85 protein-coding genes, 1 tRNA gene and 1 pseudogene are annotated in these 93,244 nt (G+C 48.5%); 38 read left to right on the forward strand and 49 right to left on the reverse strand.

Annotation, left to right across the window (positions count from 1 at the left end):
- Window positions 1-335: 335 nt before the first annotated feature.
- Window positions 336-671 (forward strand): HAD family hydrolase, encoded by a 336-nt coding sequence (locus HOY33_RS20845; protein ID WP_371734393.1) that lies wholly within the window; start codon window positions 336-338, stop codon window positions 669-671.
- A 164-nt stretch (window positions 672-835) separates the two neighbouring features.
- Here HOY33_RS20845 and HOY33_RS17575 read toward each other — a convergent pair whose 3' ends face one another.
- The 4 genes and pseudogenes from HOY33_RS17575 to HOY33_RS17590 all read right to left on the reverse strand — a co-directional run bounded on the left by HOY33_RS17575 (window position 836) and on the right by HOY33_RS17590 (window position 6,993).
- Window positions 836-1,375: a DUF2058 domain-containing protein gene (locus HOY33_RS17575; protein ID WP_172291437.1), complete on the reverse strand. Its 540-nt coding sequence runs from the start codon at window positions 1,373-1,375 to the stop codon at window positions 836-838.
- A 278-nt stretch (window positions 1,376-1,653) separates the two neighbouring features.
- Window positions 1,654-2,061, reverse strand: a pseudogene (locus HOY33_RS17580) (ketopantoate reductase C-terminal domain-containing protein); the annotation flags it as partial.
- 525 nt (window positions 2,062-2,586) lie between these two features.
- The gene (locus HOY33_RS17585) at window positions 2,587-6,423 is read right to left on the reverse strand and encodes a non-ribosomal peptide synthetase (protein ID WP_172291438.1); all 3,837 of its coding nucleotides are present in this window, start codon (window positions 6,421-6,423) and stop codon (window positions 2,587-2,589) included.
- A 384-nt stretch (window positions 6,424-6,807) separates the two neighbouring features.
- Window positions 6,808-6,993, reverse strand: coding sequence for a hypothetical protein (locus HOY33_RS17590; RefSeq protein WP_172291439.1), 186 nt, complete (start codon window positions 6,991-6,993; stop codon window positions 6,808-6,810).
- A 418-nt stretch (window positions 6,994-7,411) separates the two neighbouring features.
- On the opposite strand from HOY33_RS17590, the gene HOY33_RS17595 reads away from it, so the two are divergent.
- Window positions 7,412-7,747, forward strand: coding sequence for a gamma-glutamylcyclotransferase family protein (locus tag HOY33_RS17595; protein WP_172291440.1), 336 nt, complete (start codon window positions 7,412-7,414; stop codon window positions 7,745-7,747).
- Between the two features lie 75 nt (window positions 7,748-7,822).
- On the opposite strand, the gene HOY33_RS17600 is transcribed toward HOY33_RS17595, so the two are convergent.
- Entirely contained in the window at window positions 7,823-8,851 is a 1,029-nt protein-coding gene (locus HOY33_RS17600) for an LLM class flavin-dependent oxidoreductase (RefSeq protein WP_172291441.1), read from the reverse strand.
- 912 nt (window positions 8,852-9,763) lie between these two features.
- Between HOY33_RS17600 and HOY33_RS17605 the strand changes: the two genes are divergently transcribed.
- Genes HOY33_RS17605 through HOY33_RS17630 form a run of 6 tightly spaced genes read left to right on the forward strand, consistent with a single transcriptional unit; the run spans window position 9,764 to window position 13,671 of the window.
- Entirely contained in the window at window positions 9,764-10,213 is a 450-nt protein-coding gene (locus HOY33_RS17605; RefSeq protein ID WP_172291442.1) for an ankyrin repeat domain-containing protein, read from the forward strand.
- A gap of 5 nt (window positions 10,214-10,218) precedes the next feature.
- Complete coding sequence (locus tag HOY33_RS17610) at window positions 10,219-10,986, forward strand: HAD hydrolase family protein (RefSeq protein WP_172291443.1); 768 nt, start codon at window positions 10,219-10,221, stop codon at window positions 10,984-10,986.
- Window positions 10,976-11,620 (forward strand): HAD family hydrolase, encoded by a 645-nt coding sequence (locus HOY33_RS17615; protein WP_172291444.1) that lies wholly within the window; start codon window positions 10,976-10,978, stop codon window positions 11,618-11,620. Before HOY33_RS17610 ends, HOY33_RS17615 begins: the two co-directional genes overlap by 11 nt.
- Window positions 11,598-12,821, forward strand: a complete 1,224-nt coding sequence (locus HOY33_RS17620; protein ID WP_172291445.1) for a hypothetical protein — start codon at window positions 11,598-11,600, stop codon at window positions 12,819-12,821. The genes HOY33_RS17615 and HOY33_RS17620 overlap by 23 nt, the downstream gene beginning before the upstream one ends.
- Window positions 12,818-13,336, forward strand: coding sequence for an adenine phosphoribosyltransferase (locus tag HOY33_RS17625; protein ID WP_172291446.1), 519 nt, complete (start codon window positions 12,818-12,820; stop codon window positions 13,334-13,336). Before HOY33_RS17620 ends, HOY33_RS17625 begins: the two co-directional genes overlap by 4 nt.
- Complete coding sequence (locus HOY33_RS17630) at window positions 13,336-13,671, forward strand: 4a-hydroxytetrahydrobiopterin dehydratase (protein WP_172291447.1); 336 nt, start codon at window positions 13,336-13,338, stop codon at window positions 13,669-13,671. Before HOY33_RS17625 ends, HOY33_RS17630 begins: the two co-directional genes overlap by 1 nt.
- A 287-nt stretch (window positions 13,672-13,958) precedes the next feature.
- Here the strand turns inward: HOY33_RS17630 and HOY33_RS17635 are convergent, their stop codons facing one another.
- Window positions 13,959-15,077, reverse strand: coding sequence for a glycerol dehydrogenase (locus tag HOY33_RS17635; RefSeq protein ID WP_172291448.1), 1,119 nt, complete (start codon window positions 15,075-15,077; stop codon window positions 13,959-13,961).
- 435 nt (window positions 15,078-15,512) lie between these two features.
- Window positions 15,513-16,415, reverse strand: coding sequence for a DUF808 family protein (locus HOY33_RS17640; protein WP_172291449.1), 903 nt, complete (start codon window positions 16,413-16,415; stop codon window positions 15,513-15,515).
- A gap of 314 nt (window positions 16,416-16,729) precedes the next feature.
- Between HOY33_RS17640 and dalD the strand changes: the two genes are divergently transcribed.
- Both dalD and HOY33_RS17650 read left to right on the forward strand, forming a co-directional pair.
- The gene (gene dalD, locus HOY33_RS17645; RefSeq protein ID WP_172291450.1) at window positions 16,730-18,139 is read left to right on the forward strand and encodes a D-arabinitol 4-dehydrogenase; all 1,410 of its coding nucleotides are present in this window, start codon (window positions 16,730-16,732) and stop codon (window positions 18,137-18,139) included.
- Window position 18,140: 1 nt separating this feature from the next.
- Complete coding sequence (locus HOY33_RS17650; RefSeq protein WP_172291451.1) at window positions 18,141-18,572, forward strand: SemiSWEET family sugar transporter; 432 nt, start codon at window positions 18,141-18,143, stop codon at window positions 18,570-18,572.
- A gap of 177 nt (window positions 18,573-18,749) precedes the next feature.
- Here the strand turns inward: HOY33_RS17650 and HOY33_RS17655 are convergent, their stop codons facing one another.
- The 10 genes from HOY33_RS17655 to HOY33_RS17700 all read right to left on the reverse strand — a co-directional run bounded on the left by HOY33_RS17655 (window position 18,750) and on the right by HOY33_RS17700 (window position 29,269).
- Window positions 18,750-19,289 (reverse strand): HutD family protein, encoded by a 540-nt coding sequence (locus HOY33_RS17655; RefSeq protein WP_172291452.1) that lies wholly within the window; start codon window positions 19,287-19,289, stop codon window positions 18,750-18,752.
- A 90-nt stretch (window positions 19,290-19,379) separates the two neighbouring features.
- Window positions 19,380-20,186, reverse strand: coding sequence for an N-formylglutamate deformylase (gene hutG / locus HOY33_RS17660; RefSeq protein ID WP_172291453.1), 807 nt, complete (start codon window positions 20,184-20,186; stop codon window positions 19,380-19,382).
- Window positions 20,187-20,202: 16 nt separating this feature from the next.
- Window positions 20,203-21,585 (reverse strand): formimidoylglutamate deiminase, encoded by a 1,383-nt coding sequence (locus HOY33_RS17665; RefSeq protein ID WP_172291454.1) that lies wholly within the window; start codon window positions 21,583-21,585, stop codon window positions 20,203-20,205.
- Window positions 21,586-21,628: 43 nt separating this feature from the next.
- Window positions 21,629-22,375, reverse strand: coding sequence for an amino acid ABC transporter ATP-binding protein (locus tag HOY33_RS17670; RefSeq protein ID WP_172291513.1), 747 nt, complete (start codon window positions 22,373-22,375; stop codon window positions 21,629-21,631).
- Between the two features lie 32 nt (window positions 22,376-22,407).
- Complete coding sequence (locus HOY33_RS17675) at window positions 22,408-23,079, reverse strand: amino acid ABC transporter permease (protein ID WP_172291455.1); 672 nt, start codon at window positions 23,077-23,079, stop codon at window positions 22,408-22,410.
- A gap of 63 nt (window positions 23,080-23,142) precedes the next feature.
- Window positions 23,143-23,892, reverse strand: coding sequence for a transporter substrate-binding domain-containing protein (locus HOY33_RS17680; protein WP_172291456.1), 750 nt, complete (start codon window positions 23,890-23,892; stop codon window positions 23,143-23,145).
- A 52-nt stretch (window positions 23,893-23,944) separates the two neighbouring features.
- Entirely contained in the window at window positions 23,945-24,709 is a 765-nt protein-coding gene (locus tag HOY33_RS17685) for an IclR family transcriptional regulator (RefSeq protein WP_172291457.1), read from the reverse strand.
- Between the two features lie 427 nt (window positions 24,710-25,136).
- Entirely contained in the window at window positions 25,137-26,051 is a 915-nt protein-coding gene (locus tag HOY33_RS17690; protein ID WP_216660565.1) for an amino acid ABC transporter substrate-binding protein, read from the reverse strand.
- A 14-nt stretch (window positions 26,052-26,065) separates the two neighbouring features.
- Complete coding sequence (locus HOY33_RS17695; RefSeq protein WP_172291458.1) at window positions 26,066-26,932, reverse strand: amino acid ABC transporter substrate-binding protein; 867 nt, start codon at window positions 26,930-26,932, stop codon at window positions 26,066-26,068.
- 129 nt (window positions 26,933-27,061) lie between these two features.
- On the reverse strand, window positions 27,062-29,269 hold the full coding sequence (locus HOY33_RS17700) for a GGDEF domain-containing phosphodiesterase (RefSeq protein ID WP_172291459.1): 2,208 nt from the start codon (window positions 29,267-29,269) through the stop codon (window positions 27,062-27,064).
- A gap of 658 nt (window positions 29,270-29,927) precedes the next feature.
- Between HOY33_RS17700 and HOY33_RS17705 the strand changes: the two genes are divergently transcribed.
- Entirely contained in the window at window positions 29,928-30,365 is a 438-nt protein-coding gene (locus tag HOY33_RS17705; protein ID WP_172291460.1) for a hypothetical protein, read from the forward strand.
- Window positions 30,366-30,452: 87 nt separating this feature from the next.
- Here HOY33_RS17705 and dbpA read toward each other — a convergent pair whose 3' ends face one another.
- Window positions 30,453-31,835: an ATP-dependent RNA helicase DbpA gene (dbpA, locus tag HOY33_RS17710; protein WP_172291461.1), complete on the reverse strand. Its 1,383-nt coding sequence runs from the start codon at window positions 31,833-31,835 to the stop codon at window positions 30,453-30,455.
- Window positions 31,836-32,295: 460 nt separating this feature from the next.
- Here dbpA and ypdK point away from each other — a divergent pair, with 460 nt between their 5' ends.
- On the forward strand, window positions 32,296-32,355 hold the full coding sequence (gene ypdK, locus HOY33_RS20850; protein ID WP_199377238.1) for a membrane protein YpdK: 60 nt from the start codon (window positions 32,296-32,298) through the stop codon (window positions 32,353-32,355).
- A gap of 200 nt (window positions 32,356-32,555) precedes the next feature.
- On the opposite strand, the gene HOY33_RS17720 is transcribed toward ypdK, so the two are convergent.
- From HOY33_RS17720 to alaC, 14 genes are all read right to left on the reverse strand, one after another.
- Complete coding sequence (locus HOY33_RS17720) at window positions 32,556-33,389, reverse strand: A24 family peptidase (RefSeq protein WP_172291515.1); 834 nt, start codon at window positions 33,387-33,389, stop codon at window positions 32,556-32,558.
- 176 nt (window positions 33,390-33,565) lie between these two features.
- Window positions 33,566-34,054, reverse strand: coding sequence for a type II secretion system protein GspM (gspM, locus tag HOY33_RS17725; protein ID WP_172291462.1), 489 nt, complete (start codon window positions 34,052-34,054; stop codon window positions 33,566-33,568).
- Window positions 34,051-35,379, reverse strand: a complete 1,329-nt coding sequence (gene gspL / locus HOY33_RS17730; protein WP_172291463.1) for a type II secretion system protein GspL — start codon at window positions 35,377-35,379, stop codon at window positions 34,051-34,053. The genes gspM and gspL overlap by 4 nt, the downstream gene beginning before the upstream one ends.
- Window positions 35,376-36,359, reverse strand: a complete 984-nt coding sequence (gspK, locus tag HOY33_RS17735) for a type II secretion system minor pseudopilin GspK (RefSeq protein WP_172291464.1) — start codon at window positions 36,357-36,359, stop codon at window positions 35,376-35,378. The genes gspL and gspK overlap by 4 nt, the downstream gene beginning before the upstream one ends.
- The gene (gene gspJ, locus HOY33_RS17740) at window positions 36,356-36,973 is read right to left on the reverse strand and encodes a type II secretion system minor pseudopilin GspJ (protein ID WP_172291465.1); all 618 of its coding nucleotides are present in this window, start codon (window positions 36,971-36,973) and stop codon (window positions 36,356-36,358) included. The genes gspK and gspJ overlap by 4 nt, the downstream gene beginning before the upstream one ends.
- Window positions 36,973-37,335, reverse strand: a complete 363-nt coding sequence (gspI, locus tag HOY33_RS17745) for a type II secretion system minor pseudopilin GspI (RefSeq protein WP_253906990.1) — start codon at window positions 37,333-37,335, stop codon at window positions 36,973-36,975. The genes gspJ and gspI overlap by 1 nt, the downstream gene beginning before the upstream one ends.
- Window positions 37,332-37,901 carry a type II secretion system minor pseudopilin GspH gene (gene gspH / locus HOY33_RS17750; protein WP_172291517.1) on the reverse strand — a complete coding sequence of 190 codons (570 nt, stop codon included), beginning with the start codon at window positions 37,899-37,901 and terminating at the stop codon, window positions 37,332-37,334. The genes gspI and gspH overlap by 4 nt, the downstream gene beginning before the upstream one ends.
- A gap of 28 nt (window positions 37,902-37,929) precedes the next feature.
- Entirely contained in the window at window positions 37,930-38,355 is a 426-nt protein-coding gene (gspG, locus tag HOY33_RS17755; protein ID WP_172291466.1) for a type II secretion system major pseudopilin GspG, read from the reverse strand.
- Between the two features lie 32 nt (window positions 38,356-38,387).
- A complete protein-coding gene (gspF, locus tag HOY33_RS17760) occupies window positions 38,388-39,614 on the reverse strand; it encodes a type II secretion system inner membrane protein GspF (protein ID WP_172291467.1) in 1,227 nt (408 codons plus the stop codon).
- Window position 39,615: 1 nt separating this feature from the next.
- Complete coding sequence (gspE, locus tag HOY33_RS17765) at window positions 39,616-41,091, reverse strand: type II secretion system ATPase GspE (RefSeq protein WP_172291519.1); 1,476 nt, start codon at window positions 41,089-41,091, stop codon at window positions 39,616-39,618.
- Window positions 41,092-41,108: 17 nt separating this feature from the next.
- Window positions 41,109-43,037 carry a type II secretion system secretin GspD gene (gene gspD, locus HOY33_RS17770; RefSeq protein ID WP_172291518.1) on the reverse strand — a complete coding sequence of 643 codons (1,929 nt, stop codon included), beginning with the start codon at window positions 43,035-43,037 and terminating at the stop codon, window positions 41,109-41,111.
- 48 nt (window positions 43,038-43,085) lie between these two features.
- A complete protein-coding gene (gene gspC / locus HOY33_RS17775; RefSeq protein ID WP_172291468.1) occupies window positions 43,086-43,913 on the reverse strand; it encodes a type II secretion system protein GspC in 828 nt (275 codons plus the stop codon).
- A 304-nt stretch (window positions 43,914-44,217) separates the two neighbouring features.
- Window positions 44,218-44,625 (reverse strand): type II secretion system pilot lipoprotein GspS, encoded by a 408-nt coding sequence (gene gspS, locus HOY33_RS17780; protein WP_172291469.1) that lies wholly within the window; start codon window positions 44,623-44,625, stop codon window positions 44,218-44,220.
- Between the two features lie 147 nt (window positions 44,626-44,772).
- Window positions 44,773-46,014, reverse strand: coding sequence for an alanine transaminase (gene alaC / locus HOY33_RS17785; RefSeq protein WP_172291470.1), 1,242 nt, complete (start codon window positions 46,012-46,014; stop codon window positions 44,773-44,775).
- A gap of 709 nt (window positions 46,015-46,723) precedes the next feature.
- Here alaC and dgcN point away from each other — a divergent pair.
- The 3 genes from dgcN to HOY33_RS17800 are packed head-to-tail and all read left to right on the forward strand — an operon-like array spanning window position 46,724 to window position 49,605.
- Window positions 46,724-47,725: an N-acetyltransferase DgcN gene (dgcN, locus tag HOY33_RS17790; protein ID WP_172291471.1), complete on the forward strand. Its 1,002-nt coding sequence runs from the start codon at window positions 46,724-46,726 to the stop codon at window positions 47,723-47,725.
- Window positions 47,722-48,702 (forward strand): N-acetyl-D-Glu racemase DgcA, encoded by a 981-nt coding sequence (gene dgcA, locus HOY33_RS17795; RefSeq protein ID WP_172291472.1) that lies wholly within the window; start codon window positions 47,722-47,724, stop codon window positions 48,700-48,702. The genes dgcN and dgcA overlap by 4 nt, the downstream gene beginning before the upstream one ends.
- 42 nt (window positions 48,703-48,744) lie before the next feature.
- Window positions 48,745-49,605, forward strand: a complete 861-nt coding sequence (locus HOY33_RS17800) for a D-amino-acid transaminase (RefSeq protein ID WP_172291473.1) — start codon at window positions 48,745-48,747, stop codon at window positions 49,603-49,605.
- A 113-nt stretch (window positions 49,606-49,718) separates the two neighbouring features.
- Here HOY33_RS17800 and HOY33_RS17805 read toward each other — a convergent pair whose 3' ends face one another.
- On the reverse strand, window positions 49,719-52,163 hold the full coding sequence (locus HOY33_RS17805) for a DUF3772 domain-containing protein (protein WP_172291474.1): 2,445 nt from the start codon (window positions 52,161-52,163) through the stop codon (window positions 49,719-49,721).
- A 374-nt stretch (window positions 52,164-52,537) separates the two neighbouring features.
- Between HOY33_RS17805 and HOY33_RS17810 the strand changes: the two genes are divergently transcribed.
- From HOY33_RS17810 to HOY33_RS17820, 3 genes are all read left to right on the forward strand, one after another.
- Window positions 52,538-52,614 (forward strand) — tRNA-Arg (locus tag HOY33_RS17810).
- A gap of 164 nt (window positions 52,615-52,778) precedes the next feature.
- On the forward strand, window positions 52,779-53,984 hold the full coding sequence (locus HOY33_RS17815) for an integrase arm-type DNA-binding domain-containing protein (RefSeq protein WP_172291475.1): 1,206 nt from the start codon (window positions 52,779-52,781) through the stop codon (window positions 53,982-53,984).
- 382 nt (window positions 53,985-54,366) lie between these two features.
- Window positions 54,367-56,148, forward strand: coding sequence for a hypothetical protein (locus tag HOY33_RS17820; protein WP_172291476.1), 1,782 nt, complete (start codon window positions 54,367-54,369; stop codon window positions 56,146-56,148).
- 94 nt (window positions 56,149-56,242) lie between these two features.
- Here the strand turns inward: HOY33_RS17820 and HOY33_RS17825 are convergent, their stop codons facing one another.
- Entirely contained in the window at window positions 56,243-56,437 is a 195-nt protein-coding gene (locus tag HOY33_RS17825) for a toxin-antitoxin system HicB family antitoxin (protein WP_172291477.1), read from the reverse strand.
- A gap of 249 nt (window positions 56,438-56,686) precedes the next feature.
- On the opposite strand from HOY33_RS17825, the gene HOY33_RS17830 reads away from it, so the two are divergent.
- Complete coding sequence (locus HOY33_RS17830; protein WP_172291478.1) at window positions 56,687-56,857, forward strand: hypothetical protein; 171 nt, start codon at window positions 56,687-56,689, stop codon at window positions 56,855-56,857.
- A 131-nt stretch (window positions 56,858-56,988) separates the two neighbouring features.
- Here HOY33_RS17830 and HOY33_RS17835 read toward each other — a convergent pair whose 3' ends face one another.
- Window positions 56,989-58,590: a TIGR04141 family sporadically distributed protein gene (locus HOY33_RS17835; RefSeq protein ID WP_172291479.1), complete on the reverse strand. Its 1,602-nt coding sequence runs from the start codon at window positions 58,588-58,590 to the stop codon at window positions 56,989-56,991.
- A 712-nt stretch (window positions 58,591-59,302) separates the two neighbouring features.
- Between HOY33_RS17835 and HOY33_RS17840 the strand changes: the two genes are divergently transcribed.
- The 8 genes from HOY33_RS17840 (at window position 59,303) to HOY33_RS17875 (ending at window position 65,854) form a co-directional block, all read left to right on the forward strand.
- Window positions 59,303-60,259 (forward strand): hypothetical protein, encoded by a 957-nt coding sequence (locus tag HOY33_RS17840; protein WP_172291480.1) that lies wholly within the window; start codon window positions 59,303-59,305, stop codon window positions 60,257-60,259.
- 75 nt (window positions 60,260-60,334) lie between these two features.
- Window positions 60,335-60,781 (forward strand): hypothetical protein, encoded by a 447-nt coding sequence (locus tag HOY33_RS17845; protein ID WP_172291481.1) that lies wholly within the window; start codon window positions 60,335-60,337, stop codon window positions 60,779-60,781.
- A 422-nt stretch (window positions 60,782-61,203) separates the two neighbouring features.
- Window positions 61,204-61,602, forward strand: coding sequence for a hypothetical protein (locus HOY33_RS17850; protein WP_172291482.1), 399 nt, complete (start codon window positions 61,204-61,206; stop codon window positions 61,600-61,602).
- A gap of 10 nt (window positions 61,603-61,612) precedes the next feature.
- Window positions 61,613-62,863, forward strand: a complete 1,251-nt coding sequence (locus HOY33_RS17855) for a relaxase/mobilization nuclease domain-containing protein (RefSeq protein ID WP_172291483.1) — start codon at window positions 61,613-61,615, stop codon at window positions 62,861-62,863.
- Between the two features lie 297 nt (window positions 62,864-63,160).
- Entirely contained in the window at window positions 63,161-63,877 is a 717-nt protein-coding gene (locus HOY33_RS17860; protein WP_172291484.1) for a hypothetical protein, read from the forward strand.
- Between the two features lie 66 nt (window positions 63,878-63,943).
- Window positions 63,944-64,285: an outer membrane protein assembly factor BamE gene (bamE, locus tag HOY33_RS17865; RefSeq protein ID WP_172291520.1), complete on the forward strand. Its 342-nt coding sequence runs from the start codon at window positions 63,944-63,946 to the stop codon at window positions 64,283-64,285.
- 22 nt (window positions 64,286-64,307) lie between these two features.
- On the forward strand, window positions 64,308-64,634 hold the full coding sequence (locus tag HOY33_RS17870; protein ID WP_172291485.1) for a hypothetical protein: 327 nt from the start codon (window positions 64,308-64,310) through the stop codon (window positions 64,632-64,634).
- A gap of 518 nt (window positions 64,635-65,152) precedes the next feature.
- Window positions 65,153-65,854: a hypothetical protein gene (locus tag HOY33_RS17875; protein ID WP_172291486.1), complete on the forward strand. Its 702-nt coding sequence runs from the start codon at window positions 65,153-65,155 to the stop codon at window positions 65,852-65,854.
- 394 nt (window positions 65,855-66,248) lie between these two features.
- Here HOY33_RS17875 and HOY33_RS17880 read toward each other — a convergent pair whose 3' ends face one another.
- Both HOY33_RS17880 and HOY33_RS17885 read right to left on the reverse strand, forming a co-directional pair.
- Window positions 66,249-66,728, reverse strand: coding sequence for an Hcp family type VI secretion system effector (locus tag HOY33_RS17880; RefSeq protein ID WP_172291487.1), 480 nt, complete (start codon window positions 66,726-66,728; stop codon window positions 66,249-66,251).
- Between the two features lie 308 nt (window positions 66,729-67,036).
- Window positions 67,037-67,918, reverse strand: coding sequence for a hypothetical protein (locus HOY33_RS17885; protein WP_172291488.1), 882 nt, complete (start codon window positions 67,916-67,918; stop codon window positions 67,037-67,039).
- A 212-nt stretch (window positions 67,919-68,130) separates the two neighbouring features.
- Here HOY33_RS17885 and HOY33_RS17890 point away from each other — a divergent pair, with 212 nt between their 5' ends.
- The gene (locus HOY33_RS17890) at window positions 68,131-71,481 is read left to right on the forward strand and encodes a DEAD/DEAH box helicase (protein WP_172291489.1); all 3,351 of its coding nucleotides are present in this window, start codon (window positions 68,131-68,133) and stop codon (window positions 71,479-71,481) included.
- A gap of 175 nt (window positions 71,482-71,656) precedes the next feature.
- On the opposite strand, the gene HOY33_RS17895 is transcribed toward HOY33_RS17890, so the two are convergent.
- Window positions 71,657-71,980 carry a PTS lactose/cellobiose transporter subunit IIA gene (locus HOY33_RS17895; protein WP_172291490.1) on the reverse strand — a complete coding sequence of 108 codons (324 nt, stop codon included), beginning with the start codon at window positions 71,978-71,980 and terminating at the stop codon, window positions 71,657-71,659.
- Between the two features lie 303 nt (window positions 71,981-72,283).
- A complete protein-coding gene (locus tag HOY33_RS17900; protein ID WP_172291491.1) occupies window positions 72,284-73,324 on the reverse strand; it encodes a CAP-Gly protein in 1,041 nt (346 codons plus the stop codon).
- A gap of 430 nt (window positions 73,325-73,754) precedes the next feature.
- On the opposite strand from HOY33_RS17900, the gene folD reads away from it, so the two are divergent.
- Both folD and ybcJ read left to right on the forward strand, forming a co-directional pair.
- Complete coding sequence (gene folD, locus HOY33_RS17905; RefSeq protein WP_172291492.1) at window positions 73,755-74,621, forward strand: bifunctional methylenetetrahydrofolate dehydrogenase/methenyltetrahydrofolate cyclohydrolase FolD; 867 nt, start codon at window positions 73,755-73,757, stop codon at window positions 74,619-74,621.
- Window positions 74,622-74,657: 36 nt separating this feature from the next.
- Window positions 74,658-74,870, forward strand: coding sequence for a ribosome-associated protein YbcJ (gene ybcJ, locus HOY33_RS17910; protein WP_172291493.1), 213 nt, complete (start codon window positions 74,658-74,660; stop codon window positions 74,868-74,870).
- Window positions 74,871-74,936: 66 nt separating this feature from the next.
- Here the strand turns inward: ybcJ and cysS are convergent, their stop codons facing one another.
- Together cysS and HOY33_RS17920 are read right to left on the reverse strand one after the other, a co-directional pair.
- Window positions 74,937-76,322: a cysteine--tRNA ligase gene (cysS, locus tag HOY33_RS17915; RefSeq protein ID WP_172291494.1), complete on the reverse strand. Its 1,386-nt coding sequence runs from the start codon at window positions 76,320-76,322 to the stop codon at window positions 74,937-74,939.
- 233 nt (window positions 76,323-76,555) lie between these two features.
- Complete coding sequence (locus tag HOY33_RS17920; protein ID WP_172291495.1) at window positions 76,556-76,978, reverse strand: DoxX family protein; 423 nt, start codon at window positions 76,976-76,978, stop codon at window positions 76,556-76,558.
- A gap of 349 nt (window positions 76,979-77,327) precedes the next feature.
- Between HOY33_RS17920 and ppiB the strand changes: the two genes are divergently transcribed.
- From ppiB to HOY33_RS17950, 6 genes are all read left to right on the forward strand, one after another.
- Window positions 77,328-77,822: a peptidylprolyl isomerase B gene (gene ppiB, locus HOY33_RS17925; protein WP_172291496.1), complete on the forward strand. Its 495-nt coding sequence runs from the start codon at window positions 77,328-77,330 to the stop codon at window positions 77,820-77,822.
- Between the two features lie 10 nt (window positions 77,823-77,832).
- Window positions 77,833-78,555 carry a UDP-2,3-diacylglucosamine diphosphatase gene (gene lpxH / locus HOY33_RS17930; protein WP_172291497.1) on the forward strand — a complete coding sequence of 241 codons (723 nt, stop codon included), beginning with the start codon at window positions 77,833-77,835 and terminating at the stop codon, window positions 78,553-78,555.
- Between the two features lie 179 nt (window positions 78,556-78,734).
- Entirely contained in the window at window positions 78,735-79,244 is a 510-nt protein-coding gene (gene purE / locus HOY33_RS17935) for a 5-(carboxyamino)imidazole ribonucleotide mutase (protein WP_172291498.1), read from the forward strand.
- On the forward strand, window positions 79,241-80,311 hold the full coding sequence (purK, locus tag HOY33_RS17940; RefSeq protein WP_172291499.1) for a 5-(carboxyamino)imidazole ribonucleotide synthase: 1,071 nt from the start codon (window positions 79,241-79,243) through the stop codon (window positions 80,309-80,311). Before purE ends, purK begins: the two co-directional genes overlap by 4 nt.
- A gap of 470 nt (window positions 80,312-80,781) precedes the next feature.
- Entirely contained in the window at window positions 80,782-82,065 is a 1,284-nt protein-coding gene (locus HOY33_RS17945) for an HAAAP family serine/threonine permease (RefSeq protein WP_172291500.1), read from the forward strand.
- Window positions 82,066-82,158: 93 nt separating this feature from the next.
- On the forward strand, window positions 82,159-83,526 hold the full coding sequence (locus HOY33_RS17950; protein ID WP_172291501.1) for an L-serine ammonia-lyase: 1,368 nt from the start codon (window positions 82,159-82,161) through the stop codon (window positions 83,524-83,526).
- Window positions 83,527-83,581: 55 nt separating this feature from the next.
- On the opposite strand, the gene HOY33_RS17955 is transcribed toward HOY33_RS17950, so the two are convergent.
- On the reverse strand, window positions 83,582-84,019 hold the full coding sequence (locus HOY33_RS17955) for a helix-turn-helix domain-containing protein (protein ID WP_172291502.1): 438 nt from the start codon (window positions 84,017-84,019) through the stop codon (window positions 83,582-83,584).
- 256 nt (window positions 84,020-84,275) lie between these two features.
- Between HOY33_RS17955 and ppk1 the strand changes: the two genes are divergently transcribed.
- Together ppk1 and ppx are read left to right on the forward strand one after the other, a co-directional pair.
- Window positions 84,276-86,345, forward strand: coding sequence for a polyphosphate kinase 1 (gene ppk1, locus HOY33_RS17960; RefSeq protein ID WP_172291503.1), 2,070 nt, complete (start codon window positions 84,276-84,278; stop codon window positions 86,343-86,345).
- Between the two features lie 2 nt (window positions 86,346-86,347).
- The gene (gene ppx / locus HOY33_RS17965) at window positions 86,348-87,883 is read left to right on the forward strand and encodes an exopolyphosphatase (protein WP_172291504.1); all 1,536 of its coding nucleotides are present in this window, start codon (window positions 86,348-86,350) and stop codon (window positions 87,881-87,883) included.
- A gap of 315 nt (window positions 87,884-88,198) precedes the next feature.
- Here the strand turns inward: ppx and HOY33_RS17970 are convergent, their stop codons facing one another.
- The 7 genes from HOY33_RS17970 to tssI all read right to left on the reverse strand — a co-directional run.
- Complete coding sequence (locus HOY33_RS17970; RefSeq protein ID WP_172291505.1) at window positions 88,199-88,498, reverse strand: PAAR domain-containing protein; 300 nt, start codon at window positions 88,496-88,498, stop codon at window positions 88,199-88,201.
- 8 nt (window positions 88,499-88,506) lie between these two features.
- Entirely contained in the window at window positions 88,507-89,271 is a 765-nt protein-coding gene (locus HOY33_RS17975; RefSeq protein WP_172291506.1) for a regulator, read from the reverse strand.
- Window positions 89,272-89,320: 49 nt separating this feature from the next.
- Window positions 89,321-89,836 carry an SMI1/KNR4 family protein gene (locus tag HOY33_RS17980; protein WP_172291507.1) on the reverse strand — a complete coding sequence of 172 codons (516 nt, stop codon included), beginning with the start codon at window positions 89,834-89,836 and terminating at the stop codon, window positions 89,321-89,323.
- Window position 89,837: 1 nt separating this feature from the next.
- The gene (locus HOY33_RS17985) at window positions 89,838-90,797 is read right to left on the reverse strand and encodes an HNH endonuclease (RefSeq protein WP_172291508.1); all 960 of its coding nucleotides are present in this window, start codon (window positions 90,795-90,797) and stop codon (window positions 89,838-89,840) included.
- Between the two features lie 27 nt (window positions 90,798-90,824).
- The gene (locus tag HOY33_RS17990) at window positions 90,825-91,211 is read right to left on the reverse strand and encodes a hypothetical protein (RefSeq protein ID WP_172291509.1); all 387 of its coding nucleotides are present in this window, start codon (window positions 91,209-91,211) and stop codon (window positions 90,825-90,827) included.
- Window positions 91,198-91,809: a DUF4123 domain-containing protein gene (locus HOY33_RS17995; protein WP_172291510.1), complete on the reverse strand. Its 612-nt coding sequence runs from the start codon at window positions 91,807-91,809 to the stop codon at window positions 91,198-91,200. The genes HOY33_RS17990 and HOY33_RS17995 overlap by 14 nt, the downstream gene beginning before the upstream one ends.
- 13 nt (window positions 91,810-91,822) lie before the next feature.
- Window positions 91,823-93,244 (reverse strand): type VI secretion system tip protein TssI/VgrG (gene tssI, locus HOY33_RS18000; protein WP_172291511.1); only part of this gene is annotated, 1,422 nt, incomplete at its 5' end.

A 93,244-nucleotide genomic window follows, 5' to 3' on the forward strand; every position in this document is an offset into this window, starting at 1 on the left:
TAACCATGACAGGACACATTCTTCATTAAATGATCTGACTCCGGCAGAATTTATCCGAAGTCACCAAAAAAGACAGATCCTCTAATTGATCCTGGGTCAGGATATGGGAGGAGGTCAAAGCCCGTCAAACTCACAATAGATGATTGTATTGCTAAAGGGCTGTCATTGACTGGTGCTTTTGCTGAACTTCTTGATGACAGCATCAGCGATTGTGAAATCTCTATGTTAACTTCCCGGTATCGGGAAAAACATAACAGTAAATTTTTTATCCATCAGACTTTAGATCCTTATGTAAAAGAAACTATTGAGTACTTGTACAATAAAAAATTCTAATTATTGTCGTTAGCAATAAAGGAGGAAAATCCATATATGAGTTCTTAGATAAATATGATTTATCCCGTTTTATATCGTTAGTTTTCGGCTCAAAAGAAAATATCAAACCTAAACCAAGCATTGAACCGTGGAATAATCTTATCGCAAAGCACTTTACTTCACTATGGTTATCTAACGTGCTTCATGTTGGAGATACTGAGCCAGATATTGAATATACTAAGAATTTAAAAATACCCTGTGCTTATATGACATATGGATTTGGCAAGCCAGCGTCCGAATTAACATTAAAACCAGATTATATATTCGAGAAATTCAATGACATACTTAAAATTATATAATTTTAAAGAGGGGAAGCTAACAGACGTCATCCAGTCGGGCTGGACGTAAAGGTGTTAGCAACTATCCAGAATAACACTACGTTTTTGCATGAATTGGTTGAATATAAAATCTTAATGAAAAGCCCTAAGGGACTTTTCATACATAAGTATCTGCAAAACGTTAATTACCACATCAAATCATCGGGCACTTTAAAATCGGCATACGGATCTTCTTCATCTTGCTCTTCCTGACTAAGCGCACTATTTAATACAATACTGTCCGCATCTCGCTGCGCAATTTTATCGGCTACGCTCGCAGGGATAATAGCGTATTCACTCTCGCCACTGTTATCAACAACCAAACGAGCAATGGCGAGACGCCCACTAATCAGCTGAGCCTGAGTAAGCTTATCCACAACTACTTTTTTAATTAAATTATTATCTGTGAAGTTAAAACCTATATCCCCTTTTGAAATATAGATTCTGTTCATTTCAATAAGCTGCTTCACCTGAGCTTTATACTCTTTAGATAAAGCCGCTTGTTTTTGTTGTTCGCTTAGCTGTTTATCACGCTCAAGTTGTGCTTTTTTATTTTCTTCCACAGCCGCTCTTGCCTCACGAGCCTGAACTCGTGATTTTTTAGCCGTTCTTTGAACTTTGGCCATTTTTTTGCTGGTCACTAATCCAGCTTTTAGCATCTGCTCTTGTAAGGTGAGTTTTGTCATCTTCGTTTCTAAACCAGTTGAATAATTTGTGGGATTATACCTGTAATTTTTGAGGCTGTACCAGGTTACAGGACCTGATCACTGTGTGGTTTGAGTTTGGAGGGGTCTATCAGAGGTTTGATTAGGGTTGTCTCTCATGAGCGTGAAGCGGGCGGGCATGCCGTCGTATCTTGCATACGGACACTATTTTAGTCATCTTACATAGTCTGGATATATCGATCAAACCTATGGTGATTCAGGGTGTCGTTGTCTTACAAACACTCCAGTAGTTAACGACTTCAACCCGGCCCCTCACTCCCTGCCGCCAGCAGCGGTATCAGCACGTCGCTGATAGGCGTAGAAATACCCTGTAAGCGCCCATAACGCTGTACCACGCCGTTGCGGATATCCTATTCCAGTGGGCGGTTGGCCTGGCGGTCGGCGAGAATGGAGGTGTCTAGATCCGCAGGGGCATGATGAAAACCGTTAACGATCTCCTGCGGAACGTTATCGTTCAGTACTGCCCCTTCCGCACGCGCTACCGTCAGACACTCATGCAGATAAGCCAGTGCCAGTTCAGTTATATCCCCGCGTGAAAATATCCCGGCACGGCGATTCGCAAGTACCATCAGACCAGCGACCGCATTTTGCAGCAGTTTGCGCCAGGCGATGGAGATAAAATCGGTTGGCAGCTCAACCGCGCAGCGGGCGGCGACTTCAAATGCGCGCAGCGTGGCTGTAGGGGGAAGATCACGAATCATTCTGTTCCTGTTAATGAGCTAATACTCATAACACGATATGCCGGATCCTCTGCAGAAGATACGGCGACAGAGAGATAAGTAAAGCAACCAGAAATAGTTGCTTTACACGACACATCGCCGTTTCTGCCATCGAACGTCGGTTGTAAGCCGTGTTCCATTACCAGTAAGTATGGTTCCCTGTAAGTCGCCGCCAGACCACCGGCACAGATCCGGTTGTTTACTGATGTTGCGTGCGGCATGCTGTGCAGCCGCTTTGTTATTGGTTCGGCTGCCGTTCACCGTGTTGAGCAGGAAAACGGCAAGCATATACCTTCATCCTTCAAGCGGCCTCTTTATTGGCGGCGTCAGCGCGTGCCAGTCACCGAGTTATCTATGTTCCCGGGAGCTTACTGACTTGCCGCTTCGACACATCTTGAAGTATGAAGGGTATAGTTAGAACAGAGAAGTTTCATTTCTTACTTTTTGCCTGAATCATTGCTGCTGGTGGCTTAATCGTAAGACCTCTACTAAAAATGGTGCATAGGTTTTTAATGTATCAGGCCTCATAATTTCCTCATGTGTCGCTGTGACCTCATGCACAGTAATTTTGCGAGTGACATAGGGGCGCCAGTTGTCGGGCACTTGGTCGCTGTCTCTGAGATTGTCTTCACTTGCCCGAATAAATAGTAAATCACCATCATAATGGTCGAAGTTGCTTGCTTTCATTAAAGAATAAGTATTCTTGAAATCATTGATAATCATAGATAGCAACATATCATCACTCTGTGAGAGGCCAAAGTTTTTACTTAACTCACCATTTAAATTTGAAACTTGTGCAATATTCTTTCCCAAAACTGCTCGGGTTAGCCTACTTATGATTAACTTATCATCGGGAGTAAATTTGCTTGAAGGGCTAGGGTAATTATCCAGCATTGCCAGAAAATTAACTTTTTCTCCCATTCGCTGCATCTGAGTGGCAATCTTATGCGCTATATGACCGCCAAATGACCATCCTAGTAAGAAGTAGGCGCCATGTGGCTGTATACTTCGAATGCTTCTAATATATTTTTCTGCAATTACATCAATAGATTGAGGCTTATAATCAGGCTGTTGTAATACTGGTGATTGTATGGCATATAGTGGTTGGTTTTCGGGTAAATATTTTAGTAAAGCAGCATAGGGCCATCCTATACCACCTGCCGGGTGAATACAGAATAATGGTGGGAGATCTCCATCGGGCCGTAAGCTCAGTATGTGATCAAACGAACTGTTATCGGGACATTGGTGAATGATATCCAGTAATTGGTTGGGTGTTGGTGATGAAAAAAAATCTGCGATACTTATTTCAGTGCCAAATGTATCTTTAATTTTCCGTAGTGCGCGAAAAGCTAATAATGAGTGTCCTCCTTGTTCAAAGAAGTCACTATCAGCCGTGATCGTGGAACTACTTAGCACTTTCGAAAATATACTGCAGACTATCTCCAGCATAGCATTTACTTGCTGATGTTTTTGTTGATCAGGAGTGCTCTGATTTATTTTCGGTAAATGTGCAGTGTCTAGCTTGCCATTTAATGTTATTGGTAAAGTTGGGACTACTTGGATACAAGTAGGTACCATGTAGTCAGGTAATCGATGGCGGAGTTCTTTTTTGAGCCATTGTGGTGATAATGTATCATCAGCGGATACATAGGCTGTTAGTACACTATCGCCTTTTGCATTAGGACGCAGTAATACTGCAGCATCGTTTACTCCTTCTATTTCTACAAGCGTGTTTTTTATTTCTCCAGTTTCAATACGTAGTCCATGTAACTTGATCTGTCCATCTTTCCTCCCTTGATAAAATATACGTCCATTTGCATCTATATAGACCCAATCACCACTGGCGTACATGCGCTCTTGTGGATTTATAATGTCAGGAAGAAAACGTTCATCTGTCATTTTCTTTTGATTTATATAGCCTTTTGCTACACCACAACCGGCAATATATAGCTCACCAAATGCTCCTGATGGTACAGGGTTGTGCCTCGCATCCAGAACATAGATTCGGACATTATCAATAGCCTCACCAAGAGACATATTATTTTGGCTGAATTGTGTATTGACTGTAGCGCAAATGGTCGCTTCAGTTGGGCCATAACCATTATAAATTTTTTTACAATGTGAAAATTTAATTAGATGTTTTTTGGTTGCAGACTCACCAGCGAAGATTAATGTGATATTTGAGGGGATATCTTCACTACGATGGTACGCTAACAGACTTGGTGTGATGGTAAGATGACTGATATTACGTTTAACAAGAGTCGAAGCTAGTGTTTCACCAGGAAGAAGTAAACCTTTTTCTTCCATGACGAGTGTTGCGCCATTTAATATTGCGATGCAAAATTCGGATATCGATGCATCAAAGCTTAAAGAACTAAATTGTAGGATACGGTCTCCAGGGAATACACCATATTTTTTACCTAGAGATATTCCCATGTTGGCAAGACCTCGATGAGAAACCATCACTCCTTTAGGAAGGCCGGTTGAACCGGAGGTATAAATAATATACGCATTATCATTGATGTTCGTTTGAATAGGGAACGGTGAGCTATTATCGGCTGATGGCCGACAATAGACAATACTTTGAATGTTACTGACAAACGGTGCGGCTATCTGTGCCATTTCCGGATGATATAATAGAATTCGTGGTGCCGCGTCTCCTAATATATATTGGATTCGTGTCATTGGGAGATCATTATTAATAGGTAGATATACAGCACCAATTCTTAATAAAGCGATAAATGTGATAACCAGATCAGCATTGCGTGGCATCAAAACAGCGACAATATCCCCCTTAGTTACACCCTGATTAATAAGCTGATTTGACAGATTATTTACCATGTTATCCAGAATGTTGTAACTCAGTACCATGGCTGGACATTCAATAGCAATAGCTGTGGGGGTTGCACAAATTTGGCGATTAAGTGCGCTATTGAAGGTTACACCATTATGATGCATGTGTTGCGGGAGATAAGTATAACGAGAGCGTTCAATCTTAGTAAGCAGATCCAGATCTAACAATGGTTTTTCAGGGGTATCAATAATACGACTAAGTAATAAGAGGAATCTATTATAATGCAGTTCAAGATCATCTTCTTGATAAACACTGCCGTTTGCGTTAAAACCAATTTCTAAGCGGCCATCAATATTTCTGTCAAAAACATCTACTCCGAAATTAATAGCTGGACCATTAGCTATATTTTTATGGAATACTTGACACCCTTCAAAAATTTCATTCTGGTCGTAGGATACGATATTAATTGTAGTATAAAATAATGGTTGTGATTTAGAACCAAGGTTTAATTCCCTTGCCAGATCTTCATAACGATAGCGCTGATGAATAAGGTGCTTACGCAATTGCCTGTTAATACTTTTCGCTAGATCCGATAATGTCGTCTGTTCCGATAGGTGTATTATTAGTGGAAGTGCATTCGCCGTCATACCAGGAATATTACGTATTTTTTTATCCTGACGAGAGGCAACGGGTAATCCTACCACAAAATCATTTTTTCCCGACATCCGAGCTAGATAAGCGCTAAATAATGTAAGTAACAGGGATGATAGCCTTAATCCAAGTTGTACTGCTGTATTGCGTAATTGTTGGTTGAGTGGACCTGAAAGAGTCTTTCGATAACGTAGCAAGTTGGTTAGTGGGCGATCTTCTGGTGATAAACGTACGGGATTAGGTAAATCAATACAGTACTTATGCCAATATTCTCTATCTCGCAGTCTTTCATCACCTGTTAAATAATTTATTTCACAATTAATTAAATCCTGCACGTCTCCAAGGGGAGGAGTATTGCTATTGTTATAATAAGAAACTAAATATCCATATATTAATGAATGTGCCCAACCGTCTAGCACTAAATGATTACACATTTCTAGTAAATACCAGTGATTATCAGTAATCTTGAATAGTTCATAATGCAATAGTTCATCTTGTGAGATATCAGCGTCATAATTTATTCTTTCATTGATGCATTTGTCGATTTCCATTTCATAGTTTTTTTTTGAATCACAATAATGTATAGGTAAAGACCAGTTATCATAATAACGCGAGGGGACTATTCTTTGCTTAACCACTTCATTGGACATAAAAAAACGAGCGCGTAAAGAGTCAATCTCGTGAAAAAGAGCTCGAATGGAATTTTCTAATCGTGTTGGGTTTAGATTTCCATGTATTTCAATCTTGTTGGCTAAATTATAGAAAGATGAATGAGGTATCTTAGCTAATGCCAGATAAACTTCCTCCTGTGAGCGGCTAACCGGATAGATATTCCCAGAGTACATAAAATCACCATTTTTAGTTGCAGATGAACTAGGATAGATCCGTTTTTTATTAAGGGAAAGTGTGTTTTTTTATTGTAATAATATTGACTGCACAACATGTCATTATTTTAGGTAACAGAAGATCTGTCTGAGTAACGTAATTAATAATATTTTTTCTGTTATATAATCACGCATAATTATAATAGGATTCAAATTATTTACAGCCTGATTTTTTAGTTGGTTCATTGAATAATAACGTTAAGATTGTACTTGACTGTGGACGCAAGTACCCATCAGGTTATTCTATGCAGGTCTGTCTGGACAATGTCAGCAATGCGTAGGCATTCCCGGAGCTCTTATCCGCCAGACCTACCGGAAAATCAGAGTAACTTCAGCCGACGGCGCTTACCGTACGACACTGTGCCACGACGGAATACGACAACTCAATACTTGATAACCACCTTTAACAAAATTTTGAGCTAATATCTCGATTGGTACATCCATTTTATTTGACATATTACCATGAATTGCTATAACTACTCTTTCTGACATATCTCCCCATATAACAGCAGGGATATTTTTAACTTCCATTATTTTTTCATATTAATTACCCCAACCATTGATATTTAATTTTTATTTAAGCAGCACTATATATTGCCTAACTATATTTCAAACAAGCCACACCAGCATTACCTGAATAATCATAACTTATTAATAAAAAACACTATTTTTTAATCAGAACATTATTGTAGTTTAAAACCTCGTCATTATCTTCCTTTGATTTATTTTCAGGAATAAATTGCTTACACATTTTTCTCAATATACCTAAGCATAAAAATGGGTAGGCAGCAAAACAACCCCCTAAAAAATTTTTAGCATAAGGGTAGGTACCGGCTGTATACCAATTTATTAGCGCTTTCAACGCCTTGCGAACCTCATCATTACTCCGTATTTTGAACATTTTTATCCGCCCATTGGGATATTCATTGCTTTGGCTAACGAGGGATTAATGGAACGCTTGTTTGTCTATGGTACGCTACGTCCGGGCCACTCTAATGCCCATATTCTGGAAAATATCGGTGGAGAATGGCTGCCGGGTTATGTGACTGGCACGTTTTATGAGCGTGGCTGGGGAACCGCTGCGGATTTTCCGGGGATCGTCCTGGATAAGGATGGAGCACTCGTCCACGGTTACGTGTTTTTATCCGATAAACTTGGGGCGCTCTGGCCAATTTTGGATGAATTTGAAGATGGCTATGATCGCGTTGAAGTTGAAGTGACCACGGCTGATGGTCAGCACGTTACTGCATGGATCTATCAGTTACAGCCGCAGACTACCCCGTAAGATAATCTTGCTCAGAGAATCCAGATTTAACGCCTCGCATGTCGTAAAACATGCGAGGCGTTTTTCATTTCAGACTTATTCGTCGCGCCAGCCCATTGCCGGAGCAACATGTTGCAGAATGGACTCGATAACATGAACGTTGTAATCCACGCCCAGTTGATTCGGCACGGTCAGCAATAAAGTATCCGCTTCGGCAATCGCTTCATCCTGTTTCAGCTGTTCGATCAGCTTGTCCGGTTCTGCGGCATAGCTGCGCCCGAAAATCGCACGGGTTTTCTCATCAAGGAAACCAACTTTATCGCTGTCGTCACGGCTGGAGCCGAAATACATCCGGTCGCGATCAGTCATTAGGGCAAAAATGCTGCGGCTGACCGAGACACGTGGCGTACGTGTATGGCCTGCTTCCGCCCAAGCCTCGCGGTACGCACGGATCTGTTTTGCCTGCTGAATGTGGAAAGGTTCGCCTGTTTCATCGTCTTTCAGCGTGGAACTTTGCAGGTTCATCCCCAGTTTCGCGGCCCACACCGCTGTCGCATTCGAACCCGCGCCCCACCAGATACGGTCGCGCAAACCTTCGGAATGAGGTTCAGGGCGTAATAGACCCGGCGGATTCGGGAACATCGGCTGTGGATTGGGTTTCGCAAAACCTTCTCCACGTAACACGTCCAACAGCGATTCGGTGTGACGGCGCGCCATATCAGACTCGTTTTCCCCTTCGTTGGGGACGTAACCAAAATAGCGCCATCCATCAATCACCTGTTCCGGGGAGCCACGGCTGATACCAAGCTGTAAACGCCCGCCGGAGATCAAATCCGCCGCACCCGCATCCTCCGCCATATACAACGGGTTTTCATAGCGCATGTCGATAACACCCGTGCCGATTTCAATGCTCCGGGTTTTCGCTCCTATCGCTGCCAGCAGGGGAAACGGCGAGCTGAGCTGGCGGGCAAAGTGATGCACCCTGAAATAGGCTCCGTCCGCACCCAGTTCTTCGGCGGCAACAGCCAGATCGATGGATTGCAGCAGCGCGTCGGCGGCCGAACGGGTTCCGGACTGCGGCGACGGCGTCCAGTGACCAAATGACAAAAATCCGATCTTTTTCATTACGTGTTTATCCTGGTTTTCAGGGAAATTATCAGCAGGTGGGGCATCGTTCACGATGAAGCAAGCCTGTTCTTGCCTTGGATTATCCCTACTTTACGCATTACCCGATGAGAATAAATATCGTTTGTTTAACATAATACATCAAATAAATTGACTGAGTATATAACCTCATTCCAACCGGAGGGACTACAGATGGACTACAATGTGAAGCATCCTCAGAAATCAACCCTTGTGATTTGCCTTCGATAGTCTTGTATGCAAAATTAGCCATATAAATTTCCTTTTCAGTTGGTTTTATATTTTACAGATAAAATCGGTAATAAACATTTAGGAAAATATATTTAGACGCTGATTTACAATGAGCAATTGATGCATAAAAATAAATAGCACTCTTTTTATTACCCTATGGCATTACAATCAACCATTACGTAATCATGTATCTCACGGATGAATTCACAATGACCAAATCAGACTAGGATGAATTGACTGACCGCATAGTAAACATGTTCAGCACTACCGTTCTCTGAAGGCATGGGATCTGGAATAGCTGAAACAGCTAAGTAGAGATGGCTTATATTTTCTATTTTTCCTCTTTAAAAATTGAACATTCGTTGAGGCAATAAAAATCAGGAGAACTTATGGAGAGTGTTTGTTTAAAAAATCATCTGACAAAGATATGCTCCAGTATCGAACCGCTGCCTTTATCAATGATGTTAGACGTTAACTTATATCCAATGAATTTATTTCAATTTTAATTATTAACGCGTTAATCAAAAAAATTTGACATATATCAATAATAACTTGAACATGATTTTTATTGATGCTATGTTTCTTATCACACTACATTAATTATTTTTCATTCCATGACTCTTTATCACTATGGATATGTAAACTTACACGCGGATTATTTTAATGAGACACAAAGCATCAGAATACTATTCAATTTATGGTATTAATAAAGCGGATGAAAAGGGTTACACGACATTACATCTGGCCGCGATGGAAGCTAATGATGAAATGGTTAAACAGCTTATAGAATCAGGAGCCGATATTAATGCACCGACATCACATGGCAGCACTCCTCTTCATAAGGCCTGTACTTTTGGGAATGTACACACCGCCAAGTTATTGGCTGAAATGGGGGCAAATATAGAAGCAATGACATCAAATAGTGAGGTATTATCTTTCAGTAATAGAACGCCTTTACATGAAGCTGCCGTTGAGGGAAAATATAAATGTGTTGAATATCTTATCTCCATTGGAGCAAATATCACAGCGCTTACAGAAGATGGTGAAACCCCTTTTGACCTGGCAAAAAAGTACAATCATAATAATATATTCCCTCTTTTTAAAATGAAATAAAATTCATGAATTGCATCATAAAGCCAAAATGTTTTGTTTTTGATCTTGATGGTACTATTATATTTAATAATAAAACATTATCAGAATCATTAGAAAATGAAATAATAAAACTGTCAGAATATGGGATGGTTATATTTGCCACAGCAAGACCTTTTCGTGATGTAAAGCAAGTTTTACCAAGTACATTATGGTCCTCACACATTGTTTGCATGAACGGTTCTGTTTATTATAAAAATCAGTCTACTGAAGATGTAAAGTATATAGATCATAATATAACTAAAGATATCATCTATTTTTTATTATCGAGCAACATTCCATTTGTGGCAGATAATGATGAATGTTTTTATCTAACAAATCATGATTTGGATTTTTTTAAATATACTAAATCATGTGGAATAAAGCCTGTTTCAGATATTGAACACATGTTAAAAAAAGGAATTTGCAAGATCCAAATTTTTGGTAAAAATCATATTCACAATTTTGTTAACCTAGAAGAAACCATAATTCATAACTATCGTGATGTGGATTTCTTCGATCTTTCATCAAAACGAGTAGACAAAGCGGATTTAATATTAAAATATAACTTAAGAAACTATAAAGTCATCGCTTTCGGCAATGACACCAATGATTTTAAAATACTGAAAGCAGCAGATTTAAGCGTATGTATTGGCGACAATATAAAACTTAAAGATGTTTGTGATTACGTTATTGACTCTTTTGATACCGAAAGAGACATCGTTAGTTTTATTCAGGCAGAACTATATGAAATTTAATTGTATATCTTTTGATTTTGATGGAACGATATGTGATACAAGGAATGCAATAAAGTATACTCTTTATGAACTATTCCCAGTAAAAACGGGCGAAGAAATAGATAATTGCATTGCTATGGGACTGTCATTGACTGATACTTTTGCTGAGCTTCTTGGTGATAGCATCAGTGAGAGTGAAATTTCAACGTTAACTTCTCGATATAGAAAAAAATATAATAGTGAGTTTTTTATTCATCAAACTCTATATCCTCATGTAAAAGAAACCATTAAGCATCTGTACGATAAAAACGTTCTGGTTATTATTGTTAGCAATAAAGGAGAACAATCCATATATGAGTTTTTAGATAAATATGATTTATCCCGTTTTATATCGTTAGTTGTTGGCTCAAGAGAGAATGTTAAACCTAAACCAAGCGTTGAACCGTGGAATAATGTTATAGCAAAAAAATTTACTTCACTATCATTATCTAACGTTCTTCATGTTGGAGATACTGAGCCAGATATTGAATATGCTAAGAATTTAAAAATTCCATGCGCTTATATGACATACGGTTTTGGTAAGCCGGTGTCCGAATTAACATTAAAACCAGATTATATATTTGAGAGATTCAATGACATACTTAAAATCATATGACTTCAAAGAAGGCTCAATTTATAAAAGTCTTTGCAAAAATCCATATATATCAGATATAAAGTTAGTAAAAGAAAAAAACATCATTATTAAAAATATATTCTGGGATGGCGCCATTCGGGTCATAGAAAAATATATTTCCTGTTTTTTTAATGAAAAAATAAAGAAACACTGGCAGAATGATAAAATCATATTCAGGCTTGCATTATCATCATATGAGTATGGGGGGGTCTATTTTTTATCCAGACATGAACTGGAAACTTATAGATCGCAGATAATAAAATATAGCGAAGAAATTAACGAAGTATATAATTGGTTTTCTGAGAAAAAACTTTTAAACATAACATTCAATTTGTGTATAAACTATTTTGTGTTTAATTGGGGAGAGGCAGAGTCTAAAGGACAAATGATAGCCCCTTATCAATTTCAAATGAGCAAAAACCAAAAATTATACTATCGTGATGATGGGTTCTATATAAATCATAATTTGGTGGCTTCGCTTGGTGATATCCCTGTTTATGATTTACATGATTTCGCACATGTTGTCAGTACATTATGTAAACCGTCTTTATATGGGTGCTATTATCACGATCTTCCAGAGAAGATCACAAATGATGTTTTTAGAAGATTAATTTCAATACCTCATAATGAGGATAACTCTCCGATCTCGGATGGATTTTTATACTCCAAGATAACACGAAAACTTTATGATAATATTAAAAGAACCAATGATTATCAAAAGATAGCTGATGTTATCGGCGAAAGAATAGCTAATTATCTTATGGGGTACGATGCTATAAAAATTGGAGAAAGAATCTACAGGAGGAATATGGCAATAAAACCATACGAGTTAATCATATTAGCCATAAATAAATTATATGAATCTTCCGCATCTGAAGTTGAGCGGTTTGTAATTATCAGAAATGATAATTCTCTAGACTTATCTGATACTACAGCAGTGGAAAGACTTCTTCAGCTAAGCCAAAACTCACAGTGGTTGTATGCAGAAGCACGTAATACACTTAGACACAGAGGACATTGTGAATCATATCGACGAACTTTATCAATGCTTGCAGCCGAACAAAAAATTGATTCTTATTTATATAAGATAATAAATGGAATATTAGATTTTAATATGAACCAGTTAAGATTAGGAATCTCTATCCTGAAAAAAGCCGCACAAGACGAGGAAGTATTATTATGATTTCACATGAAATAAAAATTATTTGGGATCATCCCAAGAAAGGAATAAAATTCCACGATATTACCCCAGTACTCGCTAACAGTGAATTGCGACATAAAGCAATTTCATTTTTAGCAAATGAATTTAAAAATAAGGTAGATACCGTTGTCGCTATTGATGCCTTAGGATTCATTATAGGGGCGATGGTTGCAGATAGGCTCGGGGTATCTTTTGTCCCAATACGCAAACCAAATAAACTGCCGCGTGCAACGATTTCAACATCATATAGCAGTGAATACGCTTCAAATGAATTACATATTCATTCTGATGCTTTATCCAGCAGAAATCGTGTCCTTTTGATCGATGACGTTTTAGGTAGCGGAGGAACCTGTTTGGGTGCAATAAAGCTTTGCGAAAAATTAGGTGCAACCGTTGTTGGCGCAGGATTTTTATTAGAATTAACCGCGCTGAATGGCAGGGGAAAACTAGATGGATATCTCGTTAAATCATGTGGTTATATTGACGGAGAGGTATAATGGTAGAGCATAAACCAATATATCCACTCACCGAAAATGATATTCACATCTTACTGAATGAATGTCCGGATTGTAGATTGGTCAGTTCTGATCGTATAAATAAAATTATTCAGGTACTCAAGTTCAGTTGCTATCTTGATAGTATTAACTTCCTATTAAAAGTTGGATATAAAGCAGAATCAATGCAGCATCACCCTAAAATTATCTGTGAATGGAATCATGTAACGTTAGAATGGTGGACTCACTCTCATAAAGGATTAACTACTGCTGATAGCCGAATGATTAAAGAAGTACAGGCGCTCTTTCATTCGTTCAGGCATAATCAAAGCGAATAAATAAGATATCGGAGATTACGTGTTCTACTAACTCTTGCGTAACGCATGAGATGATATTATTCCTGCGATAATAAGGGTAACTACCAATAAGTACAACGTATTAAACCAGGAAACATACACTGCCTCTCGAATTGGAAAGACGGTACATAACATTCAGTTGAAGCGCGTTTTATCAAATGTGGTGAAGCCATAGGCCGGCGGCCACCTCAGCAACCAGTGTCCGCCATCACACGCCACTATAAACACGCACTTCTAACAATAATCCGTTTGCTATATCGCGGCGAAAATTAATTTAATGCCCGGTAGTGTTCGCCCAGCGCGTTTGCCGCGATCATCGCGTTATAAACGTCATCCTCCGTTATATCCATCGCCATATTGTTCATCGTATCCTCTGGCGAACAGGCTATTCTTGCGACTTCGCGCCATTCCGCGCTGATGAAGTTTTTCAGCCCCAACTCTTTAAGCGTCAACGGCAGCTTGGCGATTTTGATAATTCGAATAACCTCTTCTATCTCTTCGCGCGGCGCGTTTTCCAGAACCAACTGCGTCAGTAGGCCAAAGACGACTTTTTCACCGTGCTGCGCTTTATGCAGGTCTGAAATGATCGACATACCGTTATGAACGGCATGCGCCGCGGCCAGGCCGCCGGCTTCCGCGCCCACGCCGCTTAAATAGATCGTGGCTTCGATGGTTTGTTCCAGCGCCGGCGTGGTGATGTTGTTTTCCACCGCGGCCATGGCGGACTGAACGTTTTCGCTCAGCACTTTGTAGCACAGTTCAGCAAGTCCCAGACCGGTTCGGGAAGGTTTATGCAACACTAGATTAACGCCGTCCGACTGGTAACAGGCGCGCGCTTCAAAGTAGGTTGCCAGGGCATCGCCTACGCCGGCGGAGAAAAACCGCGCCGGGGCGGAAGAGATAATCGACGTATCGGCGACCACCACATCCGGATTCTGCGGCAAGAAAAGATAACGTTCGAATTCGCCTGATTCAGTGTAAATCACCGCTAACGCCGTACAAGGCGCGTCCGTTGACGCAATGGTGGGAAACAGCACAACCGGCATTTTTTGGTAGAAGGCGACGGCCTTGGCGACATCCAGCGTTTTACCGCCGCCGATGCCGACAATGATATTGACATCATGTTGTCGTGCAATGGCCTGCAATCTATCGATTTCTTTTTGCGAGCACTCATACTGGAACTTTTCTGCCACCCCATTGAGATTGGCGGCCTTGAGTGCGGAGAGCGCCTCGTCTTCTACCCGGCGCAAGATAAACTCATCACTTATAATTAACGCGTTATCGCCAAAATCCTTAACGAAATCATTGAGTTTTCCCAGCATTTCCACACCGATGAAGAATTTTTTCGGTGAGGTGACCGTTCTTGGTACTTTAGTATCTTTAATCATTTTTAATGCTCTTTTTACTACTTACCGCAGCTTAATTATTTGAAATCATCCCTTTCAATGGCATGAAAAAGATAATTAGAAATGAAAAAAATATATTACTTCTATTTTCCACAACGAAAATTATATATAACACAATGAAATTTAAATATTTCCTCTTTATTCAGCAGACTTGGTATAAACATGAAAATTAGCGGAAGCAGGTAAATCGCTTTACCTTGAGAGATGTACATCGGAGACAATGATAGATAAAAAAATCTAATGATATAAAGAGAAGGCGTAACGAATTGTTCTCAGCAAGCAAGCTGACGTTTCACAATAACCGAGCGTCAGGCAGGCGTGAAACACGCCCTATCCGCTCTGGAAAATGACATTTTTAGTTACAATTACGCCAAAATCGAAAGCATGCGACAATAGCCGGCGCCCGGACAATAGGTTTTATGTCCGTAACCGGGATATCAAAGACACCACCAGCAGCACGACGGATCCGACAATCAAACCAACCACCAGATTCGCCAGATTATTCGCCAATACGGCGACAACGCCGTTGTATTTATCGCCAAAATCGGTGATGAGATGATGCAGCCACGGCAAACCATGAACCACGATGCCGCCGCCGACTAAAAACATCGCCAGCGTCCCGACCACGGAAAGCGCTTTCATCAGCCAGGGCGCGGCCGTCAACAGTCCGGCCCCTACCTTTTGGGCGATAAATGATGATTTTTGTTTAAGCCACAGCCCCAGATCGTCCAGCTTAACGATACCGGCCACAATGCCATATACGCCGACGGTCACCAGAATGGCGATACCGGCCAGAACGATAACCTGATTGAGCAACGGCGATTCCGACACAATACCCAGCGTAATCGCGACAATCTCAGCCGAAAGGATAAAGTCGGTGCGTATCGCCCCTTTCACCTTGTCGTCTTCGTAGGTCGGGGCATCGGACTGCGCCGCCGCAAGTAATCGCTGCTGTCGGGCCTCCGGCGTCTTTTCCGCCTTATCGCGATGTAAACTGTGCATCACCTTTTCCACGCCTTCGTAGCAAAGGAAAGCGCCGCCTATCATCAGCAACGGCGTAATCGCCCAGGGGATGAACGCACTGATCAGTAACGCCACCGGCACCAGAAACAGCTTATTCAGAAAGGAACCTTTCGCCACCCGCCATATCACCGGCAATTCACGGTTCGCCTTAACGCCGCTCACCTGTTGGGCGTTCAGGGAAAGATCGTCCCCCAATACGCCGGCCGTTTTTTTAACGGCCATTTTTCCCATCACGGAAATATCGTCCAGCAACGTGGCGATATCATCCAGCAGCGTCAGTAAACTTGCTCCAGCCAAAGTGTTGTTCCTTATTCCGTTCATTATAGCGACAGCAGGGACACACCTGCCTTTCAGAACCAGCATAGACGTAATTCCCACAGAATCCTACTCGCTCCGTACCGGCGATTTTTCTGACATGGAATGTGCAGCGGGCGTTACGTTTTTTCCGCCATTGCTTCACGCGTCCCGACAAAAATCCGGCGGCGCCCCGGTGGAGGAAAATCCACGCAAATAATTAATAACTTATTAATAAATATCATATTTTTATTATCACTCAAAAAATGTTACCCTTAACATTGGATAAATAACCTCCAATGGAGTAAGGATAAGATTTGCCTATATCGATAAAAAACACTTCAACCTGGCTGCATCTCGGAGCAGGCGCTTTCTTCCGCGCGCATCAGGCCTGGTATCTCAACCAGCTTCGCCAAAAGGGCGACGACCACTGGCACATGGCGTTATCCAACATCCGCAACAGCGCCACCCAAAAGACCCTGCAACAACTTAAAGCCCAGAACGGGCGCTATACGCTCGAAACCCTCTCTCCTGACGGAGAACGCGGCTATGAAACCATTGACGCGGTGGATCAGATCCTGCTGTGGGACAGCCGCCTCGCTTCAACCGTCGCCGTTGGCGCCGACCCAAACACAAAAATTATTTCTTTCACCGTTACCGAAGGCGGATACTTTTTGGATGATGACGACCATCTTGATTTATCCCACCCCGCCATACAGGCCGACCTGCGTGATGAAGGTGAAATAAATACTTTATACGGCGCGCTGACGCTGATCCTGACCGCCCGCCGGCAGCAGCAAAGCGGCCCGGTGACTCTGCTGTGCTGCGACAACCTGCGTCAGAACGGCGACAGTTTTTCGCAGGGTATGCGGGAATTTCTGGCGGCAAAACAGCGCCCCGACCTGATGGCGTGGATGACTGAACAGACTACCGCGCCGAACAGTATGGTCGATCGCATCACCCCGAAATTCGACGATGCGCTCTATACCCGGCTACGGCAACAGGGCATTACCGGCGACGCCGTTCCTCTGTCTTGCGAAAGCTTTGCCCGTTGGGTGATCGAGGATAATTTTGCCAGCGCGCGTCCCGCGCTCGAACAGGTGGGCGTCGAGTTTGTTGACGACGTTACGCCGGTCGAAGAGGCTAAAATTCGACTGCTCAACGCCAGCCACAGCGGCATTGCCTGGGCCGGGGCGTTACAGGGCCGGCGCTATATCGATGAAAGTCTGCCCGCGCAGGTGACGGACTGGATCCGCGATTACGTCCTACAGGATGTCAGCCCCTCCCTTGAGAAACGCGGCGTCGTTCTCGATCTGCCCACCGAATGCGACAGCGTATTGGCCCGTTTCGGCAATCGTTGGGTACGCGATACGGTCGCCCGGGTATCCTCCGACAGTATCGCCAAACTGCATGGTTTTATCGTCCCCACGTTAAAAGACAGCTACCGTCAAGAGCGCGTTCCACAGGCGACGCTGCGTCTGGCGGCGCTCTTTTTTCTCTTTATGCAACGACACCACAGGGGCGAACTGCCGTTCAGTTACGAAGATCGCGCCATTGACAGTATAGAAGTAGACCGTATTTTCAGCGCGGATGATCCGCTGGCCGTCTTTGCCGACCAGCCCGCGCTATTCGGCGTGGTGCGTCGTCACAAAGACTTTACCGATCATCTGCGCGCCGCCGTTGATGAGGTGCGGACAACGCTCCATGCGTCACCTGAGGGAATATGACATGAAAAAACATTTGATCATTGTGCTGGGGACGATTGTCGCCGCAGCACTGTCCATATTGGCTCTCTATCGATGGCCGATTGCCCTGGGAACCCTGGCGGCATGGGTAACCACCGGCTCTTTCTTTTTACAGGTACTGCATATTATTCGTAATAAAGATACCACCGGTATCTCGCTTGGCATGTACGCCGCACTGTTCTTTGGCGTTTCCTGCTGGACCGCTTACGGCTTTAAAGTACAGGATATGCCGGTCATGACCGCTAACGGCATCACCACGCTGTTGGCTATCGTGGTTATTATGTTGAAGCTCTACAACGAGCGTGAGGTAAAGGTGAAGCGCCCCGCGCCCCGTAGTGCGACGGGGAAAGCGCCATTGTCATCGTCCCCTAGCCCATTGCCGGTAACCGGAGCGCTTAAAAGCAAGCAGCTTTGAATCAATAACGACCCTCGGTTGAAGCGGCAAATTTTTCGATAGCTTGTCGTTAACCGAATAGGTCGTTGGCGTGGCCTGACCGCCCGTTGGGCAAACGCGCTTCCCACAGCGGTTTGCCGCTGACACGACGACCGTTTCGCCTCTTAGCGCAGCCGCGCCTGATGATAAGGGCGCGCTTCACTCATAGGTAATCGCGGCAAACAGCAGATGCGCCTCCCCGGATGCGGGCAGGACGTCGATGACGTTGTCGTTCCACCATGCGCCCTGTCCGCGCGCGAACGACCTATCCCCCACTCGCCAGCGCCCGGCAATCACCCAGAAAACCCCCGCGGCGGCCTGCTGCGGCTGTCGGGTGGCGATTACCGTCGCCCGACACACCCCGCGGCGCGTCATAACATTGAAATCCAGGCTCTCCGGGCCGGACAAACGGGCGTGCACCGCCGCCTCTCCGGCAAAAGCAAAAGGCTGGTGCAGCGCCAATTGCTGGTCAAACGCCCCCGGCGACGTCAGCGCCACCCCCTCGCCTTCCAATAGGGTAATCACCCGGTCTACCCCCGGGAAAAGAGAGAAAGCGCCGCTGGCAGCGATACTGGCGATACTGGCGCGCCACGCAAACGACGCCGACTGCGGCGGAAAACTGACGATTTCCCGCGTTTCGCCGCCGCCATTACGCCAGCGCGTCACCGGCAGGCTCTCGGTATCATAAAATTCGATCATGGATTACGCTCTGTTGGGTGCGGGGACGACGCGTCGTCCCGATGATTATGCCAAGTGTCCGAGGCGAATGTCCCTCATCGCGGCGCGTCGCTACCGGCCCTCACGGGCAAACTCCAGCGCCGACTGTAGCATGGCCTGAAGATGGGTCTGTAGCAGTTGGGCTTTTTGCGGTTGCCAGCGCCAGGGCGGCGTTTCATCCATATAACTGCACTGCGTCAGCTCCATCTGCACCGCATGTATTCCCTGGCTCGGCTGACCGTAGTGGCGGGTGATGTATCCACCGGTATAGCGTCCATTTTCCACCTGAGTGAACGGCGCGGCGGCGCGAGCGATTGTCGCGATACGCTGCTGCAACGCGGGGGCGCAGCTCGCGCCTTTATTGGTGCCAATATTGAAATCGGGCAAGCGTCCGTCGAAAAACTGCGGCAAGAGAGAACGGATGGAATGCGCATCCCACAGCACGACCCTGGGGAATCGGGCCTTCAGGCGCAGCAACTCCTCGGCAAGCTTGTCGTGCCAGGGCTGCCAGTAGCGGCGGCGACGTGCCTGCACCTCATCGGGAGAGGGCGCGGCGCCCGGCAGATAAACCGGCCCGCCGTCAAAACGCGTCTCCGGACACAGCCCGGTGGTGGCCTGCCCCGGATAGAGACTGGCGCCATCCGGCGGACGGTTGAGATCGACCACATAGCGTGAGCAGGTGGCCTGTAGCCATGACGCCCCCATCTGTCTGGCAAAGGCATAAAGCTGCTCGATGTGCCAGTCGGTGTCAGGCACACTCCGCGCTTCAGGCGTCAGGGCGCCGGCTACCTCATCGGGCAGCCAGACGCCGGTATGGGGCATGGTGATAAATAACGGTTCGCTGCCCTGATGAAAAATGAACGGCGCTGGGGTAGTCATGATGTCAATCTCCCGGTCAAATTTGTTGCAATAACTGCCGACGTACAGCGGCGAACGCCGCCAGCGCCGACGGATGCAGCAGGTGTTGACGATCAACCCGCTGCCGGCCGCCGGTCCACACCCGCTGCACCGCCGAACTGCGCGAACTGCCGAACAGATGGCCTGCCAGAATGTTGTCCGCCGGCAGCAGCGCCAGCGCCGCATGTTCGGCGTCCAGCTCCACCAGATCGGCGCGCTGGCCTACGGCAAGCCCGGCCACGTTACGGCCGCTGGCCTGCGCGCCGCCGTGCAGCGCACCCAGATACAGGCCGGCGGCGACGTCGGACTGCTGTCGGTCGGCGCAGACATTGCGCTGGCGGAACTGCAAACGCTGAGAATATTCCAGCATCAGTAGTTCTTCCGCGGCGCTGACGGCAACATTGCTGTCGGAGCCGATCCCCCAGTGGCCGCCATGCTGACGCCACTGGGGGAAGTCGAACATACCGTCGCCCAAATTGGCCTCGGTGGTGGGGCACAGTCCGGCTACCGCGCCGCTGCCGGCCGCGCGGCGATACTCCGACTCCGTCATGTGGGTGGCATGGATCAGACACCAGCGGCGATCGACCGGCTGGTGCTCCAGCAGCCATTCGACAGGCCGCAGGCCGCTCCAGGCCAGGCAGTCTTCCACCTCTTTGAGCTGTTCGGCAACGTGGATATGGATCGGCGCCTCCGTATCCATCTGTTTAATACCGGTCAACAGTTGCGTCAGGGCGTGTTCGGAGATAGCGCGCAGCGAATGCGGCGCTACGCCCAGCCGCACCTGACCGTCGCGCGTCAGCGACATCAATTGTTGCCATAGCGTAAGAAACTGTTCGGTGTCGTTGATGAAGCGCCGCTGCTTCGCCTCCGGCGGCTGACCGCCGAAACCGCTATTCTGATAGCACACCGGCAGCAGCGTCAGCCCGATACCGGTATGCTGCGCCGCGTTGATCAGGCTGCGGCACAGCGTCGCCGGATCGGCATACGGTTTACCGTCGGGCTGATGGTGCACATAGTGAAACTCGCACACCGAGGTGTAACCCGCTTCCAGCATTTCGCTGTACAACCAGGTGGCGACGATCTCAAGCTGCTCCGGTGAAATCTTCGCCGCAAAGTCATACATCAGGTTACGCCAACTCCAGAAGCTGTCCTGCTTCTGCTGCCGGTACTCCGTCAGGCCGCTAAACGCGCGCTGGAAAGCGTGTGAGTGCAGGTTGACCATTCCCGGCAGCAGCCAGCCGGCCTGTTCAACCTCGGGCGGGCGGCAACAGTCTGGGACAACCCGGCGGATCTCGCCCCGATCGTCCCACTCGAGCAATACGTCACGATGCCAGCCGTCATTCAGCAACGCGTGTTGGGCAAAAAGTTGATTCGCTATCATGGTGGTTTATTACCTGATGTAGAAAAAAGATCGGTCTGGCGTCTCAGTGCTGGGACAAGACCGACTGAAGAAACCGCTGGGTACGCTCGCCGCGCGGGGCGCCGAAAATCTGCGCCGGCGTCCCGGACTCAATAATGCCGCCGCCGTCCATCACCACCACCCGATCGGCGACTTCACGCGCAAACCCCATCTCATGGGTGACGACAATCATGGTCATGCCCTCCTGCGCCAGTAATTTCATAACCTGTAGCACCTCGCCCACCAATTCAGGATCGAGCGCCGAGGTCGGTTCGTCGAACAGCATCACCGTCGGCGACATCGCCAGCGCCCGGGCGATCGCCACCCGCTGTTTCTGCCCGCCCGACAGGCTGCCCGGCATGGCCTGCGCCTTGGCGGACAAGCCGACCTTTTCCAGCAGTTGCATCGCCTGCTGACGAACGGCGGCTTTGCTCATGTCGCGCAGCATCATCGGCGCCACGCAGATGTTCTCCAGCACCGATAAATGGGGGAACAGGTTGAAGGACTGGAACACCATGCCGACCTCTTTGCGCAATTGGTTGAGCTGAGGTTCGGCCAGCATCTTGCCGCCGCTGATCAGCGGCCGCCCGCACAGCGTGACATCCCCCTCTTCCGGGTGTTCAAGACCGTTGCAGCAGCGCAGAAAAGTGCTTTTCCCCGATCCGCTGGGGCCGATGATCACCACGACCTCCCCCGGGAAAACGTCGAAATCAATGCCGCGCAGCACCGTATTGTCGCCAAAACGTTTGCCAAGACGGCGGATGGTGATCACTGCGGGTGTCTCTGTGGATTGATGGTCGGTCATTACTGCACCCCCTTCATATGATGACGTTTCTCAAAATAACGCAGCGCCACAACGGAAATGCCCGTCAGGATAAAGTACACGCCGGCCACCACCAGATAGGTTTCCAAATCGCGGTAAGAGTTGCTGATTATCGTCGTGCCGGCCTGCATCACATCCTGAATGGTGATCAGGGAAACCAGCGCGGAGTTCTTTATCAGCGCGATAAATTCATTGCCCAGCGGCGGGATCATGCGCACCAGCGCCTGCGGCAGAATGATTTTGTACATCGCCTGTACACCGGACATCCCCAGCGAGCGCGCCGCTTCGTTCTGACCGCGTTCGATAGAGGTAATCGCTCCCCGGACAATTTCCGAAATATAGGCGCTGGAATAAAGCCCAAGGCCGATAACGCCGCAGAAAAAGGACGGCAACATCACGCCAAAACGCGGCAGGCCGTAATACCAGATAAACAGCTGCACCAGCAGCGGCGTGCCGCGGATCAAGGTCACATAGGCGCTGGACACGGCATACAGTACGCGGCGCTGCGGGTTAAGCCGGGCGATGCCCACCAGCAGACCGAGCGAACACCCCACCAGCAGCGCGCACAGGGTAATTTCGATAGTCACCAGCGTGCCGGCCAGCAGGGCGTCGCTGCTGGCGAATACCGGCGCAAAGTTCAGGTCTAGATTCATAAAAATATCCTGCGATACGTGGCGGTTCTGCGAGCGTCATTTGACGCCCGCGGTGGTTACGCGTTAGCTGGCGGGAAACCATTTATCCATCAGACTCTGGTATACGCCGTTCGCCTTGAGCGCTTCGATGGCGCCGTCGATATCATCGCGCAGCTGCGGCAGATCTTTACGCACCGCGATCCCGTATTCTTCAGACGTCAGTTGGTCTTGTAGAATCCGTACCCCGCCTTTGGTGCGCGCATATTGAAAGGCGGCCGGTTTGCCCGTCACCGCGGCATCGACGCGGCCGATGCTGACCAGGTTGAACATCTGCTGGTTTTTCTCCACTTCCACCAGACGCACCTCCGGCATATTGCCGTGCAGCCATGCCACCGACTTGGTGCCCACCTGAACGCTGGCGCTTTTACCTTTCAGGTCGTCATGGGTTTTGATTGCGGCGTTGTCCTCTTTCACCACCACCACCAGCCCGCCGGTCAGATAGGGTTTGGTGAAGTTCACCACCTGCGCCCGTTCCGGCGTGATGTAAATGCCCGATACCGCAATATCGGCCCGCTGTGAGGTCAGGTTGGGGATCAACCCCTTGAAGTCAACGTTTGTCCACTGCACCGGCCGATTCAACTGCTTGCCGATAGCCTCTACCAGTTCGATATCGAAACCGCTGAACTTGTTGTTTTCCATAAACTCCAGCGGTGGGAAAGTCGCATCCGTGACGGCTTTAATCGGTTCTCCCTGTTGTGCAAAGGCCAGACCGGAAACACAGGACAGTCCGATGGCGAACAGGGTGTTTAACAAAGCACGACGGGTAACTGACATACATTTTTTCCTCTGGTTAAACGACGTTATGGTTCCCCTACGGGCCACGACGTCAAAAATCTTTTAAGTGCTGATGAATACGTGCGACGGCTGCGGCCGTCATGCCAATCAGATCCGCCTGCTTGCCGGCTACCCGCTGCGAAGGCGCCATCAGGCTCAGCGCGCCGAGTAGCTTGCGGTTGGGCGTCAATAACGGAAAACTGACGCCCCAGATGCCGGCATCCACTTCACTGTCGCTGTAGGCATAGCCCTGCTCACGGATCGCCTGTAACTGCTGCGCCACCGCGGCGCGCTGCTCGGGATGAGGAAACTCCAGCGGCAGAATGTGGCGCAACTCAGCCTCCGCCAGATGCGCCAACAGGCATTTTGCGGTCGCGCCGGCCCGCAGCGGCACGCTGCGCCCTTTTTCGAAAGAACAACGCAGCGACTGCGTCGCTTCAATCATGCTGACGCAGACGGCCTGCCGGTTAATCGCCACGGTGATGGCGACCGTCTCCTGAGAGGCATCGGACAGCCAGCGCATATCCTCCTGCGCGTACTGCGTCAGCAAAGCGGTTTCATCAAATCCCATTGCCAGTTGCAGACTCACCGGCCCCGGCGCGTACAGACTTCCGATTTCCATGACGAACCCCCAACGCCGAAGGATCGCCAACTGACGGTACAACGTACTTTTGGCCAACCCGGTCATTTTCATCAGTTCGGTGGCGCTGGCCGGCCGGCCAAACTGCGCGATGGTTTTAAGGATCATCAGCACCCGCTCCTGCGCGGTGATGATCTCTTCCGCCTGATTGGCAACGGCATAAGACACTTTCGGCATGGTGGATCCCCGGTATGCGAATCAATGAAATCAGGTGACGGATATTACGCTGATATCACTAAAGCAGAGGTCATGCCATATTTTGGGAAATAAATTCCCATATAATGAGAACAATCATAAATACAATGAATTAACCCGGATAAAAAATCAAAAAAGCTGGCCAAAAACCCACTATTCGGCGTGACGAAAAAAATTTTCCCGTCTGGCGATCGCCGACAGCGGCGTGGTGTTGCACCATTTTGATGAACGAAAAGCACCAAAATGGCGCATACGCTTTAGATTCTGACAGGGAGTTTCGCAGGACTTATGCCCAGGCTGCACGTCGACCGACGTACCGGTCATGCTGACGGCGGAGAAACGTTCGGGCGCGTTTCATCACCGCCTGGTTCATTATTTGTGTAGTAAGAGACAGCGACGCCGGGGGATACTACTCGGCACCGGCGGTATCGGCAGTCAGCAACAGCCGCCGTAGATTTTCACTCATTGGGAAATGGAGATTAATCTGGCTTCCGGGAAGCGGTTGAGTAAACCAGCGTGAATAAATTCGCTCTATTTCGTGACTGGCGTAAATCTGCCGTAATGCGGCATTGACCGCCACGCGAAAATCCTCATCATCACGGCGCATCATAAAGCCATATTCTGTTCCCTCATCAAGCGACTCGCTGGAAATCGCGTAATCCTGTGGATTGGGAGATAGAGCAACCAGGGCGTGCAGCAAGATGTCGTCCATGGCAAAAGCAGAAACCTTTTCCTGACCGACCATATCGAACGCTTTTTGCAGGGTATCCGTGGATACAATGGAGAGATTCAGTTTCTTTTCCCGGTTGGCCTGATTGATCTGGCCGACATTGACCGTCCCAAGCACAATACTGACGCTCCTGCCGCGTAAGTTTTCCAACGTACTCAGATGATTTTTACGCAGAGAAACATAGCGGGTGCCCACCAGGAAATAACCGGTGGAAAAGGCGGCGCTGCGACTCCGCTCCACGGTCTTGGTACTGGCCACGCATTCGATATCGATAGCTCCGCTACCAAGCAGTTGTATTCTATTCGCCGGCGTGCGAAACACATATTCGATGTTGAGCTTATCCAATCCCAGCCGGATCCTGAGCGACTCGGCGATACGATTGCACAAATCGATCGAATAGCCGGTCACGACCCCCGCCGGACCAACGTAGGAAAACGGCGGCGTATTGCCATAGCCGATGCGGAGCGTCCCGGTCAGCCGCATCCGCTCAAGCGTGGGGATGATATCGTCAGCCCGCGAAACATGGCTTCCCATGACAGCGGCAATGAACAAGCCAATAAGAAAATGATGCCAGCGTTTACCATATCCGCACATCGCTCATTGCTCCTTTAATCAAGGTAATCTTTCGGCTGCGCCAAAACCGCCTTGAGATTTTGCGGCATGGGAAAACGAAGATTGACGCCATCGGGCGGGATCGGGGAAAGAAACCATTTATCATAAATGGCCTTGATTTCTCCCTGCGTGAAAATACGATACAGTTCTTTATTCACCACTTGCCTGAAAGCCAACTCCCCTGGCGGCAGAAGAATGCCATAGGGTTCGGGGCGACTTAAGTGATCGTCCGAAAGAACGAAATCGGACGGATTGGCGGAAGACGCCACCAACCCCGCCAGCAGAATATCATCGGTGACGAAGGCCGATACCTTGCCGTTTGCAACCAGTTCAAAGGCTTCCTGGTTTATTTTCTTCAGCACGACGGAAATATTCAGCTTCATACGCATATTGACCGCATTCAACTGTTCGAGATTGATCGTCCCGCTGCTCACCGAGACACTGCGCCCGGCTAAATCCTCAATACGTCTGATGCCGGAGCGCTTCAACGCGACAAAGCGGGTAGACGCCACGAAGTGCGGATAGGAAAACTCGACCTGTTTCCGCCGTTCGCTATTATTCGTCGTCGCGGCGCATTCCAGATCGATCCCGCGGTTACGGATAAACGGCAAACGCGTTGCCGTTGTTACCGGGACAAAAACAATCCGTATCTCATTCAGTCCCAGATACTTTTTTATTCCGTCCACAATGCGCAAGCAGATATCGATTGAATAACCCACCGCCTTACCCTCCACCTGATAGGAAAAAGGCGGTTCATCCACGCGGTAGCCTATTCTGATCGTTGTGGTCTGTGCGATTTTCGTCAGCACGCTGTCCGTCGGCGCCACAGCAACCGCCGGTTGCGACAGCAAGGCCAATATCATGGCGATAACCCTTCCGCGCCGGGCCTCAACCCGGCAGTAACGGTATAAAAGACACAAAACCATGTGAAGAGGCCTAGGGGTATATTGGCGTCCCGGAACCCAAAAGCGCTGCAAAATATACCGCATCGTTCAACCTGCCATTGCCGTTATGGGCGCCGCTTCGCCGGTTCGGCGGCCCTGAACATATTGACAACCTGCCTGACCTAACAGCTCCAGTTGCCGATCGGTTTCCACCCCTTCCGCCAGGGTTTCCATCCCCAACTGATGAACCAGGGCAAGGATATTGCTCACAATAATACGTTTCGACTCGCACGCTTCCAGACCGGCGATCAGCGTTTTATCCAACTTCACCCGGCTAAAAGGAAAATAGGCCAGGCAGTCCAACGAGGCATAACCGGTCCCCAAATCATCCAACGCAATACCGATATCCATGTTTTGTATCTGCTGTAGCACCGGCAGCGCTTTTGGGCGATCCAGCAAAACAGACTCTGTTATCTCAAGCGCAAGACGCGAGGCCGGCAACCCGCTTTGTTCCAGCGCGCCGGTCAGGATATCGATCAGCCCGGGATGGTGAACCTGAACGCTCGATATATTCACCGAAACCTGCTGATGCGCTGAAAAATGCAGCATGGCATCGGTACAGGCTTGCTGGATAATCCACTCCCCCAGCCTGACAATCAGCCCGGTTCTCTCCGCCAGCGCGATAAACGCCTCCGGCATCAACAGTTCCCCGGAGGCATGACGCCAGCGCACCAGCGCTTCATAACCGACAATGATATTATCCGACAGACGCCTCAACGGCTGATAATAAAGTTCGAACTCCCCGCGGGACATGGCGCCTTCAATATCCAGTTCCCGGGTATGCGGCATGGCGCTCGGCATCACCATCCCATACTCAAAATAGTGATAATTACTCCGCCCGGTGTTTTTAGAGACATAAAGCGCCAGATCGGCGTTCTTCATCAGGGTGTGGGAGGTCTCGCCATGTAAAGGCGCGCTGGCGATACCGACGCTGATCCCAACGCAAAACTCATGCCCATGACAGTAAAAAGGCGCTGAAATGGCTTTAATCACCTGCTCCGCCAGGTGCTGCGCCGCCTGTATCGGCTTGTCCCGAACCGGCTGGATCACGGCGAATTCATCACCCCCCAGGCGGGCAATCACATCATCATTGCCGAGCAGTAAGGAAATCCGTTCGCTGACGTTAATCAGCAACTCATCCCCCACAGGATGACCATAGGTATCATTCACTTTTTTGAAATAGTCGAGATCGAGCAACATCAGATTAAAACGCGAGTTTTTCGACGTCAGCCGGACAATGGCGCTTTCCAGCGCCCCGCTGAAAAAAGTGCGGTTTGGCAGACCGGTCAGCGGATCATGGTGAGCCATATATTCCATTTTCTGGGCGGTTTCTTTTATTTTCTGGAGATGTTCCCGCTCAACCATCGCCTGCCGCAGTTTTTCGATGGCCACAGCCAGATGACCGATTTCATCATCCCGCTGCAAGAATGGCGTGATGTTGGCGGTATCGCCATGGGCAATACGCGTCAGCGCCTGAATCAGCATCGGTACGGAATGAAAAAACTGTCTCATGAGCAGCGTGACCGCCAGCCCCGTCGCCAGCAACACGATCCACAGGGCGATCAGTGAATTGCTCAACAAGGTATTATGGATGCGGTAAAGATCCTGCTTTTCGCCGATACTGCTGACCAATGCGCCCAATAATTTCCCCGATGGCGCCAGTACCGGAAGAATGCTGGCGAAATAGGTCTTACCGTCAATAGACACAAAACCGGCGAAAGCCTCCGTCAGCGCATCCGGCTGCATCCGCGTCTTTTCTTCCAGCGCCAGAATATGGCCGCTCGCCATACCGCTGGCGTCCGTAATACTGATAAATCCGTCATCTTCACCATAATGAAACAGCCAGACAGGGTTGTTGGTCTGCATCGCAACCAGGGAAAGCACGTCGACGGGATTGAATCCCGTCTGCAAAATGGACTCATCGTCTCCCAGAAAATTTTCCGTCACAATGCCCGTTATCTGCCCGGATGCATCCATGCGGGCGATGACCGACGTATATATACTGCGAACGATATAACTAATGATATGGGCATTGGTATTAGCCTGACGCCGCCACTGTTCCTGCGAATTCTTATCGACAATAAACCAACCCGCCGCGGCCCCGACGCCATATGAAAAAAGAATACCGACAAGAAGGAATAAAGTGACTTTACCTAGAATCGAACGATACCAACGTTGCCGACGATGCGAGGTAACCCTGTCCTCATCCGGTATTGCTCCATCTAATTCCTCAGTTACTCTGGTTCGGGATATCATCGCCAAAACTCTTCATCCGTTACAAGTGTTTGTATAGTTGAGCGTGAAATATATTGTTTTTAAAAAAATAAAAAGAACATGCGCAGGTAATGAAGAAACACACTAGGACTTCTGTCTGTTATAGATAGCATTGAAGAAATATTTGTTTATACCCGCCATACTTCAGGTTGCGGCAATGTCGCCGTCCGCGATTATCCTGGCTTGTGTTCGGCCGCGGCCAGCCGCGTTTCTGCCTATTAAACGTTACAGGTATATGCACTTAGTGGAAAAATGAATAATTAAAATATTCCTTTCTCTCCTCTGTTTATACCATCAAAAATAAAGTCTACAACAGATTCTTTAAAAGAATTTATCGCGATGATGGAAAGAAAACATGTGACGTTAAAATAACGCGTTAACATATTTACAATGGCGGTCTGAGAAAGAGAATTAATAAACAAATTAAAAGACGACAAGCAATTTTTCAGCCTACCACACAATATCTGATTTGTAGCATGATTATCTGTACATCAGGACGTCGGCCGCCACGGCAGGCCGCTTCAGCCATCAACGCCGCGCGGCATTTACCATTTAAGATTTAACCGAACACGTTTGTCGCACTGATTAACATTCGTTTGCTGCTATACTCAACTTTCATCTTTTCATCAGGTTACCGTCAATGCGCTATCTACTTCCTCTTCTGTTATCACTGGCAACCGTGAGTTGCAGTACGTCACAGCCGACGCCGAATGATATTGATCCGGTTCCGCCCAGCCGCTTGATGCTGTATCAAAACACCCCGACCACGCCTTATGCAACGCTGGTCGTCATTCGGGATAAAGGCTGGCTGGCGGGCGCCTGTCGTATCGGCGTGATGATCGATAATGAATTCGCCGGCTCGATCGCCTCAGCGGAGAAAGCGGAGTTCCTGGTCCCCGTCGGGCAACACACGGTGAGTCTGGGTCAGGACGGCTTTTATAACCCCTGCATCTGGCGCGATGCCTCGGGCAGTCAAACGCCGTCCCTGAAAGCCGGGGAAACGCGCTTTTTACGCATCAGCGGCAGCACCAGTGCAGGATTTACCCTGCATCCCGCATCGGGATTTGCTGCGCGGTAACAGAAGCCAGGATGGCCTCCGGCGTCCGCCAGTGACAGTCCCACATCGACTCAGGATGGGCCGGCATCCTGAGCGATATATTGCCGCTTACTTCAGCAGCCGCACTTTACAGCTTTTTCCTTTGATTTTTCCCTGCTGCAACTGTTGCAGCGCGCGTTTGGCGCTGGCTTTGCGGATAGCAACATAGGCGTGCACCGGAAACATATCGATTTTGCCGACCTCCGCCGCGGTTAAACCCGCATCCCCGGTTAAGGCGCCGAGAATATCGCCCGGGCGGATTTTGGCTTTACGACCGCCATCAATGCACAGCGTTATCATTTCCGGCTCCAGCGCCGTCACCTCACTGCGGCTGATTTCCGTCGTCGGCGCCCAGTCAATGCGCATCCCGAGGTAATCTTCGAGCAGATGAGCGCGGCTCATTTCCTGTGGGGTGCACAGGCTGACGGCAAGCCCTTCCATACCCGCGCGCCCGGTTCTGCCGATACGGTGAACATGGACTTCCGGGTCGAAAGCCAGCTCAAAATTCACCACCAGTTCCAGATCCTTAATATCCAGACCGCGGGCGGCGACATCAGTAGCCACCAGCACCCGACAGCTGCGATTGGCGAAACGTACCAGAACCTGATCGCGATCGCGCTGCTCCAGATCGCCGTGCAGCGCCAGCACGCTTATGCCACGCGAATCCAGCGCTTCAAATACGCTCTGACAGTCGCGTTTGGTGTTACAAAACACCACGCAGGAGGCGGGTTGATAGTGGCTCAGAATGGCAATCAGCAGCGGCAGACGCTGTTCCTTGCCGGTTTCATAAAAACGCTGCTTAATGGCAGGCTCATTCCCCTCGTCGGCGACGTCGACATTCACCGGCTGACGTTGCACACGGGCGCTGATACGCTCGATTTCCGCCGGATAGGTGGCGGAAAACAGCAACGTCTGACGATCGGACGGCATATAGCCAATCACATCATCAATCGCCTCGGTGAACCCCATATCCAGCATGCGGTCGGCTTCGTCCAGCACCAGCACTTTCAGCGACGCCAGAGACAACGAACGCTTGCGCAAATGATCCTGAATACGCCCCGGCGTGCCCACCACAATATGCGGCGCATGAACCAGCGAGTCGATCTGATGCCCCATCGGCTGCCCGCCGCACAGGGTAAGGATCTTGATATTCTGCGCAAAACGGGCCAGACGACGCAGTTCTTTACTCACCTGATCGGCCAGTTCCCGGGTCGGGCATAACACCAGCGCCTGAGTGGTAAACTCTCCGACCACGATGTGATTGAGCAAACCAATGCCAAATGCGGCCGTTTTACCGCTTCCGGTTTTCGCCCTGGCGCGAACATCGGCGCCGCTCAGGATCGCGGGCAGCGTAGCCGCCTGTACCGGCGTCATGGCGGTATAACCCAGCTCATTAAGGTTGGATAACTGCTCGGACGGCAGCGCGAGGGAAGAAAAAGAGGTTGTGCTCACAATGATTACTCTTATTACCAAAGGCAACATAACGAAAGGCGACGCCAGTTCGGCGAACGGCGCGTGATTTGCCGCAATAATAACAGAGATAGCCGCCCTTGCCCGATTTACCTGGCAGTCAGTGATGAAAACAACGGGGAAGCGCCATTTTCAATGGCGAATATCGCCCTCCTGCCGATAACAGGCGATAGTCAGCCGGCCGCCGCGCTTCGTAACGCTTTTTAGTGCTGTTTCCGTAAAGATAGTGCTAAGAACCTCTTGAATTATATCCCTCACTCGGCGTAGATTTAGCGCCGATCCCGTCATAACAGGTGTGAACCCTGGTAATGACAACGGGAAAGTGTTTCCCTGCCGTCACATGACGCACGGCGTAACATTTTCCTTTCCATAATAAAACGCACAATCGGGATCGTTGCTGGCGTAGTGTCTGCTGGAGAATATATCGGTGAAGTATTTTTTTATGGGGATCTCATTCTGTCTGGTTGTCTGGGTAAGCACGTTTATACTGATGGTGGAATAATTCATCACTCTCTGACGGCGAACGTTAAGTGGTACAGGGGCAGGATGTAAAGCGTACAAAAAACGGAAACCAATAAACGGAAGTCACGCGACAAATTATGCGTCGATCGTCCAGATGCAAAGAAACGGGCTGCAAAGCATGTCTTTCGGCCCGTTTTTTATGCGTGTCACGCCGGTTTCTTGATTATCAACGCCCTCGCATCAGCGCAGCAATAACATCACTACGCCCCCCAGCGCCAGCCACGGCCCAAACGCCAACGGCCGATCGCTATTTTCCCGTCGCAACCTGCGCCACAGAACCGTCACGACTAACCCGCTCAGCGCGGCAATCAACACCAGATTAGGCAGCGCCCGCCATCCCAGCCAGCCCCCCAATGCCGCCAGCAGTTTAAAATCACCGTATCCCAACGCGTCTTTTCCGCGCAGAAGCTTAAATCCCCAGAACAGCAGCCAAAGGGAGAGATAACCGGCCGCCGCCCCGATAACGGCGTCTTCCAGCGGCGCAAAGGTTTCGGACAGGTTAAACAGCAGCCCCAGCCACAACAGCGGGAGCGTCAGGCAATCCGGCAACCACTGCGTGTTGATATCAATGGCGGCCAGCACCAGCAAAAAAGACCATAAAATCAACGTTCCCCATAACATCGCCCCAGGCGGCCACAGCGCGCCCGCCGCAAGAAAGGCCAACAGGGTAAGCAGTTCAATCAACGGATATTGTCTGGAAACCGGCTGCCGGCAGCAACGTGATCGCCCACGCAGCCATAGCCAACTGACAAGCGGGATATTGTCTGTTAGCGCCAGCGACTGCCGGCAATGAGGGCAGCGAGAAGGCGGCCACCACAGGTCAAAACGCGGCTCCTCGTCAGACGGCGGCATAGCCAGATGCATCCGCGCTTCATTCTTCCAGCGGCGTTCCAACATGATCGGCAGGCGAAAAATAAGCACATTCAGAAAGCTGCCCACCATAAGCCCGACTAACGCCAGCGCACCGAGCCACCAAAAAGGAAACCCTTGCGCAAATATGATCACCCCTTCCATGTTTAACCCCGGCGATAAATAAAAAGCGGAATACGTGAATGCTGACATAATCGACATCCCGCGCCAACCGCGGCACGCCCTCTTATTGAGCGGCTGCGAGCCGCCACGCAATTATTTCGGCAACGGCTTCCGAATGTGCCATGCACAATACCGTGTCAGTGGCGTACTGGACTGCATTAGCTTTCATCAGCGCGCTCCAGCACCAGCTTGGACACCTCGACGCTGCCGGGAGAGTGCGCCACGGCAGACACCTCCAGCGCCGACGGCCGTATCCCATGTTGCTGTTCCAGTTCCGCCAACCAACCAATCAGTGAATTGAAGTCGCTGCGCCCCAGCGTCACCGCAACCTGATCTCCCTGCGGCTGTAACCGGACAATCGCCAGACCGTAGCCGCTGGCGCGCTGCGACACCAGCATCGGCAGGCTGACGTCGCGCTCTCCGGCAGGAAGCTGCCGCGCCTGTGCTACCGCGGGGGCGTGTTGCAGCATCCAATCAATCGTCTGCCGCTCTCGCGTAATAGTGCGCAGCCACTGGTTTTCACGCTGAACCCAAGGTTGCCAGAACAGCGAATACGCCGGATAGAGCATCAGCAGACTCGCGCAGATCGACAGCAGGAGACGTTCACGCAGGCTCATCGCCTGCCAGCGTTGCCGCAGTGAATTCATGGCTTGCCCCTCAACGTCAAACGCCCTTCGACATATTGATTTTCCTGTCTCATATCACCGCTCTGCACCTGATAATAGACCGCGGACTGCTGCTGAAACTGCTCCAGCGCCTGATAGGACATCGCCCTTATCGTCAACCGCAACGCCGCCCCATCGTAAGATAAGGACTGGATTTGAACGCCGCCGTTCTGCGTCAACAGCCGTTGCAGCGGGGTCAACTGCTCCAGCAGACCGGGCGTCCCCTTTGTCGCCACCGCCTGTTGCAGATGCTGCTGCATTTGCGCCCGGGGATTCACCACCCGCGTCTCTGTCGGAAAAATCTGCTGATAAACGCGTACGCTTTCCTGACGCCACCGCTCCGCCTGTTGATAGAGCTGATAGTGCGTCCATCCTGCCTGTCCCATCAGCAGCAGCAAATAACACAGCGCGGCGACGGCGACGCCACGCCAGGGCCGCAAGGCAAGACGCCACGACGTCGCCGGGGCAAACTCGCCTTGTTGCAAGTCTGCCGGCGCGCGCGGCAACGGCGTTTTCGCCGCCAGTTGGAACAGATCCGTCTCCGGCCGCCGCCGCCACTCGCCTGCGGGCGCTGTTGCGCTATAGCTGTCCCCCTGCGGCGCAGGTGAAAAAGCGCCTAACAGCGCGTCGCTCCAGGATGACTCCACGGCCATCGCCAGACCATTCTCCCGCCGGAACAACCATAGATCCCGATGGTTTAAGGCGCTCCATCCATCCTGAGGCCGGGGCAACACCCACGCATCCGGCAACAGCGTATCCGCGACAATCCCCAACGCCCGGCACTGCCGTTGCCAGTGCCGCATTGTGCTTTTTTCCACCACGGCAATCGTTCCCTCATCGCCTTGTTTCTCAAGCACGGCAAAATGCAGTTGTTCTACCTCGGTAGCGAATTGATCCTCCAGGATGAAAGGCAGCGCCTGCGCCAGTTGACGACGCGCCAGCCGAGGCAACGTTACCCGATGCAGCGTAACCTCGGTTGCGGGCGCCAGCACCCGGGTGACGCCCGCCGGGGAGAAACCGGCCAGCGCATGACGCGCCTGTTCGATATCGCCGCTCCCCTGCGCCAGCACGGCGTCTTCCGTCTGCGAGCGCACCTGCCATTCAATCTCCCCCCGATCGTCTGCGGGGAGACGGACGATCAGACAAGGCCCGCCGCCATCCCGGGCTGGCCGCCGCACGCCGGGCGGCGTTGCCGCGCGCAGGTTTGCAATCCACCGCCGCCATGCCGGTTTTTTAAACCCCAAATGTGCTAACACGCCGTATTTCCAACGGCGATGCTTTCCGTCGCGCCTATCCGCCTTATTCATCGATCCACCGTTCTGTAGCCGCCATACTGCCGCCGCACCACCAGCGCATTATGGCCGCTGAGGTGAAACAGGCTACGCTGATAAAAATCACTGTCGCCTACGCGCACAGACAACTGCGCAAAAAACCATTCGCTTTTCACCGCCAGCACCGTCAACGCGGTATTGTTGCCGCCGGGCAACTGGCCGGTTTGTTGCAGCGCCGCCAGACTGTCCCAGCCGTCAGTCGGCCTTTGCTGTAATAAGGCTTTCGCCTGCGAGCTTGTCATTTGGTTGAGAAAAAGCGCCGCCAGCAACGGCGCCTGCGACTCACGGAGCGTATTGACGTTGATTCTCATCGCCTCCGACGACAGTACGCAAACATAGGGCTGCAAGCGACGATACAGCCCGCTGTCCATGCCATACACCGCCCGTAACTCGCTGATTTCACTCATGGCCTTATTGGCCGGCCGATAAGGAGCGGGCAGCGAGGCATACGCCTTGTCTTCCGCCCCGTTGGCCAATGGCGAACCGTCGCTATCGATCCAGTCCCGCACGGCGGCGGTGATCTGCGCGGCCCGGGCCGGCTCTTCGCCCAGATTTTCTAATAACAGTAGAAAAACGCGTGCCGGATAAGGCGCCTTCGCCCCGCCAACGTCATTGCCGATATTCTGGTTGATGGCATTCAGATTGAAACAGGCTTGCCCGTCCTGTATCGCGGTATGGATCTCCCCGCCGTCTACCGCAAACTGACGATCCTGCTGCGCCCAATTCTGCGCCAGATGAGTATGTTCAGGCTCCGCCAGTTCGTCGCGCAGCAAAATCTGCCCCGCCATGGCTTCCGCCCCCAGCGCATACCATTTGGCCTGTTGACGGCTAAGCTGATTGCCGGTACGCAGCAGCGCCTTGCCGCTGCGCTCGGCAATCGCCGCCGCCACCGTGACCATCAGCGCCAGTATCAACAGCACCACCAACAGCGCAACGCCGCGCTGTCGGGATTTCATTTAACCGCCCCGCCGGTAATAAAAAACAGCCGCGACACCTCGCCGTAATCCCGCAGGGTGAGTACCACTTCAAGGCCCTGCGGCAACGTGTCGCGGCTATCCCAGCGGTCATGCCAGGTTTTATCGGCGTAAAAACGCAGGCGAAATCCCTCGACCTGCGTCAGCACCGGCCTGACGGCGGGCTCCTGTCCTTCAATGGGATCGGCGTACTGATAGGACAGGCGTTCAAGGATGTTATCGCGTAACCGATAGGCCACCGGCTGAAGCTCCGATCGCGGCAGCAGGCCGAGCGGATTAAGCCAGCCGCTGCGCATAAAGCTGATACCCCAGTCATCGCTCTTTGACCGATCGCGATCGGCATACAGCAACGACGTACTGCCGCGGCTACCGCGGGCAATCATCTGCGAAAAATCGCCGTCCATCTGGGTGAACGCACGCTGTAGTTCAGCCAGCCGCTGTTCTTTGCGCTGCGAGATTTCATCGTTGCGCACCACCCCATTCAGCACCTGAAAAGCGCTGAGGCTGAGGGCGGCGAAAATAGCCAGCGCCAACAGCATTTCCAGCAGCGTGAACCCCTGCTGCCGGCGCGCCGGCGCGCATCGCCTGACGTCCATTACGACTTCACCACATAGCTGCGCAGCATCCCAAGCGGCGCCTGCTCATCTTTTCGCCGCCGGACTTCCACATCCAGCGCCCGCAACTGCGTATCGCCGGTTTCTATCCCCTGCCAGCGCCAATACCAGCGTTCACCGGCAAATAGCGTTTCACCGTTAACCCAGTGGGTTTCCGGCCAGCGCTGTTCCAGCCGCAGTTGCACCTGTTGGTTCTCCGCGATCCAGCCGGCAAAGGTTTTTTCCTCCAGCCGGCCGAGGCTGCGGGCCTGCTGCGCCGTGGTTTGCAGCACCGCCAGTCCGGCCAGCGCAAAAACGGTTAGCGCCACCAATACCTCCAGCAGCGTCATGCCCTGCTGTCTCATGGTTTTTCTCCCTGAAGCAAAGACGTCCGCACCACGCCGCTGGCGTCAACCTCCAACCAACTTGACGCTGCGCGGCCCCCAGTGACAAACAGCAGCCTGAACGGGGTAATTTCCCCACCGGGGAGGATCAGAATACTTGGCTCCCCCGAGTCCTGAGCCGGCGTTTGCGCGGCGTGCTTTCCGCCGGCCGGCAACAGCTCAAGACGCACGGTGTCCGGCAGAACGCCCGCCGGCATCACCCGATAAGGCTGCCACGGACGCCAGCCGAATCCCTGCCAGCGCCCGGCGTCGCCAACCGACGCCGATTCAGTCTGCCGTTGCAGTTGGAGAAATTGCCAACCATCGGGCAGGATACGCACCCCCAGCACGGTTTCATTCATCTGGCTGGTTTCCGCCGCAAAATCCAACTGAGCCTGAAAGCGAGCCAACTGCCAGTCGCCGTCGCTCTTACGGTCGGCGGGAAACGCCATCGCCACCAGGCTGGCGGCGATACCGGCCAGCAATACAACCAGCATCATTTCCAGCAGAGTAAACCCCCGCTGACGCCCCGACGCCGGGTGCCTCATTGTCCGTTCATCGCGCGCCGCGCTGTTGTTATTTAGCGCCGACATTCCAGTTGCCGATGTCATCGTCCGTGTCCGGCATGCCATCCGGCCCGAATGAGAAAATATCCAGCTTGCCGTGCTGGCCGGGGTTCAGTAACTGATAGTCCGCGCCCCACGGGTCCTGAGGTAAACGGCGGATATAGCCATCGTCGGGATAGCTGCGCGGCTCCGGCGATACGCTGGGTTTTTTCACCAGCGCATTCAGGCCCTGCTCCGTGGTCGGATAGCGGTTATTGTCCAGCTTGTACATATCCAGCGCGCTTTCCAGCGCCACAATATCGCTGACGGCTTTTTGTCGATCCGCTTTCTCTTTATTGCCCATCAGATTGGGCACCACCAGACTCGCCAGCACGCCGAGAATGACGATCACCACCATGATTTCCAACAAAGTAAAACCTCGCTGACGTTGTTGCATCCTGACTTTTCCTCGCTCAATTATTGGGTTTTCTATACGCTCATTAAGGTATTCAGTTGCAGAATGGGCTGTAATATCGCCAGCACAATGAACAGGACAATCGCCGCCATGCCCACCACCAGCAGCGGCTCAAACAGCCCCAGCGCCAGCGTCATCTGCCCGCTGAATTCGCGCTCCTGATTGTCGGCGGCCCGCTCCAGCATGTCGCCCAGTTCACCGCTGCGTTCGCCGCTGGCGATCATGTGCCGCATCATGGCGGGAAACAGCGCCGTCTGTTCCAGCGCCTTGTGCAGACTGACGCCCTCACGCACCGCATCCGCCGCCTGCGCCAGCCGCTGACGGGCATAGTCGTTGCTCATCACATCGCCGCTGATGCGCATTGCCTGCAACAGCGGCACCGCGCTGGCGTTCAGGATGCTCAACGTGCGGGCGTAACGGGCGGTGTTCAGCCCGCGGGCAATACGCCCCACCAGCGGCAGATAAAGCAGCCGCCGATGAAAGCCGATGCGCCGTTCCTCCTTACGCAGCAGCGCCCGCAGGGCGACGATGCCGATAGCCAGCGCCAGCAGCGCCCACGGCCCGCCGCTGCGCACCGCGTCGCTGATCCCCATCAGTAGCCGGGTGGAGAGCGGCAGTGTCTGTTTCATATGGATAAATTGCTCGACGACCTTCGGCACCACCGCCGACAGCAAAATGCCGACCACCGCCACGGCGACCACCGTCAGCACGCAGGGATAAATCATCGCCTGTTGGATGCGGCTGCGCAGTTGCTGACGCTGCTCGGTGTAATCCGCCAGTCGGTTCAGCACGATATCCAGATGCCCGGATGTTTCACCGGCGGCCACCATTGCGCAGTACAGCCGTTCAAAACTGCCGGGAAAACATTTCATGGCATCCGCCAGCGAATAGCCTTCCATGACTTTGCCGCGAATTGCCGCCATCAGGTGGCTTAAATGCGGCTTTTCACTCTGCTTCGCCACCGCGTCCAGCGCCTCTTCCAGCGGCAGCGCCGCCGCCACCAGCGTCGCCAGTTGCCGGGTCAATAACGCCAGATCGGCGGTGCCGATGCGCTGCCTGCGTCTGAGGGAAAATGCCGGCGAACCGGACGGGGAGCGGTCGCCCAGACGCTCATTAACCGCCAGCGGCATCAGGCCGCGCTCCCGCAGCAGTTGACGGGCCTGCCTGGCGGAATCCGCCTCCTGACTGCCCCGACATTTCTTCCCCTGGGCATCCAGCGCCCGGTAGTGATACAGCGCCATATCATTCCTCTTTGGTTACGCGGATCACCTCTTCCCAGGTGGTCAGTCCGGCCAGCACTTTTTCCCGGCCATCCTGCCGGATGGAGGTTCTGTCCGCGCCCAGCATCCGCGCAATCGCCACCTCGCCTTCGCCGCGGTGAATGGCCGTTCTTACCCGGTCATCGATCGGCAGCAATTCATGAATGCCGATACGGCCCCGATAACCGGTGAAATTGCAGCGCGTACAGCCGACGGGCTGGTAGAGACGGATGTCGCTCGACACCCTCATTTGCCGCGCCTGTTCGGCGGCGATCGGTTGCTGTCGACGGCAGTCGGGACACAGCGTACGCACCAGGCGCTGCGCCAGTACCGCCAGCAGCGACGTTGACAGCAGAAAAGGCTCCACGCCCATATCCTGCAAACGGGAAAGCGCCCCCAGCGCGCTGTTGGTATGCAGCGTCGACAGCACCAGATGACCGGTCAGCGAGGCCTGAACCGCAATCTGCGCGGTCTCTCTGTCGCGAATCTCCCCCACCAGCACCACATCCGGATCCTGACGCAGAATGGCGCGTAGCCCGCGGGCAAAGGTCATGTCGACTTTGGCGTTGACCTGCGTTTGCCCGATGCCTTCCAGTTCATATTCTATGGGATCCTCCACCGTCATGATGTTGCGTTCCGAGGCATTCAACCGGCTGAGCGCCGCGTAAAGCGTGGTGCTTTTCCCTGAACCGGTCGGCCCGGTCACCAGAATAATGCCGTTAGGCCGGTGAATCAGCGTCTCCAGCCGCTGCTGATGCGTCGGCGACATGCCCAGCGCGGCCAGATCGAGCTGTACGCTGTTTTTATCCAGCAGACGCAACACCACGCGTTCGCCATAGCTGGACGGCAAGGTGGAGACGCGTACATCGATAGCCCTCCCGCCGATGCGCAACGCCATGCGGCCATCCTGCGGGATACGTTTTTCCGCAATATCCAGTTTCGCCATCACCTTGATGCGCGACACCAGCAGCGACGCCAGTTTGCGTTGCGGACGCAAAATTTCCCGCAACACCCCATCGACGCGAAAGCGGATTTGTAAGTAACGCTCATAGGTTTCGATATGGATATCGGACGCTTTGTCTTTGATGGCTTCGGTCAGCATGGCGTTGATAAGACGGATGATGGGCGCGTCGTCGTCGGTATCCAGCAGATCGTCGCTGTCCGGCAGCTCTTCCGCCAGCGTATAAAAATCCATTTCATTACCGATATCCTCCATCAGGCGCCTGGCCTCTTCAGAGTCACGCTGATAGCTCACCACCAGCCGCCGTTCAAACTCCTCGGCGCTCACCCGAACAATGCTGAGCGGACAGCCCGCCACCCGTCTGGCTTCCAGCAGCGCGCAAGCCGACGTCTCCGCCACGCAGACAGCCTGACGGCTCTCATGCTCCGCGCCTTGCAGCAACAGGATTTTCTGCGCCCGCGCATAGGCGAAAGGCAAGATTGGACGCCCATCCGTCATGTCGGGCGCAACCTCGCTCACTGCTGCCCCGCGGGATAAAACGTCAGGATCGCCGAATTCACCTGACGAAAAGTGTAATCATTGCCGCCCGCCGGCAAACGCAGTATCTCGTCGGTCAGCGTGCCTTCACCGTGGGTGACATCGCGCTGCCGCTCCTGCTCCTGACTGAACGCCCGGTATTTCTCCGAAGAGGCACTCTGATACTGACTGCGATCGCGAATAATCGAGGGACGGATAAACAACATCAGATTGCGCTTTGCCACATGACGGCTATTGGAGCGAAACAGATGCCCCAGCAACGGGATATCGCCGAGCAGCGGCACTTTGTCCGCGGTTTCGCGGGTGCTCTTATCCAGTAATCCGCCGACAACCACGGTTTCGCCGCTGCTGACCAACACCGCGTTATTTACCGTGCGGGTGTTAAAGGTAACGCCCAGATCCGAACTGCTGTTGGAGGCCGAATCCGCCACGCTGGAAACCTCCTGTTCGATTTCCAGCAAGACCGATTCCCCTTCGTTAATCTGCGGTTTAACCTTCAGCTTGATGCCCACGGTTTTACGCTCGACGGTATTGAAAACATTATCGCCCGACGTAGTCTGCGAGCCGGACAAAACCGGAACCTCCTGACCGACGTTGAATGTCGCTTCCATATTGTCCAGCGTGACGATACTGGGCGTCGCCAGAATATCGTTCTTAGTGTTGCTGGACAGCGCGGTCAGCAGCATCGCCCAGTTTCCCTGATAAAATCCGGCGGTGATGCCGTTAAAACTGTTAAGCGCGCTCGCCACTGTGCTGTTGATCGTGCCGTCCTGCCGGTATCGATCGGCGCCCGCCACCATCACGGACGTGGGTAGGCCGGTATTGGTAAACTGGGTCATTCCGGCGTGCTTGTTGCCCCACTGAATGCCCAGATTCAGTCCGTCAGCATCCTGAACCTCGGCAATAACCGCTTCCACCAGCACCTGTGGGCGCCGAATATCCAGTTGGGTAATCACCTGCTCCAGATCGCGCATCACATCCGGCGCGGCATTGACGATCAGCGCGTTGGTCTGCGCATGCGCCTTGATGGAAATATCCTTACTCAACGCCGGCAGCGCATTCTGCTGTTCGCTCTTGATGCTGTCGCCGACGCCGGTGAGCACCTCTACCAGGTCGGTGGCTTTGGCATACTTGAGGTAAATAACTTTGGTATTTCCCTGTACCGCCTGTTGTCGGTCAAGCTGCCTGATCATATCGATCACCTGCTGTCGCGAATTCGACTCACCGCGCACCAACACCGAGTTGGTGCGCTCATCCGCCACCACGTTTGCCGACATCACGCCCGCCATGGCCGACTTCTCATCCGTCTTATTCAACTCCGTCACCATCTTCACCACTTCCGGCGCGGATGCGTAAGCAAGGGGGATCGTCGTCACATGGCGATCGCCGGTCTGGTCGACACGTTCGACGATAGACATCAGGCGCTTTATCACCGCGGCGCGTCCGGTCATCAACAGCACGTTGGACGGCTCGTAATGCACGACGCTCCCGGCCCCGGCGTTATCATTCAACTGACTCAGCAACGGCGCCAGATCGCGGGCGGCAACATTATTGACCGGCACAACGCGCGTAACCACCTCATCCCCGATACCCGGTCGATCGTCGCTGGCCAGCGGCATAGAGGTATTTTTCGCCTCCTTCGAACGGATGATTTTTAATACGTTGTTGTCCGTCGGCACCACGGTAAAACCATAGACATCCAGTACGCTGAGGAAGAACTGGTAATATTGCTCCTCATTCATCGTGTCATAGCTGCGCACCGTGATAGTGCCGCTTACCGAGGGATCGATAATCACGGTTTTATTCAGATTCTTGCTGACGGTATTAATAAATTCCTGAATATCCGTCCCTTTAAAACTGGCGGAGAATTCAGCGCCCCATCCCAATGAGGATGCCATCAGCAGCATGCTGAACCCCAGCCGCCGCCAGCCTTTCCGTCGTCCTTTGCTAACCACTTAATTCTCCCCGTCCATTTGCAGAAAAATATCCTGTCGTTCTCCGTTACGTTCGACAGTCAAACTAAAGGCGCTCAGTTCAGGCAGTTGAATCATCGCCTGCCGAGCCTGCTCCGCATCGCGTAAATCCAGGTTGTTCAACATCACCGCGAGATCGTTATCCTGCAAGCCCGCGCGGTAAAACGGCCCGCTGTCTCTGCCCGGATTGAGCCGATAACCCGCCAGCATGCCGTTGGCCGTCACCGGTGAAGCGGTAAGGTAATCCGTCGCCAATAAAGGCGGTTTATTTTCCGATGGGTCATCAGACGTTGCCCGGACGGGCTGTGTCTCATCCGTCGCCACATCCTGATATAAACTCAGCGCTTCATAGCGCCCCTGATTCTCAATCACAATGCGATCGGCCAGAATCGTCACAATGCTGGCCTCAGTGCCGGGAATGCTATCGCCTACGCCGAGACTGTACTGCTGGCTGTCTTTGGCGATAATGGCGATGGACTGCGTGACATCGTCACTGAGCAGAATACCGGTCAGGCTGAGCGTTAATGAGGTCAGGGGAATATCCGCCGCCGAAAGCGGTATCGCGGCGGCGTGGGTTTCAGGGGGACGGCCAAACAGCGTAAAACCGCTGGAGATAACCGGTTTTTCTTCGGCCTGAACGGCCGTTATGGTTATGCCGGGGGCAGGCATGTCCTCGGTCTGCCGTATGCGCCAGACCAATACAGCCAGTTGCTGGCAGATCAACAGCAGGAATAAACCAAACAGAGCGCGCCGGATAAGCGCGGGCGATAAAATTTGACAGGCCAAAGCCCCTATTCGTGCACGTGGCATAGTTAATCGTCCGTAATCACCTCAAGCCTGAGACCGAGATGAATGCCTAATTCCATTTTCCATTGCGGTTTTACGGGGGTGATTTCATCAACGACTCGACATCAGCGCCCTACCACTGCTCATTAGCAAATCTTTAATCTTATGATTTAAATCATGCCTAAAAAATCAGGATGCCGAAATACCATTTAATGCGGTATGTTTAAAGTTAATAGCAACACAATGAAAATTAATGGATATTAACAATATTACTTGACGTTGATTTATAACAAGACCTATCGCCAGGCGCACTGATAAAAATCAATCATTAGTTATAATTATGTATTGTGACAATAAAAGGCGCCAGCGCACGGTTAAATGTTGAGCACTGGGTTTCTTTTGACGTACTGTCTTTCAATAACGCCTGATACAAACTTTCGCTGCGCTGCGACAACAGTTGGTCGTTTGGCGCCTCCCACCCTTTTTGTTGAGCAACGGTCAATACCGCGCTATTGATGATGGAATCATCCGGTAAATCACTGCGATTGCATTGGTATTTCAGGTATTTAGTCGCCGCCGCCAGCGATGATAACTGATTCAGCCGATCGTTGACCGACGCAGTGCTTTCGTTACCCGTCCCGGTTCCCTGCCGGGCAGCGTTTCCGGCATGCTGACACCCGGACAGAATGACACAAAGTAGCGTAAAAACAGATAATTTGAATAGCGATAACGACATAGCACAATTCATCCTGGTTGAAATTAATGGTGTGCATTCTAACAAATGAGAAGTCTCTGTCACTTAACGATATCGGCGAGATGCCGGAAGAAGAGAAATGTGATGCACAACGATACCCCGGTCGGCGGAGCAGACCGGGGAAAGAATTCAGACTGCGGAGGACTTGCTTACAGAAGATTTCGATGCCGGCAAAATACCATCCGCGCGGAACATCGCCTTGATACCGCGAACGGCCTGCCGGATACGATCCTGATTTTCAATCAGCGCGAAACGCACGTGGGTATCGCCATAGTCGCCAAACCCGATTCCCGGCGACACACACACTTTCGCGTCAGACAGCAAACGTTTGGCGAACTCCAGCGAACCTAAGTGCGCATAGGCTGGCGGAATTTTCGCCCAGACATACATGGAGGCTTTCGGCTCATCCACCATCCAACCGGCTTCATGCAAACCGCGAACCAGGACATTGCGCCGTTGACGATACTGCTCGGCAATATCCAGCACGCACTGCCGATCGCCTTCCAGCGCCGCAATCGCCGCCACCTGCAACGGGGTAAATGTCCCATAGTCATGGTAGCTTTTGATACGCGCCAGCGCGTTGACCAGTTCTGGATTCCCCACCATAAAACCGATGCGCCAACCCGCCATATTATAGCTTTTCGACAGGGTGAAAAACTCAACGGCAATCTCTTTGGCGCCGGGCACCTGCATAATCGACGGCGCTTTCCAGCCGTCATAGACGATATCGGCATAGGCCAGGTCGTGAACCACCAGCACGCCGTACTGTTTAGCCAGCGCCACCACCCGCTCGAAGAAATCCAGCTCGACGCACTGCGCGGTCGGATTGGACGGGAAACCCAGAATCATCATTTTCGGCTTCGGAATACTTTCGCGGATCGCCCGCTCCAGCTCGTTGAAAAAATCCACGCCTTCCACCAGCGGCACCGAACGCACCTGCGCTCCGGCAATGACCGCGCCATAAATATGAATCGGGTAGCTTGGATTCGGCACCAGTACGGTATCGCCGTGATCCAGCGTCGCCAGCATCAGATGCGCCAACCCCTCTTTAGAGCCGATGGTGACGATTGCTTCGCTTTCAGGATCGATATCCACCTGATAACGATCGGCATACCAGCGAGAAATGGCCCGGCGCAGACGCGGGATCCCTTTGGAGGTCGAATAGCCGTGCGTATCCTCACGTTGCGCCACCGTACATAATTTCTCTACGATATGCGGAGGCGTCGGGCCATCAGGATTACCCATACTAAAATCGATAATGTCTTCGCCGCGACGACGGGCGGCCATTTTCAATTCAGAGGTAATATTGAATACATAAGGGGGAAGACGATCGATGCGCGTAAAACGACGCGGAGAAGTAGAATCAGCCATAACATCCTCAAAGTAACGTGAGCGCCCGGACCGTCCGAGCGACGCCTGGCCCGACTGACGAGCCTGTCGTTTAAGCTATCTCAGATTAAGTACTCTGTCGATATGGCATAGCATAAAATTTTTACTGTCCGTGGGTATCGCTCTGTCTTCATTACCCCGGGCCAGAAGAGACGGACAACCACGTCAATCCCAATAACATGCATTTATTATGACGCACCGATCAATGTCATTAATTATTTTAAAAAAACATGGCGATAGTATTAGAAAGATTGATATTAAAAACACATAATCACCAAGGTTTAATTAACAAATTAAAAACAAAAAATAACGATGCATTATTTTGGGGCCCCGCAATAAGTCAACTCACCAAAAAGGCGCATCGACGGCAAAAATAAAAAACAAACAAAACATTTAAAATCAAAAAGATAAAACAATTTTCCCGACACCTTTATTTTATTTATTTATAAAAAACCGCAACATTGAAAAATAAACGCCAATAACAATATTTAATATTACAAAAAAAGCAAAATCTTGAATTTAATTTCAACGAAAATGCAAAAAATCAGAATTTATCACTTAGTAATAGTTGTTATTGACAATTATATAGCTATGGCTATTATCAATTAGCAAGACCGTGTTTCCGCCCAATAAAGTTTTTATCCAAACGCTTTATTAATCACTTACGCTCTGGTACTTACGAGGATGAATAATGGATATCAGAAAACCTTATTTATTATTCCTTGGCGATGCCCACGATCAGTTAGCGGCAAAAGTTGCTATCGGGATTAAGCAGTGGCATCCGGAATATTGTGTTGGCCAATACCGCATGGAGGGGTGTCACGCCGACTGTAATTTACCCGATATGGACATCAGCGCCGCCCGTGCGGCGGGTGCGCAAACGTTGGTTATCGGTGTCGCCAACCGTGGCGGGATCATTTCAGAACAATGGATCGCCGTGTTGCGCCAGGCGCTGGAAAGCGGCATGGATCTGGCCGCCGGTCTGCATAACCGTCTGGCTGATGTACCGGAACTGCGCGAACTGGCGGCAAAACTTGGTCGTACGCTGTTTGACGTTCGCCACCCGTCGCAAACCTTCCCGGTGGCCAACGGACGCAAACGCGCGGGTAAACGCATACTGCCGGTCGGCACTGATTGTTCCTGCGGAAAAATGTACACGGCGCTGGCGATCGAAAAAGAAATCTTATCCCGCGGCGGCAAGGCGACGTTTCGGGCCACCGGTCAAACCGGGATCCTGATTAGCGGATCCGGCGTAAGTATCGATGCCGTAGTATCTGATTTTATTGCCGGCGCGGTCGAAACCATTGCTCCGGAAAATGACGAAAATCACTGGGATGTGATTGAAGGCCAGGGGTCATTGTTCCACCCTTCTTTCGCCGGCGTGACCACCGGTATTATTCATGGGGCACAACCCGATGCGCTGGTGCTCTGTCACGAGCCTACCCGTAAAACCATGCGTGGCGTCGACTACCCTATCCCCGAACTCGCCGACTGTATGGCCCTGAATTTATCGGTCGCCCAGCTAACCAATCCTAAAGCCCGTTTCGTCGGGATCTCCATCAATAGCGCATCGCTCAGTGAAGAAGACGCTTTGCGGTTGATGGCTGAGATTGAGAAAAAATTCGGTCTGCCCGTTGTGGATCCTTTCCGTCAGGGTGTCGGACGCATCGTTGACCAATTGGCAGACTTATGACCGAGTTAGAACTGTTCCATGAAAGCTGGCCGCTACAGGATACCTTTACTATTTCACGCGGTAGTAAAAGCCAGGCGGATGTGGTGGTGGTCGCGCTCCACGCCGGCAACGTAACCGGCTATGGCGAATGTGTTCCTTATGCCCGTTATGGCGAATCCATCGAGAGCGTAATGGCGCAGATCGCCGCACTGCGCGACGATATCCGCCAGGGGCTGGATCGCCAGCAGCTGCAAACCCGGTTGCCGGCGGGCGCGGCGCGGAATGCAATCGACTGCGCCTTTTGGGATTTGGAATGCAAGCAGCAAAACCAACGCATCTGGCAGCGCCTGAATTTGCCGGTTCCGGGCATATTGGAAACGGCGTATACCTTATCACTGGACACGCCGGAGCGGATGCGGCAGGCGGCGCAGCAAAACGCCAGCCGTCCGCTGCTCAAGCTGAAACTGGCCGACAAAGACGATCTGGCCCGGGTCGCCGCGGTACGCAACGGCGCACCGTCGGCGCGCTTAATCGTGGACGCCAATGAAGGCTGGGATGCCGAACTTTATCTGAAACTGGTGCCGGAACTGGCTGCTTTGGGCGTCACGATGATCGAACAGCCGCTTCCCGCCGGGAAAGACCGCATACTGGCTGAACTACCGCATCCGATCCCCCTTTGCGCCGATGAATCCTGTCATGACAGCCATTCACTGACGGCGATCGCCGGGTGTTATGACATGATAAACATCAAGCTGGACAAAACCGGGGGGCTGACCGAGGCGCTGCGACTGCGCGACTGCGCGCTGGACCAGGGTATGCAGATTATGGTTGGCTGTATGGTAAGCACCTCATTGTCAATGGCCCCGGCCTTTATGCTGGCTCAGGGAGCACAGGTTGTCGATCTGGACGGCCCTCTGTTATTACAGCGTGACCGAACTAACGGGCTGCGTTATGACGGTAGTGAAATACACCCATCAGAAGCGGCACTGTGGGGATAAAATGCGTTAAGCTGCATTGAACGACTATTAAGGAGTGTTGTGATGCAACGTCTTGTTTATGTTGATGGGCAATATATACCGGAAAGCGAGGCCAAAGTTTCGATATTCGACCGCGGTTTTCTCTTTGCCGACGCCGTGTATGAAGTGACGGCGGTTGTGAATGGTAAACTGGCCGAGTTTGATGGCCATATGACGCGGCTACAGCGTTCCTGCCGTGAGCTGTCGCTTACGTTGCCCGTTACCCCCGCCGAGTTGAAAGATATTCATCATGCCCTGATCGAAAAAAACGGCATGAATGAAGGCGCAATCTATTTACAATTAAGCCGCGGCAACGCCGGCGATCGTGACTTTCATTTCCCTTCCGCCGAGGTGAAACCCACGCTGGTGCTGTTTACCCAAGCCCGACCTATCATTAATAATCCGAAAGCCGAAACAGGTCTTGCTGTTGTGACCAGCCCCGATATACGCTGGCATCGCCGGGATATTAAAACGGTCAGCCTGCTTGCGGCCTGTTTGGCGAAAGAGTATGCCCATGCCCAACACGCCGATGACGCCTTTATGGTGGAAAACGGATTTATTACTGAAGGCAGCTCCTGCAACTGCTACATCGTCCTGCACGATAACACCGTGGTGACACGCCCGCTTAGTAACGACATTCTGCACGGCATCACCCGGCAGTCGCTGTTAAAGCTGGCTTCAGGCGATCATATCAAACTGGAAGAACGGCTCTTCACCCCGGAAGAAGCCTATCACGCCAGTGAAATCTTTATCAGTTCGGCGACGACCTTCGTGTTACCGGTAGTGACGCTTGACGGCAAAACCGTTGGCGACGGCAAACCCGGTCCGATAACCCGCCGCCTGAGAGAAATTTATATTGAGATGGTGAAGCAGCAGGTGAAGTAATAGCTTAGCCGCCCGCAGTTATTTTCGTTGATATGACGAGTTACCCGGCATCGCGCCGGGTAACGCTGTCTCTGAGTTTGAGAACCACATCCCGCTTCCGAAATAAATCAGGCTTAGGGTTTCTCATCAACCATAATGCTATCCGACACCTCACCAGACGAGTTTTCCAACACCATTCTTTGAGGCACCGCCAAAGGAATGCTGGCTGCGCGCAACCGCTTGATAATCTCAAACAACAGATCGCTTTTCGCTCCAGAGACCAAACGCGGGCTGCTGACATATCCCGTCACGCTCAACACCATCCCCGTCGGAGTCAGTTGACTGAATGAAACAGACGGCGCGGGCGAATCCAGAATTACCTCATGTTCGTTGTAAGCGTCCAGCAGGATGGTTCTGACCTCTTCAGGATCGATATCCAGCGGAAAAGTCAGCGCCATCGTCGCCACGCCAAGCGCGTTTCCCATGGTAATGTTGCGCACATTTTGTGAAATAAATTGCGAGTTAGGGACGATAACCGTCGAACGGTCACCCAGTTGGATCTCTGTCGCCCGGACATTAATTCGCCGGATATCCCCTTCCACACCGCTGATATTCACCAGATCGCCCACCTTGACCGGGCGTTCGGTCAGCAGAATCAAACCTGAAATAAAGTTTTTGACGATTTCCTGTAGGCCAAAACCGATGCCCACCGACAGCGCACTGACAATCCACGCCAGCTTATTCCACTGAATACCTAGGGTTGCCAGCGTCAGCAGGATAATCAGGATGTAACCGATATTACTGAACAAGGTCACCAGCGATGCGCGAATACCGCGATCCAGCGTCGTTTTGGGCAGAAAATCCTGCTCCAGCCAGCGCTTCGAGGAGCGCAGAACATAGATGCCGATTGCCAGTAACAGCAGCGCGTTCACCAAATGGGCAGGCACGATGCTTAACGTTTCCAGCCCCTTGCCGCCCCACAGCTCTACGGCTTTTTGGATCAGCGCCAGCGGCGTTGTGGTGCCAAAAGTTCCGCTCAGTAAGGCGACTGCCGCCATCAAAATCAAAAAGACCTTTCCGCAGGCGGAAAGCAGCGCCGCGGCCTGCGCTAAATGACGGTCATCAAGATTGAGCGAATTTTTAATGCGCCGCCCGCTGGTATTATTGGGGGAGAATACGCTTTCGCAGATATCGGTAATAAACGTCGAGAACAGGTAAAGACACGAGAAAACCATACCGATCCACACCAGCTCATAGGTCAGAAACCGGGCCAGCGAAATATAACCAATCACCAGCGAAACCAGCACGGAAAACGCCGTCACCAATATGCCCAGATGAATCAATCCCGCCAGCGTCGAACGCGCTTCCGGTTGCGTTCCCTCATGCACCATCTGACGGCGGACCTGATCGCTTTTCAAAGTGATCATACCTGCGGTGAGCGCCAGAAATAATGCGGACAAGCCATTCGCCATAATGGTGGCCGCCACGGATGTCCCCACGGTGGCCGTAATTTGTTCAATAACGCCAAACACCATCATCAGGACGGCGGCGATCGCCGGAAAAGGCTTCATCGCCTTGGCTACCGGATTGGCGATCGCCGGCAACCGCCAGGAGGGACGCTGATTCGAAAGAAATGCGCGGCCCAGCCCTGCGATCATCGAACAAAAGACGGCAAGTTGCGTCAGCGTATCCAGAAATGTTTCTATCCGCTCAGCCGACTCGCCATGGCGGGTAAAAGTGAAATCCAGCAAATTTGCGGCGACGCCGATGGTCAACACGGTAGAGATGACGCTGGCCGTTGCCAGAAAACTTCGCCTTAGCCGCCCTTCCGGCAACAGATGGATCCCGGCCCAGGCCAGATACTTCTCCATATAGCGACGCCCTGCGGTAACCAGCGCCGCCGCAACAAGCAGATAAAAGGCGGAACCATAACGCCAATCTGGCGCCCAGGAAGCCATTAGCGCATCGCTTAATTGCTGCTGAAATACGCCTAGCCGCCGTTGATCTTCCGCCTGAGGGGCGACCAGCGGAGACCAAAACCGCGCCCCAAAAATGCTGCCGGAATTTAATGCCAATTGGGTTTTCAACGCATTGCGCCGCAGCGTCACAATCTGCGCTGAAAGATTTGCCGCACTGGCGCGCAGCGCCTGGATTTGTTCAATCTGCGCATCCATCTTCGACTTCTGAGCGTTCAGGCTGTTGCGCTTGCGTGTGACTTCATTCGTTTCGTTGATGGTGGAACCCGGCTCAGGGGCCGGCCCTAAAACATCCAACTGCGCCTGTAGTTGAGCACGAAGCGGAGCGACGCTCGCCGACAGATCGTCAGCCCTGCCGACCAACTGCTGCGTGGTGTCGTTCAACGCGCCGAATTTGCTATCGCTGTTAGTGCCTGACACCTGCTGCTTAATGCTATCCAGCTGTTTTTGCAGCGCCACCAGTTCGGCATCAATATTTATTTTCACCGGCGCTTCAGACTGTGATGGCTGAGGATCCGGGTCAGCCGCCGCCGCATGCCCAACGGGCAACACCAATGTTGCCAACAGGAAAATACGCAATAATGCGGATAACAAAGTATGCATAACTCGAAAGCTTCCCAAGTTCGACAGAAATGGTGGATTTTAATACAGCCGCAATTTACCAGACAGATTAAATTGTCATTCATCAATATGCAGTGTATCAACAGCAGGCGCTGGCGGACATGCCCGCGTACAACATACAAAGAATTACTGAACAGGCCCAGCAGATAAAGATGAAATACGCATCCCCGCCCTCATTTAGCATGAATGAAACTCACAACAGTACAAAAATAGTGCAAGAGACGATGATATCCACCCCAGTTGTACAGGGATTCGCCGGATAGCGTAAATCAAACGCCAATCCGTTGACTCAACGAGGGGGGTGGGTATAATCCAGCCCACTGTTGTTACATCCGACAGCAATCCCTTTCCGCAATGCGCCCTTAGCTCAGCTGGATAGAGCAACGGCCTTCTAAGCCGTAGGTCACAGGTTCGAATCCTGTAGGGCGTACCATAATTTCGTCTTTTGACGTCTGTTAAAGTCTACAATCCCCTTTTAAATCAGCATTATCCTCTACAAAATGGGCTATTAAGGTCTAGTGTAGTCTCTTGAGTTCTAGCATCACTTGGGGGTATGTTTGGGGGTATTCGCAGGTTCAATAGAAGTGATACCCCCAAATGAAGCTAACTGCTCGCCAAGTAGAAACAGCTAAACCCAAAGATAAGCCCTACAAGCTTACTGATGGTGCTGGATTATATTTGCTGGTTAACACCAATGGCTCACGCTACTGGCGTTTAAAGTATCGTTATGCAGGAAAAGAAAAACTGCTTTCTATCGGCACATATCCCAATATCTCACTGGCTGATGCAAGAACAAAACGTGGGGAAGCCAAAAAGCTTCTTGCGAATGGTGGTGATCCGAGCGAAGAAAAGCAGGTTGAGAAACAGGCAAAAATCGCGGCGGTCAACAACAGCTTTAAGCTTATCGCATTAGAGTGGCACGAACATAAGCGCCCTAACTGGTCGAAGGGCTATGCTGAAGACATTCTTGAATATCTGAAAAAAGACATCTTCCCCTACCTTGGTAAACGGCCAATCACTGACATCAAGCCAAAAGATATGCTGGATGTGCTGAGAAAAATGGAACAACGGGGCGTGCTTGATAAACTGAAAAAGACTCGTCAGGCTTGCCGACAGATTTTCACCTACGCCATCGTATCCGGTCGGGCTGAATATAATCCGGTAACGGATTTAGCTGGGGTATTGAAAGCGCCGAAGCAAAAACACTTCCCTCACCTGTTGGCTGATGAACTTGGTCCCTTTATTCAAGCCCTGAATGACTATAGCGGTAGCCGCATTACTCAAATTGCCACTCGCCTGCTGATGCTGACCGGACTGAGAACCATCGAGCTACGATCTGCTGAATGGCAGGAAATCGATTTTGGCAAGAAGATCTGGCAGATCCCCAAAGAGCGTATGAAAATGCGCCGTCCCCATCTGGTTCCCCTATCCACTCAGGTTTATGATCTGTTGTCGGAACTACAAAACATCACTGGTGGTTTTCAGTTGGTTTTTCCGGGTCGGAACGATTCCAGTAAGTCAATGAGCGAAGCGAGCATTAATCAGGTCATCAAACGTGTCGGATACGATAAGAAACTAACCGGACACGGTTTTCGCCACACGATGAGTACCATCCTTCATGAGCAGGGCTTCAACAGTGCATGGATTGAACTCCAGTTAGCCCATGTCGATAAAAACTCTATCCGTGCCACTTATAACCACGCACTATATCTGGATGGTCGGCGGGAAATGCTTCAATGGTATGCGGATTATATGGATAAGCTGGGAAAGGGTAATTCATCTGAATTTAGTCTTATTGCTTAATGTGGCTCTCTGGTAGCATCAGGATGAACATCTCGATGAGCGCAAACTGATGCTGCCATGGTGGGCTGATTTCTTGGATGCCAACCGCGATGGCGTGGTTAGACCGTTTGAGTTTGTTTAGCAGAAAGAAATAAAATATATATCAGTCTACTAATATCAAATGAATCTATTTCTAATTGAGAAAAAATATGGGAGATAATACATAAAGAACCGCAGCTAGTGCGGCTCTTTAAAGGTTTGGCTCTGCACCTTTCCGGGATGATCCACTGACAAAAGGCCGAGCCGTTTTTTTCAGAATCAGAGACATTTGTGTTCCTATCTCTGATTAAAATAGGTTAATATTAGTAGTATTATAGGTGTTTTTATCTAGGAGTCAAGAGGAATGCGTATAGATAACCGCTTAGATAGGGAAGATCTAACAATCCGACAGCTTTTTTTTATTGAATGCTGGGCCAACCTAAGTCATAAAAATAGTATAGACACTGATCGTGTCGGATTTAATAATGCATTAAATTCTTTGCAGGAAATTGACTTCTTATATAGATTTGAAAACAAGTATAATGGGGAGAAAAAAAGAGAAAGGGCCGTAAGTGAGTTTTTAGAGATATTAAGTCAAGATGAGCTTTTAAATGATACTAAGTTTTTGGGTATCAACACGCAGATTCGCGGGCTTTTCACTAAACCCGGTTTTATAAAAGATCCGAGCAAAAGCCCAGTAGAAAAGCAAAAAAAACTATTCCAGAGTTTGTGTAAGCAGTTAAGATTGAATATTGAAAATAATTATATTGATTTAGCTACCGATGAAATCAAAAAAATTATAGATAAACAAGAAGAGCCTACTGATGATGAACTTTTGAAACTGTATAATAAAATTAACAACTTAATGAGTGTACTATTGACAAAAGGTATGCCGCTAACTGAATGTTATTTGCTATATAATAATATTTTATTGAAGAATGATAAAGGCGATTTTAACGAGCGTTATCAATCTTGGCAAAACAAGATCACTCAAAAGCTATCAAATCACACGGTGATATTCATTCTTGAAAATGAAGTCTTGCACGATCTTCTATCTGGAAGTGACCAGACTATAGAATTCAATGATTGCCTATTTACGCCTAAAACTGCTGATAATGGGAAACAATACATTCAAGTCAAGATATATACTAAAGCTATAACACAGTTGTCAGCAAGAATAAAAGCAGATCAAATATTAGTTGAATCACTTGATGTTATAGCTTATATGATTGGCAAGGGAAAAATAGAAGTAAAAAATAAATTTAGTGTAAAAACAGAAAATAATGAAGCTAATATAATTAATCATTTTGATAATGAAATAAACGTTAATTCCGATAGGCTAACAAAATATGAATTTACACATTTTATAAAATCTATGGATGTTTTGTTTAAAAATGCAAATATAGAATCAAGAAAAAAGATAAGTTCAGCATTTCACTTCTTAAGAAATGGAATTAACAATAACTCCAAAGAGAGTAAATTTACATCATACTGGTCTGCACTCGAATCTTTAACGCTGGGAGTATCCCCCGATGATATAAAACATGATGAGCATGTTATTCTTTCCGTAGTACCGTGTATTGGGCTTGATTATGTTGTGAAGCAAATGTTTGCGTTAAGGGGAATTATAAATTATTTGAAAATTGAAAATATCCCTGATGAAGAACAAGTTCATAACTTAACAAATATAACTTTAGGTGAACTCTATCTTCTTTTAAAAAAAGATAACGTTTGCAATTATCTAATTCAAAAAATGTCGGCATACCCTTATGCTTTGTTCTCCTTGAATAAAATGACAAGCCTGTGCAAAAACCCAGCTTTAATGGGTTCTAAAATAGAAAACCACACGAAGAAGGTAACGTTACATATACATCGATTATATATTTTAAGAAATTCTATTATTCATAATGCTGAGTCTAACCCAAACATTACTTTCCTAACATCAAACCTTGAGCACTATCTGCGTGGTACGATCAACGCGATGTATTACATAGCTTTACTTCTTCCAAGCGTGTCATCCCCAGAAGAAATATTCATAAGATGTAATTTCATGTTTAAATCGATACGAGATAATCTCATGAGGACTAAGAACGATGGAGGTCCATGCGACTCGGATCTAATTGAATGGCTTAATTTACATAAATGATAAAAATATTCATGGAATTTATTATGCTTACATAAAAATTAGCATTACCTAATGATTAAAATTCAACCAGACTATGGAAGTCTTACATCAACTACTACCCCTTCGGCTCAATCCCCTGCTTTCGCAACTCCTGACGGGCAAGTTCCTTGAACCAATTGCCGAGACTGACACCTTCTTTTGCAACTACGTCATCAAGCTGCTCCCGTAACTCAGGCGAGATGCGTATCTGGAAGGTCGGAGATTTACCTGCTGAAGATGATTTCTTCGTATCACGTTTAATCGTTGACATGTACGTACCTTTTTAACTATGCTGGGTCTTATAGGTACGTACCCTATCACAAAATCTCATACTTATCACCCGTTTCGCCCCTGAAAGGTATTGGCCTACCAGACAGGGGCTGACCACAGCGTTAAGAGGTTAACGATATGGCTAACAGCAAGTCTAGCAATTCCCTTATTGAAGATCAGCAAGTTAAGCAGTCTATTAATCGTTATTTTAAGCGGTTCCGGCAAGAGACTGTGGATGTGGAGGTGCATTATGTTCGATAACACACCATTAGAGCAGGAAGAAATCATTGATCAGTGCCGAGCGTTGATCTACGCCGTTATCGAAACCAAGAACCCGCAAGCCAAAGAGATTTTGACGTTCATCCTTTGGGAAAGGCTGGACTGGCTGTATCAAGATTTTCATTCGGAAGAAGCTGTATAAATATATTATTCGACTATATTCATAATATATCACTCTAAGACTATAGCTTTAAAAAAAACTTCATTCACAACTGATCGTTAGTGCCTATATTAACGATCAGCATTTATTTATCAATTAAATAACCTCATTAATTATTTTTTTGGTCTATAAAATTTCTTCTTATATATTAAGTCATCTACGGGTATTTTACATATTCTAACCTCATAACCAAAGTTAGAAATAGATTTATAAAAATTCTTAAGATTTATCTTTGAAAACAGTGGAAGTTCATTAGGTATATTTTTATTAGTTGCTATTGCAAAAACCACTTTATAATTTCTTGCATCTGGCCTCAATATGTGATCTTTTAGTTTTAAATTAACAGGTAGCTTGTCATTAAGTTTTTCTCTGAACTCAGAATCACTTATAAAAAGCTCTGAGCTAATAAATCCCTGAGAGAACAAATGGCTCATACTTTGAGAGCCACTATAATATTTTACGTGTATAAAATCGTTACTTCCTCGGATTAAATCGCAAAACTCAACCTTACTTTTTCCACTGCCATGATGTATAAAACTTTGATCCATATGGGTAAAAGAGATATCAAGCGCACATATATTGCTATTATAATCCTCTTCTCTTTTAAAAGAATAAATAGGAAATTTATCAGCACTTTCATAAGGCAAAATTTTACTTATTTCATCGTCTATAGTTGACAGGAATTTCCGGTCAGCCACGTACCAAATTGAATCTCTCAGGATATAGTTCTGATCGCCATTTTTTATCTCAGCATAAAGACATCTATATATTGACCATTTCTTTATTGATTGATAATCAGCATCTAATATGTGTATGTTTTTTTCTTTTAAATTATCAACTGTGATTTCTATTTCTTTCTCTTCGAAAAAATCACAAACATGGTTCATAGATAAGCTTTCATAAATTATGCTACGTTGCCGTTTCTCAAAACAATAACCTATCTGACTTTCCCAATCAACAATTTCAGGCTCTCCAAGCCAAATGTCAGAAAAATCTTTCGCTTTAATTAAATCTATAAGTAATAAATCAAGTATTTCGATTTCTGACTCATCTGCTTCTTGTATATTATTTACCCATTCAAATTCTTCAGGAAGAGGAAGATTGTATATATCGCTGATTTTTTCCAATAAATCAGGGATGCTATTTAAAACAACATCCGGTGTTATGACAAAAGCATCTTTTCCCGTTATTTTATTACCTAATACCTCTTCTGTAGAAGTTCCCGTTAAAGTGGTTAATATATCTAATTCTGAGTCGATTTTTAGATTATAAATATCAACTTCTTTACTGCTCTGATTTCGAGTAAGGAGATTTGTCTCATTATGATTTCCTTTATCAATACTACGTATTTTTTTATGTTCAATGCAGTTAAGAGTTGTTTTAAGACCAAAGCCTTTAACTATATAATTATCATTAATTAGATGATGACCAGTTCCAAATGGAATGAGGTATCTTTCGTCATTAAGCTCTACAACAAGGACAGCACCAGTGTTGCTATTTTTTCCAAAAAAATTATAACCTAGATCTAAATTAGCACTTATAAACAACGTTGACCATTCAGGTACTTGTGGCTCAACATATTCCTTAGCGTATAGATACATTCGTGCTTTTTCATTCTCAAATTCAATGGCAGATTTCACTCTTTCCAGATTTAATACCTGATCAATACTGTCACTAATTTTTTTTGCTTTATATATTGATAGTTTAATCTTCATTGAATTTAATCTCTAATATTTATAATTAATGGTTTAAATCACTAAGATAATGTGATGACAGATATCTAGGATTTACGCAGAAGGGATTCGTATGAATGAAAAATCGCTCAAGTTCAAACTTGATTGTGTCATCAAAGGATTCAAAAGAGACGATCCAGTCGTTGTCATCTGCCCCCAGTTGCCATCTTGTGTAAGCAGACATCCAATACAAACTATTTCTCACCACCCATTCAGAATGGTTTGTTTTTTCTATAGTTTTTATAAACATTGCTGTCCTGTCTAATTAATAACAGTTAAAAAATTACAAGTGTAAAATATTTTTATGCTAATGATTTTTAAAATATCGCTTATACGATATAGCTCTACTATCGAAAAAGATCCACCTTAGAGATAAAAATAATCATTTAATGGTCTTCGGTTACATAAAGATAGCAAGATAATAATAGCTATATGGTTTAATTAGCATTCAACTAATGGGTATGTTAGAAAGTCCTCCCTTCTGATATGTTGGGGAGTTACCAGACAATACGCCGATGATGCAGCAGTATAAATTACACTCACTCAAGACATTGATTAATAAAAAATATAGTTTAGTCTACCTAAGGGCTACTTTTATGACTTTCAGTTAGCAAATTATTATATTCAACATTTTATGGTCTTATGCTATAAGAATGATTGTGTGATTGTTTTTTCTTAAAAAGGATTTAGCCAAATGAGTCATCCTCAGGAAGGTAGTTATATAAACAATAAAGAACTCGATTTTGTAAAGACAGAGTATCTTAAATTCACTGAATTTCTCTGCTCAGTAATAGGAGAGAATAGATTTAAGAAAAGCAAGTTTTGGTTTTTTCAAAAGCAACTTAGCAATCTAAGTGAACTGGATTTAGTAAACCAAACTAAGTTATTGGCTGCCATTAACAAATATGGAAGGTTACTGCCTATTTTTGCAGATGATATGGATTTTTTAGAGAAAAATTTATTAAAATTAGTAAGTGGAAATCATTCATTCTCTAACTTAGAAGAAGAACACAATGATTTTTACTTTGAGTTTGATATGGCTTTGAGATACTTATTAAGAAAAGATCAAAAAAATGTAAACATTACAAGCGACTGCGACATTATTATTGATAATGACATCGCAATTGAATGTAAATTTTTACATAGCGAATCAGGATTCGAGCAAAATATCAGAAAAGCAAACAATCAAATAATAAAAAGAATCGAAGATGGTTTAGCTACAAGGGGATTCATCTCCATTGACATATCTCATTTAGTATCAAAGGAAGAGATACAAAATTTCATTAATTCAATATTTATTGAGTTTTGCGACCAATATAAGAGTCTTGGAACAAGCCCTGAAGATGCACAATCACAAATACCCCGCAATAAGAATTTCGAAAAAATAATACAGGGCTATATAAATCAAAAAATTGAATATTATTATCATAAAGCTAAAAACACATATGTACACTTCAACCTTGATCCGAGAGTATTTGGAGTATTCTACCAATATGAAGACGTTTTTTTATTAGATTCGGATAAACACGCAACCTGCATACCTATTAGAATAGGTTGCTATGACATAAATGATGAATATATACACAAAAACCCATCTATAGATGAAGATGAGGTAAAAAAAGAGTTTTATTCCTTGGCTACTGGGATTTAATTCTTTTAAAAAAATCTATCCCTTTGAATTCATTGGGATAGACTAAATGATAATATTTATCAGGATTCAAAGAGAATGCAAAAAACTAAAGACTTTATAATTATGAAAACATATGGAAAGTTAGATGAAAATTCACTATGCTTTCTGAAAATTTCACTATATACATTATATTTTACATACCTATTATTAATAGTAAATGACTGCAAAGGGATTGTAATCCCTCCATATATAGGATTTTACTTGATATGTATTTCATGTGCCATATCAATCACAAAACAATATAGAAAAAAAGGTGAAATAATAAAAACTATTAATGATACAATTCTCTTCCTGTCTGCCGCCTTTGCTTCCATGAAAATGCTTTACATCATCACTCCATTTGAAGATATAAGTACATCATCCCTTGAAAGCAATATAGTCCCTTTTGCATTAAGGTTCATTTTGATAGTTTGTTCATTTACAAAAGCATTTATGAGTGCAACGGACATTAAAGGAAAGCCAAAGACTACTGCTCAATTATAAAGAATGCCACAACGAATGGTATGGATAAAATGTCTACAACCCATACAAATTCTTTAAATCTTCGCAGGAAAATTTCATCGTAAAAATATAAATAAATAGTTATAGCCAAGATATTTAAAAAAATTAAAATTAAAGCCAACCACCATTTAGTGTTCATAAAAACCCCTTTAAAAAATTAATACACATATATCATTTATATTTTAAATGTCAATATTTTGAGGAGTACAGTAGAGCAGAAAGCAAGGGCTAACTCATCGAAGCGCTACGCTGGCTTCTTCGAGTTGCTCCTTGTTTTTTCGCCCTTCGGTTGAAAAAATCAAAAGCAAAATCAACACACTGCATTGACATTATTCGCTTCTGTCATATAAATAAATTAAGCATAAGGAATATGCTTTTATTTAATTATATGAAAAGGAGTTCATATGGTCGAAAATAATACTTTTAATAAGTTTGATGTGAGTAAGCATTCCCGTAATGGAAGAGTTAACGAAGCGAAGCTCTCACACAACCAGCTTCGTTCTCATTGCGTCAGTGTCAGATTAAATGATAAAGAGCTAACGCTTCTCAATGAGAAACGTGGCCGTCATCGCAAGGGTGAATGGCTTCGCTTATCTTTACTCAATAAACTTTCTGCTGTCGTTCCCGCTATCAATATTGAAGCCTGGAAATCGCTGAGCGAAATTTCACAGAAGCTTAACAGACTTGTTGCTCATCTCGATAGCAAGAGCCAGGGAAGCTCTCTGACGCAAACCGAACTCTATGCTGTGAAGCGTCAAATTTCAGAGCTTCGCTTGCATTTAATTACCGCCGATTTGTGGTGAGCATCTTCTGATGAAGGGAATGCAAAAAATCCGCAGGGGTAAGAACTTCGCTGGCGTAGTGCTTTATGCATTAAGGCAAGCTTCTCATCATAAAAATTCCCCCTCAGTAATTGGTGGCAATATGGAGGGAAGCGCTGCTGGAGATCTGATCGCTGAATTTTCCACTACAAAAACGCTTCGCCCTGATGTAGCTAAAGCAGTGTGGCACAATTCGCTTCGTTTGCCGAAGAACGAAGCGCTGACAGAGGCTCAATGGTCAAAAATCGCTGATGATTACATGTCCCGAATGGGCTTCTCTGAAACGCATCTCAGATGCTATGTCCTTCATGACGATGCGGCCGGTCAGCACATCCACATTATTGCCAGTCGTATCGATCTCACCAATGGAAGCCTTTACTTGGGCAAAAATGAAAACCTCATCAGCACCCGTATCATCCAACAGTTAGAAATAGATCATCATCTGACCAGAACCAAAGGACCGGAAGCTAAAGCATCTCCGGCTTCATCCTCTCCTAAACCGAAACGCAAGAAATCACGTAATGAAGAAATGCTGGAGAAAAGGACTGGTGAACCATGCCCGAAAACCATCATCCAAAACGCTCTGGAAGAACTGCTTGCCAGTAAACCATCCACAGCTGAATTTGTGCAACAGCTTGTGGCACAAAACATCAGGGCAATCCCGAACATCGCATCAACCGGAAAAATGAACGGTTTCTCATTCGAATGCCAGGGGATTGCCTTCAAAGCTTCTCAATTAGGCAAGTGTTATTCCTGGTCTGCCTTGCAGGAAAAACTCGATTACCAACCGGAACGCGACAATGCTTTACTGATGAAATTGAAAGCATCGGTCAGCGAAGCTCCTGAGATAACCATCCATACAGAAACCATAACAGAAGACGTTAACAGCCCCACCGAAACGCTTACCCTCAATAAAGACGCAGCTCAGGACGAATACGTTATCACTTATCCCACAGCGCTTCACAATGAAGCTGTTGCAAGTAACAAAGAAGCGATAGAAACCGAAGCGGTAAAAGAAGCTCCCAAGCGAAGCTATACGACTACTGCTTTCAGATGGTTGGAAGCCATACCTTATATAGATGCGATTATTGGGATGTTGAAAAAACTGAAAATTCCAACCCTGAAACGTCCTCAAAAACACAAAACCATCACTGGCGTGAGAATGGTAGAGATAACACCGTCAAACCCAAAAACCGCCATTGAAACACCTCCAATTCATCGTAAACCCTCACCAACAATGTAGGGCTGGCAAGCCTTTCTTCATAGGTACAGACAGACCTATCGATCGGTATAAACGATCTATAATCTATTTATGATAGATTACAACTATCTTAACTCACGCATCGATCGGTACAAGCGATTTGCTTTGTTTAAACAACTGGTCAAAATGTAACTTTGCGAAACTTTTTATAACAGACTGATTTAACTAGTCTATTTACTTACCCGGCTAACGAAAAGGTTAAGAAATGACAAATCTCATCTCATTTGCGCCAGGCTTCATACGAATATGACTTTCATTTTCATTTACTAAGGAAACTGTATGAGTATTCTCACGATGAGACGGTTTTGGATTGCGGTGTCCCTTCCCTTGTTTGTCGCCTGGTTTTTTTCCTCAGGAGCACTAATTTTGCTCTGGTGGCTCTGGCTCCCCATTAGCGCCCCTCTGCTCATTTGGGCTTTCCTCACTTACAGGCGCGATAAGAAAGAAGAAGCTGAAGCCGAATTAGCTAGGGCTAATTATCTTAATCGTCAGAAAAAAGAAATCACCACCCCAAAATTCGAGTTTATGGGGATAACATACACATTCGAAAAAACTTTTTCCGGCACAGTCATCGACGTTTGCGATGATCAACATATCTGGGCAAAAAGCGACGATGGAGTAGAAAAACGTTTTAAAATTTATGATGTGCATTTCAGAAAAGGGCATTACATCAGAAGATATGCATTTGTCCAGTATTTTAAGGATGGCGCATACCGTTCAATTAATAACGCCCTTATTATTAATGATAGTATCAACAATCGTGAAATTTCTGAGTTTTCAGAAGATTTATACACGCCATCTTCTTTTGCTCCGGCTCTTACTATTCTTTTTATTATCTTGTTTATTTCCTTTTTCGTATGGGCATTCACACTAAATTACGGATACGTCATTCTTTCTGCGTTAGCTTTAATTTATATTTTAAGAAAAATCACTAAAAGAAATAGTCAAAAATTTAATTCAGAAGTGCAATATATTGCAAACAGACTGGAAAAATAAAGTTCTACAATCTATTAAACAGGAAGTGATCACATGAAAAAAATCATCATCTCAGTATTCGTTTTTCTGTCTCTCGTCAGTTGTTCTTCTGTTGGTAATCAGTCTTTAAAAAACGAAACTCAGGAAAGCGTGAAAACCAAAATTATCAAAGGTAAAACCACAAAGCAAGACGTGTTGGCTTCATTTGGTGAACCAGACAGCCGTTCCCTCATTGACGGCGAAGAACAATGGTCTTACACGATGTATAACAGCCAGTCAAAAGCCACATCATTTATCCCCGTTGTGGGGTTGCTGGCCGGTGGTGCGAATACACAGACAAAATCTCTCACGGTCATGTTTAAAGGCGAGAAAGTCAGCTCTTACATTTTTAACGCCGGGAAAAGCGACGTTAAGACGGGTATTTTTTAAATAAATTAAAATGGATATCATGATGAATAAAAAGCTACCATTGTTGAGTATTCTGGCGATAGCATTTTTCCTTACTGGTTGCGATAGCCAACCATCAGATAGCGATATCACACAGGCAATACAAAATTTTACCGATGAAACAAACGGCAGTGCTCCATCAGATAATATGAAAATCATTTTCAACTCAGCCAAAAAAATTGGTTGCAAAGACAAAGAAAGCGATGGTGGTTATAAATGCACCATTGAATATAATGTAAAGCTTCCATTTATCGGTGAAAAAGCATCAACAATGGAGTTTAAATTCTTTAAAGTTGATGGAAAATGGAAAGCGGCGGTGCCTTTAAAATAATTTTTATGCTAGATAAAAACATCAGGGGAATTATTTTATTTATATTTGACAAAAGAAATAATGTACGGCATTAATTGAATAATATGGCTACCAGAGTGAACTGGTAGCCATATATCAGCACTACTCAGTATAGTGATGAACTATACAAGAGCAGGCTGATAAGAATTACCATCCTTAGCACTTGTAGGTGATTATTGTTCATAATTCACCTCCTTTTTTATTATTGTTATTTTAAGGACGCTTGGTCCAATTTTATAATAGCAGCAAAAGCATCCGTCTGGATGCTTTTTTTTAATCAATAACTATATTGCACTATAATAATTAGCCATCAAATTATTTTTAATTAAATTAATTACTGTATACCCACTACTGCTGATGGAATATTCAAAGAAAGGCTCTTTAAGTCATATAAAACGCAATAACAGTAAAATGATTAACAACACTCTTGAAGTTTAATCATTTTTGTAGGTAAACTACACAGATGGAAGGCTTAATATGAGCTGATAAAGGGATATAAAATGCAATTATCAGAATATTTAAAGTATAAAATGGAATCTGAAAGAGTCCTAGCGACACATTTAGATAGCATTGCTGATAAAATCAAAGATAATACAATAAGCATTACATCCGATCTATATAGCGGAATAGAAAGAGCGACATGGTATTCCTCTTGTTTTATAGAAAAATATAATTCTGATTGTCAGCAACTAAAGTCTGAAAATGAAAGGTTGTATCTTGCTATAAAACAGATATATAAAAGAAAAGATATAATTATAGATATTTTAATGGAATATATAAAAATACTATTGAAGGATACAAAAGAAAGAGAGCAAAAATTAATAGCAAAAGCGATATTAGGCGTATCCATTGCATCAGAAATAACAACAGATCGGGCAATAAAAATGTCAATCGCTTACATGCTTGCGAAATACATTGCATCCTCGCTGAACTTTTCAATATCTGTTCGTAGATCGATAAACAAATATTCATTTTTGGGATTAAGTGCTATAGCATTTCACGGAAAGGCTCAGAAAGCGGCTATGTCTGCACGACATTTACATGACGTTTGCCCTGAATTATATTGGTCTCTCTATTCAATGCAAGTTGAGATGTTGTATTTTTTATTTGAAGAGCGTTTATCACCATATATCCCTAAGGCACAATATGATGAAGTAGAAATTATAGAAATAATAAATGGAATAGTAAAAAATGAGTTTTAAAAAAATAATATCATACGCAGTTAAAGAATTTGTTAACACTTATACCACTATGGCGTTGATGCTCGGCTTAGGTGTTTTTTTCTACGAGTTCATTCCTCAACATTGGGGGAAACTTACTATTGTTTCCATAATTATCATCGTCTATGTTGATATCAAATTCTTATCAAAAAAAATTAATAAAAAAGAAAAATAATTATGAAATACATAATGAAAAATTTTATAACCACTGAGGTTTTGATAACTTTAACCATTGCCTTATGGTTTTTATATGTGTCATTCATTCCTGAACATTGGATGAAACTAATGCTTATATCAATAGTTATAATTGTGTTTATAAATATTAAATATGGTTCAAAAAAGTAAGACCGAATACAACATTCGGTCTTCATCAACATTAATAGGCGACATTCTGCCAAAGCATATAAGCGCTTGTTCTTGCAATGACATGCTCCCACTCAATAGAAGCAAATTTGAATGACACACTTTCCTGTGGCTGAACTTCGTTATGGGTCAGTGAGTTAGGATAAAAAAATCGAATATTGTTAATAATCGCATCTCTCAGCTTCATTTTGAAATAAAGTTCATTTCCACCAGACTGAGCCGTTCGGTAAAAAGAAAACACACACTCCAATTTTTCATTGTCATTGATTGCCTGAGCAAACAATGGAGTGGCTTTGTCAATTGGCTTTCTGATCTCTACAGGAAGAAGAGCAACGTTCTCTGCCCGATTAATGTTATTTACCAGTTCATAAACGAAAATTTCATTTTCATGGGCGGATTGATACTTGTTGCCAATAGAATCCAGTGATGAACATCCTGCTGAAATCAGTCCCTGTTTTTTCCCGGTAACGCTAAGATAAATAAGATTGGACATTATGCCTCCATACAAAAATCCCTTACTACGACGCATAGCCGTAGTGCTTATCGCATGAACATAATACCTTCTCAGAAGGAATTTTTAAATACAATGAGCCTCTGTTTTTGTATGGATATGGCTGTCAGCACCGTGCTTTATCGTTTTTATGATGAGTGATTGATAGCAGATAAGCACTACATGTTTAATAAACAAAAAGGCACCCGGCACGGTGCCTTTCACTGATCCAGACCAAAGCAAATTTTTTACCGTCAAAGGGAAATGCCATTGCTAGAAAGCGGCATGATCTTTGCTCTCACTTCCTCTCTTCATGAAATTCGGTAGTCCATATATTCCAGACCATCGAGCCAAAAATTAATATATTTATTTTCTTTGAGGTTAGGCCCAGTTTCGCACAGGATAAAAACCGTCTTGGGTAATTTGTTGGCAAGCTTATTCAGAGTAGCCACTTTAAACTTGCCATAGGTTGCGTTTTCAGTGTCCGCCAAGGGAATGAAAAATGATGGCCGCGCCACAAGCTCTCCATACTTGAGCGTATTAGCAAACCGAACTGAAAAACCTTTTTCTACCTTATTAATCCACGCTGTACCATAGTAAATTCGGTATTCATCATCGAATGTACTGATATCCTGTCCGGCGATCTCAATAAATAAATCATTTATCGGCAAAGTCCCAACTCCCGGTAATTGTACAATAATATTTTCCTTATTGAGGAACGTTGTCACCATTGAAGAGAGAGTCTTTGAATGCTGGATCTTGCGTTTGCCGTGCTCAGCAGAGTCATTCGGACGACGAATATTGGTGGCGCTCTCCGAGCCGGAGGCTGGCTCATCGCTTGCGGGACGCTTGCTGCTGGCCGGGCGTAAGTCCAGTCGGATGGCACCCTCAACATATTCATCGCTAGCGGAATAGAGATCACCTTCTTCAGTAATGCGTTTATTTTCCGAGGTAGTTTGTTTTTTTATCAGACAATCGTCTTTATGGGCGCCGACGACTTTATAGTACGGATCACGTTTTCTTTTTTCTTTCTTCTTATCCAGATTTGCACAGGTTACCGGGGCATCACAGTGCTCATCCGGGCAAGTGAAGGCAAATTTGGATGATATTATCCCTTTTGCAAAATAATGGTCCGCTTCTTCTGCCGTGATGTTTCTGTTCAGCTCTTCAGAATAGGCTTTTTCCAGCTTCATATATGAATCCTTTATTGATGAGCAATACGTATCGCTCTTGTTCCACCCGCGCTAACCTCTTTGTCTTCAATTTCGCTCAAGCCACCCCATCTGGCAACCCCTCAATGTCAATCTTCTTCCCTGAGGCAGGAATAAAGGCCGTTGGTTATTGTCTGATAGCTATCGAGCGGTTAGGATCTGAATAATTTTACGAAAGGCTTCAAGGGATTGTGATGACAGACAAGCAACAGGCGCTACGCGTATTAAAAAGCTGGCACCTCGTCGAATTTTTTCAACCTTATGATCTTGATAAAGATGATAAAAGCGTTCGTATTCCCCGCCATGAACTGATTCGCTGCGGTAATACCTTGCTACCCTGGCTGGATAGTTCGGCACGGCATCAGTTGAAGATTCCTGCTGGAGATGTTCGCTATATTCTGCATATCGGGCTGTTTGATAAAGCTGAGGTCAACCGTATCAGCGAGCGGATATTTGGACGTGAAACCGATCCGGTGAAATTACATGACCTTGAGCAGCGTCTTGATCTGGAAGGCACCACCTGTTTCGCCAAACTGACCGTAGATTCAACTGGAACGCCAAACTTTAAAAAAATGTCTGTCAGTACTCTGCCGTGGGCGCTGGGGCATCTGCAAAATGGAAACGCTCACACTCTGTCATTTAGTGCATATCGTCATCATTGTATGCTGTTGGATGAGCAGTTGGATCGTATGTCCCAACGCCTTTTATCCCACCCCGACGGTGAAAAGCCAACGCTCTGCGCCGGCGCCCTCGTCGAATTGTTGGATACGCTCTACCAATGGGCAGGCTTCGAGCCGGAAACTGATTTTTCAATCCAACTGGACTGGCAGGAAACCACAAAGACGCATAAAGAGATTACCTATGCCGATTCTACGCGGTTACCCCACCCCGAGCAGCACGAACACCACGGCGATCATGACGCCGACAGCGAGGATCAAAACGAAATTGAAGCCACGGCCGACCAGGTTTTGCCTATTCTCAATAGTTTCTATATTGAAGATATCGAACACGCCATGGCGTGTATTGCCAGCGACATGGGCGGAAAAGCCCTACTTAATTATCTGAACGTTGGCCAGAACGCCCATCCTGATTTGTATACTCAGGAAGGCTTGCAATGTATCACCCGTCATCTCAGGCCAGAGGCCACGCCGCATGGGCGTTGGCCCGCTGAGCCAAGTCACGGCATGTCTTTGATGCAGCAATTCGCTATCAATACGGCGGCAATGGAACTGAAGGACGATGGATTACTGTCGGTCAATGGCCCGCCTGGAACCGGTAAAACCACCTTATTACGTGATTTGGTTGCCCATAATCTGGTTGAAAGAGCCAAGATATTGGCGGGATTCAACAACGCAGCCGAAGCTGTTGATAAACAGGGGGCTCCTGTCCAGGCGCTGAGCGGTTTTGAAATGGTCGTCGCCTCATACAACAATGCCGCGGTGGAAAATATTTCCCGGGAACTGCCGCAACGCAAAGCGTTAGGCGAAAATTTCAGCCATCTGGATTATCTCAAGCCGGTGGCCAACCAGCTCCATGCAAAGAAGAAAAATAAAAAGAGTTGGAAAAAATCTAAGACGCAGGCGGGGAAAGAATACCACTACGATCGGTTTGAGCCGTTGCCGGCCGACGAGCGGTGTTGGGGCGTCATTGCCGCCGCGTTGGGCAAGAAGAAAAACCGTGAAGACTTTGCGGATCGCTTTTTCTTTGATATGCAGTTTATAAAAGACAGTGAGGAAGAGGCTGAGCGATGTGCGGAATATGACTTTCTCAATCTGTGGCGCTGGCGAAAATTAAATCAGCACCAAACCTTTGCGCAAGCACGACGCTCTTTCAACGACGTTCTTCAGGACGTTTCACGTCAACAAACTGAACTGCAACAAATAGCGCAGTTGTCAGCGTTATTGACGCAAGTCAGCGACGAAAAATACAGCTTTCTTCATCAACAGGCATTAACCGAAGCCGAGGAGCAACACCGCCGGATAACAAGGGAACTGAGAGAATTAGAGCAGCAATTATCCCTCATCGACCAAAAACTACTGATTGAGCAGTCCAAAACCGCACTGCTGGTCAATAAAAAACCGGGATTTCTGGCCCGATTATTCCAGCGCGGCCGCTATCGAGCGTACCTCGCCGACGTTCACCGGCAGCAATCCGCCCAGTTGATGCGACAAGAAGAACATTTGCGGGTATCAGAGGCATACGTGCAAACAAAAAATAAACGGGAAGCCATTAATGAGGATAAGCAAAAAATTGCAGCGGCGCTCAAGAAAGTAAAAACCGATTATCAGGACAAAGTCCGTCAGCTAACACAGTTGCAACAGCGCTATCCCGGTCTTCCCGTGCCCGATCGCCATCGTAGGATTGATGACCCTGAGTTACAGCGCCACGCTTTCTGGCAAAATGAACAGATTAATCGGAAACGTTCCGAATTGTTCGTTGCCGCGATGAATTTACATCAGGCCTGGCTGCATGAAGCCCTGTCGAACAATCCCTTTCGCAGCCTTGTGCTGGAGATGAGTAATTTTCTGAAGAATCCGACAAATTTTGATCGGATAACGACCCGCTGGCGTATCCTATTTATGATGGTGCCGGTGCTATCAACCACGTTTGCGTCGCTGGGGCGCATGTTTAGCGGCGTTTCCACTGGAGAACTGGGGTGGCTGCTGATTGACGAGGCCGGACAGGCCATCCCTCAGGCCGCGGTGGGGGGAATTTGGCGCGCCAAACGTGTGCTCGTGGTAGGCGATCCCTTGCAGATTGAGCCGGTCTTTGTCACGCCTCCGCGTCTGGTCAAACACTTGTGTGAGGCGATGCTGGGCAACGATGCCGATAAATGGAATCCCGGTCTTTGGTCGGTTCAACAGATTGCCGATCGCGCCAATAGGTATGGCTGTTGGCTAAAGGTTATGGAAAAATCGGTTTGGGTGGGTATTCCTCTATGGGTACATCGCCGGTGTATTGAGCCCATGTTCAGTCTCTCCAATAACATTGCCTACCAAAATCGGATGATCCACGGGAGCAATGCCGAAGCCATTTGCAGTCGCAAGCTCAACGACGACTTTGAAAACCACTGGCGTGTATCGCAGGGATATTGCAGCATCAAACAGCATAAGCCTGAACTTGAACGGGACACGTTGGCATTAATTGGCGATCTGTTGAGCGCAGGATGCCGCCTCTCCTCTATTTATATCATCACGCCGTTCAAGGCAGTAAAAGAAGAGCTGACCGACGCTTTTGCCGCTCAGCCAATCGATTTGTTCCAACGCGCGGAAATAGCGATGAGCGCCAAAGAGCTGGCGGTCTGGCGCAGCAAACACATCGGCACCGTACATACTTTTCAAGGTAAGGAAAACGATATTGTGATCCTGGTATTGGGATGTGACCCAATCAATCAAGGCGGAGCGATATGGGCTTCCAGCAAGCCTAACTTACTGAATGTCGCCCTAACCCGAGCCAGGAAGAATATCTTTGTGGTCGGCGACCCGAACGTTTGGCAAACATTACCGTATTTTCGTGAGTTAGCAGGCAGATTACCGCGCTTATAACGCTAAGAATCGACTTGCACGGCTTTTCGGGGGACCATCGTTAAGGAAAAACCATGTCTAATAAACAGCGAACAAAGATTCTTATCAGGCGTTTAAATGGCTGACCTGAATTATGATCCGGTATTCCCTGAATATTGGATGAAATATCCTACTAATATTCAGCTAACCAGGATGATTATTTAATTTTCGCGTCATATAACTCTTTCCTGAGCGCAATAATTTCCTCGGTCAGTTCGCGACACAACATCGCATTCATCAGGTGATCCTGAGCGTGTACGACGATAAGATCGAGGCTGATTTTTTCCTTATCCTTATTATTACCGCCAATAAATTCTGACTGAATAGACTGTGCCTTGCGCATAGCCATTGACGCCATCTTTAAAAGCTGGTCTACCTGCTCCCACGCCCCCTTGCGGGAAGCGCGTAAAGCTTCCATTGAACAAGAACGCGCTTCTCCAGACTGAACGATCAACTCAATCATCCGGGTTTCTATGTCCATTTTCTTTACCTCCGGTTCATTTATTATTTCCTGGAGTAAAAATCCCAGAAGAACCAGACACGCGGAAACCGACGACTTAAATAGCGTAATATCCGCATTCGTCAAGGTTCAGGTTACTCATGGTAATAATAGATTAGTTTATCAATGACCGAATCGCACTATTGGGCATTGACGTTGAATATCAGAGGAAAAAACGGGGAAGGCCTGCGTTTACGGCGCCTTCCCCGTGGTGGGAAATGTATTACCTGCTCAATCGAGTAGCATGGCGACGCCATGCCGATATTGTCAACTCACCGACATCGATTACCGCTCAATATGGAAATGTCTGTTACAGGTTTTAACGCCCCACAGGCCTGCCAGCGCGCTGACAACCGCACCAATCAGCAGAGCAAAGAATGACCATAGCGCCGCATGAGCCATGGCAGAAGCCGCCGCCGCAGCCTCTTCACGCGCTGCTTGTTTAAGTTCCGCATATTGCTGTTTCGCCTGTTCAATACCGGCTTCAACATCACTCAGGCGCTGATTGACCAACTGAGCCGTTCTATTTTTGGCTTCAATCAGGTTATCAACGGTTTGGTTCACTTCTTCCTGCGACATTGAGGTATTTTCAGACAGCGCCTTGGTTAAGCTATCGCGGTCGACGTCTTTCGCCAGCGCTTCGCCGCGTTTTTTCAGTTTATCGACCAGATTCTGTACGATCGTATCACTGTTATTCGGGCTGATAGCCATCGCTTTTACCGCTTCGCCAATTTCAGTTTTGGCGCCTTCCAACTGCGTTTTCATATAGTCTGGATGCAACGAAGCGATATTGCTTTTCCGTAGCGCCGCCGCCACCTCGTTCGTCATCTCTTCGGGTTGCAACGTAGTGTCCAGATTAAGGTTATTGAACACCTGTCCCCCCATATTGGCCAGCCCCTGGACGCCGCCTCCCACAGCGGAACCTGCGCCGGAGATGACATTACCGGTCAACGACGCCACCGAACCCAACGCATTACCGGTCGCTTTCATCGCGCCGCCCAGCAGTACGCTGCCTAAAATGGCGGCAACAATAAGCGCCGTGGCCCAAACCAGGAAACCGTGGATTAAACCATCCATCGCGGCCAGTCGGCCAGCAATAAATGCGCCCACGGCCAGGCTGATAATGATGGAAATGGCAGACCATACCAGAACCGTGGTTCCAACACCGTTAACCGGTTCATCGGACAGCGGATCGACAATCGAAAAGCCGAGACTGGTGCCAAGCGTGGAGAGCAATAACGAGACGGCCAATACCGTCACGACGCCGCCGATTATGCTCCCCCATGATATTTTTTTTGCCACATGCAATTCATTCATAACGCTCATACCCAAACTCCTTTTAGGCTGTTAGCCTGAGGCTGCCAGCACATTGTAAAACAACGTAAACACATAAAATCATCTAAAGTATAGTCGTGATTTTAAAAACAAGAGGATGAATGAGAAAAGTGCAGGGGTGCCCACGTCATAACGGATAAAATAACGTAAATTACTTTATTCATCGCTAAACAAAGGGATAAATTACCGTGAGTTAAGCCATTTATCGGTTATTCTGATTGTTTTTCTTGAAAATAATACAGGATGGAAATAGTTAACATTGTTAATATAAGTTATCGATATAGCTCCTAACCGGCGCAATGGCGGCACGCGATTGTCGCTATTCTTATGATTATATTTACACAATGCCTGACAGCACGCGCGGCTTCTGACAAAATAGGGACACTCCCCCGCTTTTAAAAATTGATGGATCTCATCTCAGATGGCAGCAAAGATTATTGATGGTAAAACGATTGCGCAGCAGGTTAAGAACGAAGTTGCTGCGCGGGTAGAACAGCGGTTGGCAGCGGGTAAACGTGCGCCGGGTCTGGCGGTGATTCTGGTAGGCGAGAATCCGGCATCGCAGATCTATGTTGCCAGCAAACGCAAGGTCTGTGAAGAAGTCGGTTTCGTTTCACGTTCTTATGACTTACCGTCCACCACGACAGAAACCGAACTGTTGGAATTAATCGACCGGCTCAATGCGGATAACGCCATTGACGGTATTCTGGTGCAGCTTCCCCTGCCTGAAGGCGTTGATAATACCAAAGTGATTGAGCGTATCGCGCCCGATAAAGACGTCGATGGCTTCCACCCGTATAACGTCGGGCGTCTTTGTCAGCGCGCGCCGCTGTTACGCGCCTGTACGCCGCGTGGGATCATCACGCTGCTTGAGCGCTATGAGATCGACACCTTTGGTTTGAACGCCGTTGTGGTTGGCGCGTCCAATATTGTCGGCCGGCCAATGAGTCTGGAATTGCTGCTGGCTGGCTGCACCACCACCGTCACACATCGTTTTACCAAGAATCTGCGTCATCATATTGAAAACGCCGATCTGCTGGTGGTCGCCGTAGGTAAACCAGGCTTTATTCCGGGCGAATGGATCAAGCCGGGGGCAATCGTACTCGACGTCGGCATCAATCGTCTGGACAGCGGAAAAGTGGTCGGCGATGTAGAATTCGACGCCGCGCAGGAAAGAGCCGCTTACATCAGCCCGGTTCCGGGGGGCGTGGGGCCAATGACGGTGGCGACGTTAATTCAGAATACCTTGCAGGCCTGCGAGGAATATCACGATAACGCCGAAAATTGAGACAATAACGACATTCAAAATACGAATCAGGAAATTATGGACATCTTTCATCTCGACAACCACCCGCACGTTGAACTGTGTGATTTACTGAAACTGCTGGGCTGGAGTGAAAGCGGCGCCGCGGCTAAAGTGGCGATTGCCGCCGGAGAAGTCACCGTCGACGGGCAAACGGAAACGCGTAAACGCTGCAAAATCGTTGCCGGTCAAAAAGTGCAGTTTGACGGCGCAACGGTAGAAATCGCCGCCTGAGTGCCGACATAAAAAACCCCGCCGATCTGTTCGTGGCGGGGTTTTTATTTTTCAAGCGCTAACGAATTACTTACGGCGCCAGGTTGTTCCCTGCGGGCCATCTTCCAGAATAATGCCCATGTCATTCAGCCGATCGCGCGCCTGATCCGCCAGCGCCCAGTCTTTTGCCTGACGGGCATCCTTCCGCTGTTTTATCAGCCCTTCGATTTCTTTAACTTCGTCATCGTCTGCCTGCGCGCCGCTTTGCAGAAACAATTCCGGCTCCTGCTCCAGCAGGCCAAGCACGTTTGCCAGCTTGCGCAACGCCGCCGCCAGTTGATTCGCCGCCTGCGGATCTTCCGTCTTCAGGCGGTTAACGTCGCGCGCCATATCGAACAAAACGGAATACGCTTCCGGGGTGTTGAAATCATCATCCATCGCTTCACGGAAGCGCGCTTCAAATGCCTCCCCGCCCTTCGCTTCCACACGGCTGTCCGTGCCGCGCAACGCCGTGTATAAACGCTCCAGCGCCGAACGGGCCTGCTTCAGATTGTCTTCACTGTAGTTGAGTTGGCTACGATAATGTCCCGACATCAGAAAATAGCGTACCGTTTCCGGATCGTAATAGGTCAAGACATCCCGCACCGTGAAGAAGTTATTGAGCGACTTGGACATTTTTTCGCGGTCAACCATCACCATGCCGGAGTGCATCCAATAGTTCACATACGGGCCGTCATGCGCGCAGGTGGATTGGGCAATCTCATTTTCATGATGCGGGAACATAAGATCCGAACCGCCGCCATGAATATCAAAATGCTCACCCAGTTGCTTGCAGTTCATCGCCGAACATTCAATGTGCCAGCCGGGCCGCCCTTCCCCCCACGGGGAAGACCAGTGGGGTTCGCCCGGTTTGGACATTTTCCACAAGACGAAATCCATCGGATTACGCTTCACTTCCGTAATCTCTACCCGCGCTCCGGCCTGTAGCTGCTCCAGATCCTGACGCGACAGCACGCCGTAGCCCCGATCGGTATCGACGGAGAACATGACATCACCGTTGCTGGCCACATAGGCATGACGGCGGGCAATCAGTTTTTCAACCAGTTCGATGATTTCGGCAATATGGTGAGTGGCCCGCGGTTCCGCATCAGGACGCAGAATATTTAATGCATCAAAGTCGGCGTGCATTTCCGCGATCATCCGGGTAGTCAATTGCTCGCTGGTTTCACCATTTTCCGCCGCACGCTTGATAATTTTGTCATCAATATCGGTAACATTTCGCACATATTTCAGCGAATACCCTAAATACCGTAAATACCGCGCGACGACATCGAACGCCACAAAAGTACGCCCGTGACCAATATGACACAGGTCATATACGGTGATCCCACACACGTACATTCCCACTTGACCGGCACGGATTGGTTTGAATTCCTCTTTTTGGCGACTCAGCGTATTAAAAATCTTTAGCATCAGGGCATTCCATGGTGTTCGCAGGATTAGGTAAATCATCGTTCGCTGTCAGCGTGAGTAACAGCAATTTGTCAGGGGCTTTTCATCCCTGACGGCGTATTGAAACCTGAACCCTATTCTATTGCAAGGCTGATACAACGGAATAAACAGATAAATGACAGGGATTACAACGAAAAAAGGCCCGGAATTATCCGGGCCGGAAACCAAACGACAACCCTGCTGGCAAAAACGTATCAGCGCCAGCGAGGGTTGGACATCACCGAGTATTTACCACTGCCCAGCAGCGCAATAGCCAGACCGGCAAAGAAGAACACCGCCGCAGGTTCAACCGCCCACGCGCCTGTTTTGGTAAACATGAAGAAACCCGCCGGATTTGACAACAATGCGGCGACGACCATCGTGAAAGAAAAAATCAGCGCGGCAGGACGAGTAAAGATGCCCAGGATCATCAGAATGGGCATAACAACTTCACCCATATAGACGCCGTAGCCGACAAACGCCGGAATACCCGCCGCAGCGAGCATATTTTCAATGCCGCCGATACCGCCCTGTACCTTGTGCCATCCGTGAAACAACATCAGAATACTAAAAGACAAACGAAGCAGCAGTTTTCCGAAATCGGGTTTATCTAATACTCGATTAATACAGTCCAACATAATCCACCTATCTATTTAGCGTTATTCGGGGGTAATACGAATCACTCTCAGATTAATCTGAGACATTAATAAAGAATACGCTGATCATACAATATGTTGATCTGGCGCAAAATAAATATCATTCAAAAAAATTAATCAAAACAAAAAACTTGATCAACTTATTTGTTTTGCGGATATGCGCGACTGCCTATCCAGGCATCAGCCTACCCTATCGGGATGAATGCTACCACCCCCTAAAATAAAGGCTCTGCTGACTCAGCCAGCCAGTTATGTTATAAGAGCGCTCTTGATGGCTCACCGCATTTTGTGAACATCGTTCTTCATTACTATGGCTATGTAGGGCATTACTATGATTACGTTTCATACAAACCACGGCGATATCGTCATTAACACCTTCGCAGACAAAGCGCCGGTCACCGTAGAAAACTTTCTTAATTACTGCCGAAACGGTTTCTACGACAACACCATTTTCCACCGCGTTATCAATGGCTTTATGATCCAGGGCGGCGGTTTCACCCCCGGTATGCAGCAAAAGGCAACCGAAGCGGCGATTAAAAATGAAGCCAACAACGGTTTGAAAAATACCCGCGGCACGCTGGCGATGGCGCGTACCAACGATCCGCATTCCGCTACCGCGCAGTTCTTTATTAACCTCGTTGATAACGACTTCCTGAATTTCCGCTCAGAGCGCGCCGATGGCTGGGGCTACTGCGTATTCGCCGAAGTGGTTGAAGGCATGGATGTGGTTGATAAAATCAAAGGTGTGGCGACGGGCCGCAGCGGCATGCACCAGGACGTCCCCAAAGAAGACGTCGTGATCACCAGCGTAACCGTCAGCGAATAATTGCGGCAGCATGGCGACACTGTTTATTGCCGACCTGCATTTAAGTGTTCATGAACCGGCGATCACCGCCGGTTTTCTGCGTTTTTTACGCCGTGACGCCGTAAAGGCCGATGCGCTTTATATTCTGGGCGACCTGTTTGACGCCTGGATCGGCGATGACGATCCGCAACCGCTGCACACGACGATCGCCAACGCTTTGCAGGAGTTACATCAGCAGGGCATTCCCTGTTATTTCGTGCATGGCAACCGCGATTTTCTGCTCGGCAAGCATTTCGCCAGGCGCTGCGGGCTTACGCTGCTGCCCGCCGAAAATGTGCTTGAGCTGTATGGCCGGCGAATCCTTATTTTGCATGGCGATACGCTGTGTACCGACGACCCGGCCTATCAAAAATTTCGTCGCCGGGTACACAACCCGCTGCTACAGCGCCTTTTTCTGCTGCTGCCTTTACGCCTCCGGCTCGCTATCGCTGAAAAAATGCGTTCGGCCAGCCAGCAGGCCAACCGGCATAAAGCGCAGGAAATCATGGACGTGAATCCTGAACAGGTCATCGCACGCCTGCGACATTATCAGGTAAAGACCCTGATCCACGGACACACCCATCGTCCGGCCATTCATCAGATCGCGGTTGGCGATTTCAACGCGCAGCGCGCGGTTCTGGGCGCCTGGCACCACCAGGGATCGATGATCAAAGTCACAGAGCAGGGCATCGAACTTATCGCGTTTCCTTTCTGATCCCTTTTCTTACCCGCCGCTTAGCGCAACATGTCTTTTTCGGAGGTACGCAACCGTTTTCCTCACTATGCAGTCGTGATATGCTCTACGCCCTCAACGCCAGAGCGCTGTCGATCTGGCCGACGCGATACCGTCATCCGTGCGTCACGATCATGTAAAATCACAGGAGCTTTACAGGCATGTCATCCAACGTTGCCCCGGCTAAAATCGCCATCGTCATGGGTTCAAAGAGTGACTGGGCCACCATGCAGTTTGCTGCGGAAATCCTCACTACGCTAACTATTCCCTTTCATGTGGAAATCGTCTCTGCCCATCGCACGCCCGATAAATTGTTCAGTTTCGCAGAGCAAGCCGCGCAGAACGGTTTTGAGGTGATTATTGCGGGCGCCGGCGGCGCGGCGCATTTGCCGGGCATGCTGGCGGCCAAGACCCTGGTGCCGGTGCTGGGCGTGCCGGTACAAAGCGCCGCGCTGAGCGGTATCGACAGCCTGTATTCGATTGTGCAGATGCCGCGCGGCATCCCGGTAGGAACATTGGCGATCGGCAAGGCGGGCGCCGCCAATGCCGCGCTGCTGGCGGCGCAGATTCTGGCATTACATGATGGTGCGATCGCAACGCGTTTGGCCGACTGGCGGCAGAGCCAGACCGATGAAGTGTTGTCCAACCCCGATCCGCGGGAGGAAGCATGAAGCCGGTTTGTGTTTTAGGCGATGGTCAGTTGGGAAGAATGTTACGCCAGGCGGGCGAACCATTAGGGATCGCGGTTTACCCTGTCGGGCTGGATGCGGAACCGGAGTCCGTTCCTTTTCAGAACAGCGTCATTACCGCTGAAATCGAGCGCTGGCCGGCAACGGCGCTCACGCGAGAACTCGCGGCGCACGCCGCTTTTGTCAATCGCGATATTTTCCCGCGACTGGCCGATCGTCTGACGCAGAAACAGTTACTTGACTCTCTGAATCTGGCGACCGCCCCCTGGCAACTGCTTGCCAGCGCCGCGGAATGGCCGCAGGTGTTTACCCGGCTTGGCGAATTGGCGATTGTTAAACGTCGCGTCGGCGGTTATGACGGCCGCGGACAATGGCGCCTGCGTGAGGGTGAACACGTCACGTTGCCTGCCGATTGCTATGGCGAATGCATCGTTGAACAAGGCATTAACTTCTCCGGCGAGGTATCGCTGATCGGCGCGCGCAACGTCCACGGAGAATGCGTCTTTTATCCGCTGACGCATAACCTGCATCAGGACGGTATTCTGCGCGCCAGTGTCGCCCTGCCCCAACCCGCGCCGCAGTTGCAGCAGCAGGCGGAGCAAATGCTGTCCGCCATTATGAATGAACTGGGCTACGTGGGCGTTATGGCGATGGAATGCTTCATTGTCGGCGATGGTCTGCTGATTAATGAACTCGCGCCGCGCGTGCACAATAGCGGTCACTGGACGCAAAATGGCGCGTCGATCAGCCAGTTCGAACTGCATCTGCGGGCGATTCTGGATCTGCCGATGCCAGCTCCCGCGGTCGGCACGCCATCGGTGATGGTCAATTTGATCGGGACTGACGTCAATATCGACTGGTTGTCATTGCCGCTGGTGAATTTGCACTGGTATGAAAAAGAAGTGCGTCCGGGGCGTAAAGTCGGACATCTGAATTTACACGATCGGGACACGGCTCAACTTAAACTGACGCTACAGTCACTGGCAACCATGCTGAGCGATGAATACCAAAGCGGTCTGGTTTGGGCGCAGGGAAAATTGTCCGACTGATTTACGCCGGGCATACGATGACTCTCCGTATGCCCGGCGCTCATCATGTTTATTAACGTAATGGCAATAACTTCCGAACAGAAAAAAGATAAAAAATGACTTTTCAGCGTGACATCCCTGAATTTGGGTTTATTATTTCCTTCTCGCCCATTTCGTTATATTTATTTTATGGTCATTTTTTAGCTATTAATTCGTTAATTAACGCATCAGGAAAGAGACCTTAAAAAATACAAAAATAAAGTATCATTATTGATGTTTTAATTTCCCGAATAATTTATTAAAATAATTCACTTCAATTCATTTATGTGATCGCCACAATATTATTTCCCGACGACAAACATATAGAATGCAGCCACTAAACAGTATGCCCCACCGACATCATTTATATGTCCTGTTCATGTTTATTACTGTAACGGCAAGTTGCCGGTACTGTACTTTTTATACACTGTGTTCACTTAGGAGAAACTTTCATGAGCACAATTCAAGATAGCAGCCAGGTACTGGAGCAAGCTTCAGGCTGGCGTAAAAGCGATACCGTCTGGATGCTGGGCCTTTATGGCACGGCCATCGGCGCCGGCGTGTTGTTTTTGCCGATAAATGCCGGTATTGGCGGCCTGATTCCATTAATTATTATGGCTATTATTGCCTTTCCAATGACTTATTATTCTCACCGCGCATTATGCCGTTTTGTATTATCTGGTAAAAAAGGTGGTGAAGATATTACCGAAGTGGTTGAAGAACATTTCGGCGTGGGTGCTGGTAAATTAATCACCTTGCTGTATTTTTTTGCAATTTACCCGATCCTGCTAGTTTACAGCGTGGCGATTACCAACACCGTCGATAGTTTTATTACTCATCAAATGCATTTGCCTTCTCCTCCCAGGGCCGTGCTGTCATTAATCTTGATCCTCGGATTAATGTTTATCGTCCGATTTGGCGAGGCGATGATCGTTAAAGCCATGAGCATTCTGGTTTATCCGTTTGTCGTTGTTTTAATGCTATTGGCGCTGTATTTGGTGCCGCACTGGAATACCTCTGTTTTTGAAAATGTGTCTTTAGCCAATAACGTCAGCGGCAATGGTTTACTGGCGACGTTGTGGCTGGCGATCCCGGTGATGGTTTTCTCCTTTAACCATTCGCCAATCATCTCTTCCTTCGCCGTTGCCAAACGTAAAGAGTATGGCGAAGACGCCGAGAAAAAATGCTCCCGCATTCTGTCTTACAGCCACATCATGATGGTCATCACCGTGATGTTCTTCGTGTTCAGTTGCGTGCTGAGTCTGTCTCCGACCGAGCTGATGGAAGCCAAAACGCAGAACATTTCTATTCTGTCTTATCTGGCGAACCATTTTAACAACCCGATGATGGGCTATCTGGCGCCGATTATCGCCACTATCGCTATCTCCAAATCTTTCCTGGGCCACTATCTGGGGGCGGGTGAAGGGTTCAACGGCATGATTGTGAAATCGCTGCGCAGCAAGGGGAAAACCATCTCCAGCACCAAACTGAACCGCATCACCGCGCTGTTCATGCTGATCACCACCTGGATTGTCGCCACGCTGAACCCTAGCATTCTGGGCATGATCGAAACCCTCGGCGGCCCGATTATCGCCTGCCTGCTGTTCCTGATGCCGATGTATGCCATTCAGAAAGTTCCGGCGATGAAAAAATACAGCGGCCATGTCAGCAACGTGTTCGTCACCATCATGGGACTGATCGCCATCTCCGCTATCGTTTACAGCCTGTTCGGTTAATCGCCAGCGGTACGGTTAATTCCCGACTCCGATTCGCCCAACTCAACGCCGGTACGTTATTTCGACGACCGGCGTTTTTTAAAGGAAGTCACTATGGTCAGCGTATTTGAAATTTTCAAAATTGGTATCGGCCCTTCCAGTTCACATACTGTTGGTCCGATGAAAGCTGGCAAAATGTTCACGGATGATTTGGTCAGTCAGTCGCTTATTTCATCGGTAACACGCATCGTGGTCGATGTTTATGGCTCCCTGTCTTTGACTGGCAAAGGCCACCATACGGATATCGCCATTATTATGGGATTGGCCGGCAACTTGCCGGATAACGTCGACATCGACGCTATCCCGGCGTTTATTCAGCAGGTAAAGGAAACCCACAGGCTGCCGATCCTGAACGGTCAATATGAAGTCAGTTTCCCGCTGGAAACCTCCCTGTGTTTTCAGGCGGAAAACCTGCCGCTACATGAAAATGGCATGACAATCCGCGCCTACCATCATCAGGAGTTGGTTTACAGCAAAACCTATTATTCTATCGGCGGCGGCTTTGTCGTCGATCAGGAGAATTTCGGTAAAACCATCCTGGCGGCGGAAAATGTTCCTTATCCGTTCTTTTCCGCGCAGAAGTTATTGAAGCACTGCCGCGACAATTGCCTTTCCCTGTCCGCGATCGTGATGAAAAATGAAATCGCCATGCATGGTCGTGAAGCCATCGAACAGTATTTCGCCAATGTGTGGCAAACCATGCAAAACGGCATTCATCGCGGCATGAATACCGAAGGGGTATTGCCCGGCCCGCTACGCGTGCCGCGTCGCGCCTCCGCTTTACACCGTCTGTTATTCATCAACGATCGTTTCTCAAACGATCCCATGGACTCGATGGACTGGGTCAATATGTTCGCGATGGCCGTCGCTGAAGAAAACGCGGCCGGCGGACGGGTGGTAACCGCGCCAACCAACGGCGCCTGCGGCATTATTCCCGCCGTATTGGCCTATTATGATCACTACATTCAACCGGTTACGCCTGAGTCTTATTTGCGTTACTTTTTAGCATCCGGCGCTGTCGGTTTGCTCTATAAAATGAACGCGTCTATTTCCGGCGCCGAAGTCGGCTGTCAGGGCGAAGTCGGCGTGGCCTGTTCCATGGCGGCGGCTGGTCTGGCTGAATTACTCGGCGCCAACCCGGAGCAGGTGTGTATCGCGGCGGAAATCGGCATGGAGCACAATCTGGGGCTGACCTGCGATCCGGTCGCCGGTCAGGTACAGGTTCCCTGTATTGAACGCAATGCCATCGCATCGGTGAAAGCGATTAACGCGGCCCGTATGGCCATGCGTCGCAGCAGTGAGCCACGGGTTTCATTAGATAAAGTAATCGAGACGATGTACGAAACCGGTAAAGATATGAATGCCAAATATCGCGAAACTTCCAAGGGCGGTTTAGCCATTAAAGTCGTACTGTGTGAATAATCTGTTGTTGTTGTTCTGATTATCGGTTAATAATTCGTGGGTTTATTAACCGATTTTATTTCTTTTCGTTGTCCGGCCAGGACCAGATGATATTGTTTTCGGCGGCCGCGATATACCAGTCGACAGTGCTGGTTGCGGCTTTTTCAACGCTTTCGTGCACCGCCCTTCTTTTGGCAGGAAAAGCCGCCGCCTTCTTGCGGATACGCCGCGGCGTATGTTTTTTCTCTCCGCTTACCTGCGCGTTAAATGACTCAACCTCGGCATCAAATAAAACTCCCTCTAATTGATGCAGACGATTAAGCCCGCGCAAAATACACAATAAGCTGCTGAGCGTTATCGATTCCCCCATCTCTGCGCGCTTAATGGTGGCAATACCCAAACCAGCGCGCTCAGCAAGATCAACCTGTGATAAACGCTGCTGGATCCGGGCATCTTTTATTCTCCGACAAAGCTCGGTAATTATTTCGCTTTCATTCATTGTGCTAAATCTCATTTAGCCCGCCATTTGCCTGTCTCGTTAAATTGTGTGCATTTTATCATCAATTTTTCTTATGGCACTAACAATCGGCAACCAGTATCGATTATCTTGATCAATCACATGAAAACGAAGCAACCGCGCTCCCCTGGAGACCTGCGCTCAAAATGACAGCGGTAAGTCTGTCCGCGGATTGGATTTTATCGTCACGATCGCGCCATAATGTTATTAGATATGGGATAAACCTTCAGCACACAAGTTTACCGGAGCGACAATGAGTCAGGATAAACTCTACATTGAGAAAGAGTTAAGTTGGTTATCCTTTAATGAACGGGTACTTCAGGAAGCGGCAGATAAAAGCAATCCTCTGATCGAACGCATGCGCTTTCTTGGCATCTACTCCAACAATCTCGATGAGTTTTATAAAGTCCGTTTTGCCGATCTGAAAAGACGCATTCTGATCAATGAAGAACAAGGATTAGACGGTAACCTACGCCATCTGTTGGGAAAAATTCAGGCGCGCGTACTCAAAACCGATCAGGTATTTGACAATCTTTACAACGAATTATTATTGGAAATGGCGCGTAACCAGATTTTTTTGGTCAATGAGCGTCAGGTATCGCCGAACCAGCAGGATTGGCTGCGGGAATATTTCCGACAATATTTGCGTCCGCATATCACGCCGATCCTCATCCTGCACGACACCAATCTGGTACAGTTCCTGAAAGACGACTACACCTATCTTGCGGTCGAAATCATCCGCGGCGACCAGACGAACTATGCGCTGCTGGAAATACCGTCGGATAAAGTCCCCCGCTTTGTTAATCTGCCGGCGGAAGCGCCGCGCCGGCGCAAAACCATGATTCTGATCGACAACATCCTGCGCTATTGCCTGGACGACATTTTCAAAGGCTTTTTCGATTACGATGCGCTTAACGCCTACTCCATGAAAATGACCCGTGACGCGGAGTACGATCTGGTGACCGAAATGGAATCCAGCCTGCTGGAACTGATGTCCTCCAGCCTGAAACAGCGCCTGACCGCCGAACCGGTGCGGTTTGTCTATCAGCGAGATATGCCTGATGCGATGGTCGCCATACTGCAAGAGAAACTGGGGATCTCCTCTTTCGATTCGGTGATCCCGGGCGGCCGCTACCATAACTTTAAAGACTTTATCAATTTCCCGAACGTGGGCCGCGCCAATCTGGTCAACAAAACGCTGCCGCGTCTGCGTCACGCCTGGTTCAACAACTTCCGCAACGGCTTTGACGCCATCCGCCAGCATGACGTGCTGCTCTACTACCCGTATCACACGTTCGAGCATGTGCTGGAACTGCTGCGTCAGGCCTCTTTCGACCCCAGCGTACTGTCGATTAAAATCAATATTTATCGCGTAGCCAAAGATTCACGCATCATCACCTCGATGATCCACGCGGCGCACAATGGCAAGAAAGTCACCGTGGTGGTGGAGCTCCAGGCCCGTTTCGACGAAGAGGCCAACATCCACTGGGCCAAACGGCTGACCGAAGCCGGCGTCCACGTTATCTTCTCGGTGCCGGGGCTGAAAATTCACGCCAAACTGTTTTTGATTTCCCGGCGAGAGGGGGAAGATATTGTGCGCTACGCCCATATCGGAACCGGTAACTTCAATGAAAAAACCGCCCGCTTATACACCGACTACTCGCTGATTACCGCCGATGAACGCATCACCAATGAAGTGCGCCGGGTATTCAACTTCATAGAAAACCCCTATCGTCCGGTGTCTTTTGAGCATCTGCTGGTGTCGCCCCAAAACTCGCGCGACAGGCTGTATAAATTGATCGAAAAAGAGATCGAGAATGCGCAGGCTGATATTGAGGCGGGCATTACGCTTAAGGTCAATAATCTGGTGGATAAAGGCCTGGTGGAAAAACTGTATCAGGCCTCTGCCGCTGGGGTAAAAATCAATCTGCTGGTTCGAGGCATGTGCTCGCTGATCCCGGACTTACCGGGGATCAGTGATAATATTCAGGCTATCAGCATCGTCGATCGCTATCTGGAACACGACCGGGTGTATGTGTTCAATAACGGGGGCGATAAAAAGGTCTACCTCTCCTCTGCCGACTGGATGACGCGCAACATCGATTACCGTATCGAAGTTGCCGTCGAAATGCTCGACCCCATTTTGAAAAATCGCGTACTTGAGATCCTTGATATTCTGTTCAGCGACACCGTAAAAGCCCGGGTGATGGATAAAGAGCTGAGCAACCGCTATGTATTGCGCGGCAACCGTCGTAAGGTACGCGCGCAAAATGCCATTTATGATTACATCAAGGCGCTTGAGCAATCCGGAGAACAAGCCTGAACATGCCAATAACAAACAACGATAATGCTGTGGTAAAACCCCAGGAATTTGCTGCTGTCGATCTGGGCTCCAACAGTTTTCATATGGTGATTGCCCGCGTGGTAAACGGCGCGCTGCAAGTGCTGAGCCGTTTAAAACAGCGCGTTCATCTGGCAGACGGACTAGACAGCCACAACATGCTCAGCGAAGAAGCCATGACGCGCGGTTTGAACTGTCTGGCCTTGTTTGCCGAACGGCTACAAGGCTTCTCCGCGCTGAATGTCTCCATTGTCGGCACCCATGCCCTGCGTCAGGCGGCCAATGCGCAGGAATTTCTGCGCCGGGCGGCGGAAATCATGCCCTATCCGATTGAAATCATTTCCGGCCATGAAGAAGCGCGGTTAATTTTTATGGGCGTCGAGCACACCCAGCCGGAAAAAGGCCGTAAGCTGGTGATCGACATCGGCGGCGGCTCCACCGAACTGGTGATCGGTGAAGATTTTGAGCCGATGCTGGTCGAAAGCCGCCGTATGGGCTGCGTCAGTTTTGCCCAGCAGTTTTTTCCCAATGGCGAAATCAGCGCGGCTAATTTTAGGCGCGCGCGTCTCGCCGCCGCACAAAAGCTGGAAACGCTGGCCTGGGAATACCGCATTTACGGCTGGGAGTATGCGCTGGGGGCGTCCGGCACCATTAAAGCCACCCATGAAATTCTGGTGGCGATGGGGGAGAAAGACGGCCTGATTACGCCGAAACGTCTGGATAAGCTGCGCGATGAAATTCTGCGGTTTAAGTCGTTCAAATCGCTGAGTCTGCCGGGCCTGGCGGAAGACCGGCAGTCGGTGCTGGTCGCCGGACTGGCTATTCTGTGCGGCATTTTTGACGTCCTGGCGATCAAGGAACTCCGTCTGTCTGACGGCGCGTTGCGCGAAGGCGTGCTGTATGAAATGGAAGGCCGATTCCGCCATCAGGATATTCGCATCCGTACCGCGCAAAGCCTTGCCAGCCATTATAATATCGATCGCGAACAGGCCCGCCGGGTACGGGAAACCACCGAGCGGCTATACGCTCAATGGGCGGATAATAACGCCAATCTGGTTCACCCGCAGCTAGAAGCGATTCTGAACTGGGCGTCAATGCTGCATGAAGTCGGGCTGGGGATAAACCACAGCGGTATGCACCGCCACTCGGCCTATATTCTGCAAAATACCAACCTGCCCGGCTTCAACCAGGAACAACAACTGCTGCTTTCCCTGATCGTGCGTTTACATCGTAAAGCCATCAAACTGGAAGAGTTTCCGCGGCTGAATCTGTTCAAAAAGAAGCAGTATTTACCGATGGTTCAGCTATTGCGCCTTGCCACCCTGCTGAATAATCAGCGGCAGGCCACCACCATCCCCGCCACGCTGCGCCTGCTCACTGACGATAACCACTGGACGCTGGTATTCCCGCAGGGTTTTTTCGCCCAGAACACCCTTGTTCAGCTCGATTTAGAGCGGGAACAGGAATACTGGCAGGATGTCACCGGCTGGAAACTGCATATCGAAGAAGAGCCAATCTGAGCTTAATGCCAAAATACGGTTTTGCTTTATGACCAAAATCGGCATTAACAGCATGCCTCCTGATTGCCTATCACATGCCGCCGTTCCCTGCTAACGGTGGTTTCCTGTTTGCGGGTATGGCGGGGTTGGCGATACGCTGACTGCTGGCGGGCAACGCAACAGGTTACCATCCAGCCCGTTGCGTTGGCGGCATGGGCGCGACCTGATCTGATTATTTAACCGGGTGCCGATCCGTTTTGGGCTGGCTGGCACGATAGGCACCGCATCGTTATTAATTAAGCGTTTTAATTTCTGCCAGGGATAAATTCCAAACATTCAATCAGACGTCACCGTCGGCCACCCTTGTACGACTTTGCCGCCATGAGCGCAACCGTCGCCCATCCTGACCACCGGTTTACCTTCTATGGTGAAGATGGTTGAACCCGAAACCAGACCATCCGGCATCCCGACACCCGTACACAGCGCTTTTCCGCCCACCACGGCGACAGGAATACCATTGATAGTGACAATCGACTGCCCGGCATCAATAATCGGCCCGCCGACATGCGGCACCGGCCCGGGTTCAACTTTCGGGCAAACATGCACATGCCCCAGTATTGCGACTGGTTTTCCCATATATTCACCTATAATAAATAAGGTCGTTTTAGCTTTTCTGCTTGCGCATCGGCAATACTTTGATTGATGCGAATACGGCCATTAAAATCGCCGCCATTTACCCAGGAAAAAAGACAAGCGTCTGTCCGTTGAATAAACGGATTGAGTTCAATCAATGTCGTAGTAAATTTCCCATCCTGATAATCAATGGCAACGTCTGCAACTACGGAATCGAGATGCAATACAGGCAAGAGTTTTTGCAAAAACATGATTATTTGAAGGCGTATTTCATTTTCCTTTTCTTTCAGAAACGGAAAGTATTCCAGACAATGATATTGAGAAACGCCAATGACTTTACCACCCCGAATGAAACATCTGAACTCGCCCCAGCGCGGAATATCTCGCCATTCCCTCAGGAACAACCAAACTGGTGTTGACGATTGCAGACAATCCCAAAGATAGGATGCGACGCGGCGATTCGGTACAGACAGCTGTTTTACAACACCTTCCACCGTATTCAGACTAGGAAGTGATGCATCATGGTAGCTGACGCCACCGAATCGCACAAAAACAGGCTCGTTAAACACCGACAAGGCATATTCGATATATTCATGTAACTGTGCAGAAAAGATCGGTTTTTCCAGTAGTCCTCTGGCGGTCATGAATTCATCGGTACACGCGCCAATAGCGATAATGTCCCGCTCATGGAGTTCAATGCCTTCACTCTTGAACGACAGAGCCAAAATATCTTCCGACCAGTTTTCAATAAATGTCTGTTTGTGCTCAGAGTACATGCTCAATTAACCTTAACATCCTGTTTTTGACAGTGGCATATAGAAAAAATTACAACTCATTTTCCGATGTTGGCATATTTAGAAATTCTTTTAGCGAGTGGGCCAGAAACCCCAATCCCTCACCGATGACTAAATTATCAACATAATATCGCCAATGGAATATATGTTGATAAGTGGTAGAATTAGGTCTTACGTCATATATAATATAGGCATCTCCATCATCATCGTAATTCCTTCCTATGGCAACAAGGCCATTTACTAAGCCATTTTCGTCAGAATCTGATAACATATTTGTTTGTGAAATTAATCTTTCACTATTAGACAAAACATTCACAAGAACAATTATCACTTTTGAATTATACCTACATAAACAAGATGATTTATCGTCAATTGGGCTGCATGATTCATCATTTGTCAGAGCGAGAAAATCTTTATATTCTCTAGGCAGTTTTACATTTATTCCATTTTCTATAGACAAAATACTGGCATTTACTTTTATCTCATCAGAAATAAATTCCTCATTGCTAATTACCCAGTTTTTCAGGTCTTCTTTTTCAATAGTCATATTAAAAATCCTCACTTCGCCACATTGAATCGCCACCTTTATGAGGGGTTCCGCCATTAACTTTACCCGCTTTATTATAAGCAGTATGTATATCAATATCCACGTAACTCATTGTTATTCCATCAGGCTCATGGTGCCAAGTTCCAATATCATTTTCGTCTGGAGCGAGTTTTTTTCCATATTTTTCATTCAGCGCACTCTTAGCTTTTGTGAAATCAGAACGATCTCCCCTCATATCTATTTCTACTTGGTAAGGCTTATCTCCGTTACCAAACGGCTTTCCATCTTTCAAAGGCGGAAATCCTGAGAAGTCAGGATGTCCATCTTTAAACGGGATCCCCTCTTTACCGTGACGCTGAACTGCATTATAAAGGCTTTTGTTCTTTTCAGGATCGGGCTTATATATTCCTGTTCCCGGCGGACAAGGTTTTCCATCTTTATCTACCCATTTCCCCTTATCGGACGACGGTAGTCGACCAGGATCCATAGATTTGTCGTTTTCAAATTTTTCACGAGCCAGCCTTTTGCATTCTTCCGTTTTGCACTTTCCAAGCTCGCTGTCCAATTTTTCCTTTTTTCTCTTGGCTATCAATTCGTTCCAGTATTTTTTTGCATTTTGACGCGTTGCTGCAAATACTTTCGTATTCAGTGCAGCTTTGGCCTTAGATAAGGCTTCCGTCACTTTTTCAACTTTTGCCGCTATTTTCCCTGCTTTCGCGGCATCACCCGCTATCGGGATAAGTCCCAATACATCCAGTGCGGCTCCACCCCAGTCGCCTTTAAAAAGCGAACGCCCCAATGACGCTACATCTGCCGCCGTACCAAACGGTGGCGGTGCGGCTCCAGCGGCTGCCAAGCCACCATCAATAATAAGCTCACTGTATTGAGACTCCATTTCAAGCACTTTCTTGCGATCTGCTTCAATTTCAGGACTTTCACTTCTTGCTCTGATATTCGCCATATTATTCTCCCTGTCGTTTCACCGGTTTCACTCCGGAAACCAGTAATTCGGATGGCTGTGCATGATGGCGTCGATACCTTGTTCTTCGCTGACCTCGGTAAACAGCGCTTCCAGACGTTCATCTTCACTGCGTCTGGCATCAGCAAGGATTTGCCTGAACCCATCAAACTCGAAGAAGTTCGACCCGACGCCCCACATGAAATACAGAAACTTCGCCTGATTGGTCGGTTTGTGGATATGGAACTTTTTCGATATCTCCCGGCCATTCAGCGTCATCGTATACAGGATTTCCGGCTTATGCCCCTGCTTGTGCTCCGGCAGTGTTTCTTCCATCACCTCATCCACAAACCACCGGGAAAAATCCTTATCGCTCATCAGATGCGACTCCATTTGCAGGTCATCAAAGTGCCACATGGTCAGTATTCTCCTCTTGGGGTGGGATAACAGGCAACGTCAGGTGTGTCACCTTCAGTCCATTGGCATCATGGGCATAATGCATTAACTGCCCCGGCTCATCGGTGATTTCCGTATAGACGGCATAAAGCGGTGTAAAGAAGTCCGCCAGCTGTTCTGGCGTCAGCTGCGGAATAAACTGATTGAATGTCTTCGGCTGGTAAAAGCGGAAAAAGTAGGTTTTGCCATTATTGATGACTTTGGTGAACTTCTTGAAATGCCTGACCAACGGTATCAATGGCAGCGTGCTGCGCACGATGATGCCCCACTGCCGCATATACCCGTCCGCCAGCCACCAGTCCAGCACATCACTGTGCGCATTGACCTGCACCAGATAGGGCGCAACGTGACCGAGATTATCCAGCACCGACACATCAAACAGCGAGCGATAAGCTGGCGAAAAACCCTCCAGACAGATGGCGATATCCGGGCTGACTGCCGCGTTCAGCAATAAATAGGTGTGAAGGGATTTTTCGTGTTCATCCACAATGGTGGATGCGGGAGTGAATACCGTCTGTTTCAGACCATCACTCACCGCGTCATAAGGATTCTCTAACATATTGCCTCCCTGCCTATTTTTTCTTGTACGGACACTCTTCCGAGAACGGTTTGTCGCTGCTCAGCGCCGCCGCCTGCTCTGCTGCACCGCCGGACATATCAATGGATGGCGCTTTCAGTTTGATGCTCTTTGCCTGAATGGTCACGCCGCTGTCGTCGATGGTGATGGTGCCGCCCGGCCCGCCAATCACCATCTTTTCTTTAGCGTAAAGCGTATGCTTTTTGGTGCGAGAGAAAATGGCGCTTTTGCTCTCGATGTCGTATTTATCCCCTACCAAGAGTTTCAGCACCTGACCGACAGACAGCGTTTGGGTATGACCGACCAGCGTGTTTTTATACAGGCCAACCTGCTCAGTACTGGCGATACCGGTGGTATCCGAACGAAACTTCTCGACGACCGTATTAAAAATGCCGGAGCCGGGCATCAGGCTGGAAAGCAGTCCGGCCAGCGAGGTGCCTTTCGATACCATATCCAGCCCGGCTTTGGATTTGAATCCGCCCGCGTCGGTAAAGGACTTCCCGGCGGTCAGCGACATGGTTTCCGCCGCCGCGCCAACTTTATTGATGTCATCGGCAAACTGCTCCACGCCCGGCTCCCCCACTTTAGCGGATTCCTTCTTCATGAATTTTCCGCTATTGGCTATCAGGCTGAACAAACCGCCCAGCAGTCCGAGTCCCTGTCCGCCCACCGTCAGATTCATGTTGCCGCCGACCCGGTGCTGGTGATGTTTACCGATTTCCGTATTCTGATTTTCCCCAATACTCTCCACCACGCTGGAATCCACGCGTTTGGTCATGTCGTGCAATATCTTGACCGACATATCTTTCTGGGCGTGGATATGAATATTTTCCCGCCCGGATTCATCTTCAAAAGAGAGCTCATTGAAACCGCTGCCCTGATGGGTGTCGGAACGCAGCACCATCTTGGTTTTATGCTCCGGCAGCGAATACGGCACCGGATTGGTGGCATGATACGTCCGCCCGGTCACTATCGGCTGGTCCGGGTCGCCCTCCAGAAAACTCACGATTACCTCATGTCCGATGCGCGGTATCGCCACCATCCCGTACTGGCCGCCCGCCCATCCCTGACTTACCCGCACCCAGCACGAGCTCTGGTCATTGCTGGCGCCGTACCTGTCCCACGGAAACTGCACTTTCACCCGACCATACTGGTCGCAGTAAATCTCTTCCCCCGCCGGGCCTGTCACCGTCGCTATCTGCGGGCCGTCCACCCTCGGCTTGTACGGCATCTCGCTCCGCCAGGTGGTTTTGCCGTTCACCACCCTGAAACCGTTGCTCAGCGTCGTCGGCTCGCCGCCGCTCTCCTCTTCCAGCGCCTGCGGCTGTTGCCCGCTGTGCGTCACCCCCACTATCTGCCAGGCGATATTCAGCGCCGGGTTCGGGTGCTCCGTCATCTGAAACGTGCTGCCCGGCAT

The organism is Brenneria sp. hezel4-2-4 (genome assembly GCF_013155275.1).
In the GTDB taxonomy this organism is placed as follows: Bacteria; Pseudomonadota; Gammaproteobacteria; order Enterobacterales; family Enterobacteriaceae; genus Brenneria.

What these genes read in the sequence shown, in the direction of transcription:
- HOY33_RS17615 (WP_172291444.1), top strand. Translation starts at nt 10,976, where the DNA reads ATGAAATTTAATTGTATATCTTTTGATTTTGATGGAACGATATGTGAT.
- HOY33_RS17650 (WP_172291451.1), top strand. Translation starts at nt 18,141, where the DNA reads ATGAAAAAACATTTGATCATTGTGCTGGGGACGATTGTCGCCGCAGCA.
- HOY33_RS17985 (WP_172291508.1), bottom strand. Translation starts at nt 90,797, where the DNA reads ATGGCGAATATCAGAGCAAGAAGTGAAAGTCCTGAAATTGAAGCAGAT.
- dgcA (WP_172291472.1), top strand. Translation starts at nt 47,722, where the DNA reads ATGACCGAGTTAGAACTGTTCCATGAAAGCTGGCCGCTACAGGATACC.
- HOY33_RS17635 (WP_172291448.1), bottom strand. Translation starts at nt 15,077, where the DNA reads ATGATTAAAGATACTAAAGTACCAAGAACGGTCACCTCACCGAAAAAA.
- HOY33_RS17830 (WP_172291478.1), top strand. Translation starts at nt 56,687, where the DNA reads ATGTTCGATAACACACCATTAGAGCAGGAAGAAATCATTGATCAGTGC.
- HOY33_RS17845 (WP_172291481.1), top strand. Translation starts at nt 60,335, where the DNA reads ATGCAAAAAACTAAAGACTTTATAATTATGAAAACATATGGAAAGTTA.
- HOY33_RS17675 (WP_172291455.1), bottom strand. Translation starts at nt 23,079, where the DNA reads ATGAATCTAGACCTGAACTTTGCGCCGGTATTCGCCAGCAGCGACGCC.
- HOY33_RS17855 (WP_172291483.1), top strand. Translation starts at nt 61,613, where the DNA reads ATGAAGGGAATGCAAAAAATCCGCAGGGGTAAGAACTTCGCTGGCGTA.
- HOY33_RS17800 (WP_172291473.1), top strand. Translation starts at nt 48,745, where the DNA reads ATGCAACGTCTTGTTTATGTTGATGGGCAATATATACCGGAAAGCGAG.
- HOY33_RS17695 (WP_172291458.1), bottom strand. Translation starts at nt 26,932, where the DNA reads ATGATATTGGCCTTGCTGTCGCAACCGGCGGTTGCTGTGGCGCCGACG.
- HOY33_RS17885 (WP_172291488.1), bottom strand. Translation starts at nt 67,918, where the DNA reads ATGAAGCTGGAAAAAGCCTATTCTGAAGAGCTGAACAGAAACATCACG.
- HOY33_RS17895 (WP_172291490.1), bottom strand. Translation starts at nt 71,980, where the DNA reads ATGGACATAGAAACCCGGATGATTGAGTTGATCGTTCAGTCTGGAGAA.
- HOY33_RS17880 (WP_172291487.1), bottom strand. Translation starts at nt 66,728, where the DNA reads ATGTCCAATCTTATTTATCTTAGCGTTACCGGGAAAAAACAGGGACTG.
- cysS (WP_172291494.1), bottom strand. Translation starts at nt 76,322, where the DNA reads ATGCTAAAGATTTTTAATACGCTGAGTCGCCAAAAAGAGGAATTCAAA.
- HOY33_RS17825 (WP_172291477.1), bottom strand. Translation starts at nt 56,437, where the DNA reads ATGTCAACGATTAAACGTGATACGAAGAAATCATCTTCAGCAGGTAAA.
- ybcJ (WP_172291493.1), top strand. Translation starts at nt 74,658, where the DNA reads ATGGACATCTTTCATCTCGACAACCACCCGCACGTTGAACTGTGTGAT.
- gspE (WP_172291519.1), bottom strand. Translation starts at nt 41,091, where the DNA reads ATGACGGATGGGCGTCCAATCTTGCCTTTCGCCTATGCGCGGGCGCAG.
- HOY33_RS17630 (WP_172291447.1), top strand. Translation starts at nt 13,336, where the DNA reads ATGGTAGAGCATAAACCAATATATCCACTCACCGAAAATGATATTCAC.
- HOY33_RS17840 (WP_172291480.1), top strand. Translation starts at nt 59,303, where the DNA reads ATGAGTCATCCTCAGGAAGGTAGTTATATAAACAATAAAGAACTCGAT.
- ppx (WP_172291504.1), top strand. Translation starts at nt 86,348, where the DNA reads ATGCCAATAACAAACAACGATAATGCTGTGGTAAAACCCCAGGAATTT.
- purE (WP_172291498.1), top strand. Translation starts at nt 78,735, where the DNA reads ATGTCATCCAACGTTGCCCCGGCTAAAATCGCCATCGTCATGGGTTCA.
- gspF (WP_172291467.1), bottom strand. Translation starts at nt 39,614, where the DNA reads ATGGCGCTGTATCACTACCGGGCGCTGGATGCCCAGGGGAAGAAATGT.
- HOY33_RS17585 (WP_172291438.1), bottom strand. Translation starts at nt 6,423, where the DNA reads ATGTACTCTGGGAATATCTATCCGGTTAGCCGCTCACAGGAGGAAGTT.
- HOY33_RS17920 (WP_172291495.1), bottom strand. Translation starts at nt 76,978, where the DNA reads ATGTTGGACTGTATTAATCGAGTATTAGATAAACCCGATTTCGGAAAA.
- gspL (WP_172291463.1), bottom strand. Translation starts at nt 35,379, where the DNA reads ATGAATAAGGCGGATAGGCGCGACGGAAAGCATCGCCGTTGGAAATAC.
- HOY33_RS17870 (WP_172291485.1), top strand. Translation starts at nt 64,308, where the DNA reads ATGAATAAAAAGCTACCATTGTTGAGTATTCTGGCGATAGCATTTTTC.
- HOY33_RS17665 (WP_172291454.1), bottom strand. Translation starts at nt 21,585, where the DNA reads ATGATAGCGAATCAACTTTTTGCCCAACACGCGTTGCTGAATGACGGC.
- HOY33_RS17980 (WP_172291507.1), bottom strand. Translation starts at nt 89,836, where the DNA reads ATGACTATTGAAAAAGAAGACCTGAAAAACTGGGTAATTAGCAATGAG.
- gspK (WP_172291464.1), bottom strand. Translation starts at nt 36,359, where the DNA reads ATGAAATCCCGACAGCGCGGCGTTGCGCTGTTGGTGGTGCTGTTGATA.
- HOY33_RS17860 (WP_172291484.1), top strand. Translation starts at nt 63,161, where the DNA reads ATGAGTATTCTCACGATGAGACGGTTTTGGATTGCGGTGTCCCTTCCC.
- dgcN (WP_172291471.1), top strand. Translation starts at nt 46,724, where the DNA reads ATGGATATCAGAAAACCTTATTTATTATTCCTTGGCGATGCCCACGAT.
- HOY33_RS17875 (WP_172291486.1), top strand. Translation starts at nt 65,153, where the DNA reads ATGCAATTATCAGAATATTTAAAGTATAAAATGGAATCTGAAAGAGTC.
- HOY33_RS17890 (WP_172291489.1), top strand. Translation starts at nt 68,131, where the DNA reads ATGACAGACAAGCAACAGGCGCTACGCGTATTAAAAAGCTGGCACCTC.
- ppk1 (WP_172291503.1), top strand. Translation starts at nt 84,276, where the DNA reads ATGAGTCAGGATAAACTCTACATTGAGAAAGAGTTAAGTTGGTTATCC.
- gspC (WP_172291468.1), bottom strand. Translation starts at nt 43,913, where the DNA reads ATGCCACGTGCACGAATAGGGGCTTTGGCCTGTCAAATTTTATCGCCC.
- ppiB (WP_172291496.1), top strand. Translation starts at nt 77,328, where the DNA reads ATGATTACGTTTCATACAAACCACGGCGATATCGTCATTAACACCTTC.
- HOY33_RS17590 (WP_172291439.1), bottom strand. Translation starts at nt 6,993, where the DNA reads ATGGAAGTTAAAAATATCCCTGCTGTTATATGGGGAGATATGTCAGAA.
- HOY33_RS17950 (WP_172291501.1), top strand. Translation starts at nt 82,159, where the DNA reads ATGGTCAGCGTATTTGAAATTTTCAAAATTGGTATCGGCCCTTCCAGT.
- HOY33_RS17705 (WP_172291460.1), top strand. Translation starts at nt 29,928, where the DNA reads ATGCGCTATCTACTTCCTCTTCTGTTATCACTGGCAACCGTGAGTTGC.
- HOY33_RS17820 (WP_172291476.1), top strand. Translation starts at nt 54,367, where the DNA reads ATGCGTATAGATAACCGCTTAGATAGGGAAGATCTAACAATCCGACAG.
- gspH (WP_172291517.1), bottom strand. Translation starts at nt 37,901, where the DNA reads ATGAGGCACCCGGCGTCGGGGCGTCAGCGGGGGTTTACTCTGCTGGAA.
- gspI (WP_253906990.1), bottom strand. Translation starts at nt 37,335, where the DNA reads ATGAGACAGCAGGGCATGACGCTGCTGGAGGTATTGGTGGCGCTAACC.
- HOY33_RS17690 (WP_216660565.1), bottom strand. Translation starts at nt 26,051, where the DNA reads ATGTGCGGATATGGTAAACGCTGGCATCATTTTCTTATTGGCTTGTTC.
- HOY33_RS17605 (WP_172291442.1), top strand. Translation starts at nt 9,764, where the DNA reads ATGAGACACAAAGCATCAGAATACTATTCAATTTATGGTATTAATAAA.
- HOY33_RS17700 (WP_172291459.1), bottom strand. Translation starts at nt 29,269, where the DNA reads ATGATATCCCGAACCAGAGTAACTGAGGAATTAGATGGAGCAATACCG.
- HOY33_RS17815 (WP_172291475.1), top strand. Translation starts at nt 52,779, where the DNA reads ATGAAGCTAACTGCTCGCCAAGTAGAAACAGCTAAACCCAAAGATAAG.
- lpxH (WP_172291497.1), top strand. Translation starts at nt 77,833, where the DNA reads ATGGCGACACTGTTTATTGCCGACCTGCATTTAAGTGTTCATGAACCG.
- gspD (WP_172291518.1), bottom strand. Translation starts at nt 43,037, where the DNA reads ATGCTGCTGATGGCATCCTCATTGGGATGGGGCGCTGAATTCTCCGCC.
- HOY33_RS17995 (WP_172291510.1), bottom strand. Translation starts at nt 91,809, where the DNA reads ATGTTAGAGAATCCTTATGACGCGGTGAGTGATGGTCTGAAACAGACG.
- purK (WP_172291499.1), top strand. Translation starts at nt 79,241, where the DNA reads ATGAAGCCGGTTTGTGTTTTAGGCGATGGTCAGTTGGGAAGAATGTTA.
- gspG (WP_172291466.1), bottom strand. Translation starts at nt 38,355, where the DNA reads ATGCAACAACGTCAGCGAGGTTTTACTTTGTTGGAAATCATGGTGGTG.
- alaC (WP_172291470.1), bottom strand. Translation starts at nt 46,014, where the DNA reads ATGGCTGATTCTACTTCTCCGCGTCGTTTTACGCGCATCGATCGTCTT.
- HOY33_RS17955 (WP_172291502.1), bottom strand. Translation starts at nt 84,019, where the DNA reads ATGAGATTTAGCACAATGAATGAAAGCGAAATAATTACCGAGCTTTGT.
- HOY33_RS17970 (WP_172291505.1), bottom strand. Translation starts at nt 88,498, where the DNA reads ATGGGAAAACCAGTCGCAATACTGGGGCATGTGCATGTTTGCCCGAAA.
- hutG (WP_172291453.1), bottom strand. Translation starts at nt 20,186, where the DNA reads ATGACTACCCCAGCGCCGTTCATTTTTCATCAGGGCAGCGAACCGTTA.
- gspS (WP_172291469.1), bottom strand. Translation starts at nt 44,625, where the DNA reads ATGTCGTTATCGCTATTCAAATTATCTGTTTTTACGCTACTTTGTGTC.
- HOY33_RS17595 (WP_172291440.1), top strand. Translation starts at nt 7,412, where the DNA reads ATGGAACGCTTGTTTGTCTATGGTACGCTACGTCCGGGCCACTCTAAT.
- HOY33_RS17850 (WP_172291482.1), top strand. Translation starts at nt 61,204, where the DNA reads ATGGTCGAAAATAATACTTTTAATAAGTTTGATGTGAGTAAGCATTCC.
- HOY33_RS17990 (WP_172291509.1), bottom strand. Translation starts at nt 91,211, where the DNA reads ATGTGGCACTTTGATGACCTGCAAATGGAGTCGCATCTGATGAGCGAT.
- HOY33_RS17835 (WP_172291479.1), bottom strand. Translation starts at nt 58,590, where the DNA reads ATGAAGATTAAACTATCAATATATAAAGCAAAAAAAATTAGTGACAGT.
- HOY33_RS17805 (WP_172291474.1), bottom strand. Translation starts at nt 52,163, where the DNA reads ATGCATACTTTGTTATCCGCATTATTGCGTATTTTCCTGTTGGCAACA.
- HOY33_RS17655 (WP_172291452.1), bottom strand. Translation starts at nt 19,289, where the DNA reads ATGATCGAATTTTATGATACCGAGAGCCTGCCGGTGACGCGCTGGCGT.
- HOY33_RS17600 (WP_172291441.1), bottom strand. Translation starts at nt 8,851, where the DNA reads ATGAAAAAGATCGGATTTTTGTCATTTGGTCACTGGACGCCGTCGCCG.
- HOY33_RS17720 (WP_172291515.1), bottom strand. Translation starts at nt 33,389, where the DNA reads ATGGAAGGGGTGATCATATTTGCGCAAGGGTTTCCTTTTTGGTGGCTC.
- HOY33_RS17620 (WP_172291445.1), top strand. Translation starts at nt 11,598, where the DNA reads ATGACATACTTAAAATCATATGACTTCAAAGAAGGCTCAATTTATAAA.
- HOY33_RS17685 (WP_172291457.1), bottom strand. Translation starts at nt 24,709, where the DNA reads ATGCCGAAAGTGTCTTATGCCGTTGCCAATCAGGCGGAAGAGATCATC.
- HOY33_RS17610 (WP_172291443.1), top strand. Translation starts at nt 10,219, where the DNA reads ATGAATTGCATCATAAAGCCAAAATGTTTTGTTTTTGATCTTGATGGT.
- HOY33_RS17900 (WP_172291491.1), bottom strand. Translation starts at nt 73,324, where the DNA reads ATGAGCGTTATGAATGAATTGCATGTGGCAAAAAAAATATCATGGGGG.
- HOY33_RS17625 (WP_172291446.1), top strand. Translation starts at nt 12,818, where the DNA reads ATGATTTCACATGAAATAAAAATTATTTGGGATCATCCCAAGAAAGGA.
- gspJ (WP_172291465.1), bottom strand. Translation starts at nt 36,973, where the DNA reads ATGGACGTCAGGCGATGCGCGCCGGCGCGCCGGCAGCAGGGGTTCACG.
- HOY33_RS17945 (WP_172291500.1), top strand. Translation starts at nt 80,782, where the DNA reads ATGAGCACAATTCAAGATAGCAGCCAGGTACTGGAGCAAGCTTCAGGC.
- HOY33_RS17975 (WP_172291506.1), bottom strand. Translation starts at nt 89,271, where the DNA reads ATGTACTCTGAGCACAAACAGACATTTATTGAAAACTGGTCGGAAGAT.
- HOY33_RS17575 (WP_172291437.1), bottom strand. Translation starts at nt 1,375, where the DNA reads ATGACAAAACTCACCTTACAAGAGCAGATGCTAAAAGCTGGATTAGTG.
- HOY33_RS17680 (WP_172291456.1), bottom strand. Translation starts at nt 23,892, where the DNA reads ATGTCAGTTACCCGTCGTGCTTTGTTAAACACCCTGTTCGCCATCGGA.
- gspM (WP_172291462.1), bottom strand. Translation starts at nt 34,054, where the DNA reads ATGAATTCACTGCGGCAACGCTGGCAGGCGATGAGCCTGCGTGAACGT.
- folD (WP_172291492.1), top strand. Translation starts at nt 73,755, where the DNA reads ATGGCAGCAAAGATTATTGATGGTAAAACGATTGCGCAGCAGGTTAAG.